91 protein-coding genes, 1 pseudogene and 1 CRISPR repeat array are annotated in these 102,788 nt (G+C 40.8%); of the genes and pseudogenes, 35 read left to right on the top strand and 57 right to left on the bottom strand.

The genetic code is table 11. The annotated features are described in order from the left end of the window. Nucleotides 1-168 precede the first annotated feature (168 nt). A complete protein-coding gene (locus tag V7K55_RS25150) occupies nt 169-867 on the top strand; it encodes an SDR family oxidoreductase (protein ID WP_334835691.1) in 699 nt (232 codons plus the stop codon). A gap of 1 nt (nt 868) precedes the next feature. Here the strand turns inward: V7K55_RS25150 and V7K55_RS25145 are convergent, their stop codons facing one another. From V7K55_RS25145 to V7K55_RS25110, 8 genes are all read right to left on the bottom strand, one after another. Then, the gene (locus V7K55_RS25145; RefSeq protein WP_334835689.1) at nt 869-1,921 is read right to left on the bottom strand and encodes an aromatic ring-hydroxylating dioxygenase subunit alpha; all 1,053 of its coding nucleotides are present in this window, start codon (nt 1,919-1,921) and stop codon (nt 869-871) included. 178 nt (nt 1,922-2,099) lie between these two features. Continuing rightward, nucleotides 2,100-2,537: a secondary thiamine-phosphate synthase enzyme YjbQ gene (locus V7K55_RS25140; RefSeq protein WP_334835687.1), complete on the bottom strand. Its 438-nt coding sequence runs from the start codon at nt 2,535-2,537 to the stop codon at nt 2,100-2,102. A gap of 52 nt (nt 2,538-2,589) precedes the next feature. After that, nucleotides 2,590-3,756 carry a pyridoxal phosphate-dependent aminotransferase gene (locus tag V7K55_RS25135; RefSeq protein WP_334835685.1) on the bottom strand — a complete coding sequence of 389 codons (1,167 nt, stop codon included), beginning with the start codon at nt 3,754-3,756 and terminating at the stop codon, nt 2,590-2,592. A gap of 145 nt (nt 3,757-3,901) precedes the next feature. Beyond that, nucleotides 3,902-4,120, bottom strand: a complete 219-nt coding sequence (locus V7K55_RS25130; protein WP_094344950.1) for a hypothetical protein — start codon at nt 4,118-4,120, stop codon at nt 3,902-3,904. A 170-nt stretch (nt 4,121-4,290) separates the two neighbouring features. Beyond that, complete coding sequence (locus V7K55_RS25125; protein ID WP_334835682.1) at nt 4,291-5,313, bottom strand: tetratricopeptide repeat protein; 1,023 nt, start codon at nt 5,311-5,313, stop codon at nt 4,291-4,293. Nucleotides 5,314-5,685: 372 nt separating this feature from the next. Beyond that, complete coding sequence (locus tag V7K55_RS25120; RefSeq protein ID WP_334835680.1) at nt 5,686-6,432, bottom strand: phycoerythrobilin:ferredoxin oxidoreductase; 747 nt, start codon at nt 6,430-6,432, stop codon at nt 5,686-5,688. Between the two features lie 41 nt (nt 6,433-6,473). Continuing rightward, nucleotides 6,474-7,208: a 15,16-dihydrobiliverdin:ferredoxin oxidoreductase gene (locus V7K55_RS25115; protein WP_334835678.1), complete on the bottom strand. Its 735-nt coding sequence runs from the start codon at nt 7,206-7,208 to the stop codon at nt 6,474-6,476. 217 nt (nt 7,209-7,425) lie between these two features. After that, complete coding sequence (locus V7K55_RS25110; protein ID WP_334835676.1) at nt 7,426-8,001, bottom strand: phycobiliprotein lyase; 576 nt, start codon at nt 7,999-8,001, stop codon at nt 7,426-7,428. Nucleotides 8,002-8,117: 116 nt separating this feature from the next. On the opposite strand from V7K55_RS25110, the gene V7K55_RS25105 reads away from it, so the two are divergent. Continuing rightward, nucleotides 8,118-8,981: a pentapeptide repeat-containing protein gene (locus V7K55_RS25105; RefSeq protein WP_334835674.1), complete on the top strand. Its 864-nt coding sequence runs from the start codon at nt 8,118-8,120 to the stop codon at nt 8,979-8,981. 22 nt (nt 8,982-9,003) lie between these two features. Here the strand turns inward: V7K55_RS25105 and V7K55_RS25100 are convergent, their stop codons facing one another. Continuing rightward, complete coding sequence (locus V7K55_RS25100; RefSeq protein ID WP_322677774.1) at nt 9,004-9,204, bottom strand: hypothetical protein; 201 nt, start codon at nt 9,202-9,204, stop codon at nt 9,004-9,006. Between the two features lie 150 nt (nt 9,205-9,354). Next, on the bottom strand, nt 9,355-10,014 hold the full coding sequence (locus tag V7K55_RS25095) for a HEAT repeat domain-containing protein (protein ID WP_334835673.1): 660 nt from the start codon (nt 10,012-10,014) through the stop codon (nt 9,355-9,357). A 100-nt stretch (nt 10,015-10,114) separates the two neighbouring features. Here V7K55_RS25095 and V7K55_RS25090 point away from each other — a divergent pair, with 100 nt between their 5' ends. The 12 genes from V7K55_RS25090 to V7K55_RS25035 all read left to right on the top strand — a co-directional run bounded on the left by V7K55_RS25090 (nt 10,115) and on the right by V7K55_RS25035 (nt 22,405). Beyond that, entirely contained in the window at nt 10,115-10,696 is a 582-nt protein-coding gene (locus V7K55_RS25090) for a phycobilisome protein (protein WP_334835671.1), read from the top strand. Nucleotides 10,697-11,254: 558 nt separating this feature from the next. Continuing rightward, complete coding sequence (locus V7K55_RS25085) at nt 11,255-12,013, top strand: phycobilisome rod-core linker polypeptide (RefSeq protein ID WP_334835668.1); 759 nt, start codon at nt 11,255-11,257, stop codon at nt 12,011-12,013. A gap of 281 nt (nt 12,014-12,294) precedes the next feature. Further along, nucleotides 12,295-12,831, top strand: coding sequence for a phycobiliprotein lyase (locus tag V7K55_RS25080; protein WP_334835665.1), 537 nt, complete (start codon nt 12,295-12,297; stop codon nt 12,829-12,831). 142 nt (nt 12,832-12,973) lie between these two features. Continuing rightward, a complete protein-coding gene (locus tag V7K55_RS25075) occupies nt 12,974-13,600 on the top strand; it encodes a chromophore lyase CpcT/CpeT (RefSeq protein WP_334835662.1) in 627 nt (208 codons plus the stop codon). Continuing rightward, nucleotides 13,594-13,932, top strand: coding sequence for a CpeR family transcriptional regulator (locus V7K55_RS25070; RefSeq protein ID WP_334835659.1), 339 nt, complete (start codon nt 13,594-13,596; stop codon nt 13,930-13,932). Before V7K55_RS25075 ends, V7K55_RS25070 begins: the two co-directional genes overlap by 7 nt. A gap of 332 nt (nt 13,933-14,264) precedes the next feature. Continuing rightward, the gene (locus V7K55_RS25065; RefSeq protein ID WP_334835657.1) at nt 14,265-15,272 is read left to right on the top strand and encodes a phycobilisome rod-core linker polypeptide; all 1,008 of its coding nucleotides are present in this window, start codon (nt 14,265-14,267) and stop codon (nt 15,270-15,272) included. Nucleotides 15,273-15,666: 394 nt separating this feature from the next. Beyond that, nucleotides 15,667-16,800 (top strand): substrate-binding domain-containing protein, encoded by a 1,134-nt coding sequence (locus tag V7K55_RS25060; RefSeq protein ID WP_334835654.1) that lies wholly within the window; start codon nt 15,667-15,669, stop codon nt 16,798-16,800. Nucleotides 16,801-17,290: 490 nt separating this feature from the next. After that, on the top strand, nt 17,291-18,247 hold the full coding sequence (nifH, locus tag V7K55_RS25055) for a nitrogenase iron protein (RefSeq protein ID WP_334835652.1): 957 nt from the start codon (nt 17,291-17,293) through the stop codon (nt 18,245-18,247). 380 nt (nt 18,248-18,627) lie between these two features. Beyond that, on the top strand, nt 18,628-20,022 hold the full coding sequence (gene nifE / locus V7K55_RS25050; RefSeq protein WP_334835650.1) for a nitrogenase iron-molybdenum cofactor biosynthesis protein NifE: 1,395 nt from the start codon (nt 18,628-18,630) through the stop codon (nt 20,020-20,022). After that, nucleotides 20,022-21,332 (top strand): nitrogenase iron-molybdenum cofactor biosynthesis protein NifN, encoded by a 1,311-nt coding sequence (nifN, locus tag V7K55_RS25045; RefSeq protein ID WP_334835648.1) that lies wholly within the window; start codon nt 20,022-20,024, stop codon nt 21,330-21,332. Before nifE ends, nifN begins: the two co-directional genes overlap by 1 nt. A 389-nt stretch (nt 21,333-21,721) precedes the next feature. After that, nucleotides 21,722-22,009 (top strand): hypothetical protein, encoded by a 288-nt coding sequence (locus V7K55_RS25040; RefSeq protein ID WP_334835646.1) that lies wholly within the window; start codon nt 21,722-21,724, stop codon nt 22,007-22,009. Between the two features lie 48 nt (nt 22,010-22,057). Then, nucleotides 22,058-22,405, top strand: a complete 348-nt coding sequence (locus tag V7K55_RS25035) for a hypothetical protein (protein WP_334835645.1) — start codon at nt 22,058-22,060, stop codon at nt 22,403-22,405. 158 nt (nt 22,406-22,563) lie between these two features. Here V7K55_RS25035 and V7K55_RS25030 read toward each other — a convergent pair whose 3' ends face one another. The 3 genes from V7K55_RS25030 to V7K55_RS25020 all read right to left on the bottom strand — a co-directional run bounded on the left by V7K55_RS25030 (nt 22,564) and on the right by V7K55_RS25020 (nt 24,332). Continuing rightward, a complete protein-coding gene (locus V7K55_RS25030) occupies nt 22,564-22,743 on the bottom strand; it encodes an extracellular solute-binding protein (protein ID WP_442949113.1) in 180 nt (59 codons plus the stop codon). Nucleotides 22,744-22,858: 115 nt separating this feature from the next. Then, nucleotides 22,859-23,674 carry a PEP-CTERM sorting domain-containing protein gene (locus tag V7K55_RS25025; RefSeq protein ID WP_334835644.1) on the bottom strand — a complete coding sequence of 272 codons (816 nt, stop codon included), beginning with the start codon at nt 23,672-23,674 and terminating at the stop codon, nt 22,859-22,861. 466 nt (nt 23,675-24,140) lie between these two features. Continuing rightward, nucleotides 24,141-24,332: a hypothetical protein gene (locus tag V7K55_RS25020; RefSeq protein ID WP_334835642.1), complete on the bottom strand. Its 192-nt coding sequence runs from the start codon at nt 24,330-24,332 to the stop codon at nt 24,141-24,143. Nucleotides 24,333-24,522: 190 nt separating this feature from the next. On the opposite strand from V7K55_RS25020, the gene V7K55_RS25015 reads away from it, so the two are divergent. After that, nucleotides 24,523-25,647, top strand: a complete 1,125-nt coding sequence (locus tag V7K55_RS25015; RefSeq protein ID WP_334835697.1) for a site-2 protease family protein — start codon at nt 24,523-24,525, stop codon at nt 25,645-25,647. Nucleotides 25,648-25,885: 238 nt separating this feature from the next. Here V7K55_RS25015 and nagA read toward each other — a convergent pair whose 3' ends face one another. Next, a complete protein-coding gene (gene nagA / locus V7K55_RS25010) occupies nt 25,886-27,106 on the bottom strand; it encodes an N-acetylglucosamine-6-phosphate deacetylase (RefSeq protein WP_334835640.1) in 1,221 nt (406 codons plus the stop codon). A 137-nt stretch (nt 27,107-27,243) separates the two neighbouring features. Between nagA and purE the strand changes: the two genes are divergently transcribed. Both purE and V7K55_RS25000 read left to right on the top strand, forming a co-directional pair. Then, entirely contained in the window at nt 27,244-27,762 is a 519-nt protein-coding gene (purE, locus tag V7K55_RS25005; protein WP_094341479.1) for a 5-(carboxyamino)imidazole ribonucleotide mutase, read from the top strand. Nucleotides 27,763-27,927: 165 nt separating this feature from the next. Then, complete coding sequence (locus V7K55_RS25000) at nt 27,928-28,707, top strand: class II glutamine amidotransferase (RefSeq protein WP_334835638.1); 780 nt, start codon at nt 27,928-27,930, stop codon at nt 28,705-28,707. Here the strand turns inward: V7K55_RS25000 and V7K55_RS24995 are convergent. Beyond that, on the bottom strand, nt 28,704-29,396 hold the full coding sequence (locus V7K55_RS24995; protein WP_334835636.1) for a gamma-glutamylcyclotransferase: 693 nt from the start codon (nt 29,394-29,396) through the stop codon (nt 28,704-28,706). The genes V7K55_RS25000 and V7K55_RS24995 overlap by 4 nt on opposite strands. A 248-nt stretch (nt 29,397-29,644) precedes the next feature. On the opposite strand from V7K55_RS24995, the gene V7K55_RS24990 reads away from it, so the two are divergent. From V7K55_RS24990 to V7K55_RS24975, 4 genes and pseudogenes are all read left to right on the top strand, one after another. Then, on the top strand, nt 29,645-30,817 hold the full coding sequence (locus V7K55_RS24990; RefSeq protein WP_334835635.1) for a sulfate ABC transporter substrate-binding protein: 1,173 nt from the start codon (nt 29,645-29,647) through the stop codon (nt 30,815-30,817). Between the two features lie 207 nt (nt 30,818-31,024). Further along, nucleotides 31,025-31,882 (top strand): sulfate ABC transporter permease subunit CysT, encoded by an 858-nt coding sequence (cysT, locus tag V7K55_RS24985; RefSeq protein ID WP_334835695.1) that lies wholly within the window; start codon nt 31,025-31,027, stop codon nt 31,880-31,882. Continuing rightward, nucleotides 31,869-32,744, top strand: a complete 876-nt coding sequence (gene cysW / locus V7K55_RS24980; RefSeq protein ID WP_334835633.1) for a sulfate ABC transporter permease subunit CysW — start codon at nt 31,869-31,871, stop codon at nt 32,742-32,744. Before cysT ends, cysW begins: the two co-directional genes overlap by 14 nt. Nucleotides 32,745-32,817: 73 nt before the next feature. After that, nucleotides 32,818-33,000 (top strand): annotated as a pseudogene (locus V7K55_RS24975) (NIL domain-containing protein); the annotation flags it as partial. Here the strand turns inward: V7K55_RS24975 and V7K55_RS24970 are convergent. The 4 genes from V7K55_RS24970 to V7K55_RS24955 form a co-directional block, all read right to left on the bottom strand. Continuing rightward, nucleotides 32,989-34,617: an NAD(P)H-quinone oxidoreductase subunit 4 gene (locus V7K55_RS24970; protein WP_334835631.1), complete on the bottom strand. Its 1,629-nt coding sequence runs from the start codon at nt 34,615-34,617 to the stop codon at nt 32,989-32,991. The pseudogene V7K55_RS24975 and the gene V7K55_RS24970 overlap by 12 nt on opposite strands. A 503-nt stretch (nt 34,618-35,120) precedes the next feature. Next, the gene (locus tag V7K55_RS24965) at nt 35,121-37,139 is read right to left on the bottom strand and encodes an ABC transporter ATP-binding protein/permease (protein WP_334835629.1); all 2,019 of its coding nucleotides are present in this window, start codon (nt 37,137-37,139) and stop codon (nt 35,121-35,123) included. 148 nt (nt 37,140-37,287) lie between these two features. Continuing rightward, nucleotides 37,288-38,679 (bottom strand): MFS transporter, encoded by a 1,392-nt coding sequence (locus V7K55_RS24960; protein ID WP_334835627.1) that lies wholly within the window; start codon nt 38,677-38,679, stop codon nt 37,288-37,290. Nucleotides 38,680-38,713: 34 nt separating this feature from the next. After that, nucleotides 38,714-39,955, bottom strand: a complete 1,242-nt coding sequence (locus tag V7K55_RS24955; RefSeq protein WP_334835625.1) for a glycosyltransferase family 4 protein — start codon at nt 39,953-39,955, stop codon at nt 38,714-38,716. A gap of 513 nt (nt 39,956-40,468) precedes the next feature. Here V7K55_RS24955 and V7K55_RS24950 point away from each other — a divergent pair. Next, nucleotides 40,469-41,302, top strand: coding sequence for an aldo/keto reductase (locus V7K55_RS24950; protein WP_334835624.1), 834 nt, complete (start codon nt 40,469-40,471; stop codon nt 41,300-41,302). A gap of 74 nt (nt 41,303-41,376) precedes the next feature. On the opposite strand, the gene V7K55_RS24945 is transcribed toward V7K55_RS24950, so the two are convergent. From V7K55_RS24945 to V7K55_RS24815, 27 genes are all read right to left on the bottom strand, one after another. Continuing rightward, nucleotides 41,377-42,330: an isopenicillin N synthase family dioxygenase gene (locus V7K55_RS24945; protein ID WP_334835623.1), complete on the bottom strand. Its 954-nt coding sequence runs from the start codon at nt 42,328-42,330 to the stop codon at nt 41,377-41,379. Between the two features lie 69 nt (nt 42,331-42,399). Next, nucleotides 42,400-43,407, bottom strand: a complete 1,008-nt coding sequence (locus tag V7K55_RS24940; RefSeq protein WP_334835621.1) for an isopenicillin N synthase family dioxygenase — start codon at nt 43,405-43,407, stop codon at nt 42,400-42,402. A 76-nt stretch (nt 43,408-43,483) separates the two neighbouring features. Further along, complete coding sequence (locus V7K55_RS24935) at nt 43,484-44,167, bottom strand: radical SAM protein (RefSeq protein ID WP_334835619.1); 684 nt, start codon at nt 44,165-44,167, stop codon at nt 43,484-43,486. A gap of 69 nt (nt 44,168-44,236) precedes the next feature. Next, nucleotides 44,237-45,136 (bottom strand): hypothetical protein, encoded by a 900-nt coding sequence (locus V7K55_RS24930; protein WP_334835617.1) that lies wholly within the window; start codon nt 45,134-45,136, stop codon nt 44,237-44,239. A gap of 106 nt (nt 45,137-45,242) precedes the next feature. After that, nucleotides 45,243-46,205 carry a hypothetical protein gene (locus V7K55_RS24925; RefSeq protein ID WP_334835616.1) on the bottom strand — a complete coding sequence of 321 codons (963 nt, stop codon included), beginning with the start codon at nt 46,203-46,205 and terminating at the stop codon, nt 45,243-45,245. Nucleotides 46,206-46,282: 77 nt separating this feature from the next. After that, nucleotides 46,283-47,371, bottom strand: coding sequence for an SGNH/GDSL hydrolase family protein (locus tag V7K55_RS24920; RefSeq protein WP_334835693.1), 1,089 nt, complete (start codon nt 47,369-47,371; stop codon nt 46,283-46,285). 25 nt (nt 47,372-47,396) lie between these two features. Beyond that, a complete protein-coding gene (locus V7K55_RS24915; RefSeq protein WP_334835615.1) occupies nt 47,397-48,680 on the bottom strand; it encodes an SGNH/GDSL hydrolase family protein in 1,284 nt (427 codons plus the stop codon). A 10-nt stretch (nt 48,681-48,690) separates the two neighbouring features. Beyond that, nucleotides 48,691-48,855 (bottom strand): DUF5989 family protein, encoded by a 165-nt coding sequence (locus tag V7K55_RS24910; protein WP_334835613.1) that lies wholly within the window; start codon nt 48,853-48,855, stop codon nt 48,691-48,693. Next, entirely contained in the window at nt 48,855-49,262 is a 408-nt protein-coding gene (locus V7K55_RS24905) for an SxtJ family membrane protein (RefSeq protein ID WP_334835611.1), read from the bottom strand. Before V7K55_RS24905 ends, V7K55_RS24910 begins: the two co-directional genes overlap by 1 nt. A 5-nt stretch (nt 49,263-49,267) precedes the next feature. After that, a complete protein-coding gene (locus tag V7K55_RS24900; RefSeq protein WP_334835608.1) occupies nt 49,268-51,106 on the bottom strand; it encodes a carbamoyltransferase family protein in 1,839 nt (612 codons plus the stop codon). Between the two features lie 40 nt (nt 51,107-51,146). Next, the gene (locus V7K55_RS24895) at nt 51,147-51,863 is read right to left on the bottom strand and encodes a class I SAM-dependent methyltransferase (RefSeq protein WP_334835606.1); all 717 of its coding nucleotides are present in this window, start codon (nt 51,861-51,863) and stop codon (nt 51,147-51,149) included. A gap of 38 nt (nt 51,864-51,901) precedes the next feature. Continuing rightward, nucleotides 51,902-53,437 (bottom strand): MBOAT family O-acyltransferase, encoded by a 1,536-nt coding sequence (locus tag V7K55_RS24890; protein WP_334835603.1) that lies wholly within the window; start codon nt 53,435-53,437, stop codon nt 51,902-51,904. Nucleotides 53,438-53,470: 33 nt separating this feature from the next. Next, nucleotides 53,471-54,628 carry a hypothetical protein gene (locus tag V7K55_RS24885; RefSeq protein WP_334835601.1) on the bottom strand — a complete coding sequence of 386 codons (1,158 nt, stop codon included), beginning with the start codon at nt 54,626-54,628 and terminating at the stop codon, nt 53,471-53,473. 57 nt (nt 54,629-54,685) lie between these two features. Next, nucleotides 54,686-55,684, bottom strand: coding sequence for an isopenicillin N synthase family dioxygenase (locus tag V7K55_RS24880; protein ID WP_334835600.1), 999 nt, complete (start codon nt 55,682-55,684; stop codon nt 54,686-54,688). Nucleotides 55,685-55,765: 81 nt separating this feature from the next. Further along, entirely contained in the window at nt 55,766-56,740 is a 975-nt protein-coding gene (locus tag V7K55_RS24875) for an isopenicillin N synthase family dioxygenase (protein ID WP_334835597.1), read from the bottom strand. A gap of 13 nt (nt 56,741-56,753) precedes the next feature. Continuing rightward, the gene (locus V7K55_RS24870; protein ID WP_334835596.1) at nt 56,754-58,538 is read right to left on the bottom strand and encodes an ABC transporter substrate-binding protein; all 1,785 of its coding nucleotides are present in this window, start codon (nt 58,536-58,538) and stop codon (nt 56,754-56,756) included. A 44-nt stretch (nt 58,539-58,582) separates the two neighbouring features. After that, nucleotides 58,583-59,359 carry an SDR family NAD(P)-dependent oxidoreductase gene (locus tag V7K55_RS24865; RefSeq protein ID WP_334835593.1) on the bottom strand — a complete coding sequence of 259 codons (777 nt, stop codon included), beginning with the start codon at nt 59,357-59,359 and terminating at the stop codon, nt 58,583-58,585. A 99-nt stretch (nt 59,360-59,458) separates the two neighbouring features. Continuing rightward, a complete protein-coding gene (locus V7K55_RS24860; RefSeq protein WP_334835591.1) occupies nt 59,459-64,486 on the bottom strand; it encodes an amino acid adenylation domain-containing protein in 5,028 nt (1,675 codons plus the stop codon). An 83-nt stretch (nt 64,487-64,569) separates the two neighbouring features. Further along, a complete protein-coding gene (locus V7K55_RS24855; RefSeq protein WP_334835589.1) occupies nt 64,570-65,364 on the bottom strand; it encodes an SDR family oxidoreductase in 795 nt (264 codons plus the stop codon). A gap of 13 nt (nt 65,365-65,377) precedes the next feature. Beyond that, the gene (locus V7K55_RS24850; protein WP_334835587.1) at nt 65,378-66,085 is read right to left on the bottom strand and encodes a cupin domain-containing protein; all 708 of its coding nucleotides are present in this window, start codon (nt 66,083-66,085) and stop codon (nt 65,378-65,380) included. Then, nucleotides 66,078-66,686, bottom strand: coding sequence for a LysR family transcriptional regulator (locus V7K55_RS24845; protein ID WP_334835585.1), 609 nt, complete (start codon nt 66,684-66,686; stop codon nt 66,078-66,080). Before V7K55_RS24845 ends, V7K55_RS24850 begins: the two co-directional genes overlap by 8 nt. A gap of 51 nt (nt 66,687-66,737) precedes the next feature. After that, nucleotides 66,738-67,643 (bottom strand): DMT family transporter, encoded by a 906-nt coding sequence (locus tag V7K55_RS24840; protein ID WP_334835583.1) that lies wholly within the window; start codon nt 67,641-67,643, stop codon nt 66,738-66,740. An 18-nt stretch (nt 67,644-67,661) separates the two neighbouring features. Continuing rightward, complete coding sequence (gene fni, locus V7K55_RS24835) at nt 67,662-68,717, bottom strand: type 2 isopentenyl-diphosphate Delta-isomerase (RefSeq protein WP_334835581.1); 1,056 nt, start codon at nt 68,715-68,717, stop codon at nt 67,662-67,664. A 70-nt stretch (nt 68,718-68,787) separates the two neighbouring features. Continuing rightward, entirely contained in the window at nt 68,788-70,950 is a 2,163-nt protein-coding gene (locus V7K55_RS24830; RefSeq protein ID WP_334835580.1) for a Rieske 2Fe-2S domain-containing protein, read from the bottom strand. Between the two features lie 21 nt (nt 70,951-70,971). Continuing rightward, a complete protein-coding gene (cysC, locus tag V7K55_RS24825; protein ID WP_334835577.1) occupies nt 70,972-71,550 on the bottom strand; it encodes an adenylyl-sulfate kinase in 579 nt (192 codons plus the stop codon). Nucleotides 71,551-71,788: 238 nt separating this feature from the next. Further along, complete coding sequence (locus V7K55_RS24820; RefSeq protein WP_334835574.1) at nt 71,789-72,451, bottom strand: hypothetical protein; 663 nt, start codon at nt 72,449-72,451, stop codon at nt 71,789-71,791. Nucleotides 72,452-72,703: 252 nt separating this feature from the next. After that, nucleotides 72,704-81,385, bottom strand: coding sequence for an amino acid adenylation domain-containing protein (locus V7K55_RS24815; protein ID WP_334835572.1), 8,682 nt, complete (start codon nt 81,383-81,385; stop codon nt 72,704-72,706). A gap of 761 nt (nt 81,386-82,146) precedes the next feature. Between V7K55_RS24815 and ltrA the strand changes: the two genes are divergently transcribed. The 3 genes from ltrA to cas2 are packed head-to-tail and all read left to right on the top strand — an operon-like array spanning nt 82,147 to nt 84,530. Beyond that, nucleotides 82,147-83,094 (top strand): group II intron reverse transcriptase/maturase, encoded by a 948-nt coding sequence (gene ltrA / locus V7K55_RS24810; RefSeq protein ID WP_334835570.1) that lies wholly within the window; start codon nt 82,147-82,149, stop codon nt 83,092-83,094. Nucleotides 83,095-83,126: 32 nt separating this feature from the next. Continuing rightward, nucleotides 83,127-84,254: a CRISPR-associated endonuclease Cas1 gene (gene cas1, locus V7K55_RS24805; RefSeq protein ID WP_334835568.1), complete on the top strand. Its 1,128-nt coding sequence runs from the start codon at nt 83,127-83,129 to the stop codon at nt 84,252-84,254. Continuing rightward, nucleotides 84,255-84,530 (top strand): CRISPR-associated endonuclease Cas2, encoded by a 276-nt coding sequence (gene cas2 / locus V7K55_RS24800; protein ID WP_334835565.1) that lies wholly within the window; start codon nt 84,255-84,257, stop codon nt 84,528-84,530. A gap of 470 nt (nt 84,531-85,000) precedes the next feature. Here the strand turns inward: cas2 and V7K55_RS24795 are convergent, their stop codons facing one another. After that, on the bottom strand, nt 85,001-85,969 hold the full coding sequence (locus V7K55_RS24795; protein WP_334835563.1) for a LabA-like NYN domain-containing protein: 969 nt from the start codon (nt 85,967-85,969) through the stop codon (nt 85,001-85,003). 404 nt (nt 85,970-86,373) lie between these two features. On the opposite strand from V7K55_RS24795, the gene V7K55_RS24790 reads away from it, so the two are divergent. The 10 genes from V7K55_RS24790 to V7K55_RS24745 all read left to right on the top strand — a co-directional run bounded on the left by V7K55_RS24790 (nt 86,374) and on the right by V7K55_RS24745 (nt 93,019). Beyond that, nucleotides 86,374-86,925 carry a LabA-like NYN domain-containing protein gene (locus V7K55_RS24790; protein WP_334835561.1) on the top strand — a complete coding sequence of 184 codons (552 nt, stop codon included), beginning with the start codon at nt 86,374-86,376 and terminating at the stop codon, nt 86,923-86,925. 43 nt (nt 86,926-86,968) lie between these two features. Beyond that, complete coding sequence (locus V7K55_RS24785) at nt 86,969-87,346, top strand: hypothetical protein (protein WP_334835558.1); 378 nt, start codon at nt 86,969-86,971, stop codon at nt 87,344-87,346. A gap of 58 nt (nt 87,347-87,404) precedes the next feature. Next, a complete protein-coding gene (locus tag V7K55_RS24780) occupies nt 87,405-87,626 on the top strand; it encodes a hypothetical protein (RefSeq protein WP_334835557.1) in 222 nt (73 codons plus the stop codon). 41 nt (nt 87,627-87,667) lie between these two features. Then, nucleotides 87,668-88,153 carry a hypothetical protein gene (locus V7K55_RS24775; RefSeq protein ID WP_334835555.1) on the top strand — a complete coding sequence of 162 codons (486 nt, stop codon included), beginning with the start codon at nt 87,668-87,670 and terminating at the stop codon, nt 88,151-88,153. 330 nt (nt 88,154-88,483) lie between these two features. After that, entirely contained in the window at nt 88,484-89,869 is a 1,386-nt protein-coding gene (locus V7K55_RS24770; RefSeq protein WP_334835553.1) for a HesA/MoeB/ThiF family protein, read from the top strand. A gap of 266 nt (nt 89,870-90,135) precedes the next feature. After that, entirely contained in the window at nt 90,136-90,864 is a 729-nt protein-coding gene (locus V7K55_RS24765; protein ID WP_334835551.1) for a hypothetical protein, read from the top strand. 51 nt (nt 90,865-90,915) lie between these two features. Beyond that, nucleotides 90,916-91,350 (top strand): hypothetical protein, encoded by a 435-nt coding sequence (locus tag V7K55_RS24760; RefSeq protein WP_334835548.1) that lies wholly within the window; start codon nt 90,916-90,918, stop codon nt 91,348-91,350. Nucleotides 91,351-91,531: 181 nt separating this feature from the next. Continuing rightward, nucleotides 91,532-91,693 carry a hypothetical protein gene (locus V7K55_RS24755; protein WP_334835546.1) on the top strand — a complete coding sequence of 54 codons (162 nt, stop codon included), beginning with the start codon at nt 91,532-91,534 and terminating at the stop codon, nt 91,691-91,693. After that, entirely contained in the window at nt 91,668-92,240 is a 573-nt protein-coding gene (locus tag V7K55_RS24750; RefSeq protein ID WP_334835544.1) for a hypothetical protein, read from the top strand. The genes V7K55_RS24755 and V7K55_RS24750 overlap by 26 nt, the downstream gene beginning before the upstream one ends. Nucleotides 92,241-92,311: 71 nt before the next feature. After that, on the top strand, nt 92,312-93,019 hold the full coding sequence (locus V7K55_RS24745; protein WP_334835542.1) for a CRISPR-associated protein: 708 nt from the start codon (nt 92,312-92,314) through the stop codon (nt 93,017-93,019). Between the two features lie 325 nt (nt 93,020-93,344). Beyond that, a CRISPR array of direct repeats spans nt 93,345-94,309; the repeat unit is 36 nt; unit sequence CCCTACCGATTGGGTTAAATCGGATTAGTTGGAAAC. Between the two features lie 135 nt (nt 94,310-94,444). Here V7K55_RS24745 and V7K55_RS24740 read toward each other — a convergent pair. The 10 genes from V7K55_RS24740 to V7K55_RS24695 all read right to left on the bottom strand — a co-directional run bounded on the left by V7K55_RS24740 (nt 94,445) and on the right by V7K55_RS24695 (nt 102,683). After that, on the bottom strand, nt 94,445-94,771 hold the full coding sequence (locus V7K55_RS24740) for a type II toxin-antitoxin system HicB family antitoxin (RefSeq protein WP_334835539.1): 327 nt from the start codon (nt 94,769-94,771) through the stop codon (nt 94,445-94,447). Further along, nucleotides 94,764-95,018 carry a toxin HicA gene (locus tag V7K55_RS24735; RefSeq protein ID WP_334835537.1) on the bottom strand — a complete coding sequence of 85 codons (255 nt, stop codon included), beginning with the start codon at nt 95,016-95,018 and terminating at the stop codon, nt 94,764-94,766. The genes V7K55_RS24740 and V7K55_RS24735 overlap by 8 nt, the downstream gene beginning before the upstream one ends. A 326-nt stretch (nt 95,019-95,344) precedes the next feature. Beyond that, a complete protein-coding gene (locus V7K55_RS24730; RefSeq protein ID WP_334835535.1) occupies nt 95,345-96,487 on the bottom strand; it encodes a CRISPR-associated protein in 1,143 nt (380 codons plus the stop codon). 111 nt (nt 96,488-96,598) lie between these two features. Continuing rightward, nucleotides 96,599-96,823 carry a hypothetical protein gene (locus tag V7K55_RS24725; RefSeq protein ID WP_334835533.1) on the bottom strand — a complete coding sequence of 75 codons (225 nt, stop codon included), beginning with the start codon at nt 96,821-96,823 and terminating at the stop codon, nt 96,599-96,601. Nucleotides 96,824-96,864: 41 nt separating this feature from the next. Then, nucleotides 96,865-97,362, bottom strand: a complete 498-nt coding sequence (locus V7K55_RS24720; RefSeq protein WP_334835532.1) for a PH domain-containing protein — start codon at nt 97,360-97,362, stop codon at nt 96,865-96,867. Between the two features lie 97 nt (nt 97,363-97,459). After that, nucleotides 97,460-99,220: an RAMP superfamily CRISPR-associated protein gene (locus V7K55_RS24715; RefSeq protein WP_334835531.1), complete on the bottom strand. Its 1,761-nt coding sequence runs from the start codon at nt 99,218-99,220 to the stop codon at nt 97,460-97,462. Nucleotides 99,221-99,237: 17 nt separating this feature from the next. Next, nucleotides 99,238-99,756, bottom strand: a complete 519-nt coding sequence (locus V7K55_RS24710; RefSeq protein WP_334835529.1) for a hypothetical protein — start codon at nt 99,754-99,756, stop codon at nt 99,238-99,240. 2 nt (nt 99,757-99,758) lie between these two features. Then, on the bottom strand, nt 99,759-100,673 hold the full coding sequence (locus V7K55_RS24705) for an RAMP superfamily CRISPR-associated protein (RefSeq protein WP_334835527.1): 915 nt from the start codon (nt 100,671-100,673) through the stop codon (nt 99,759-99,761). Nucleotides 100,674-100,743: 70 nt separating this feature from the next. Then, a complete protein-coding gene (locus V7K55_RS24700; protein WP_334835525.1) occupies nt 100,744-101,862 on the bottom strand; it encodes a type III-B CRISPR module-associated Cmr3 family protein in 1,119 nt (372 codons plus the stop codon). Then, nucleotides 101,850-102,683, bottom strand: coding sequence for a hypothetical protein (locus V7K55_RS24695; RefSeq protein WP_334835522.1), 834 nt, complete (start codon nt 102,681-102,683; stop codon nt 101,850-101,852). Before V7K55_RS24695 ends, V7K55_RS24700 begins: the two co-directional genes overlap by 13 nt. Nucleotides 102,684-102,788: the final 105 nt, after the last annotated feature.

The raw sequence follows: 102,788 nt of genomic DNA, 5'->3' as shown, positions 1-102,788 counted from the left end.
ACGAATTAAAGAGATACAAAAACCATATCTAAAACTGGAAATTTTGCATAGTTTTTAATGATAACGATAATTATCCTCATAATGAGAATTGCTGACGAAAGATGACAGTTCGTGCTTTTTTCCAAGCCTCTGATAAAATCCTTTGAGCGTAAATTAGTTAAGTTTATTATGACAAGTGCATCTTCTGTTTTTCTGGCTGGAGCAAGTCGCGGTGTAGGTCGAGAAATTGCCCAATACCTGACAGCGCAACAACTAAAGGTTAAAGCACTGCTGAGAACACCAGCAGTTGCTGCTGAATTAGAAAAAATCGGTATCGAGGTAGTTCTGGGAGATGCCTTGAATGTTGGCGATGTAGAACGCGCAATGCTGACAGATGAACCTATTCACACCGTTATTAGTACAATTGGCGGTTTACCATCAGAGGGAGAAAGAGCAGATTACCCCGGTAATAAAAATCTGATCGATGCAGCAGTTAAAGCTGGAGTACAAAAGTTTATTCTTGTGTCTTCCATTGGTGCTGGCAATAGTGTTGTTGCTTTATCACCCCAAGTTTTAGCGGCACTGGGAACAGTTTTAATTGAAAAAGAGAAAGCTGAACAACACTTAATTGCCAGTGGACTTACCTATACAATCATCCGTCCAGGTGGACTAAAGTCAGAACCAGCAACGGGTAATGGCGTTTTAACGGAAGATCCGCAGATTATTGGTAGCATAAATCGTGCAGATGTTGCCCAGTTAGTTGGTCGCTGTTTAAATAGCGATGCCTACGGCGGGCTGCGCCAACGCACCAATAACAAAATTTTGTCAGCAGTAGACCGAAATATGCTATTCGGGCAAAGAGAATTTACAGAATTTAGCTTAGAGTAATTTAAGCACGCCAGCGAAGTATTTGATCCTTGACAGGGTTCACAAATTCTCGTCCTTCAGCAACAGATCGGGCATACTCCCGCTTTAACTGGTAATACCACTGTGCCTGCATATCTGAATCCTTAATCAGTCGCAGCACAGGATTATATTTGAGGCCGATCTGCTGCTTTTCCACAACCGTTCGATCTTGACCAATAAAAGTCCGCGCCAGCACATGCAGCAGTGGCTTGAAAAATCCAGCCCAAGGAACAGTCCAGTAAAGAGCAAAAGTTACCTCCGTTTCTGTGTCTGAAATGGGTGTCACTGCCGTTAAATTAACGACTCTCTGATTGCCAATTGTGGTTTCTTCTATTCTGACTCCAGGTAAACGAAAAGAAATCTCCGTTTCCGGTACACCACCGCCAATCAGCAAGTATAATCTACCCCCATTCGCTGGCAATCGGTGTCGTCGCATCGTGAAGCCGTAGGGCGAAGCATCGAATTGCTTGACTTCCTCGTGCAGTTGTTCGTTTCGCCACCACCAAGCACGATGAACATAGGGTGAATGAGCAGGATCCATCAGACCGACTACTGCATGATCTATAAAACAGGGGAATTTTACAATCTCTACGAACTGGTGAGAGCGATCGCCAAACCCTGGAATTACCGGAATCTCCATCTCAGAAGCCGGTTTAGGTTTATCGGGATCGGCCATATATATCCAGATATTCCCTTGGGCTTCCCGGATTTCGTATGATTGTACGTCAAAACGACTCAAATCCATCTGCTGCTCCTCAACAAGAGATGGAATTGCAGTGCAGTGTCCAGCCGGGTTAAAGCGCCAACCATGATAGCAACATTCCACTTCCTGACCATCGAATCTACCACAACTCAAAGGTACGGCACGATGAGGGCAAATATCTCTCATCGCCGAGACTTTGCCATTTTGTCCTCGAACTAACAGCACCGGTTCACCCAAAAAGATGCGGCTAACCATCATACCTGGCTTGATTTGATTACTAGGCAGAGCATAGTACCAAGTATTACGTAATACAAAGTTATCGTTATTTTTCATCACTAATTGCCTCTGCCTTTGACACAACGAAAGTCCTGGTTTGTGGAAAGGAAGGTTATGTTTAGAAACATTCTTTCAGGTTTTTAATTGCTGTAAGTAAATTCAACTGATGCACTTGTCGATCGTTTTCGTAATTTTCTTTTGGGTTATCTGGGATAATTGCAGGTGTGAAGTTGCATTATTCGCCAGATATTTGCACAAATACCGTTCTTTTGCGCGGCCCATCCAACTCAAAAAACAACACAGATTGCCAAGTTCCCAAAGCTAATTTACCATCCACAATGGGAATTATCTCACTAGTGGTCAGCATCATTGCCATTAAGTGAGAGTGAGCATTAATCGGCTCATCTTCTGGGACATCTCTTAAATGCAAGTCATTATGCAAATAACTGTCTGATTCAGGTGCTAATTTTTCCAAGAATACTTTTATATCTTCTAACAATCTGACTTCATTTTCGTTGATAGCTAAAGCTGTTGTTGTGTGTCGAGAAAATACTAAAACTTGTCCATTTTTAATTGATGTTGAAGCAAGCAAATCTTGAATTGGTGGTGTGATATTATGAATATTAATTTTTGGCTGAGTTTCAATTTCAATTAGCTTATTAATAATCGGCATCTGTTCAATTTTATATTCTAGGATTGCAATAGGATGCAGGAGGAAATGACTTTTAACTCCTGACTATAGTTTCCAAACCTTGCACTAATCTTTCTATACCTTCTTGGGCTGTCTCTTTTTGCAGCGCCCCATAAGCAACACGCAGGTAGCATCCGTCATCCATACCAAAGGTTGTACCTGGAATAACTGCTACTCTATATTCTTGGATTAGTCTTTTAACTAACTCAAAAGCATCCATCTGGGTATTAACTTTGAGGAAAAAATAGAAAGCCCCGTTAGCGGGTGTAATGCTACATAAACCTTTTAGGCGGTTAAGGGAGTCGAGTACTAATTGCTGGACTTGAGCGATTGCACCTATATTACTCTGCAAATACTCCGCTTTTGCTTGCAATGCCCCTAAAGCTGCATATTGGGAAATTACTGGCGGACAAATCAAAATCGTATCCTGGACTTTTTTGATGGCGACAAATAAGTGTTTGGGAATCACCATGTAGCCAATGCGCCAGCTAGCAAAACCGTATGCTTTGGAAAGGCTAAATAGAGAAATAGTAGACTTGCTACTCCCAAATGCAGCAGGAGAAACGTGTTTTACGCCATTATAAGTAAAGTATTCATAAGCTTCATCGCTGATGTGGTAAATGCCGCGAGTTTCACAAATTTGATTTACTTGGCGCAATGCTGCTTCTGAATAGACAACTCCAGTGGGATTATTTGGTGAAATTGTCACTACAGCCCGTGTTTTAGGAGTAATTGCTTGAGCGATCGCTTCTTTTCGCAGTTGGTAATTTTTATCCGTCGCCACTAACACTACACGACAACCAGCCATTGCGATCGCCATTTCGTGATTGAAATAGTAAGGCGTGTTCAGAATAATTTCATCGCCTGGGTTAGTAATCGCAAGAATGGCATTCATAAATCCCATATTGCTCCCTGCTGTCACGACGATGCAGTTTTCCTCGTTGATTTCAATCCCGTTGAAGCCTTGCAATTTTCCTGCAAGTGCTGTCAGCAACGGCGGAATCCCCTCAACTGATTTGTATAAATTATTAGTGGGTTCAGCTAAAAATTTGGGTAAAAATTCGATAGCTTCCGGTGGTGGGTTGTAAGAAACAACACCCTGTCCTAGAGAGATTGTTCCAGGAGAATTTTTAATCAGTTCCCCAACCACAGGAATAATTGGCGACTGTACACCCTGCATACGAGAGGTTAGGGATTCCATTTTTCCTTGCCTATGTACTGCCTTAGTATCCCTTAATGTGGAAGAGATGGAAAGTTACTCTGCGATCGACTCCCACAATGGTGCTTGCATCAATGTGGGAGTCTATCACCAAAATAATTAACCGGATTTGCGATTACTCAAAAATTTAGTCAATCGAAATCTGTTGAGGCCCACTTGCTTTGCCATTATGTCTATCTGTTGTGCTGCTGGTATAACTATTTGAGCGGGTCTGTTGATCCAGCCAGCTTTTTACAGGATCGTCCGCAAGATTGAGCCGAAGGACACCAGAGAATAACCCACCGACAAAAGAGGCTGGATGCTGGATAAATTCTCTAAATAGAGGTGACAATTCATTAATGAACATAAAAAAACTCCTGGCGGTGCCATAAAAAATTATTACTTCTTAATCGATCGTAACCTGTTGATTAGTATATGGTCGGTGGTAACGAAGTTGCGAACTTTTTGAGCTTAAACTCCAACAAAAAAATTCCCCACTTCTTTAAAAAGTCGGGAATCTGAGGCTGTTGCATCTAACTAGAGTGAATCTATAAACTGCTGTACTTTTTCTAGGAGTGGCTGATGTTCGATTTGCTCTGCTAACTCTTGAGCATTTTGGTAGCACGATCGCGCCATTTTTTTGCGTCTCGTTGTGGCGTAAAGGGTTCCCATATTCAGTAAAGTTGAAATTTCTCCGAGACTATCGCCCAATGGTTGATAGATCGCAATGGCTTGCTTGTAGAACTTCATTGCTTGGCGATGCTCTGTCAGGCTGCTGTAGGTAAAACCAATGTTGTGAAGGGTTGTAGCTTCCCCAGAGCGATCGCCGATTGCTCGACGTGTTAAAAGAACTTGATGGTAGAGCAATAAGGCTTGTTTAGGTTTTCCTAGCTCGCTATAGATTGAGGCAATATTATTCAAGGTAGTTGCTTCACCAAGCAAATTCTTGACGGCTCGTTGAATTGGAAGTGCTGCTTGAAAAAATTCTAGTGCTTGCTCAAACTTGCCCAAGACATTGTAAGCAAACCCAATGCCATTGAGTGTTGTTGCTTCACCAGAAAAATCGCCTAACAATCGCCGCATCCTCAAAATTTGGTGTTGTAGCAACAGTGCCCGTTTTGGTTCTTCTAAGCGGGTATAAATTAGCGCGATATCATTAAGAGTAGAAACTTCACTTTGAGTATCTTGCGATCGCCTAAAAATTGGCAGTGCTTTGTCAAAATATTCCAACGCTTGCGAAAAGCGGCCAAGACGGCTGTAAGTAGAACCCAGATTGCTAAGTGCAGTTGCTTCTGCTGGCGCGTTGCCAATTTCAATAGCAACCGAAAGCGCCTGATGAAAGCGTTCTAATGCTCTTTGAGGTTGCCAGCAACTGAGGTGAGCTAAACCGAGATCGTTTAATGTATGACCTTCTCTAGCCCGATCTCGAATGGCTCTAGCCAAGTGTAAATTCTTGGTTGCAAGATCGAGAGATTCTTGAAATTTACCACGTTGGTAGTAACGGTTTGCTTCATCACGACGTTGTTCCCACTCTTTTACTTGATTTAAAGGTTGCGTCATCTGACCTCAGTTGCATTCTGCGATAAGTAGGCAGGACATCTCTTGGGTATGAACCCCTCTTAGGTTTCCCAAGTTTTCACCTTTCTCTTCTATCTTTAGATATAAGACTTATATAGAGAAGTATGCTATCCTGTCACATCTACAGAAATATTTATGAAGCAATTAATACAAATAGAGGGCTGAGGCATGAGTTAGCAGCCTACCGCAGAAGACTTAAATATATGACTCATGAAACAGGTTATGTAAGTAAATAAATTGGGGGAAAGAGGGTTTTCCGATTTTTGCATAGATGCGGGAATCATAACTAAATTAACCCTTTTTTCCCCATGCCCCCCTGCGGCCTTAATAATAAGTCTTTAACCAAACACGAGCTTAGTTGATGGCTGTTAATTTTCTCTCTAGGTCAAATAAGAAGCCGTGGATATACTCTTCAGTCCATTCGGCACCATAGAAGCGTTTAAACATTCCTCGTGCTGGGTCTTTTTCAGCCCGATATCGCAGGTATCGCAGTTGGGCTTGCTCAATGGCTGCTAAATTTTGGGAATCTGTTACAGCTTCTGCTTGTTCTACGAAATCCAGATAAGCTTTTAAATAGTCTTGGAAAGCGGCAAATACTTGAGTTTCTACTACAGCCGTTTCTTGGGGACGAGTCCACAGAAAAGCGGGAGAGAAAAAAGGCTGTGCTTCTTCAGGGAAATCTCCTCCCCAAGATAGATGCTGTTGATGAGTGTGGAAAATGGGCAGAATTGGTTCTGTATATTTTGCCTGATATGCTAAATCGTCCCGAAATAAAGGCTGCATATCCAAAGCAATTAGGTGTCCTCCTGGCAATGTCACCAAATCCGCCCCAAAAAAGGGTAAATCGTAGTTGAGGCGAGGGAAAATCACAAAATTCAGCACTTGCAGCGAATTGCCACCCTGGACATGAGCGGCACGAATTTGCCGCAATTTTGAGGTTTGAAAGGCGTAACTTGTGGTGACAACCTCTTCCTGATTTTTGCCCTTACCCACAACAGCACTTTTGGACTCAAACCCAGTGGGAATCGGGTAGGGTTGTAAGTCTAAGCGCGATCGCATGTAGGCGATCGCATAATCGAGAAATGGCTGGTAAAGTGTCACGTCGCTTCGCTCCAAATTCAAAATTAATAATCCCCAATCAGCTATCTTTTGCTTGCGCTAACTGCTAAGGGAACAGCATCTTCAAATAAGAATTCATGGAGAAAGCGCTCAGACCATTCATGACCAAAGTAACTGCTAAACAAACCAGATGCTGGATCTCGGTCTGCACTATATTGGTCATAGTCTTTTTGAGCTTTAACAATCCGTTGGATATCTTCTGGATCTTGGAGTGATTTTGCATCTGCTAGCATTTGCCAATACAAGTTTAAATAATCCTGAAAAGCTTCAAACACTCGCGTTGACACTGTTTCAGGGTCGGTTTTGGCAAACAATAGGTATTTAGAGAAATACTGATTGGCATCGTAAAACTTCATTTCTAAGTTTTGTGCCAAATCTGGGTATTTATTATGGAGAGATTGTAGCGGAACTATATATTTGTTTTGATAATCCTCATCCTGGAATAAAGGCTGAAAGTCAAGCACAATAAGATTTTTGACTTTACCAAAAGATAAAAAATCAATCCCTAATAGAGGTAGATCGTAGTTATGGCTAGGATAAATCACGCTGTTAAAAATTTGGGCGCTTTCTCCGGCATCAATATAGGTATAGCGAATTTTCCGCAACTCTTGACATTGGTAACACCAACTGCTTATAGTCGCTGGGTTTCTGCCGCGATCGCTAACTTTGAATTCCAAACCAGGGGGAATGACCCTACTTTGTAAATCAAAGCGCTGAAATAGCTCTTTTTCTAAAAATTCCAGGAAAGGCTTATACATAGAGCATTACTTATTAACCCTTGCATGAAAATAAATGATGTCAATCATGCACGTCTCATTTCTGAGAAACAAAGCAACATTCCTTAATGGGGAATTGGGAAGAGACAGAGAAGAAAGAGGTAATTGTCTATTCTCCCCCCTGCTCCCCTGCTCCCCTGCTCCCCTGCTCCCCTGCCCCCCTGCTCCCCTGCCCCCCTGCCTCCCTGCTCCCCACTCCCTACCTCGCATGATTCCGACCGATCATTTGCTCTAGCAGTTCTTGGGAAACACAACGACGCTCAGAACAATAAGTCATTAAGTTGACACCGTTCATCATTCGGACGGTACTGACTCTGACACGAAAATCATCCGTAACAAACCAACAACGTTCTTGACCTTGGTTATTGTCATAGTCAGTATCAATTGTCAGTACTCCATCATCGGCAAACTGATATCGGCTTACAACGGGAATGCTCTCAACATAGCCTTGATTGCGGATCAGTTTTCCAGAACGCCTCGTTTCGTCGGGAACATCAACTAAAATGGCAGCATTATCTGTATTCGGTAGCCTGGTATCTAGGTTAGCTTGCCATGCAAAACTAGCACCGCTTGTTGCTTTCGTAGGGTCTATCCCTTGGGCTTTACAGACTTCTTGGACTTTCGGATCGTTCTTTTCAATAACTTGAATAATCAAATTCGACTCCCCCGACTCATCGGCTGCTGAGTCAAAATGATGAACGGAGCGTTCCGTAAACCATGTACCCTCGCTTTTACGGAAAAAGTCGAGCATTGACAAGGGCGGTATTAGATGCATCTATTTTAAAACCTCGTTTTATCAAATTTTGGCGTTCTTGAATACTGAATAATAAGATGAAGTCCCGATTTCGCTAAAGTGTAGAATAACTCCAAAAGTTATATTTTTATCAACTGATGACAAATAGTGAAATTCAACTTATTACTAGCGATGCCTACGGCAACGGCTTTGCCGAACGCCCAAGTCCACCTCCAGAAATCTTAAAAGCCCTCAAAGGTGGAATCCCTGTGGATTGGGTCGATTTGTACCAATTCAATCTCAGGGAAGTCGATTTCCAACAAGCTAACTTGAGCAAAGCCAAGCTACTAAGAGCCGATCTCCGGGAGGTAGTTTTGAGTAATGTCGATTTGAGTGGGGCAGATTTGCGAGGTGCTAATCTGCAAGGAGCGGATTTGAGTGGGGCTAATTTGCAAGGTGCTTATTTAAATCGTGCTAACCTCCAACAAGCAAATCTCAGTGGCGCAAATTTGGAGGGAGCCAAACTGCAAGTAGCGCGTTATGATACACAAACGAAATGGCCCCAAGAATATAACTACAAAACTTCGGGGGCGGTGGGGCCGGGTGCTAATCTTAATGGTGCTTTTCTCAATACAGCTTCTTTACGAAACGCAGATTTACAGGGTGCTAATCTGCGTGGAGCTTACTTGAGTGGTGCTGACTTGACGGGAGCAAATTTGCAAGGTGCAGCTTTAAGTGGCGCTGACCTGACAAAAGCTTATTTAACTGGGGCGTGCTTGCGGAATGCTCGATTGACAGGAGCCGATTTGCGGGATGCAGACCTCCGAGCAACTGACCTCTGTGACGCAGAAATGGAGCATCTTCAAAGTATTGCTGGGGCAGATTTTACTTTAGCCCAAGGACTCACAGAAGCAACTCAAGCCATGCTTAAAAGCCGTCCATATTCCGAACTCGACACTTGGAACGCCTACACTCGCACAACAACTCGTGAGAGTTTGAATGCTTTACCAATACAGGGCTGAGTTGTGAGTTCGGAGTGATGAGTCATAAAGGCTGCCAGTTCTTTTTTAGGAGTGCTAAAAATGTAGCGTATCCTTCAGAAAAACCTGGCGGGTCGGGTAGAACATATTGTGGAAATTCTTTATACGATCGCCAGGGTTCCGAAGCATTATGCCGCAAATGTAAAGCACATTCTGAGGAACCTGGTAGTCGCCAAGTCATTTGACCAGTTTGTATATCAGTCACAAATGCCTCCTCATCTCGAAAAAGTTGATCTTTTATTCCAGATTTTGGCAGATTACCCGGATATTTTGGTCAAATTTAAAGTAAAATAATATAATGGCTGTTTGTTCAAATGAGTTCGATGGCAATATTCCGCACAAACCCACATCGCTATTAGGGCAACAAATCTTCTAAAGCAGCGCCGACAACTCGGTGATCTTCATCCTTTCTGAGTTGGTTTAGGGCTGCTTTGGCTTCTGGCTCGTCAAATCGTTTGAGGGCATAACTAACTCGCACGCGCATCCGCCAAGATTCATCATTCACTAACGTTAGTATTTGGGATAGTGCCGCAGTATGTTGGCTAGAATTAGCTAGTAAACCGAGTCCATCAACAGAGGATTCCTGAACTGTGAAATCTTCATCTTTTAAACCCTGGACGCAGATATCAAATAGTTCTTCGGGACAATCCATTTCCGCGATCGCAGCTAAAATGCTTCGCTTAACTAGCCAGTGGTCATCCTGATAAAATGCCATAACTAGATGAGAAACTGCGACTCTACCAAATAGCGATAAAGAATTTGCCGCTTCAGCCCGCACATTGGGAGTATCATCAAATTTCATAATTTGCATCAAAGCAGCAAAGGATTCTGCTGATTGTTGATTACCCAAACCTCTAGCGACAAAAGAACGCACTAAAAATTCTGAGTCATGAAGTTTAGTCGTTAGCAGAGGAACTGCAACTTCTGATTCATAATCATTAAGGGCTGCGATTGCCTTCAAACGATAGTGAAAATCTGGGTTCTTGAGTTCAGTTTGGATTTGATGGATTTCCATAAGTGCATTTGGTAGAGCTATCTTTACTTTATTTTACAGATGTCAAAAAATGGCGATCGCATTTGGGAAGATTTAACTCAATGCCTAATGCCCTAAACCAATGACTCAATTAAGCGAAACCGTCAAAGAATTAATAGTCAAAGCAAGAATTATCAGCTTTGCTAAGTGGGAACAGTCCCATTCAAAAGCAGCGATCGCCATATTCCAAGCTGCGGATGATGCTTTCCGTTATCTGAGCGATGAAGACTTGTCACAGATTACAACCTTATCACCCGATAATTCTGAGTTGATTCCTGTTGCTCAATTGTTACGCGATCGCGCCACCGAAATTGTTGATGAAGCTAGAGAGCAGGTTTTAGCAACCTATCCTGAAATTATCCAGCCTGGAGGTGGCCTTTATCCGCCTGAACGCGCCCAAGCTTGCTGGCGAGATTTTTGGCATTTTCTCCGTTGTATTACATACAGCATCGCAGGTGGACACACTGAGTATACGAATCCCACAGGACTGCACTATATGAACTTGCTCTATCAGGAATTACAAGTTCCATTAGATGCCATGCTCTTAGGCTTAAAAAGCATCAAGGCTGCTAGTTTGAAAAGCCTTCCAGCCCATCAGCAGGAAACTCTTGCTCCCTATTTTGACCATTTGATCGGCCAACTAGCTACTTTCCAAATTCGATAAGGTTTGTAATAAGTGGCTAATTTAATTAAATTTACATTACGTAATATAGTTTGATTTATTCTTACCCACTTACCAAGATGAGCCTTCATTACTCAACCCAATTAATCCTCTTGCTCAAGGGAGGATAACAACATCATTACCTGTATCCCAATCGCAAATCAAATACTAAAAACAGGTTGAAATTTCTCTAAAGTATTATCTAAGTTAACAAATTTTAATAGATATGGTTTCAGCATCGTATCAGAATGGATAAAGGCATTAACGATGTAAAACTGAAATCATCAAGGCTAATAAGGATTGGGGAAGAATTTCCGCAGTACTCAGTCTCCAATCGCTAATACCCGGTGTTGATGGTTTATCGCGATCGCTCATCTAGGGTTTACTCAATTCTGCCGTCAGTTGTCATATACGAAGATATTTAACGCACTTTAAAAAACTAAAGTTTTACAAATGCTAGTCAGTAGCAAAAATACCTGACAGCTGAGGCGAAAATCTACCTCCATCAGGGGTGGAATGCTCGAAAATTTCATTTAATTCACGTTTTAAGGAGATCCTTTCATGTCACTTTGGGCCATTGATTCACCGAATGTTGAACTGCGTCCTAACACCAGCGAAAGCGAACTACAAACACTGATTAGAGCGGTTTACAAACAGGTTTTGGGAAATGCTCACTTGCTAGAAAGCGAGTGCCTAGCCTCTGCTGAATCGCAATTGCGCGATCGCAAAATCAGCGTCCGCGAATTCGTCAACATCATTGCAAAATCAGAACTCTATCAATCCTTGTTTTTCAGTTCTTCTTCTCAGTATCGATTTATCGAACTGAACTTTAAACACCTGCTAGGTCGTCCTCCTGCCGATCAAGCAGAAATTTCCGAACACGTTCGCATCTATAACGAACAGGGCTACGATGCTGAAATCGAATCCTATATCGATAGCGAAGAGTATCAGCAGAGTTTTGGCGAGAACATTGTCCCTTATCCTCGCAGCACTAGCTCCCAAGTAGGGATTAAGAATGTTACCTTTAACCGCACCTTTACCTTACTCAGAGGAGTAGCTACCAGCGATAGCGATCGCAAAGCCAAACTGATCGGCGATCTAGGTTCAAACTTACCGACATCGATCAAGGCTCCTGCTGCTGGTTCTAGTGTAAACAGCACTAGCAAGCGCTTCTTGATTAAGGCAGTCAAAGGTTCAGCTAATCTCCGCACTCGTTTGGGCAACCTCGAATATATAGTTAACTACAACCAACTGTCTGGACAAATGCAAAACATTCACAGAACGGGTGGCAAAATCATCAGCATCACTGAAGTTGCTTAGATTTTCCTAACTACGGGGCTGAATAAATACACTTGGTTTAGTGATCTTTTGCCCCGGAAGATACCCCAACCCCTCTTTTTAAGGGGGGCTTAATTCTCTGCTTTTTAAGGAAAGTTAGGCAGGAGCAAGCCTTTAACCAAGCGGATTGGAAGGAGGAGAATAATAACTCAAAACTCCCAAATGCAGTTGTGGTCAATAAGGCTAGTATATAAATTGGGAGAATAAATATTAAGCCAAGATATCCCTTAAATTCTAGGCTACTTTTTAAAATCACTTTTCTAATGGAAATTACTGAATTCTTTGAACTTTCAATTGGACGATGGCGATCGCAGCGTAGCGGTCATCATTTAGCATTCGCCCACTTTGAACAAGTACTGTCTGACATTAATATTGAGTCTCTATCCAGCAGCGATCCGGCAGTCCTAGCAATCTGTCAATTGTATGACACTGACCCCGCCAGTATCACTCACCCTTTTCGGATGACTTGGGAGGGCGAGTCAGACTGGGACGATAAACCAATCTCTGGTAGTACCGTGCTGGTGCCAATTCCAGATAGCGAAAATCCTTCTAGAGGGAAACTCCTACGTGACAAAGGATACGCCGAAACAATTCCAGCAGTGGGTGAATATCACTTGAGTGACGATGGTATTTTTACCCTGCTGACAGCTTATGAACTCGCTGCTGCTGAAGAACGAATTTGGTTTGCTACCCCAAATCTGAGGTTTCGGGTAGCGACAATTAAAACCAGTGATGGGAAAGGCGTAACAACAGCTTCCTTTTCTTCAGAGATTCGCTCTTTGTCAAGTTCAACCGGTTAACAAATATTAGGTTAAAACATAACAAGGATACAAGCTCCTAAATTTATTTATGGGGATTATTAATTTTGTTAGCGAGTCTACGTTCGCTTTTAGCGTCTCGTAGAGAGCGTCATTTTGAATTTTGAATTCGGAGCGAAGTAACGTGACGATAGCGCCCAGTGAATCTAGCGCCAACGCTAGCGATTTGCTTACCTTAGCCTGTTGGATGGCAGGAGATTTTAGCAACTACAAGCAATCTTTTGCAAATCCGCAACTTTACGCCCACATCCACATTTTTTTTCGTCCTTTACCGGTTGATTTTTTTTCTGCCATCGGTTTTTATTCAGAACAAGTCTATGACCACGATTTATGGACACCTTATCGCCAGGGAGTGCATAAATTCGTTGATTGTGGCGATCGCATTTATATCGAAAATTACAGCTTGAAAGACCAGATGCTTTATGCAGGTGCTGCTCGTGAATTAGATATCCTCAAAACCATCACCCCAGAGAGCATCGAACGGCGTTATAACTGTTCAATGGTTTTCCAACGAGAGGGTGAAATGTTTCGGGGTAGCGTCGAGGGCAATCAATGTCTGATTAACCGCAATGGATGCCAAACATATCTTGTCAGCGAAGTAGAACTAACCGAGCATACTTGGATAAGTCTAGATAAAGGTATGGATATTGAAACCCACCAACAAATATGGGGATCGACTGCTGGCCCTTTGCAGTTTGAAAAAAGGGAAAGTTTTGCTGATGAATTAGTTGCAGTGAGAGCATTATGTTGATTCAGCTTGAATCTGTTAAATATAAAATGTTACCTCCACTAGCTGAAAAAAAGATGCGCTGCTGGATTCGCAGCCGCCACTTAATTTGTTCGGGTAACTTTTTTATATTCGAGACATTAGAATACACAACGATTGAAAGATTTTCTGAATGTGTTGCTTCTTTAGGAGGAACAGTAATATCCGTTGATCCCGTTAATAAAATTTGGATGGGCGATCATCGCCAAGTAATTTTATATCAGGCAAAAGCAAGTTTACATACCCCTCATCATACTTTGAAACAATACTGGATAAAATACGGTGGTTTCTACACTAGATTTGATGAGCGAGCTTGAGAATTATTTCCCTACGGAAATTCTTCTGACATTTTGAATTTTAAATACTCCCCAAGGGGGTTGACGGCTAATTGTTAATGTTTAATTGCTAATTGTTTACTATGATTAGCTGTTACTTATTAACAGTTAGCCGTCTAAGTTTGTTAGAAAATGTAACTAAAAAAGCCCCCGAAACTTGATAGATTAATCGTTACTGTAAAGGGAATTAAAATTGGTATTAGCTTTACCATGTAAGCATTAACAGAGACTTAGCTCCCATTACCTTTAACAATTTAGATTTCTTGCGAACATCCTCAACTCAGCCATTAGTTCCTCCTACCTACATTAACCCCATGCAGACTTTCGTAAACGATCAAACCAGACGAAGCCAATATCAAGCCTTTCGCCAAGCAGAACCCATCGAGCTGTGGAGTACTGCTTCACCTGATGACATTGAAATTGTAATTAGGGCAGCTTATCGGCAAGTGTTGGGTAATGCTTACATTATGGAAAGTGAACGGCCGATCGTTCCCGAATCCCAACTCAAGCAAGGTATAATCGATGTCCGTGAATTTGTGCGTCAGGTTGCCAAATCAGAGTTGTATCGCTCCAGATTTTTTGATAACATTTACCGCTACCGTGCTATTGAACTAAACTTCAAACACTTACTAGGACGCGCTCCCGATGATTATTCTGAGACGATATATCACAGCAATATTCTTGATGATCAGGGTTTTGAGGCGGATATTGATTCTTATTTAGATAGCGACGAGTATTTAGATGCCTTTGGGGAGAACATAGTGCCATATTACCGGGGCTACAAAACCCAGACGGGCAAAAAGATATTGGAATTTAGTAATATGCTGCAACTGCTGCGGAGCAATTCTAGTAGCGATAAGAACCTAGTAACCAATAATAAACCTCAACTGGTGCGATCGCTAATTAACAACACTCCTTACGGTAAACAGAAACCCACGGATGTGAGTGCAATACTTGCTGAAGTATTCAAGCCAAAACCAGAAACTGCTGCTCCAGTTAATCCGTTTATTGCAACTCGTACAGAAGCTGAACAAGGCTTGCGGCAAAAGATTCAAGAGCAAGAAAGCCAGATTGCAACTTTGCAACAACAACTAGCAGACTTAAGACCCTTTGCCAACATCGGTACAACAAAATTCAGTAGTAGTTGGCAGTCTTCCAGTTACGTAACCAGCACAGGTGAATATACATCTTTACAACAACAAGCTGACGCGCAAGCAAAACAGATTGCAGGTTTGCAAGAGCAAGTTGCTGATGCCCGACGTTCTGCCACAATTGGGGAAGCCCGATTGAATAAGTGGCGCAGTCGCGTTTTTAATGGTTAATTTCTTTACGAATCGCACCCCCGAATAGAGTTCGGGGGAGTATATCAATCTTCTATCAAGCATCAAATCTAAAACTAATTTCTAAAACTGGATTAAATACTACTTTCTACCAATAAAATTGGTATACTTTTTTTGCTAGACAAATGCTCTATCTATTGTAAATTGGGGCTTTTGAGCGATAATCGCAACGAAAAATTAACAATCCGTAAAATATTTTTGCGTTTGGCAAGTAAATTGGCAATTTCTGTGATAGTCTTTTTATATAGGGAATCAAGACAGCGAAAGCACAAAAAGTAGTCAAAGAGAAATGATATAAACTCAAAGACACACTTTCGCCTTGGCAGATGCAATGTTTAAATCCGCTACGGCTTTTTGAAACTAAGAGACAAAGCCAATGAAGCAGGATAGTGATCTCCGTAATAACTTGAAGTCAATCAGAACCCGTTTAGGTATGAGCCAACAAGATTTGGCTAACATCGCTAGTGTGACTCGTCAGACTATTAGTGGTGTAGAGTCGGGACTATATGCCCCCTCAGTTGCCATAACACTTCGCTTGTCCAAAGCGCTTGGCTGTCAAGTTGAGGATCTATTCTGGTTAGAGCGAGATTTACCTGAAATTGAAGCAGTTCTTGCCAAACCTGTCCCTAAGGGTCAACAACTACGAGTTAGCATGGCTCGTGTGGGCGGACAATGGATAGCTTATCCCTTGATTGGTAAGGATGCTTTTCGCCAAGATATGATTCCGGCTGATGGTGAAAGCACTAGCCAAACAGGTACAAATAAAGTTCGAGTCAGGCTACTAGATGATAATCTCGACACACTTCACAACACAGTTGTGATTGCTGGTTGTGCCCCTGTGATTTCACTATGGGCAAGAGCCACCGAACGCTGGCATCCTCAATTGCGAGTCCAATATAACTTTGCCAATAGCATGGCTGCATTGCACAGTCTATGCAGAGGTGAGGCGCACATTGCTGGGATGCATCTGTACGATCCTGAAACTGGTGAGTATAATACTCCCTTTGTTCGAGATGTTCTGGCTGGGAGGGAAGCAGTTTTAATTACCCTTGGTGTTTGGGAGGAGGGACTTGTGTTGAAACCTAGCAACCCGAGGGGAATTAGAACAGTTACTGACTTAGTAGCTGGGGGAGCGACTATTGTCAACCGCGAAATAGGTTCTGGTAGTCGGATGCTTTTGGAACAAACACTCCAAAAAGAGCAGATACCGTTCGATGCTGTTCAGGGCTTTGACAATATACTCAAAAGTCACCAAGATGTTGCCCAAGCTGTAGGATTAGGAATTGCTGATGCTGGTATGAGTACGGCATCTGTAGCTACCGCTTTTGGGCTGGGATTTATCCCTCTACATCAGTCACGATATGATTTGGTGATTCTCAAAGAATATCTGGAAGAAGCACCTGTACAGCAGTTACTCAGTACTTTGGGACATCGAATGGTTCACTCACAATTTGAAATTCTCGGCGGTTACGATATCAGCAAAATTGGGGAAGTTGTAGCGACTGTTTAGAGTGGATTGCAATGGTTGGTTGTGTGCTTGAAGGAATACTTGGCGTAAATTAAAATTCCTGCTGCAACCACTCTTTAGGTATGAGCAACCTTCAGGGGATTACAACAACTGGTAATGCTGAATTCGTAATTCGGATTGAATTTGAGATTCCAATTGGTATTACCATCGTCAGAGAAATCATTTGAGTGAGGGTCTGGTAATACTTGCAATATTCCTTGAATGATGTCTAAATCCCACTAGCTATTAGTCAGAAAAAACAATGACTAATAGCCAACGAAAACTGACCAAAACTTAAATATGTTCTGGATTCGGACTCTTTTTGCTGTAGAACGATCGCCACCAATGACGTTCTACATCAGGTCAGTGCTGTAATTTTACAGTGCGAGTACCTCCGGTAGGTACAAAGTACCAACGCCTCCGGTAGGCATAAAGTGCTAACGCCTCACAAACCGACAGACTCAGCAAACAAACAATCACAGGATAAATCATCATGTCAGACGGCAAAATTAGACAAATTGCTTTCTACGGTAAAGGCGGTATTGGTAAATCTACTACCTCCCAAAATACCCTCGCATCTATGGCAGAAAAGGGTCAACGCATCTTGATTGTAGGTTGCGATCCCAAAGCTGACTCTACCCGATTGATTCTGCACTGTAAAGCCCAAACCACCGTGTTGCACTTAGCTGCTGAACGAGGGGCTGTGGAAGATATCGAACTCGAAGAAGTAGTAATCACTGGCTTCCGGGATATCAGATGCGTAGAATCAGGCGGGCCAGAACCTGGTGTAGGTTGCGCTGGTCGCGGTATCATCACTGCTATTAACTTCCTCGAAGAAAACGGTGCTTACTCAGATGTAGATTTCGTATCCTACGACGTATTGGGCGACGTTGTGTGCGGTGGTTTTGCGATGCCAATTCGTGAAGGTAAAGCCCAAGAAATCTACATCGTTACCTCCGGTGAAATGATGGCGATGTTTGCAGCTAACAACATTGCTCGTGGCGTTCTCAAATATGCTCATACTGGTGGTGTACGTTTGGGTGGGCTGATTTGTAACAGCCGTCAAACTGACCGGGAAGATGAACTAATTAGCACCCTGGCAGCTAGATTGAATACCCACATGATTCACTTCGTCCCCCGTGACAATATCGTGCAACACGCCGAATTACGCCGGATGACAGTGAATGAGTATGCGCCTGACAGTAAACAAGCTAATGAATACCGCACATTAGCGGACAAGATTATCGGCAATACAAACCTTACAGTTCCCACACCCATCGAAATGGATGAGCTAGAAGATTTGTTGATTGAATTCGGCATCCTTGAAAGTGAAGAAAATGCTGCAAAAATGATTAGCCAAGCAGACGCGGCTAAAAAGCTAGAAGACTCTCAAGGTGAAGCACTAGAAGCACTGAAAAAAGGAAACGTAGAAATAGTTTCTGGTAGCTAGAACAAGTAAGGTTTTTGTTCAGACTCCGGTGCTAAATACAGAGTAAATATTAGGTGGGCTATTTTCGCCCACCTTCTCACCAATCATTTAAAATGGAGGTAGTCGAATAGCTAATCTTAATTTTGTGCGTTTTATCTTCACCGTGTTAACACTAATCCACTAACATCTACATGGCAACATTAATACTTTAATAGTCTAGTTCATGTTTTTGTTTTCTCCTTCTCTAACCTAGATGATGTTTATGTTGTAGGGGATGGGAAATTCTCTTTCTCATTCCCTTTTATTCCATCTTTAGATACACGGTGAATAAATTAAAATCCTCCTCAGCCTTTGGGAATTCAGTGAATACCTAACAAGTTCTACCTATTGTCACCAAACAAATGAATCCCACCCCAGGAAAAACCAACGATTCACTCAGTGACTCAAATCCCGAAGATGCTCGTCAGCAGAAGATACTGCATAAAAAAAAGTCTTCTACACAATTACCCCAACCTGGAACTACTCAAGGAAGTTGCGCTTTTGATAGTGCAATGATGACTCTAGTACCAATTACCGATGCTGCTCATGTAGTTCACGGGCCAAGTGGCTGTGCTGCCAGTATTTGGGGAAGTTACAGCAGTCTCTCCTCTGGTTCGATGCTTTACAAGATACGTTTTAGCAGCGATATCGATGAGAACGATATCATCTTCGGTGGAGCCAAAAAGCTGTACAAAGGCATTTTAGAATTACAAAGACGCTACAAACCTACGGCGGTATTTGTTTACTCCACTTGCATCACCGCTTTGATTGGAGATGACATTGAGGGAGTTTGCAAAGATGCTACCGAGAAAACAGGAATACCCACTATCCCTGTACATTGCCCTGGATTCATTGGAAACCAAAATTTGGGCAACCGCGTTGCTGGTGAAGCAATGCTTTCACACGTTATTGGAACTGCTGAACCAGATACTATTACACCTTATGATATCAACCTAATTGGTGAACATAACATCGCAGGTGCAATATGGAATGTTCTACCGTTGTTGGAGAAATTAGGTATCAGAGTTTTGGCAAAAATTACAGGCGATGCTGTGTACAAAGAAATTTGCTATGCTCATCGGGCAAAACTTAATGTAATCCTCTCCTCTAAGGCACTAATTAATATGGCTAAAAGCATGGAGAAACAATATGGCATTCCTTACATTGAAGAGTCTATTTATGGCATAGAGGAAATCAATCAGTTTCTCAGGAATATTGCCTCAAAGTTGGGTAATTCTGATTTGCAAGAACGTACAAAAAAGCTAATTGTAGAAGAAACTGCTGCAATAGATGAAAAGCTTGCGCCTTATATTACCAAAATTCAAGGTAAGCGCGTTATCCTTGTTATTGGAAGTTTTAAGAGTTGGCTGATTATCTTTGCTGCTAAGAAATTGAGGATGGAAGTTATTGCTATTAAGACTAATAGTAATACTGAAGAGGATAGAACTAGAGTAAAAAGTTTGCTTGGTCAAGATGGCATAATTATAGACCAAAATAGTCCTCAAGAAATTTTGCAGATAATTAACGAAAATCAAGCTGATATGTTAATTGCTGATAAACGCTATCAAGACACATCTCTTATAGCCAGAATTCCATTTCTAGATATTAATCAAGAACGCAACCATGCTTATGCAGGCTATATAGGAATTTTAGAGGTGGCACAAGAACTGTATGCCGCTTTTTACAACCCTGTGTGGGAGCAAGTATGCCAGCCAGCCCCGTGGTCAGCAGGAAATTCTTCTGAGGAGGACATCTAATGGCGATTATTAGCATTACGAGTACATCAGTTGCAGTTAATCCCCTCAAGCAAAGCCAGACTGTGGGTGCAGTTTTAGCCTTTTTGGGGTTGAAGGGAATCATGCCTTTATTACACGGTTCTCAAGGCTGTACTGCTTTGACTAAGGCAGTCTTAGTACAACATTTTCGTCAGGCGATTCCCCTTTCTAGTACAGCGATGACAGAAGTTGCAACTATTTTGGGTGGCGAGGAAAGAGTTGAACAAGCAATCTTGACTTTGGTGCAGAGATCCAAACCAGAAATTATCGGTCTTTGTAGCACTGGACTTGTGGAAACTAGAGGCGATGATATGGGGCGTTTTGTTAAAGAAATTCGCCACCGTCACCCAGAATTAGATTATTTACCAATTGTGCTTGTCTCTACACCGGATTTCAAAGGTACATTACAGGATGGCTTTGCTGGTGCAGTTGAGAGTATGGTTAGGGAAATTCCTCAAAAAAGCTCCAAGCAAGACGCTTGCCCCAGACAAATCACTATTTTGGCGAGTTCTGCCTTCACACCAGGGGATGTACAGGAAATTAAAGAGATTGTCACCTCTTTTGGACTTGTACCTATTGTTGTACCTGACCTTTCTGGCGTACTAGATAGTCATATAGAAGATTCCTCTAGTGCGATCGCAGCTAATGGCACCACTTTGGCACAACTACGCTCAATTGGTAGTTCTGCATTCACTTTGGCATTAGGTGAAAGTATGCGGGGCGCAGCGCAAATTTTAGAAAAGAGATTCAATATACCCTATGAGGTATTTGGTGAACTAACGGGACTACTAGCAGTAGATAAATTCCTGCAAGCATTGGCGGATATCAGTGGTGTCAGCGTACCGGATAAATACCGCCGTCAACGCCGTCAGTTGCAACATGTAATGTTGGAAAATCACTTTTACTTTGGTTGTAAGCGAGTGTCTTTAGCGCTGGAACCAGATTTACTTTGGTCAACAGTTTCTTTTCTGCGATCGCTAGGAGTTGAGATTCACTCAGCAGTGACAACAACGCGCTTTCCTGTGCTAGAGAAACTTCCGATTAAAAGCATCACTATCGGCGATTTAGAAGACTTTGAGCAACTAGCGGTTGGATCTGATTTGCTAATTACCAACTCTCATGGAGTTGCGATCGCTCAACGCTTACAAATTCCTCTCTATCGTCAAGGGATTCCCATTTTTGACCGCTTAGATCAAAGTCAGTTTACCAAGGTTGGCTACCGAGGTACTATGCAGCTTTTATTTGATATTGGCAACCTGTTTTTAGAGCAGGAAATAAAGGTTAGGCATTAAACAGAGCTAATTCATAACTATTCATCACAATATTACCAATAATATTGGTAATATGTAGCACAAGATACAATCTTGCCGATCAACTTTAGCTTTGATAGTTACTATCAAGCTCTGTACTCCATCAAGAGTATACCAACCAATGCCAGTAACTAGGCACTAGCTTCTGCATTGACTCAAATTAAGTCTTTTACTGTCCATGAATCCAGCACAGCTAAAAAAAACAACTGCCAAAGCGAGTTGTGTGACAAGAAAACTTCGCCGCCGTTTTGACGTTACACAATCTGTCATTACACCATCTTTGCTCACCTGGTTCGAGGTTATTGGCTACACAGTTTTGCTAGAATCTGACATTGCTTTAGGTAAGCATCAGATAGGGCGGAGTAGTTATAGTGATGTGGGCACGAGTTGGTACCTTAACCTCAGACTGGCAGGAGTTTTTACCCTGGTACACAATCGATGGTGAGGATTTTCCTCCCAAAGGTGCAACAGAGATAGAGGTGCTGATTCAAGGAATTTTTGACAAACGGCGTTTCCTAGAACAAGTATTGCACTTGATAGTGTTTGAGGAAAACGGAACCAGCATTAGTAAAAAATTACTTCGCCGACCTTTTTGCACTACAAGGCAACACAAAAATCTTCGCGTCAAGGCTTGTAAATGGCGAATTATCAGTGATTAGTAGAAAAGCTAACTCACAATTAAAATTCCCCCTTCCTAATTACTTATTATGAATAAATCCCCTCTCCCCGCAGATGATTTACCTCCAACTGGAGCAACTATACTTAACGAGTTATTCTATAGGCAGTTAGAAGAAGCTACTTGTAGGCGATTTTATCAATCCTGCGGCCCACTCATGCGAGTTTTACTATCAAATTGTCACTGGTATTTCAAGATAAATACTAGTCCTTTGATGTTAATCATTATTTGCTATAACATAGAAAGTTATCTGCATATCGTCGATGCTGTTCCCAATTTTATCAAACAGTTGAAGCAGTTTTCTAACAAATCCAAAATTCACCTTTTTCCACCGGATAATAAAAGAGAACCTTGGGAAATAGAGATTGAAGAAACATGAGATTATGCAGGTTAGTCAAGCACGTAAATAAGACTCTTACTCGGAAATTGCTGAGTCTCAAATTAGACTTATTTGCTAGGATGGCAACGGTGTTTGATAGGGACTGTTTGAGTAGTATGTTTAACGCTCAAAATAGCCCTGTAAAAATTTCTCTTGTATTAACTATCAGCTACCGTAAATCCTTGTTTTTTAAACACAGTTTTGGCTTGATTTTCCGATAAAAATTGCACAAAATCCTTAGCAGCATCAACATTTTTACTGCTTTTGATAACTGCGATCGGATAGACGATGGGAGAATGGGGTTTTTCAGATGCAGTTGCTACAATTTTGACTAGCACCGAAAGATAGTTTGGTTTATTTCCACCGACTTACTTAGTGGGAAAACTCTTTATTAAGGTTCAGACTAGACTGCAACAATTAGAGAAGTTCAACCGTTGCAGAATCTGATGCTATCTACTGCAATCCTTGACGATATCTACGCAATTTCCATGCTGTGAGAGAAGATAAGCCAATTAACAAGAAACCAGAGATTGATGGTTCTGGGACTTTAGTAATTACCAGCGAAAGATTATCTGCGTAAGCGTCGTTTACTCGTCCTCTGGCATAATTGGCGTTCAGTAGTACATTAATTTGACGTGTACCCACAGGTACAGAGCCATCAGCTGACTGTAAAAATAAGCCTGTGGTGTTGTTTCTTTGCGCGGCAGTTGGTGAAGTAATACTTGCTATGCCTAGAGACTGGTTAGCTTGATCGAGGAAAGTAATGTTTAGTGCTGCACTATCTTCATCAGTGCTATATCCACCCAACCAGCCGTTTAAGTTAAACGTACCTTCACCTGCATCAATAGTTGAAGCCAGATTAGATATATCGATTAATTGCGAAGCACTGGAAGAGGCTCGATCTGCGCCGCCAAAAAACAGATTTTGACCGCGATCGCTTGGCCCTGGAACATCAGTACCAGGAACGGTAACATTCACTACATTACCTAATGGGTTGGTAAAACTAAAACCTGTTGCTCCGTACTTTAATACACTGAAACTACCTGTTGGAGTCCAGCCAGGGATAGTAGGTATATCAGCCCCAACAGCGTTACCAATTGGATCTCCTTGCCCAAGTTCTGCATCACCATTTACTATCAAATTAGTACCAAAGGTGGCAGCATAGATAGGGTTAGAAAGCAATAAACTAAATGTAAGTCCTGCTATCAAGGTTGTACCAATTTTGGCCATTACTTGAGGAAAGAAAGGAAATATAGTTTGTTTATTCATAGTTTGTTTTCTCCTTAGATTTACTAACAGCTTGTTTCAAACTCGTTTTTGGCAAGCTAAAACAGATATTTATTGCATAGTTACTTATGATGTTTGTTGAGTGTTAACACTCAACAGCCAACAGAACTATATAGCGGTTCTCAGTTGAGTGAGGTACAAGAACCCCACCCCCAACCCCCTCCCCGCAAGCGATGAGGGGACTATGATGTACCTCATGTGATTAGGAAACGCTATATATATTTGTCAATTAATGTGGAGCAGCTTAACTAATGCTTAAACAGTCCTCGATCTGAGCGTTTAAACTTTATAAATTACTCATCAGTATTTATGACATATCTTTTTATACGTACTTATATTTTTGAATAAAGACATAATACCAACTTGGTTGGAAAAAATCAATTCAACTACGTAATTAAACACTGACTTTATCAAAACTTTAAGTAAAAAGTTTTTTATCTTGATGAAATTACGCACATGACAAGACTTCAGGAGTAACTACGACTGTAGTGCTTTTACGATACCTACAACGAGGGAAGCGATCGCCTTCCCATTCTCGATGACGAACTGGAAGCATAGATGTGTGATAGTTTTTTTGGAGTAATGCCGCCAGGAATCGGTCAAATAGTTCTATTTTATTTGGTGTCAGGCTAGCTCCCACACCAAAACAAAGGAAAAACTAATAAGAAGTAGTGGCAAGGTATTATTCGCAAATATTACAAATAACCACACCTTTATAGACGGACACTACTACCATCACCAAGATGAAAATCTCTTAACCTTTCGTTACAATAAAAACATCGAGCAGGACAAAAACAAACCTCTCGAAGCTGAAATCAAAGGTGAACGACATGAATGGCACAATTCGCGTTGGTAATCTCTTCGGAATTCCCTTCTATATCCATCCGTCATGGTTTTTAGTTCTGGGTTTAGTAACTTGGAGCTATAGCAGTGGACTGGGGGCGCAATTTCCTCAATTGTCTGCGGGGTTAGCTTTGGTACTAGGATTGATGACAGCGCTGATGTTATTTGCCTCTGTCGTCGCCCATGAATTAGGCCACAGTTTCGTTGCGATTCGTCAGGGTATTGATGTCAAATCCATCACACTGTTTATATTTGGTGGTTTGGCTAGCTTAGAAAAAGAGTCAAAAACCCCTGGTGAGGCTTTCTGGGTAGCGATCGCTGGCCCAATAGTTAGCTTACTACTATGTGGTATCGTTACAGCTATTGGCGTTACTACTACTGCATCAGGCCCGTTAGCAGCAATTCTTGGTGTTCTCGCTTCTGTTAACTTAGCATTAGCCCTATTTAACCTGATTCCTGGCTTACCCTTAGATGGCGGAAATATACTGAAAGCTATTGTTTGGAAAATTACAGGAAATCCTTATAAAGGTGTAACCTTTGCGAGTCGAGTTGGGCAAATCTTTGGTTGGGTAGCAATTCTTTCCGGTATAGTTCCCCTACTATTCTTTGGCAGCTTCGGTAACTTCTGGAACTTGTTAATTGGCTTCTTTTTATTACAAAATGCTGGGAATGCGGCTCAATTTGCCAGAGTGCAAGAAAAACTTACAGGTTTGACTGCTGAAGATGCTGTAACTATTGATAGCCCGATTGTATCTGCAAATATTAGCCTAAGAGAGTTTGCCGATGAGCGAGTCATAAGTGGGCAAAACTGGCATCGGTTCTTAGTGACTGATGATGACGGACAATTAGTAGGTGCGATCGCAGTTGATAATTTACGAACTGTTCCAACAGCAATGTGGTCAGAAACTCAAATAAAAGAAGTCATGCGACCAATTACCGAATCTACCACAGTCCAATCAGATCAACCCCTGCTGGAAGTTATGCAGTTACTCGAACAAGAAAAGCTATCTGTGCTTCCCGTGATTCGTAAGAATGGCGTTCTAGTTGGAATCTTAGAAAAAACTGCAATTATCCAACTACTTCAAAGCCGAACTCAACCGAACCCTGCATAGATCAATAATTTGTAATTCTAGTTTCGACTCCACTCAGGTTAAGAGGAAAGGGATAATAAAACCCTTTCCTTTTTCCGTACTTTGGAAGTATATAGGAATCCGGTTTGATTTCTGAAAATATCCGTAGGATGTGTTATCACGGAGAGTACGGCATCAAACCCTTGATAACAGTGCGTTATGAACTCCGTTCTAACACACTCTACAATACCTAATTTCGTTCAAAAATCAAATAGTAATCCTATATGGAGTTTAGAGGAACAGATAAATTTTCTGGTTCTGGCTTCACGATCGCAACTGCTGCGATCGCACGTTGCCAAGTTAATTCTTTTGTAGTCTCATGCCAATGCCAGCGTAACAAGTTAGCGGATTGACTCTTAATAATTCCTGGTAAACCAATCGCTTTTCTCGGTGCATTAGTAGCTAAAGCGATCGCACTTTCTACATCACAAATTCCCCACTTCACCAAATTTTGCACTCCCACCAACAAGGGTAAAGTCGTCCCCGACAAAGTGCCATCGGCTAGTCGTGCCGTACCGTTTTTAACTTCAATTTCCCGACTATCCCAAGGATACACGCCATCGGGTAGCCCCAGAGGAGAAAGGGCATCGCTGACGAGGAACAGCCCTTTTTCCTGATAGCTAGCGCGAAGTAAAATTTGCAGCATCGTGGGCGAAACGTGTTCGCCATCAGCAATAAAACCACACATCACATCAGGATCGATAATTGCTGCCCCTAATAATCCTGGTTCGCGGTGATGTAATGCTGGCATGGCATTGAAAGCATGAGTTACCATCGTTGCACCCTCCTCGAAGGCACGTTGGGCTTGGTCAGATGTTGCCTGAGAATGCCCTAAACTGACAATAATCCCCAGAGAACGCAAATATGGAATTACTTCGCCAGTGAAATCTAACTCTGGTGCTAAGGTGATGACTTTCACGACATGGGCATAATCACCCAAAACCCGCTTTACCCGATCCATCGTCAAGGGTAAGAGATACTCTGCTGGGTGTGCGCCGCGCTTTTGGAAATTCAAAAATGGCCCTTCTAGGTGTACTCCCAGAATCTTGGCACCTGCTGGTTGATTGGGGATAACTTCAGCAATAATCGCAAGCGATCGCTGAATATTTTCGACTGAAGTTGTCACAAGTGTTGGTAAAAATCCATCTACCCCGACATCCCACAAAAATTGTGAGATTTTCTGAAGCTTGTGAGAATTTTCAGCCGTCAAATCAGGAAATGCCAAACCCAAAGCACCGTTAATTTGCAAATCAACGCCACCCAATGAAATCCAGTCGCCAGCAACATTTATTATAGATGCGCGGCTGCGGGCTTCTACTGTACCCATCGGCAAGATTTGCTCAATTATGCCCTCTTGGTTAACCAAGAGCATCTGCAAATCTTTGTAACCAGGCACTCTAGCATTGATAATATCTACAGGATTTTGTATTGCTTGGGTCATCACACTGACGAGAAGAAAGATAAATCTGATTTTAGATGCAATCAACATCAATCAATGAGATGATAAATCGGCATAACCTAGCTTCCATAAGCTAGCTCAAGTAATTTTGAATTTTAAATTTTAAATTTTTAATTATTATGACTCCCCTAGTTGGTATTATCATGGGCAGCGATTCTGATTTGCCCACCATGAAAGACGCGATCGCAGTTTGTGACGAATTTGGCGTTGAAAACGAAGTAGCGATCGTTTCTGCTCATCGTACCCCAGAACGAATGGTGCAATATGCCCAACTTGCCCACCAACGAGGCATTAAGGTAATTATTGCCGGTGCCGGTGGTGCTGCCCATCTGCCGGGAATGGTAGCGTCTTTAACTCCACTTCCTGTCATCGGTGTTCCTATACCCACCCGGAATTTACAAGGTGTGGATTCTTTGTATTCTATTTTACAAATGCCTGGGGGTATTCCTGTGGCAACAGTGGCGATCGGTAATGCCAAAAATGCTGGACTTTTAGCAGTACAAATCCTCGCAACTCAGCAACCAGAATTGCTAGAAAGAGTGCAACAATATCGCCAAACCCTATGTGAATCAGTAATTGCAAAACAAGCCAAACTAGAACAACTAGGCTATGAGCAATATTTACAGCAAATGTTTTAATAAATCTTAACAGCAGAACGGTGGAGCAGAGAAGCAGCAAGTTTTTCCCCCACGCCCAATTCCCAATTAAATTTTAAGATTGAAGCGATCGCTCCAGAATCAATACAGCATTGTGAAGTATCTTGATTCTGAGAACTTAGTCAAAAATTGAGAGCTACAACATCCATGTGTCAATTGCTCGGAATGAATTGCAATGTTCCAACAGATATTTGCTTTTCTTTTGAAGGGTTTTCTGCACGGGGAGGAAGAACAGATCATCATAGCGATGGTTGGGGCATTGCTTTCTTTGAAGGAAAGGGATGTCGGATGTTTTTAGATGCCCAACCTTCTGTTGCTTCTCCGGTCGCGGAGCTAGTGCGGAGTTATCCTATCCACTCAACCCATGTCATCGCCCATATCCGTAAAGCTACTCAGGGTGAAGTTACCCTAGAAAACTGCCATCCTTTCCGCAGAGAATTGTGGGGTAAGTATTGGGTATTTGCCCACAACGGTAATTTGCCCAATTTTCATCCCGAAAATTTAGGCTTTTATCAAGCCGTAGGTGACACCGATAGCGAAAAAGCATTCTGCACGATCCTAGAAACATTGCGATCGCGCTTTCCTAAAGGTGAGCCTGATATCAAGGAACTCTACTCAGTGCTGCAAGAAATTACTGCTGTAATTGCAAAATTTGGTATATTTAATTACTTACTATCAGATGGAGAACACTTTTTTGCTTATTGCTCAACCAAACTAAGCTACATTGTCCGCCAAGCGCCCTTTGCAGCTGCTCACTTGATCGATCAAGACATGACTGTAGATTTTCGGGAGGTGACTACTGAGCACGATCGCGTCGCTGTCATTGCCACCACACCCCTGACTGACAATGAATTTTGGACACAAATCCAACCGGGAGAATTACTAGTTTTTCAGGACGGATTACCTCTGAAATATCCCCTTAGTTAAGAACCGCTACTAACTAAAAGCGCTTGTTGCTTTGCTAGCACTTGTTTGCGTAATAAGAGCAATTTTTTATCTTTAATGCCTTCTGCCATCAATCCATCGACAGTTCTCATTAGATAATCAGCACAGGAACCCAATTTTCCCGATGCAGTGGCAATACTATTTACAGTGGTTGTTAATGGTATGCGATCGGCGTACCTGGGATGTTGACGATTGGCAACAAAGGCGATCGCTTTGAATTCCTCTGTCCCATCAAAAACCCTTACCCAACGAGCAAGGTAAACACCAGCTATCATCTCCCGTTGCCAAATTAGCAGTAATTCTTTTGGCACATCGGCAGCAGCAATTCGATAAATAACGCCACGACAACTACCGCCGCGATCGAGTCCTAAGAGTAATCCGGGATTCTCTGGAGTCCCCCGACCAAGGATCATCCATGTACAGAAGCGCCGATGCCAACCATAAATAATCCCAGGACGGCGCTCAATGTATGCGATTAAGGGATTCCAAATTAGCGAACCGTAGGCAAATATCCAGATATCAGAATTTGCTGGTTGCTGTTGTAGGGTTTCCTGAAGCGATCGCTGTAACTCATCTTCACTGAGTGTAGTTAGCTTGATTCCAGAGTGTGATGCTTCTAATAGTCTTGTCTGTTCGTTTCCGGCTTCGAGGTCGCTACGACTAAGTGACATAATGCAGATTATTTTAGTTATTTAATAGCAAGTTGCTTGATATTTAGCTAGCTCATTCTAATCACAATTTAATATTTTAAACTCAGGTATTGTAATTATCCATAGAACTGATAAAATCACCATATTCTCGATAGAGAATATGAGGTTTGTGTGTATTTGTAACCAGATACTTGCAAAAATCTAGTACCATAATACAGTAATATACTGTATTGCGATCTAGTAAGTGTAGATTTAGGGGAGGAAATAGAATGAGTTTGTGGCAACGCCCACTGAAAAGATTACAAGCGATGTCTTACGACAAGCTGCTACGCATCTACGCTGAACACATAACATATCGGTTCAGACTAAATTCGCTCAAAGGCTTTGGATCAATCTTTTTGGTAGGGACTGTATTGAGTGTGGCGCTTACCGCCTGTTCTGGTGGAGGAACTGGGAGTAATTCTTCCTCTGAAACCCCTAATGCTACTCCTGTGGCTGCAAGCAAAGATAATGTTGAACTAACTCTGGTTTCCTTTGCGGTTACGAAAGCGGCTCACGAAGCAATTATTCCTAAATTTGTAGAACAGTGGAAGAAAGACCATAACCAAACTGTCGTCTTCAAGCAAAGCTATGGCGGCTCTGGTTCCCAAACTCGCGCCGTTATCGATGGTTTGGAAGCAGATGTCGTCCACTTGGCGCTAGCTGGAGACACCTCAAATATTGAGAAGGCTGGATTGATTCAGCCAGGATGGGAAAAGGAAGTTCCCAACAATGGTATTGTTTCAAAATCAGTGGCAGCATTAGTTACACGTCCAGGCAATCCTAAAAACATCAAGACCTGGGAAGATTTATCCAAAGATGGTATAAAACTAATTACTGCCGATCCGAAAACATCAGGAGTTGCTCGCTGGAATTTCTTAGCCCTTTGGAATTCAGTGATTAAAACTGGTGGAGATGATGCTAAAGCGACTGAGTTTGTTACCAAAGTCTACGGAAATGTGCCTTTGTTAACCAGAGATGCTCGTGAAGCTACTGAGGCATTTTTCAAGCAGGGTCAAGGTGATGCCCTGATTAACTATGAAAATGAGATTATCTTGGCAGAACAAAAAGGTGAAAAGTTGACTGCGATCATCCCTGATGTGAATATCTCCATTGATAATCCGATCGCAGTGGTAGACAAAAATGTAGATAAGCACGGTACGCGGGAAGTTGCCGAAGGTTTTGTCAAATATTTGTATACTCCAGAGGCTCAACAGGAGTTTGCAAAATTGGGATTCCGACCAGTAGATGATACTTTGACCCTAAGTAAGGAAGTTGGAGACAAATTTCCCAAGGTGAAAACTCTGGGTACAGTTGCAGACTTCGGGGGTTGGGATGGAATCAATAAGAAGTTCTTCGCAGACGGAGCTATTTTTGATCGGATTCAAGCCAAGAAAAAGTAATTTGTCATTTGTTAATGGTCGGGGAACAAAAGACCGACTACTGACAAAAAACTTCGGTATTGCTGAATCGAGGTATGAATCTAGATATAGAGACGCAACATTTTGCGTTTCTACAAGGATTTTTAAATTACGCAAAACTATTTTTCATTCCGCAATCGGCAATACCAAAACTTTTTGTGAAATTTCAATTTTAAGTGTTTAATTATGATGAGTGTATCTCCTTCTCTAGAAGTTGAACGCAAAACGCCATTCTGGAAGAAATTGGGGCGGGTTCCTTGGACTTGGCGAATCACCATTGGATACCTGACGGTGATGTTGTTTATCCCCATAGCTGCCATGTTCTTGAAAGCAAGTACGGAACCTCCAGCGAGATTTTGGGCGATCGCAACCAGTGATATCGCTTTAGCAACATACAATGTAACTTTTTTTACAGCAATCTTTGCTGCCTTGCTCAATGGCGTATTTGGAACTCTAATTGCTTGGGTTCTAGTTCGTTACGACTTTCCCTTAAAACGCTTGATTGATGCCACAGTAGATTTACCCTTTGCACTACCAACTTCGGTAGCAGGTTTAACATTGGCAACAGTTTACAGCGATAATGGCTGGATAGGTTCGTTACTAGCACCACTGGGAATTAAGGTATCTTTTACCCGCACGGGAGTAGCGGTAGCAATGATATTTATCTCACTACCTTTTATTGTGAGAACTGTGCAACCCGTACTTCAGGAAATGGAACATGAAATTGAAGAAGCTGCTTGGTGTCTGGGTGCTTCTCAATGGCAGACCTTCTGGAAAGTAATTTTGCCACCTTTATTTCCGACGATTTTAACTGGTGTTGCCTTGGGTTTCTCCCGTGCTGTTGGGGAATATGGGTCAACTGTAATTATCTCTTCTAATACACCCTATAAAGATTTAATCGCACCTGTGCTGATTTTCCAGCGATTAGAGCAATATGACTATTCTGGTGCAACAGTAATTGGCATAGTTTTATTATCAATTTCGTTGGTATTGCTATTGGCAATTAATTTCTTACAAGCATGGGCAAGGCGATATGACACTAGATAAGCCAAGTTTTCATTCATCTGCATCTGATACACATACAGCCAAGCCGAAAGAGCAGAAGAGTTGGGTGCCAATAGTTTTAATTGGGATAGCGATCGCTTATTTAGCCCTGGTTCAATACATCCCGGCAATCAACGTTTTTGTCCAAGCTTTCAGCAAGGGAACTGGGCCGTTTCTATCCAACCTGACGCGGCCAGCTTTTCTCCATGCAGCTTGGTTAACGCTATTATTAGCTGTGATTTCTCTACCTTTAAATACAGTATTTGGGCTATGTGCAGCTTGGGCGATAGCTCGTCATAAATTTCCCGGACGCGCCCTAGTTTTAAGCATTATTGACCTGCCTTTTTCCATCTCACCCGTAGTTGCAGGATTGATGATTGTGCTACTTTACGGACGCAATGGATGGTTTGGCCCTTGGCTGCAAGCCCATGATATCAAGATCGTCTTTGCCTTTCCAGGTATGGTGCTGGCTACAGCCTTCGTGAGTATGCCCTTTGTAGCGCGGGAAGTGATTCCCGTTTTAGAGGAATTTGGTAAAGATCAAGAAGAAGCTGCAAGAACTCTAGGTGCAAAAGATTGGCAGATATTTTGGCGCGTCACCTTACCTAGCATCCGTTGGGGCTTACTCTACGGTTTAATTTTGACCAACGCCAGAGCAATGGGTGAATTCGGGGCGGTTTCGGTGGTATCCGGCAACATTGGTGACCAAACCCAGAGCTTACCACTGTTTGTAGAAGATGCTTACAAACAGTATGAAACCGAAGCTGCTTTCTCTGCGGCTGTACTGTTAGCGTTGCTAGCAGTAGTAACCTTAGTGCTGAAAGAGATTTTAGAACGCAAAACCAGCATTAAAGATGTTGAATAATTAGATATGGGACATTGGTTATTTCCCCTTGCTCCTTTGTCCCCAATGTCCAATCCTCTTGATAGTGAAAATCATGTCTAGCGACAATACACTTACCAATAAACGGATTCGACTCAGAATTCCTAAAGACTATCACCAGGAACCTGTGATTTCTCGCCTGGTGTCTGACTACAATCTGACTGTGAATATCACAGCAGCCATTCTGGGAGCCAATGCTGTCGGTGATGGTTGGTTTTATCTTGAACTACAAGGAAGTTAATTTACTCAGAATGTTAATTGAACTTTCAACTTCAGAAGTAGCTAATGTTGGTGCTGTAAAAATCCGCGAGTACAAACTTGATGGTTGCTGATGAGCAACAACTGGTAAAACTTGACGAGCATGGGCGGCTAATTCCACTGCCTTCACATCATAAGTCTGCGTTGCTAATTTGGGATAGAAACCAATTCCGATGATTGGCAGCAACAAACAAGCGGTAATAAATATTTCGCGGGGTTTAACATCAGATATTACAGCATCCAAGTGTAACTCTTGATTTTGCTCACCGTAGAATACTTGACGCAGCATCGATAGTAAATAAATCGGTGTCAAAATCACGCCCACTGCTGACAGCAGCACAACTACAATTTTGAAGCTGGAACTGTAAACATCACTGGTGGCGATACCGAGAAATACCATCAACTCACCCACAAAACCACTCATTCCGGGTAAGGCGAGAGAAGCCATTGAACCAATGGTAAACAGAGCAAAGGTTTTAGGCATTACCTTGGCCATGCCACCCATTTTATCCATCATCAAGGTGTGGGTGCGATCGTATGTTACGCCAGACAGGAAGAATAAGCTAGCAGCAATCAAGCCGTGGGAAACCATCTGTAGCACTGCACCACTGATACCTAGTTCTGTGTAAGAGGCAATCCCAATCAGCACAAACCCCATGTGGGCAATTGAAGAGTAAGCCAAGCGCCGTTTCAGATTGGTTTGAGCGAAGGCACAGCAAGCACCGTAGACAATGTTAACCACACCTAGAATTGCCAGCACTGGGGCAAAAGTTACATGGGCATTGGGCAACATTTCCACATTGAAGCGGATGAGTGCATAACCACCCATTTTTAATAACACACCAGCCAAAATCATCGAACCGGGTGCTGATGCTTCACCGTGGGCATCAGGTAGCCAAGTATGTAAGGGGAAAATCGGTAACTTCACACCAAAGGCAATCAAGAAACCTGCATAAACCAACAATTCCAAGGTTTTGGGGTATTCTTTCATTCCGAGAGTCGCCATGTCGAAGGTGACGGTATCTCCAGAGAATGCCATTGCAAAACCGGCAATCAAGATAAATATTGATGCGGCGGCGGTGTAAAGAATGAATTTAGTAGCTGCATAACGGCGATTTTGTCCTCCCCAGATGCAAATCAGCAGGTAAACCGGCACTAACTCGATTTCCCACATTAAGAAGAACAATAACAAATCCTGGGCGACGAATACGCCAAGTTGGGCGCTGTACATCGCTAGCATCAAACCATAAAATAATCGCGGCTTGGTAGTAACTTTCCAAGCCGCGAAGATTGCGAGGGTATTTATTAAGCCTGTTAGAAGCAGTAAGGGCATCGATAAACCATCAACCCCCACAGCCCAATGCAAACCTAACTGCGGTATCCAAGGATAGTTTTCTACAAGTTGGAGTGTTGAACTCTGAAAGTCGTACTTATACCAAAAAGCACAAATCATCAGTGCAAAGTCGGCGATCGCAACTCCCAGACCATACCACCGCACAGTTCTACCTTCTTTGTCTGGGATCAGGGGGATGGCTAAGGCAGCCACCAAGGGTAAGAGGATTATGGCTGTTAGCCAGGGAAATTCAATAGCATTCATCACTTCTGACAATCAATCTGCCTTTTCGCTTTTAGTTACATTATATTAAGTAATTTTTACTTTTGTAAATATTGCTTATCTTTAAAAGATTAAATTTTTAATATCGATAAGAACATATACTCATGAAATGTCATATTTTCAGAATAAATAAGAATAAATACTTATCGATTTTTTCCGTTTCCATTTTAAATGTAAACTTTTGCAACGTCAATAAAAAATGCTAGCTAAAGCCACCATTACAATCTCGTTACATTATATAGAACATTTTTGAGGTAGAAACAATCCTCAAACCTATGCAGAGTAAGGGAAATACACCAATTGCTCAAAAATGCCTGAAATTCAGCTATGGCAATATAGCAAGCAAAACGATATTAAGGTTTCCGATGCGGTTTTTCAATCGTAGGTAGATGGCTCATCGACAACAAAATCACTACACTCGATTTAGCCTATAACTTTAGTCAAGGCAGATTTAGTTCTTTTTAGATTTTCTTTACAAATCAGTTCTAAACTCTTACCCATTTCAATACCTTAGTATTTTTATCATAGCGATAGGTAATGCCGTCTCTATTAGTGATAGTTTCCCCTTTGCTTGCCTTACTTCTAATAGTAGTAACGGAATAGTCGGTTAATTCGTTCATTTCTTTATGAGACAACCCTTCGACTATGCTTGTTTCTGATTGAATTAGAGATTTATCTTGAGACGAATCATCTATTTTTATTTGAGGATTTGTGTAAGGAATAGTAACAATTGCTTTTTGAGTCCGATAATCCTGCACGGTCACAAGTCGCCAACTAGAATCTTGTGACAGTTCCAAAACCCATTGATGATAATTAAACAGGCTTTCTCGATGCCCAACACTGATAAATGTTGTTTTTGTCTCTTGTAACTGTTGATATAACCTTCCTTCATTTTCCAAATCTAAAGCACTCGTTGCTTCATCTAATATAGTAAAGCTAGGATGAGTAACTAACAGGCGTGCAAAAGCTAGGCGTTGTTGTTCTCCTATCGATAATATATTCTCCCAGGGAACTTCTGTATCAAAGCCATCGACTCGACTAAGTAAGTTTTGCAGGTTGACTTGTTGCAAAACTTCTTTGAGTTCTGCGTCGGTCATTTGACGATTTGTATTAGGGTAGAGTAACTGTTCGCGCAAAGTTCCCAAAATTATATATGGGCGTTGAGGCAAAAATAAGACTTCTTCTAAAGGAGGTCGCACTAAACGACCAGTTCCCGCATTCCACAAACCAGCGATCGCTCTCAATAGAGAACTTTTACCTCGACCACTAGGGCCGACAATCAATAAACCTTCTCCTGGTTGAACAGACAACGATAAATCTTCAACAATCACCTGTTCATAGTTGGGCGTTTGTAAGGTGACATTTTCAAAAGCAAGATGGTTTTCTTCTATTGTTTTAATAGTACTGATATTTTCGGGTTGCTTAGTTACTTCTTCTAAAGCATCTGAAAAGTCAGATAAACGCTCAACGTAACTCGAAAATCGCCCAGAAGTTCCAAATTCATTGATTAATTCTGCCATAGCGTTAGCAAACAAACCAGTAGCTAAACTGGCTTGGCCAACTTGTCCGAAATCAATTTCACCATTAATATATAATGGCCCAAGTACTAGAAACGGAAATATTTGGATAATAGCCTGATATCCCCTGTTAAAAATTTCCTTACCTCTCTCCCAATTAATCTTGCGTTCAATATTTTTTAGGAGATTACTGAATCGGCGCTGAATTATATTTGATTCTTGGTTTTCTCCTTGAAAAAAAGCTATCGATTCAGCGTGATTACGAACATGAGTTAGGGAATAATTATATTCAGCTTTAAGTTCAAGTTCCTCTTGATTAATCTTATTCAATTCCTGAGTTAAGTAAATAGCAATCAAATTTCCTATGACTGTATAAACAAGCATAACAATAGCGATCTGTTGGGAAATTGACCAAACAATTACTAAAAAAGCCGTCATTTCCAGAACTTTTTCTAAGAAAGTAGCTGAAAAAGTTAGAGCATTACTGGTAATGGGTTCAATTTCTTGAGATATCCGTTGATCTGGGTTATCAATATCAGATTTAAAGTTGATTCTATAATAAGCACGATTACTCAAATATTTTGATAGTGTGCGATTATTTAGCCATTTGTACCAATCAAGAGCAACTTTTTTTCTGACAAACTTAGAAAATCCTACCAAGAAGGTTACGCAGATCAGGCTAACGCCGTAAATTGACAATATTTTAGTAAACTTAGTAATATCTTTCTCTTCAATGATGACATTGACTAAATAGTTACTAATGAAGGTATTGAAGGCAGCTACGCCCACGAGTGCGATTATTAATAAGATCAAGAGAATGAGCATTCCCCATGCGCGAATCACGTCTGAAAATGCTCTGTCTCCTGGCTCTGTTGGATACCAATAAGGCCCGGCGATCGCTCTAACATTCTCCCAAAATTTATTAAAAGCCAACAATGGAGAAGTAGTATCTTTTAAGGTTTGATTGCGAAGAACTTGGGCTTGCATATTTTATAATAATTACGTCGAAAATTTTCTATTACTGTATCACTGAAGTCAAGGTAAATATAGCCGGAAAATATTGTTGGATAAGCTTTTTAGCTATTGCTTTTTTAGAAATCATCCAAGCCTAGTTTGCTTTGAGTAAGACATCCTCTCAGACCTTCGGCAAAGCTGAGGTCGATATAGCTGCGATACCTGCGGTGGGACTAGCCAACGCAACTTCATCAATCACATCAGGTAGTTCATCTTCCACAAGTCGTAGGCGAGGGTAGAAGTAGCTAATACAAGTTGCTGAAATAGTCAAAATTCCTATGATGATGCACAGAAGCCCCATACCACGACCTGTACCGACACGAATAATTTGTCCGATACTACCCGCTAATAAACCATCAGTAGCCATTAAGGGTTCAAACACCTTTTCTGCCAAAGGCCCTATCGTAATATAGCCTAGAGGTAAACCTACAGCTTCGATCGCTCCTTTAATAGAAAAAACTCTACCCTGCACTAATGGTTCTACTTTCGACTGAAAAATAGCTTGTGTTGAACTAGCAATTATTGGTCGGATCAAAAAGAATAAGAAGATGCCGACAATGAAGACAAAAATAGAAGCTTGCAAGCCGGCAACAATAAGAAACACACCTGTGAGCAACATACAGCTATATATCGTATTCATATTACGCTCTAGACCTCCCCAGATACCAATCAGTAAACCCCCTGCTAAAATAGCAACGCCAAAGAGCGAAAGAATAGTCCCTAAAACTGTTACGGGAGCAAAAGATAACACCAGAGGTATAGTGATAACCTGAACACATCCTACAAGAAAAAGGCTATAAGCTGAAATGATTAACACTCCTAGTAGTCCTGGTCGAGCCAATAAATAGGTTAATCCATAAGTTGTTTCTTTGAGAAAAGAACTTTCCTCAATTGCAACAGCAGGAGTGCTGGATTTAGGAAACTGAAGCAGCAACAAAAGAATAATACTCAAAAATACGGTAGTTAAATGCAGCACAATAATCCCTTGCAGAGAAATCATCCCTAACAAGATACCTCCTAAAGGTGGTGCGACAAGCCGCGCTGTACCGTTCATGAAACTCAGCATTCCATTAGCACGACCAAGGTGCTGTTTTGGTACTAATAGGGTTATGGAAGCGATGAAAGCGGGTATCTGAAAAGCCATGAAGATAGCACCGAAGGTATTAGCTAAGTAAATATGCCACACTTCCAATCTACCGATGATAAATAAAGCACCGATCGCCACTATTGCTAAAGTTGCAAATAAATCGCTGAGAATCATTGTCCATCTCCGATCCCACCGATCCACTAATAACCCAGCTACAGGTGCAAGTAAGATCAGAGGTAAAGTATTGGAAAGGGTAATAAGAGCAAATTGGGTGACAGAACCGGTCTGTTCATAAACCCAAACATCCAAAGCAAATGCGGTGATGCTGCTACCAATACATGCAATCAGCTGTCCCACCCAAACAATGATAAACAGTTTCATCTCACGGAAAATAGTCAGTGGGTTTTTTTCTATACTTGCTAACACGATAAACTCCTAAGTGTATGCATATTCAAACTTTTCATATTGCTTGATATTGGTGCAATAGCTTTTGCGCCTGATGATCCCAATCAAACTTTTCAACTACTTGGCGGTTTCCAAGTTCTCCCATTGCAATTCTGAGATTGTCATCTAAAAGCAGCCGCAGCATTGCGTCAGCTAAAGCATCCACATTCCCGCGTTCGACCAATAACCCTGTTTTCCCATCCTCTATCAGTTCGGGGAAAGCACCCCCACGGGTAGCAATAACAGGCAATCCCATTGACATTGCTTCGATAATCGGCATTCCAAATGCCTCATTCCAAACAGATGGAAAAATAAATATATCTGCTTGCTGATAATACTCAAATAGCTCGAAATGGGGAACTTTGCCCAGAAAACAAACCGAACTGACTGCGTTAGAAGCAATTCGCTTTTGCAATTGCTCCCGATAGCTACCTTGGTAATAAGGAAGAATATTCTGAATTTGCGGATCTTCTCTATCAAGTGTGTACCACGGTACTAATGCGGTTTCTGAACCGACAAGTTTTAGCTGTACTTGGGGATAATGAGACACTACTTTATTAAAGGCATCAATTAAAACGTGTATACCCTTCTCTGGTGAAATTCTGCCCACAAAAAGAATTTGTTTAATATCTTTTTTCTTGGCTTCTTTATTGTGATGATTAGGGACGGCGAAGTGACGAGTATCTGCACCGTTGTATAAAGTTTGGCTGTTAACGTGAGGCAAGTATTTATGAACCTGATTTTTTAGATAATCGCTGCATCCAATTACTAAATCGACTGACTTAAGGTGCTTTTTAACCATTATTGGATCGAACAATGGGAGAAAATCACTATGTATATGTAAGACAATTTTTGCTTGTGGGTTATAGGCACGCATGAGGGGAACGAATTGAAAAACAATGTTCATGTGAATTACATCACATTGCTGTGCTTTAATATCCTTAGCAACTTGTCGGTAAAATTCACAATAAAATAATTTTGAGGCATAAAAAGGTCGTTGAGGATGAGATATGTTCCAGATATCAAGAAAGTTTAATGGTTCTAATATTTTATCAAACCATGATTCGGGAATGCGGCGATAGGTAATGCCATCTTCGTGATATTCCAATTCTTGATAGTGACCTTTTGAGCCATAGAATAAAACTTCATGACCAGCACGAGCTAAACGTCGCGCCAACGCATAAGATACTAAGCGGATTCCTCCAGTTTTAGGGGGTTCGGCTAGGGTGACAGGATAATCGAAGAAGGCAATTTTCATAATTAATTAGATGTTTGTTTTAGGTAAAAGCTAGATATAATACAATTTAGTTAAGTTAAGCATTTCTTCCTTCTTTTCTTTCTTTCTTTCTTTTTCTTTGTGTCCTTTGCGTCCTTTGCGGTTCGTTTAAAAAATTCACTTTGACAAATAGTTAAACCTTAAGGGACTCACAAGAAATAAATTATCCAAATAAACGAACCACAGAGACAAGGCAGCGCGGTCTTGGGGGTTTCCCCCATGAGCGACTGCCGCGCAGAGAACACAGAGAGAAGAAATAGAGAGAATTTTTGGGATATTTTTGTATTTGGAAGTCACTGACTGAACTGGATTTAAATAGAATGAGTTGTTAATCGGGTGTTTGAAATTAGGATTTTTCTCACCCAAAGGCGCAAAGAAGAGAGCAATAGTTTTTTTGTCTAGTTAATATACAAGTTAAATAATTGTGTTTTATTGTGCAAAAATATTTGAAAATAAGTGGATCTAGTTTGGAAGTTTTAAGTTAAGAAATTGCTGATGAAAACTATTTGTTTACCATCCGGTCGATTGATGCCAGTATTGGGAATGGGGACTGCGGGATTGGGTGAAGCGATCGCCCAGCGTGACAATGAGATTGCTGCTTTGCGTCGTGGAATCGATTTAGGGATGACGTTGATCGATACGGCAGAAATTTACGGTGAGGGGAGGGCAGAAACGTTAATTGGCGAAGCGATCGCTAATTGTCGTTCATCAGTCTTTCTCTTGAGTAAGGTTGCGCCTCGTAATGCGATTGGGCAAGGGGCGATCGCAGCTTGCGAGAATAGTTTACGGCGCTTGCAGACAGATTTTATCGACCTTTATTTGCTGCATTGGCGGGGGCCTGTAACGTTATCAGAAACGTTGGCAGCATTTGAGACGTTGAAACAATCTGGCAAGATTCGAGATTATGGCGTTGGTAATTTTGATGTTGAGGACATGGAAGAAGCCAGCGCTTTACCTGGAGGTGAAGCCATTGCGACAAATCAAATCCCCTACAATTTGCAGCATCGCAATGGTGAATGGAAGCTATTATCCTGGTGTCGGCACAGAGGAATCCCGGTAATGGCGCATTCGCCTTTGTTACAAGGTGAACTACTCAAACATCCCAAATTGCAATCAATTGCCCAACAGCGCGGGGTAACAGTTGCACAAGTGGCGATCGCTTGGTTGTTGCATCAAGAGGTGATAGTTTTTCCCAAAGCCAGCAGTATCTCCCACGTTGAACAGAATCGCGCTGCCCTCGATTTGCAGTTAACAAAAGAAGAATTGAGTGCTTTAGACGTTGCTTTTCCCCCACCATCTGCACCTATTGCACTGCTTGATAATTGGTAACGGAATAATTCGTAATTCGTAATTCGTAATTCGTAATTTAAGAAGTTTCTGGGGAGAACAGGTGATTTACTTTTTCATTGAGGATTATTAAATCTTTTTGCTAAATCTTCAGTTTTGTGTTTGTAATATTCCTTTGTAAGGATTGGCGGGTATTTAGGAGATTTGCCTGGTTCTAAGCAATTTTCAATGCAGGCGATTTCTGTATCATCGCCAGGAGAGAGAAAGAAAGCTAAGGAGTATCTTTCTGGAAGACTACGGGCATCGGGTGGCATTAGTACCCGATGTTTGGTAGCAGGGAATTTATCGTTTGTCCATCGCTGCATGACATCTGCGATAAAAACTATCGGTGTATTAGGGAGTGGGGGCGCAGCAATCCATTCTCCGGCATTAGTACATACCTCTAGTCCGCCATTTTCATCCTGAAATAGTAAGGAAAGACTTCCCCAATCTGTATGTTCCTCGAAGCGGGCTTCTCCGGGTGATGGTGGTTCTGATACTTCATAGTAGCGATGTAAAAGCCCATAGTCGGCTTGTTGAGGATGGCGATCGCTAAAGTAAGATTCTGGTAAGTTTAGGGCAATGGCGATCGCTTTGAGGATGCTATTACCGGCATCATGACAAGCTGTAAATAATTGCTGCACAGCATGGCTAAAGGCGGGATGCTGTCCCAGGTGTTGATGAACCTGTTGCGCCACTGGGGAATCTGTATCGATCTGTTCTGTTAAAACAGCTTCGCCGAAGACGAATGCTTCCCGAAAGTCACCATTATACTTAGTGTAAAAATATCCGAGAGCCGCGCCATCCTTCCAAGCTAGTTGTCTTTTTTCTGCCTCTGGTAGCGCAAAGAAGCCATTAGCATTACTAAAGGCTTGGTCAATTGCATTTTGAGGTACACAGTTTTTCAGGTAAAAACAGCCAACTTGTTGAATGGACTGTAAGACTTGCTCGGCAGTAAACTGATGGAAATCAAGGATGGGAATCTGCGTAGCAGTGGTAGTTTTTTGTTCGAGTTCTTGAATTAAGTTCATAAGTCAAAAGTCGGTGGATTATAAACGCAAAGGGGCGCAGAGGGAAGCCAGAGGTATGCAGAGTTAGACTCAACTACGTCCGTATTTTGTGGCTCGATCTTTGGTTCTATTCAAGAGATGATCGCCTACAAAAGTTGAGGGATATTTGGGAGATTCATCTGCCTTTAAGCAACTTTCTAAACAAGTGACTTCTACTTCGTAATTAGGAATCACAAAAAAGCTAAATGAGTATCTTTCTTTTACTTTCTGGAAATTAGTCGGTACGGAAACTCGGTGAGGTGTGGCGCAAAATTTATCGTTTGTCCATCGTGACATCATATCTGCCGCCATTACCAAAACTGTATTAGGAACTGAAGAGGTGGTGATCCACTCTCCTTGAGGTGTGTATACTTCTAGCCCTCCGCCTTGATCCTGAAATAGTAAGGTGATGCTGCCTAAATCAGTGTGTTCAAAAAAGCGAGTTTGTCCTGTTTTTGGCGCTTGGGAGATATTGGGATAGTAATTGAAAACTCCGGCGTGGTTTTGCTGAGAATGTAAATCGGTAAAGTAGGAATTTGGTAGTTGTAGGCTAATCGCAAATGCTTCTAGGATATTCAAAGCACATTCTTGGCTAGCTTGAAAGAATTGCTGCAAAACTTGACGAAATTCCGGCGGATTTTCTGGCCATTGATTAGGGACATCCAAGGACTCTGTATAATCGTCAGCCCCGGATTTGTTTGGGTCAAATTCATTAGCAAAACTAAAGGACTCATGTAATTGTCCTGGTTGATCGCCAATGAACATTTTCTCAAAGGGTATGTAACCCCGACTTCGCCCAGTTACTGCTGAGGCTACTTTCTCTTTTTCTGCTAATGGGAGTGTAAAAAATCCCTCGGCTTGGGTAAAGGCTTGGTCAATTAAAGTTTGGGAAACTCCATTTTTTAAATAGAAGCAGCCCATTTCTTCAATAGCGCGAGCAATTTGGTTTGCAACTGCTGCTTTAGCCTTGGTGTCAACTGTAACAAATGGATAGAAATCAATAATGGGAATCTGTGATGTAGCAGTTGTTTGCTTTGCCAGTTCATTGATTGAGGTCATAATTATACAATTCCTAGAAAATTGATGATTTTTTATTGGGTTTATTGATAACGTTTCTGTTTTCTAAAAAAATCAATTATTCTTCACGCATTAAATCACAAGTGCTGCATAGTGGAATTGCATTAAATTCATATTCATCTGTTCTGCCAAGATAATCTTTAACAGAACCAACAATACCTGTTCCGTTTACATCTATACAACAGGTATTGATGCTTCCATCCCACAAAACTACAACTCGCTTTTTAGTTTCAAAAATGCAAGTTTTATACTTTTCTATCGTACTAGTTAAACTTCGACTTGATGTGGTTTTAGAATTAACTTGTCCAGCCCAATCATGCTTTTCCTGCTGATGAGGATTATAGGTATAGACGATAGACAAAGGAATAGAATTTTCCTTAAACATTTCTTGAATACGCTCTTTCTGCCCAGCAAGATGTTCTGACAGATAAATTTCACGCACACCTAATTCAGACAAGCGCCATGCCTTTTCCTCATCAAGGAGTATACCGTTGGTTATAAAATTACATTCAATTCCCTTCGTTTTCGCATAAGAGATAAAATCGAATAATTCTGGATGAAGTAAGGGTTCCCCAAAATTATTAAGAAATAAATCTTTTTGTCCACATTGTATTGCTAATTCAACAACATCTACAAATGTAGAAGAAGACATATTTCCTTTTGCTCTACTTTGAGATGGATGAGGACAGTAAGAGCAAGTTAGATTACAAAAATTGGAAATTTCAACTTGATAGATATACATACTTTTGAACCCGTAAAATATTAACAACTACTCAATACAATCATTCATTTGTGGGTGGAGTGCATGAGTTTAGTAACACTTGTGGTATACAGCGCGATCGCCACCTGCAACAAAGGTGTCAATGCAGTCTATCCCACGAGAAACCGCAGCCGGTGCGGAAGTAGAGTAACCACCGAGATGCTGCCAATCGCTCCAGACTGAACCATCCCAACTCTTGCGGTACATTGCACCATCACAGCCAACAGTAAAAATATCTAGCCGATTTTCAGCAACAGAAGTGGCGGCGACACCATACTGGCAATACCCTCCCAGGTTTTCCCAACCACTCCAAGTTGAGCCATCCCACCCCTTATGATAAATCGCGCCATCCCCCCCTAAAACAAAGGTATCAATGTAGTCTGTGCCGCGAGAAACCGCAGCCGGTGCAGCAAGACAGTAACCTCCGAGATTGTTCCACTCATCCCAGGCTGAACCATTCCAACGCTTGTGGTACATCGCGCCATCAATCCCGACGGCAAAAATATCCAGCCGATTCTCACTACCAGAAGCGGCGGCGACACCATAGTGGGAATACCCGCCAAGCTTTTCCCAAGTACTCCACTTTGAACCATCCCACCATGTGCGATATGTAGCGCGATCGCTACCCAAAACAAAGGTATCAATGCGATTCAGTCCCCAAGAAACCGCAGCTGGCGAGGAAATACAATAACCACCGAGTCTTTGCCAATCGCTCCAAGTTGAGCCATCCCACCACTTATGCCATAGAGGGCCAATACTCGCCGTCAGTAAAACATCCAGCCGATTTTCTGACCAAGAAGTGGCTGTAACACCATACTGGCAGTATCCGTCTAAATATTCCCCATCAGTGGAAAATATTGGCATATCTTCTTTAGAGGCGGGACTCATCGCCGGAAATGGCATACCCCGATCCTGAGAAATTGCTGCTGTAGTTAAATAGCTTCTTGTCATTTGCCTCTTCTCTTCCTTCTCTTCCTTCGCGTCCTTTGCGTCCTTTGCGGTTCGTTAAAAAAATAGACTTTGGCAAAGGTTAAACCTTAACTGAATCGTATCTAGATTAGACTTTTCCACCTACGCTATACCACTTGTGGTAGACAGCCCGATCGCTACCCAACACAAAAGTATCAACACGGTTCAAAGCCGAAGCAACCGCAGCCGGCGCAGCAATAGAATAGCCGCCGAGATTATTCCACCCAACCCAGTTTGAGCCATCCCAGTACTTCTGGTACACTGCACCGTTACGAGCAATGATGTAAATATCTAGGCGATTTTCAATTCCAGAAGCAGCCGCAACACCATACTGGGAATAGCCACCGAGTTTTTCCCAACCACTCCAGCTTGAACCATCCCAATACTTTTGATAGATGGCGCGATCGCTACCCAAGGCAAAGGTGTCAATCCGGTTTAATCCCCAAGAAACCGCAGCTGGTGTTGAAATACAGTAGCCCCCCAGCCTTTCCCAATCACCCCAGATTGAGCCATCCCAAGACTTTTGGTATATGGCTCCATCCCAGTTGACGATAAACAGATCCAGCCGATCTCCCCAAGAAGCAGCCGCGACACCGTACTGAGAATATCCCCCAAGATTTAGCCAATCGCTCCAGGTTGAACCATCCCACCCTTTATGATATACAGAGCGATCGCCTCCAATCACAAAGGTATCAATCCGATTCTCTCCTCTGGCGATCGCAGCTGGTGCAGAAACACAGTAGCCTCCCAGCCTTTCCCAATCACTCCAGACTGAGCCATTCCACTTTTTTTGATAAACAGCGCTATCTTTGCCAATGCTAAAGACATCTAGCCGATTTTCTGCCCCCGAAGTGGCAGCAACACCGTACTGAGAATACCCGCCAAGATTTTCGCCATCCATCGCAAAAGATGGCATATCTCCTAACGAAGCAGCCCCCATCATCGGGTATGGGGTTGGTGGAGGATAGGGCATACGTACCGAAGCGTCTTGAAGTTCCATTTCCAACGGTGGCATCTGGTTAGATATTTCCTCGGCGGTTGTTTGGCTCATTGTCATTTGCTTTTAATTTTTTCAAAACTAAGTTAATAACTTGGAAGCTAAATTAATTACGAATTACGAATTACGAATTACGAATTATCTAGAGTATCTAAAATTACCTTGGCAGCTAATTGATGTCCCGCAGGATTCCAATGACCATCGATATCAAAGTAAAGCTTTTCTGGCGTGCTATTTTTTCTAAAATCATCAGTTAGATTGACACAAGTTACATCTTGTGATTTTGCAACGTCACATAAACGCTGATAGCCAATCTCTTCATTTTTGAGCAAATCTACATTCTCAGGAAATAATTGGACGTAATCTTTGATATAAGTTGATTCTTTTGAAGGTACAAGAAAAACAAACAGCTTAACTTGATTTTCTTTGGTCAAACGAATGATTCGTGATAATGCCGCTTCTACTTTGACAACACCATTAGATGTCAAATAATCGCTATCTACACCTACTCCTGATTCAGGTGTTGCCAGCGATAAATTAAATAAAGTTAAACCATTTTTGGCTTCTTTAGAGATAGAAGTTCCAGTTATGACTGGCAAGTTTTTTTTGTTATTTTTCCAAACAAGCTGGTACAAAAATGTTTTTTCATACCAAGGCGAAAAACTTCTTTCTTTCAGTGTATTATATATCTTTTGACCAATATCTGAAGAATAATTAGTTAAATCATTAGCAACTATAGATAAGATTACATTGTGAGGTTTATATTTGGCGATCCATTCATTAAATAATGTTTCGTATTGGGCAAAAGAATAGCCCGGAACACCTAAATTAATTACTGGCTGCTGCAATTCTGATTCCACAAGTCTGGGAAATGTTTTTTCCTCACTGACCCATTGACCCCATGTAAAGGAATCTCCAACAAAATACAAGTTAGATTTTGTGTAATCTCTTCCTAGATTACGAAATCCATAACTATCAGTATTAGCAACTTCTGTAACTTTCGCTTCTTGCCAAACAGTTTTAAAATCCTTCAGGTTTGATTTTGGCTTGTAGCCTAATTGAGCATCAGGTTGAATAAACTGATAAAAAATTTGCGCCTTGGACTTTTGCGGGGCAGCAACTCCGGTAGTAATGGCAAAACTTTCGACGATTAACAGCCCAACCATAACTCCAGCCAGCATGAGCAATAAATTTTGTAGCCAAGGCTTTATTTCTCCCATCAATTCCTACTCTTATAATTACGAATTACGAATTACGAATTACGAATTGTTTACACAGTGTTTTAGCAACAATTTCCCCTGCTAGCTGATGTCCCAAAGTATTCCAATGTCCATCGCAGCGAAAAGCATTATCAAATCCATGTAAGCAAACATTATTCTGCTCGGCATAAGCCTGAAAAGATTGTCCTAAATTGATAGTAGTAAAACCTTCCCGTTCTCCTAATCCTGTTATCCGTTTTTCTGGATAAAACCAATCTGTAACTCCTGATATTTCCTGATGATCGCGCACGGTAGAATCAGGATTAACTTGCAGCGCAGTTGTTAGCATCACTACAGCAAAATTCGCTTTTTTGGCAATCGCTTCATTATGCATTAAGCGAATTAGTTCTTCTGTTTGTTGCCATGCTTGTTGCCATTCAGGATCAGTTGCAGTATTATATGCAAGCCATTCTGTTTGCTTCCAGACATTTTGCCATTCTGGGTCAGTTAACGGAGACAGTTTTGCAGGTTTGGTTCCCGACTGGAGGTCTTGTTTTTTATTATCTTGATGAGGAAGTGGTAAAGCATATTTGGCTTGTTTTAAAAGCTGTAAAATCCGTAAACGATCTTGAACTTGCAGATAAGCCTGATGCCACGATGACTTTTGTGAGCGATAAATATCCATATTCACAAACGAGTCATCAAGCACCCAATCACCATCTCGATCGACAAAATAGGGTTTCATAAGGGCGCTATTATCCATAGCAGTCTGACTCACCATTTTTTCGGTGAGACTGCGGGAGTTGTTGATGACATCGTTACCTGGATAAAAATTCAGAAGTACGAGGTCTGGTGAATATTTCCAGACCTTTTCTCGCAAGGCGATCAGTTCTTGATCGGTTCCATAACCATTCACTCCGAAGTTCATCACTTCTACGTCACGACCTGCTAGGGTGGGACAATTTTTCAGTTCACGTTCGATAACGGCGGCGATTCCTTGTGCTTGTGGTACTTGGCGTGCTTCTGTAAAAGAATCTCCGAGCAAGGCTATACGGATGGTATTCTCTGGCTTAACTGGGGAATGTTCTCGGTCGTGAAAGCCCTCACTGTTGTATTGGATATAGGCTTCCCCTTCGTCATGCACCCACCCAGCCGCATAAGGTCGTCCTGCCCAACCTCTATGTTGATCAAAGGTATAGAATGTCTTGTATTCAATGCCAGCAATGCGTAAGCCAATTTCCACGACAGCCAGCCCTAAAACAATTCCGCCTAGCAATAAGGCTAAGGTCAGTGTCACCGCTACCCACCGCTTTAATGACGATGTTACCACCTCGCATTCCTCAAAATAGTGTGTAAATAAAGGGTGCAAGTACGGATGACTGTGCGAAGACAATCAGAAGTCCTAAAAGCAATAGTGTGCCGATAAGTGGAAGCAAAAAGAATTTTTGGCGCTCTTTGAGAAAGCCCCATAAATCTTTGAGGAAATCTTGTGTTGTTTCAAACATTAGAAAGGTTTCTCCATTCTTTCTCTAGGTTTTACTTGACTGATAATCCGATAGGTTTCTAAATCAGCATCTAACTTTTTTTTCATAGTGTCTTGGTGAAATACACCCCGCATCACTAAACCCATTGGCATTAATAAAGCATAGAAAACAATGCTCAAAATGATCCGCGTATTAATCCAGCCTAAAACTAGGCCAATTCTCATCCAAATTTGGTAAACACCATTGAGGGTAGAGGGGGCAACGATCGCCCACACCCAAAGAATGCTAGCAATTACCCAAGGTAAAATGGGTAAAGACTCATGGTGTATGAGGGGCAGTAGACTACCGAATAAGCCAGCCGCGATCGCACCGCCAAGCAGTCCAAAATCCCGTAGTCCTTTCCGATCGAGTTGTTGTATTTCGTTCATCGGCGTTAATCTAATTCAAATTCTGTTTTCCAAGATTCATCTTTCTGTACCTGGGGTTGGTTCGATTTGGTAAGGAGAAAGTTCTCCAATACCAAGTAATCCATCTCTGTTCTCATAAAACAGCGATAGGCATCTTCTGGGGTACACACAATCGGTTCACCTCGGACATTAAATGATGTGTTGACCAAAACTGCACAGCCGGTTTTAGCCTGAAAATGTCGCAGCAGTTCATAGTACCGAGGATTGGTTTGTTGATGAACAGTTTGAATCCGCGCCGAATAATCTACATGAGTGATGGCGGGAATTTGCGATCGCTTCACGTTTAACTTATCTATGCCAAACAACTCCTCCTGTTCTGTTGTCATGGGAATCCGCAACTCGGCTTTGATTGGTGCAACCAAAAGCATATAAGGGCTGGGACGGTCAATCTCAAAGTAATTGGAAACCTGTTCTGCTAAGACAGAAGGGGCAAAGGGACGGAAGGATTCGCGGTATTTTATTTTCAGGTTCATCACCGACTGCATCTTAGAACTGCGAGGATCACCGATAATCGAGCGACCACCTAACGCCCGTGGGCCAAACTCCATCCTGCCAGAGAACCAACCCACAACATTCCCTTGCTCTAGAATTTCAGCAAGATGAGGCATGAGTTTATCATCTTCGAGATGTTGGTAGGGCGCATTCACAGACTGGAGATAGTCTTGAATCTCTGTTTTCCCAAAGCAAGGGCCTAGATAGCCGCCCCGCATGGCATCCCCATCGTGAGGAATGCGCGGCTTTTCATGATACTGATGCCAAATAGCTAATGCTGCCCCAACTGCTCCCCCTGCGTCTCCGGCGGCGGGTTGAATCCAAATATCCCGAAAATCTGTTTCTCGCAAAATGCGTCCATTGGCAACGCAATTCAGGGCAACTCCACCGGCTAAACAAAGATAGTCTGTGTCCAGTTCCTTTTTAACTGTTCTTGCCAAACGCAAAACGACTTCCTCGGTAACGTATTGGATAGAACAAGCTATATCCATTTCTCGCTGGGTGAGTTTTCCCTCGCTTTGGCGTGGTGAACCACCAAACAATTGATGAAATTTTGGGGTAGTCATGGTCAACCCCGTGGTGTAGTTGAAGTAGTCCATATTCAACCGAAATGTCCCATCTTCTTTGAGATCCAAAAGATGGTTGAGGATATGGTCTACATATTTGGGTTCACCGTAGGGCGCTAAACCCATGAGTTTGTATTCGCCAGAGTTGACCTTAAAACCCGTGTAGTAGGTGAAGGCAGAATAAAGTAGCCCTAAAGAATGGGGAAAATCAATTTCCCATTGAGGAGTGAGTTGGTGGTCTTCTCCTAACCAAACCGAGGTGGTTGCCCATTCTCCGACTCCATCTAGACACAGCACCGCCGCCCGATCAAAGGGACTGGGGAAAAAAGCAGAAGCGGCGTGCGCTTGGTGATGTTCAGTAAATAAAAGTTGGGGCAATTGCGTTTTTTTGCAATCTCCGAGGGTCGCCAGTTCCTTTTTTAACAGCGTTTTAAGGTAAAGTTTTTCTTTTAACCAAACTGGCATTGCTGCAATAAAGGAACCTAATCCCTTGGGCGCGTAGGCGAGATAGGTTTCCAGTAGTCGCTCAAATTTGACCAATGGCTTATCGTAGAAAACGATTTGGTCTACTTCTGATAATCCAATACCTGCTTGTTTAAGACAATAGGCGATCGCACCTTTAGGAAATCTCGCATCATGTTTTTTGCGAGAAAAACGCTCTTCTTGAGCGGCGGCAACAATGTCACCATCCACAACTAAGGCGGCGGCACTATCGTGGTAATAAGCTGAAATTCCTAAAATACGCATTTTTTATATAAAACCCCCATTTTTATTTGTTCCCTATTCCCTATTCCCCATTCCCTATATCATTCAATTTCCATAGACCCAAACTTTTTTGTGGATAGTCTTTTCTTTCAGTCGTTTTTTCATCAATAATTTCGAGCATATCGGGAAAGTTGTACGGAGGTAATTTTAAATCGATTGCTCGCCAATCACCTGTAACAATGTCTTTATTTTCAAGTATTCCCGGATAGGTTGTAGTTAAAAGATATTTAGAATTGCTTTTTTTAAAGTTTTTAATTACAGCAAGAGCATCTTTAAATGAAAGATGTACTAGACAATCTCTACAAAAAATCATATCGACTTGAGGGAGTGCATCTGCTGCTAAGTCAAGATTGATAAATTCTCTGGACTCATTGCCATAAAGACGTTGATTTTTGGTAACTAATTCGGCAACAATATCACATCCGATGTATCTATCTAGATTTAATTCTGCTTCTTTTAGCCAATAAAAATCTCCACAAGGAGCATCGAGCATTCTCTTGACATTAAGCTTTTCCAACAAGACTGGTATTTCTTTAATGATGACCGAAGTTTGTCGAAGATTAGATCCTCTGCCAGAAATAGAGTCGCGATCGCCCCACCTATTTCGATAATATATATCATTAAAAACTTCTTTTCTGTTTTTACCCCGAAACGATAAAAGCATCAATTCATATTGAAAATTAAATGACAAATAGTTAAAGAAAGATTTGATGGGATATAAAATGGTATTCTTGCTCATAGTTTTTAATTTCAAAAAAGGTTTTTTGCTAAGAGATACTAAAATTGAAAGTAGACAAAGGCTTGAGGATTGATTGCTGCAAACCGAAGTATTGTTGAAACTAACATCCCATAGAAAACAGCAAAACTCCATTTAGGAATTTTTTGCCACCAGTCTGCAAACCAACCCTTATAGGCTGCCCAGTGCATAATAATTAAAGGTATGAAAATCCATCCAATTTCGACGTTTATGTTTTGAGAACCAAGAGAATTAAAGAATAAAAAGCTTTTCTCTACTTGCATAGCACTGGCGATATCATTGCTCCGAAAGAAGATTGCAGAGGCACAAAACCAATAAAATGTCATAGGAAGACCAACGATATTTCTTAGTGGCAAGAATCGCTTATAGGGAGCAAGCCACGATGACCATTGCTTGTGAACAATTAAAGCGATTCCATTCAATCCCCCCCAAACTACAAAATGCCAAGCAGCACCATGCCAGAATCCAGACGTAAGCATCAAAATGATAAGATTTCTAGACCTAAAGATTTCTGTGCGTTGTTCTCTTGGTCGCATTTTCATCAAAGGGCTATAAATATAGTCTCGTAGCCACGTGAAGAGGGTAATGTGCCAACGTTGCCACAACTCAGTAATATTACTGGAAAGGTAGGGGAAATTAAAGTTGAGAGGTAGCTTATATCCAAGTAAACCTGCACAGGCGATCGCCATATCTGAATAGCCAGAAAAGTCGCAGTATATTTGGATAACGAAAGAAATCACAGCAATCCAACAACTTAAGGCGGTATAAATCTCTGGATTAGTAAAATACTGGTCTACTAAAGGAGAAAGATTATCCGAAATACAAGCTTTCTTAAAATATCCCACCAAAAAAAGCGTTAAACATCCCCGAAAATCAACTTCGTTTAAATTTTTCGGGGTTAGCAGTTGAGGCAAAAAAGTAGATGCGCGGACAATGGGGCCTGCAACCAGTTGAGGGAAAAAAGCTACAAATAGAGAAAAATCCCAAAAATTTCTAATAGGTTTGAGTTTACCCAGATACGCATCAATTGAATAGCTCATAGTTTGAAACGTATAAAAACTAATGCCTGCTGGCAGAATAATTTCTAAAGTTGTAATACTAACAGGTAGACCTATAAAAGTTAATAAGTTTGAGGCAGAATCAGCGAAGAAGTTATAGTACTTAAAAAATCCTAATAATCCTAGATTTACAACTAAACTGAGTACCAACCATGCTTGGCGCTGCTGCTGATTGAGTGGTTTACTTAACAGCGCATCCCAAGAAAATAAGTTTATCCATCCGTTCTTAGTTTCTTCTTTCTCTACTGCTTCGCTTGTTTGAATCTCTTGTCCTACTGTTGAATAATCAACCTGTGGTCTAGATAGCATCAAACCGACAAAGTAATCAACGACTGTTGAAAGCAAAAGCAAAGAAAGAAAACGCCAATCCCAAGCACCATAGAAGATATAGCTACAGACTAGCAACCAGGTTTTACGATTATTGTGTTTCTGTAAAGCCCAGTAGACGCAGAAAATAATAATAAAGAAAAAGAGGAAACGAAATTCTGTAAAAACCATGTTTATTCTAATGGATAAATTAACTTATACAAATCACTTTTGACTTATGGATATAGGCGATTGATGATATATTTCCTTTTGAGATAACTTAAGATGTTCAGAAAATTCTACCGCTAAAGCGCGGGTAAATTCTTGAGCGCCTTGGTGATTTAAATGCCTACTATCAGATCGGCGATTGACTTCATATAAATTAGTGAAAGCATTAGGATTGTTAAAAGCAAATAAATTAGAAATATACCCTTTTTTGTAAGCTTTTGTGATAGCAGAATTATCAAAATCAGTATTTAATACTGGAGGAATAAAGAAAATTGGTTCAATTTTAGTTTTAATTATTTCTTGTTGATTCTTAATTCTATAGTCTATATTTGTAAGCATTCTAATTGCATGGGAATTAAGAGGATATGTATATTTACCTCGAAGAAGATATCCTGATTTTGATTCCTTTAGTTGCTGTTGATAATTATCTAAATTTGACATAAAAAGTTCTCTCCATTTTTCATTATTCTCCAACCAATCCATTGAATAATATCCAGCTTCCTGTATTAATTTTTCAGGAGAGATTCCTTTTGGTAATACTTCAGATTTTTCAGATTTTTGCTGCCAAAAATTAGAAAAATAACCAATTCCTAGCCATCGATACAAAAAACTTACTGAGTTTGCATAAAAACCACTGAATTTATCTTTCAAAGTAGATGTTGATTCAATGATTAATTGAAAATTCTCTATTGTTTTTAGAGGAGTATGCCAGTAAACATTTTTAGTCGAAGTCGGTGCTTCCTCCATGAAAAAGTCTACTAAGCAGTCTAAAAATATCCATTTTAAGTTGGCTGGTTTTAAAGCTAAAATCTTTTGTAAATAGAAATCAATTTCAGCGACATTGGCCGCCATGATTCCAAAGTTGAAAGACTTGATACTGTTACCGTTTTCTGCCATTTTTTCATCAAATATCTTAGGGATAACTCCTTGGTATGTGGTACTTGGCCCTAAAAAAATAGCATCATAGTCATCTTTGTGTTTAGCAAAATATTCAAATTTAGTAGTGATGTCACCAAGATTTTCAGGAATATTAGAAGCAGGTGAAACCCTATTTAGTAAACCAGCACTGGAAATCAAGGCAAGGATAAAAATTATGCTATAAAAAAACATAATTATTGGTTTTAGTATGGTTTTTTCCCAAGTATTTACATTCATTATCAGTTATTTTGAGGTAAAGTCTTTATTTTTTACTCAGGCAGAGCGCAGAGAAAATTAAGTTTGATTTTTTGAGGAAATTAGAATTGATGTATTATTGTTATTTCTTTGAGTGTAAAACTCACTCGTCAAAATGGGTGGATATTTTGCAGTTTCATTTGCCTGTAAAGAACTTTCAGGACAGGCAATTTCGGCATCATTATTAGGAGAGGCAAAAAAAGCGAAGGAGTATCTTGGTTGGATATCTTGGGATGAAGATGGTATTGCAACTTGGTGTTTTGTGGCATAAACTTTATCGTTAGTCCATCGTTGCAAAATTTCTCCTGCCATCACGACAACTGTATCAGGAATTAGAGGAACTGGAACTCGCTCTCCAGTTTTGGTAAAAATTTCTAACCCTTCTATCTCATGCTGAAAGACATAAGTGATAGTATTTCCATCTGTATGTTCTCCCAGGCGAATATTTTGGTTTTTTTGAGGTTCAGATGCACCAGGATAGTGATGTAATCCCATAGCATGATTTTGTTCAGAATGTAACTCGACAAAATAGGATTCTGGCAGTTTCAAAGCAATAGCTAAGGCTTCAAGAACTTTCAGGGTACTTGTGTGGCAAGCTGCGAAAAATTGCAACATCGTTTCCCGAAACTCTGGCTGATTTTGTAGCCATTGATTCGCTTGGTGAAAAGGATGATCTAGTTTATTCAATTCCTCTGGGTTCATTTCTCTCCCAAAGTAAAATTGTTCGCTGAGTATGCTTGACATCCCCATCTGGATATATCCTCGGTGACACTTTTCTGTTAAATCTATCTGTTTTTTGTCTTCTAACGGCAGTGCAAAAAAATGCTTGGCTTGAGCAAATGCTTGAGCAATCAGAGTTGCGCTTATCTGATGATTTTTCAAGTAGAAACATCCCACCTCCTCTAAAGCACTGGCGATTTGAGCAGCAACGGCTTCCTTGACATGGGTATCACTAGTAATAAATGAATGAAAGTCAATGAGCGGAATTTGTGTTGAAACGATAGATTCTTTTGGAAGTTCGTTGATTGAGATCATCATTAAAAAGTTCTAAAAATGAGGTATGAATCAGGATTTATAAACCTAGCACTGCTAAGTCTCTACATTTTTTTTTGGAGATGATTATTTTTCGGATGTATAGCTTCCTGTTGGGACTTGATTCATATATTCATGGGTGCAAATTGGTGGATAGTTGGGTATTGCGTTTGCCTTGACGCAATTTTCTAAGCAAGTAATTTTGGCATCGTAATCAGGAGACTCAAAATAGATAATTGAGTACCTGGGATTACTAGGAAATTTGGAAGGTAGGGGAACTCGATGTTTGGTAGCGGGAAACTTATCGTTTGTCCATCGCTGCATTAAATCTGCAAGAATGACTAACACTTTGCCAGGGACGAAGGGGGCTGCAATCCACTCTCCAGCATCGTTGCAAACTTCTAGCCCTGCTGTCTCATCTTGAAATATTAAGGTGATACTGCCGTAATCTGTATGTTCAGCAAACCGCATCTCTCCGGGAGAGGGGGGTTGTTGTAGAGATGGATAGTGATTTATGGAGGTGTTGAAGTTGCGTTCTAGATGGAAATCGGTGAAGTAAGACTCTGGTAGTTTTAAGGCGATCGCCATTGCTTGTAAAATACTAAAAGACGCATCACGACAATTTGTAAAAAATTCTAGCAGCAGTTGGCGAAACTCTTTTTGGTTTTCAGGCCATCGATTCGGTTCACCAAACCCTTGGGGAGTTACACCCGCTTCATGGATTGCAACGTCTAAACCAAAATTGAATGCTTCCAGTAATACTCGCTCTTTACCACGAGCGACATAGCCTCGACTAGTTCCTGGAGCAAGTTTTACTTGATTTTTCTCCTCTTGTGGTGATGCGAAAAAACTCTCTGCTTGAGCAAATACTTGATCGACTAAGGTCTGAGGTACACAATTTTCCAGGTAAAAACAGCCAATTTCTTGAATAGCGCCCGAAATGCGATCGGCAACTGCTTGTTTGGCAACAATATCACCGACTATAAATGGATGGAAATCAATGACCGGAATCGGTGTGGAAACTTGGCGCTCTTGGCGGCTTGGCGGTTCGCTAATTTTCATAATAAAACTGGTATTAATTATTAATAGGATTGGTTTTCAAGTCATAAACATTCCAAAATGTTCCTTGTAAAGCAGAGTGTTTTACCCCCTGAATACGATTTCGCATAGACACCATTGATAATGAATTTACTAGATAAATAAACGGTAAATATTCCTGACTCAGCCTTTGAGTTTCTGCATAAATTTGTTTACGTTGTGCTTCATTTGCTGCTGTACCTTGAATGTAGAGATCATCAATCTTTTGTTCCCAATCTGCTACCTGCTGTCCACTAATCGGTATTTGTCCGGCTTGGGGTTGGCGGTTGAAAAAATGCCAGTTCCCTTTAGTAGACCAAATATTTACTGCTTCGTTGGGTTCTACCGTCATTGGGAAACCATCAATAATCTGACAATCCCAATCCAGACGATTTGCTAATTTGTCTACAACCAATCCCACTCCAATCAAATTCAAATCTACCTGAATTCCTATCTGGCTCAAATCGTCTTGAATTAAAGGAGCCATGTTTTGCAACACCTTATTACCAACATTAGCGGTGAGCGTAAACCGGACTCGATTCCCATTACTATCAAATAACTCACCTTGATTGTTGTATCGAAAACCTGCTTTGAGAAGTAATGTTTTTGCCTTCTCTTGGTTATAGTTGTAGACTGGTAAACCTGCTTGCTGAGAAAGATAGTAAGGACTCTGCACGGCTATGGGTGAATTTTGTAGCGCTCCTACCCCTGCAAATAGGTTGTTGACCATCCGCGGCCGATTGATGCTATAAGCAACGGCTTGGCGGAATGCTACTGTATTGAACCAGCGAGATTTAATCGGATTAACTAAAGGCTGACCATTTCTTAGTCCTGTATTCAAATTAAACATCATCGCTGTGGTTCCTGTTTGAGAACCACCGTTATAAATTGTGAATTTCCCCCTTTTTTCTTCTCGCTTCAATAATGAAAAATAGTTAGGATTTACGTCAATAAAATCAAGTCCTCCAGAACGAAATTGAATTAATGCCGTATCATTATTGCTAACCGTATTTATAACAATACGATCGATATAGGGTTGAGTATGACTTTGAGGATCTTTACGCCAGTAATAGGGATTTTTGCGAAAGGTTATCCGCTCACCTGTAATATATGATTCCAATTTATAAGCACCGTTGCTAACAATTTGGTTGGGTGGAGTATTTGTTCCCCAGGTTGAGAGAAATAGCAGTCTACCTGCTGAGTCTTTTGTGGTGATGCTGGAGCGCAGAATGTGAGCAGGTAAAATTTCTAGTTTTGTTGTGCGAACAAAGGGCGCAAAAGGTTCTGGAAGAGTAAATTCAACACTCAAATTATCCAATTTTTCCACTTTAGGAAAACTGCGTGTTTTACCTATTTGTAAAAAATCTTTGGCATAGGAAGGAATGGCAGGATTCGTATAAATATCTTTATAAGTAAACACCACATCATCAGCAGTTAGCGGTTTACCATCTGACCATTTCAGTCCTTTCCTTAATTTAAAAATAATTCGCTTTTGGTCTTCAGAAATCTCCCACGATCGCGCTAATGCTGGTTTAATTTCTCCTCGACCATTTTCACGAATTAGTCCTTCATAGAGGAAAGTCAAAATTCCGACTCCCTGCTCCATCAACTGAGGGTTAAAGGTGTTGGGTTCGACAGAACTACTAAGAATAATTTGAGAGTTGTTTACTGGTTTGGCAAGCAGATGAGTTTGGAAACAACTAACTACAACAATTGCGAGCATTCCCAGGATAAATCCTAGTAAAATTGGCAATTGCCGTCGGCGGATAGCAGTAAATTTCATCAATCTTTCCATAGTTGTGTCCCCAGAAACTTCATTTACTTACCCTACATGGCGCTGTATCCCCCATCTACCATCAAAATTGCCCCCGTGACATAAGAAGCTGCTTCAGACGCGAGAAATATCACTGGGCCGATGAGTTCCTCTGGTTTTCCGCGTCGCTGCATGGGAATCACAGCACTTAGATGTTGCCGATCATCTTGTGGCGATCGCCGAAATGTTTCAGTACCTTCCATAATGTTGTCTATATAGCCAGGAGCAAAAGCATTAACTCGAATCTGATGATTTGCCCATTCCAGTGCTAGCGATCGCACTAGTAAATTTACCCCTCCTTTTGATGCTGTATAAGCCGCCGAACCACTGATTCCCACTACACCGCCGATTGAAGAGTTCATAATAATTGAGCCGCCTGTCCCTTGTTCGATCATGTGTCGAGCCGCCAGTTGAGCGCAGTGGAAGTATCCTTTGAGATTGATGTTAATGATGTTATCCCACTCTAATTCTTCTAAGTCAGCCGCCGATTTGATGATGTCAATGCCGGCATTACACACCATAATGTCAAGCCTGTGATAGTGCGCCACGGTTTGCTCAATCAGGCGTAAACAATCTTGGCGATTTCTGACATCGGTAGGAATTGCGATCGCTTCGCCTCCAGCCTCCTGAATTATTTGTGCGGTTTTTTCTGCTTCGGTTGCTTTGATATCAGCAATTACAACCTTTGTGCCTACAGATGCTAATCCTTGAGCTATGGATTTGCCGATACCTCTTGCAGATCCGGTGATAATGGCGACTTTTCCTGTTAGGTCAAAAAGGGAGGGTTTCACGGTTTTTTGTTGAGTGTTAAAATGGAATGATACGAACCACAGAGGCGCGACACTGAGGAAAGAGATTGAGAGAGGATTAATTATCGATATTCTGTTGGGTTATGTAGTTACTCCTTTTCTCTGCGTTCTCTGTGTCTCTGCGGTTCGTTTTATTAAATTTTGGATAGTTTGTGCCTGCTGGACAATGGTAGATTTTTCAAATAGGGAAACTAAGGGTAGCTCTATTTGCCAAGCTTTCTCTAATTTGTATGTAAGTTGTAGAACTAGTGCAGAATGTCCTCCAAGGTCAAAGAAGTTATCTTGTGTACTGATATGTTCTAACCCTAAAACTTCTTGCCAAATAGCTAATATGGTTTCTTCAATAGAGTTACTGGGTTCAGTAAATTTATTCTGAAAGTTATTCGCTATTGGTAATTTGTTATTTTGAATTGGTAAATTTTCCCCTTCATTTAAAAAGGGAAGTTCACTAAGGCGTTGCTCAGGATTAGTAACTAGATATTCAAGTAAATTTTGAAAGACTGTTACCATTCTGGCGATGCTAGCAGGTGTAAACAAATCGGTTCTGTAGACTAAAGCGCCTTCAATTCCCTCTGTTGTTTCTTGGAGCGTCAAATTCAAATCAAACTCGGCTGTGTCTTTGGTATCTGTGGCAATAAATTCCTCCTTTAAAGTCAAATTTGCTAGTTTTAAATCATCTTCTGGAGTGTTTTGGAAAACAAACATCACCTGCGCTAGTAGTGTATAACTAGAGTCTCTGACTGGTTGCACTTGTTCTACTAGTTTGATGAAAGGCATTTCCTGATGTGCATACACTCCTAAAGCCACTTCTCGCACCCGCCGCAATAGTTCGCGGAAGGTGGGATTGTCTTCTAAGTTGGTGCAGAATGGCAGTAAATGGACAAAGAAACCAATCAGTCCTTCTGTCTCGGGACAGGTACGATTGGCAACTGTTGTACTCACAATGATGTCTGGTTGTCCTGTGTAGCAGAAAAGTAATGTTTTGAGTGCTGCTAACAAGGTCATAAATAAGGTTACGCCTTCCTGTTGACTCAAGGTTTTGAGTGCTTTGGTTAAGTCTGAAGAAATCACCAATGGATGACGCGCACCTGTGAAGGTTCGCACGGCTGGGCGTGGATAATCGGTTGGTAGTTTTAAAATTGGAGGATTAACACCTAGATGTTGTTTCCAGAATTGCATCTGTGATTCTAAGGTTTGTCCCTGCAATAATTGTCTTTGCCAATGTGCAAAGTCTGCATATTGAATGGGTAACTCTTTCAGGGGGAATTGCTTACTCTGAGAAAAAGCTTCGTAAAGGGTTGCCATTTCTTGGGTTAACACACTAAAAGACCAACCATCAGCAACAATATGGTGGGTAGTGACAACAAGTAAATGCTCGGTTTCACTCAAACGCCAAAGTTTACTCCGTAATAACGGCCCCTGCGCCAAATCGAAAGGCTGCTTAATCTCTTTCTCGGCTTGTCGTTTCGCTTCCGATATATCTTGTACGTCTATGACAACAAAATCAAATACAGGTTCAGAGGAAATTGCATAAACTACTTGTCCGTTTTCCACCTTAAAGGTACTTCGGAAGGTTTCATGTCGGCGGACAATTTCTCTTAAACTCTGCTCTAACGCCTTTACATCTAGCGAACCCGTCACGCGATAAACTAGCGGCAGGTTGTAAACAGGATTGCCGGGATAGAATTGCTCGAAAAACCAAAACTCTAGCTGAGTTAAGGAGATTGCTAGTACTCCGTCACAGGTTCGCACGGCTTTAAATGGTATGATATCCGGCGAAAGTTCTTGCTTAGTTGCTGTCTCGACTGTTCTAGCTAAAGTTGCGATCGCTGGAGATTCAAATAAACTTCGCAGAGGTAATTCTACCTTAAATGCTTTGCGTGTCAGAGAGATAACCTGAGTAGCAAGTAATGAATGTCCTCCTAAATTAAAGAAGTTGTCATAAATTCCAACTTGTTCTAACCCCAAAACATCCCTCCAAATACCCGCCAAAATTTCTTCGGTTGGTGTGCGCGGTGCAACAAAAGTTTGAGCTAATTCTGGTCGCCTGGTTGTTGGTTCTGGTAAAGTGCGACGGTTAACTTTACCGTTGGAAGTCAGGGGAAACGATTCCATCTGTACAAAAGCCGATGGAATCATGTAGTCTGGCAACTGGTCTTGAAGAAAAGTACGCAACTGTTCGATGGTGAGAGTCTGTCCTTGAATTGGTACAAAGTAAGCGACTAAATATTTTTCCCTAGCACTTTGCCCAAACACCTTAGCCACTGCTTGGTTAATTTGGGTATGTTTGCTCAAAACCGCTTCAACTTCGCCAAGTTCAACCCGAAAACCCCGAACTTTTACTAAATCGTCTATGCGTCCCAAAAATTTAATGTTGCCATCGCTGAGGTAACGTGCCAAATCTCCAGTCTTATACAGTCGATTCTCTCCTGCTTCAAAAACCTCACCCCCTGCCCCTCTCCTTAGCAAGGAGAGGGGTGTCCGATAGGACGGGGTGAGGTTTTTAAACGGATTTGGGACAAATTTTTGCTCTGTCAAATCTGGGCGGTTGAGGTAGCCACGAGCCAAACCATCACCACTAACGTAGAGTTCCCCAGGAACGCCAATCGGCACGGGTTGGAGATTGCGATCTAATAGATAAACTTGCACGTTGACGGCAGGTTTACCAATTGGGGGATAAATTGGCCATTCTTCTGGTTGGTCGCCAAATGTATATGATGTAACTAAATCTGCTTCTGTTGGCCCGTATAAATTGTAGAGTCTGCAATTCTCCAAACGCCCAAACAGCTTAATCATTGGTTGAGTAATTTGGAGTTGTTCGCCACAAGCGATCGCTTCTCTAATGTTCTGAAATAGATGTTCTTCGTCTCCGTATATTTCTGCTAATTGTTGCCAGAGGGTAACAGGAAGGAAAACCTTGGCAATTGGTTCTTGAGCAAGTAACTGAATTAATTTATCTAAATCTTTGCGATCGCCTTCGCCAATCATATATAGTGTGCCACCCAAACCCCATGCCGCAAACATTTCGTGATAGCTGACATCAAAGCTGAGGGAAGCAAACTGAAGCACACCCACACCTGTAGCCATCTTCGCTTGATGGTGTTCTATTAAATTGGTTAGCGATCTATGGGGGACAAGAGTACCTTTAGGAATTCCTGTAGACCCAGAAGTATAAATTACATACGCTAAATTATGTGCTTCTGCATCTGTCTGAAGATTTATATCAGATTCTTTGGCGATCGCATCCCATCCTTCATCCACCAAAATCACTTGGGGACTGAGGACTGGGGACTGGGTACTGGGTAACGGATCAGAATCCCTCACCAAATTTTCCTGATTCCTAGTCCCTAATCCCCATTCCCCAATCCCTTTTAAACTAGCTTGAGTTAAAACAACGCTTGCACCAGTATCCGCTAGCATAAATGCTAACCGTTCTTGAGGATAGGTAGGGTCAAGGGGAACGCAAGCACCGCCAGCTTTCAGGGTTGCTAATATAGCAACTGCTGCTTCTAAAGAACGTTCCAGACAAATCCCCACAGGTGCATCTGGCTTGACACCCAACCGTTGCAGATGATGAGCTAGTTGATTAGCGCGTTGATTTAACTGTTGGTAGGTCAAATGTTGATTGTCATACACCACCGCCACAGATTCGGGTGTTTTTTCAACGTGCTGCTCAAATAATTGATGGATGCAATCATGGATGGGATTAGCGGCTTGAGTAGCATTCCATTCGACTAACAGTAAATCTTGTTCTGTTTGTGTAAGTAGCGGAAGTTCGCCAGCACTACGATGAGAATTAGTAGTAATTCCCTGCAACAGCACGAGTAAATGACCAATCATGCGGTCAATGGTATCTGCGTCAAAGCGATCGCGATCGTAGTTGATTTTGATTACCAGTTCATCACCGGGAATAGCCACCACCGTTAAAGGATAATTCGTTTCTCCGAGGGCTTGGCGATCGCCTATTCTCAAATTTCCTGGAAGCGCTTGCAGTGTTGCGTTGACAGGGTAGTTTTCAAACACCACAATGCTTTCAAACAAAGGTTGATTCCTCGGAATCTCACTCACACCTTGAATATCTACCAGTGAGGTGTACGAATACTGCTCTCGTTCTATATGCTCTTGTTGCAATTGCACTAGCCAAGGCAATAAATCAGCTGTTTCAGGGATTTTTATCCGTACAGGTAGGGTATTAATAAACAATCCCACTATCGACTCTACACCAGATAAGTTATGAGGACGACCGGACACTGTAGCCCCAAATACTACATCAGACTCACCACTGTAGCGACTCAGCAACAATGCCCAAGCTGCCTGTACCAAGGTAGAAAGGGTGAGATGATGTTGTTGGGCAAAAGATTTTAAAGTAGCAGTTGCCTCGGCTGATAGATGTTGGTGTCGAATATAACTGGTTTGCTGGTGAGCAATCTGCCCTACTGCTTGTTCTACAACCAAAGGGGTAACAGCAGTAAAACCCTCAAGAGTTCGCCGCCAAAATTCCTCAGCACTAGATAAGTCTAGCTGCTGCAACCAATTAATGTAGTCTCGGTAAGAGCGAGTTGGAGCTAAATATAATGGTTGATTGTTATTTATAGAATCGTAAAAAGCAAAGATTTCTTTGAAGATAATCGGCCAACTCCAACCATCAAGCAATATATGATGAAAGCTCCAAATAAAATGATAAGTTTCGTCTGCTAACTGAAATAAAACAAACCGCATCAACGGAGCTTTGTCAAGTTCAAAACTTTGCTCTTTATCTGTGTTTAAGAAAGAAATAATTTGTGTTTGCTGTTCCTCAGTTGAGAGCAAACGCAAGTCTCTGTTAATCCAAGGTAAATTAACCTGTTTACGCACTACTTGGACTGGCTGTTTGCGGTTCTTCCAAACAAAAAGTGTCCGTAAAGCCCCGTGTCTCTGTACTACTTGTTGCCAAGCTTGCTCAAACGCACTCTTGTTTAAATCTCCATGAATAGTAAAGCGGAACTGCTCAAAATATATTCTTGATTCTGGCTGATAGAGCGTATGAAATAGCATCCCCTGCTGCATTGGCGAAAGGGGATAGATGGCTTCGATATCTTTAGTTTTATTTTGATTTTGTATGGCTACCATTGTTATACTTTTTATAAAATATATAATTTTTAATTAACCGCAGAGGCGCAGAGAACGCAGAGAGAGAAATGCAATTAAATTACTTAAAAAGCTGCCGTAGATAATCCGCCATCAACTGAAATAGTTACACCTGTGATATAACTAGCGCATTCTGAACTTAAAAAAGCAACTAAATTGGCAACTTCACCAGAAAGACCACGACGACCTATAGGAATCGTATTATCTATTCTTTCTATAATCGCCTGAATATTTCGGTTTTCCTTTTGGGCGAATACTTCTAAATATTCTCTATGCCTTGGAGTATCAATCAGACCAGGATTGACGCAGTTAACTAAAACATTCCACTTAGCAACTTCTGTGGCAACAGTTTTAGTAAAGTTGATTAATGCAGCATTGCTCACTCCCGATTTAACAAGACGACTAGAAGGTTCTTTTCCTGATGTGCCAACAATATTGATAATGCGCCCCCATTGCTGATTTTTCATTGTCGGTAGCACCAGATTCGTCATGCGAATATAGCCCATTAACTTGCCTTCAAAAACAGTTAACCAATCTTCATCAGATAGATTTTCTACTGCTTCATTAGAAAATGTAGCCCCCTGAGAATTATTGACCAAGATATCAATTTTGCCAAATTCGGTGATAGCTTCTTGTACTAATTTTTGAGAATCACTTGGGTTTTGAACATCAGCAAGAATGGGGATAACTTTTGCTTGGGAACTAACCAAACCTTGATAAGCTTGTTCTAAACGCTCAGAATTTCTCCCACAAATTATTAACTGACAACCTTCTGCTGCCAGCTTTTGGGCAACGCTATAACCAATACCAGCACTTGCTCCTGTCACTAAAGCTACTTTCTGTGTTAATCCTAAATCCATGATGAATATTCCTTTAGGAAGCAGTGAGCGATCGCGCAGTTATTTTATTAAAAGAAGCTTTTTGGTAAGATAAATGAGAGCGAGGTCGAATCAAAATTTCAACCAAAGAAACTGCTTCATCAGAGGAATTATATCCTCCATAAAAGACATCAGATGGAGCATAATAAATACTACCATACTCTAGTTCCTGGTGTTCATCTTCCACAGACATCATCAACTGACCATTCAGGATTATTCCCATTTGTTCGCTAGTAGATTGTTCCATTGGGATAATTCCTCTTGGCGGAATTTCGGTAATCACAATCTCAAACCAAGAAGCAACAATAGATTGGCATGAGAAACCAGTAATTTCATCTTTTTTAGGCGATACCCTGAGAAACACTTCGTCAGTTTTTTCTGATGGTAAGGAAGTTACAATCCGTTTTACATCGAATACTATTGCTGTTTCTGGAAAAATATTTACAGAACCGTGAGGAACATAAGCATTGGCAATGTAAGCTTGTTGCATTGGCTCAACAATTTCTTTGGTTCCGTTGACGTTCATTTCTAAACGCCCGGAAATTATCATCCCCATCTGACTTTCTAGATGTTCGTGTAGTGCAAAAGTAGCTCCAGGAGCAAGATACACTAGTTGAACAAGTGTGTCTTGACATTCATAAGCTATTAATTCTACATCTGAACCAATTTTTGTAGTTTTAGGAGTTGGGAAAAATTTAGACATGACTTTCTGCTAATTTTTTATAAAAAATTGACCAACTCATAGGGATTTTCCCATAAGTAGAAATAAACTCCAAATCATAAGCGTCAACAGCATTTTTATTAGTAATAGCTAGAGTAGCTAAACCTTTTTGTACTTGAATTGCCGCATCGCTAGTAGAAGGAGACAAATCAACCTGAATTTCTGATAGGTCTTGGGAGTCTGGTAAGAGTCTCGACAATAAAGGTAAAGGCGCAGGATGGGTAACAAGTCTAGCTCCTTTAAAAACTACCTCTGTGTTTTTCTTCTTAGCCAATCCATAAACTGGAGTAGGATAGATAAAAATGAAGCCTAAATCGAAACTTGGCTCCATATAAAACTCATTAATCATTTGGTAAGCATGAGGAACTAGAGCTAGATCAATCTTGTCTTGCAGCAAAGCTTCTTTGACATCTGGAAAGCCATCAAATAACTGAATTTCTCCAGTTAATTCTTCTGACTCTAATTGTTTGACTATATAGCTAGAAGCATAGTCACTACTAGTACCACTAGGCCCCAATGTACCGATAATCAAACTTTTTGCAGCAGGAATAGGAGGTCTAAATTCAATCGAAAACTTTAGCATAGTTTTAACAAAGTCGGATAGGATAAAAAAGAAAGTTAAAATTACTAATTTTTAAACATCTTCTGTGCCAAATATTAATTTTTTATCTATATACTCAGACTTAATTTGACTCAAAATCAATGCAATTAGTACCAGAGCCGTACCAATAAAACCGCGGACTCCAAACTTTTCACCGAGTAGCCAAAAAGAAAAAACGGATGTGAGTACCGGATCGAGGGTACACAATAGCGCAGCTTCAGTTGCTGAAATCCATTGCTGGCCTATTGTTTCTAACCAGATGGTACCAGCAGTACCTACCAGACCGAGGTACAGAATAATACCATAGTTATTCCTTAAAGTCTCAAATTGCCCAACCATCTCTGGCGCTGCCCAAACTGCACTTAACACTGCTACAATCCACAGTTGGATAGCAGTCAGGGATAGGGTTGAGTGGCGTTGTGCAGTTTCCTGAAGTACCAACATATAAACTCCGTAAATGAAGGTTTCAGCAAACAACAACAAATCACCTATGCCTAAAGAGCCATTTTCCCAGCACATAATACCGATGCCTGTAAGAGCAACTCCAGCAGCGAGTATAGTTTTAAGAAAGAAGGGCTGACCGAATAACGCTGCCAAGAGGGGTACAATGATTACATTAAGGCTGAAAATAAAGCCTCCCCGGTTAGCATTGGCAGTTTCTAGCCCGATCGCTTGGAAGGCAAAACAAGCAAAGAGGAGAAGTCCTAAAACTGTGCCATCGCGTAATATCTGAGCGTTTAATGAGCGCAAATATGGGGTAAATATCGCGGCTGCAATGGTGAAACGGCTGGCGGTAAGTACAGCTGGCGAAAAGCTAGTGACTGCATCTTTGGTCAGTGGGAAGGTTGTCGCCCATATTAGACTGACGATCGCGATCGCAATTATGCCCCGAATGTGGAGGGCGTTTGGCGTGGGTTGATTGCAGTCATCTAGTTTCATGTTATGTTTGCTACTCATTTAGATCCGTTGCAATGCCCCAGAACTTCTTAGTTCTGCTAAGGTGGCATTTCCAGTACAAAATAAAGCTGTTTCGAGTTCAGCAATCAGAACTTCGACTAACTCATCAACGGCAGCTTCTGATTTGACGGCTGCTTCTAAAAAAGGTCGGGCTAAACCTCCTATATCGGCTCCTAAAGCGATCGCTTTGGCGACATCCAATCCGTTAAGTAACCCGCCAGAAGCAATCAAGGGAATTGTCGGCGCGATCGCTCGAATGGAGTTAAGACACTCTGCGGTTGGTAAACCCCAATCAGCAAAAGTTTGTCCCAAACGGCGCTGCTTATTGTCTTTAGCACGTTGGCTTTCTACTTTTGCCCAGGAAGTTCCACCTGCTCCAGCGACATCAATGGCTGCAACTCCCGCATCAATTAACTTTTTTGCGATCGCTCCAGAAATTCCATTTCCCACTTCTTTGACAACAACCGGAACGGGTAGTTGCTGACAAAGTTGGGCAATTTTACTCAACAGCCCCCGAAAATTTGTATCTCCTTTTGATTGCACGCATTCTTGCAGGGGGTTAAGATGCAAAATTAATGCATCCGCTTCCAGGGAATCTACAAGGCGCAAGCAATCATCAAGCCCACATCCATAATTTAGTTGCACAGCCCCCAAGTTCGCTAACAACAGAATGTCAGGAGCAAAAGAGCGCACAGCAAAGGTAGGAGCTAAATGAGGTTGTTCAATGATAATGCGTTGCGAACCTACTCCCATTGCTAATCGGTAGCGTTGAGCAACAGTTGCTAAACGAGTATTGACTAGCTGCGCTAATTCGGTTCCCCCTGTCATAGAAGAAATCAGCAGAGGAGCGCCGAGATTTTTTCCCAGGAAGGTTGTTTGCAAATTGATGTCACTGCGGTTGATTTCAGGAAGACAATCATGAGTAAAGCGATAGCGCTCAAATCCAGTAGTTACATCCTGAAACTGGACATCTTCTTCTAAACAAACACGTAGATGGTCAGCTTTACGAGTCTCAATTTCAGTTACAGTATTGACTGATGGGAGAGTGGTAGTCACGTCGCTTTGCTCCGAATTCAAAATTAATGATTCCCATAAATAATGGGGCTTGTATCCTTTTAGTTTTTGGTCATAATGGTTTTCGTTGATGACGGGTTATTGGTAGTTTTGTGTAAATAGCCTCCTGAAACTTAGCAACATCAAACTCGGCAATACTAAATACTCCGATTTTGTCGAACAGCCGCGATGAAACGCTATCTTGACAGATGTAGTTAACACGAATATCTTCGTGTAACGATTCCAAAAGCAGTTGGATATTCGTTCTTCGCGCTTCTTCAATGGTTTTACTGTTGGTGTCATCTGAGTTGAGGGTATGTCCGTAACTGCGAACGTGAAAACGGCACTCTCTTGGCCCAGCAGGAACTAGTGAAAAAGTTTGGACGTGTTCGGGAAATACGCTCAAAGAAAAAGGCATCGGTATTTCTTCTTGCGCTGACATCGAGCAGAAGGCTGAGTAACACAGCGTTTCGGGCAAAGAATCGTTTTCAGCAGCAAAATCTTGTAATTCTTGTTCGCGCTCCCAAGAATGTCGAGCGATCGCTTTGGCGCAATCATAATATTGTCGCTCGATTGCGGTTAAGTTGGGTGAAGCCGGATCGCGCATGGGAATAATCATGCCGTTAATGCCTTCACAATCACTCGAAACTCCAAACCGACGGGTTAAACCTTTGTGCATCATGGGAAAGTGGTAATCTTCTAAGAAGTTTTCCCACAGCAGTTTGTAATCTACCTCTACACTAATGTCATACCGACCAACTCCACCAATGGGTTGCATATCTTCAAGGTGGTATGGTTCTAATAAGCCAGGTAGATACCAACTATCAGCTAATCTTGAGCCTTCCCAAGTAAAGCGAATGAAAATAAACCCATAAAAAATGTCAATATCAATAGGTTCTAAATCGAAGTTTGGTAAACCAAATTTCGGATAATGCCCTCGTTGTGTAACATCCTGAAGTTTGCCAGCGAACAATTCACCGCTAGCAGTACGAATAACGTAGGCTCGTTCACCGACAATATCCAGCCAAGTGAAGTTACCCGGTTGTGGAACTTCATTGATATGGCAAACAAATTGCCAGGTTGGTTTAATTAAATGCTCAACTTCGAGAGCAAACAATGCTGGATCGCCATAAATCCAGATTGGCAATGCTTGTCTTCTTTCAGATGATTCGGAATATTCTATGCCATCAGTATCAATTTTAGGATACTCAATAGACTTTTCAATCAACTGCCCTTGTTCATCACTGCTGTAAACTCGTTGCAGCACCTCATCCAGCTCTGGGGTTGACCCATCACTATCGATGGTAAGGATAGCGTGTTTGAGTTCCCCAGTCAATGAATCCAATATTAATTGGCGGCTATCGCCTGTCCCTTCTGGGGTAATTTCTGCAATTAGCTGTTTTATATTCTCTTCTAAATAACCAATTCTCAACCAAAGGCGGATTTGTTCTGGAAGTGTGGCGGTTTCTCCCTCTGCATAGCCTGGACTCACAGAATTAAGCAGATTTGTAATTTTTGCCCCGATATTTTGATGGTTTTCAGATTGTGATTTTGGCGTGAGGTGGTTATTTTCTGAAAGCTTGGCAAAAACCGCCTGATTTTCATCAATTTTGACCTCAAACTCCTGCAAACTATAATTTTTGAGATCAAAGTCAGCACCAAACTCGCCTCTATTTGCCCCTGGTGCATTCTTGCAATGTCCATCTATACCATAACCCCATCCATGATAAGGACAAAGAGCCGATTTATCTATACCCACACAACCGTGACCTTCAAAAACTGGTGCTTGGCGATGAGCGCAGACATTGAGAAAAACGCGAACTGTTGCGTCTGCTTGGTGTACAGCCACTAACGGTTCTTGGAAAATCTGAACAGCAATAAAATCTCCAGCCTTGGGAATTTCTGCCAAGGAACAAATAAAATACCAGTTTTTCTCTAGTTCTGATGGTTCAATAGAGATTGAACGAATAATTTTAGCGGCAAAGTAATCATAAACAGTTTTAATATTAATTTCTGAATTATTTTGTTTATTATATTCAACAACTGCATTAACTAAATATTTATAATTTTTTTCAACAGCAGGATCGCCCTTTGCTGATAATAAAGTTGTGACAAAACTATTCCATGCTACTTCATTATCCTTAGCAAAATTATTACCTGTAGCAGCAAGAGAATATTGCTGTCTTCCAACTTCCACAAAAAGTTTGCAAAGTTCCTTTTCTTTTACTAAAGTCATTTCACCTTTCCCTACTTTTCATCATATCCGTGAGCAATTGTTTTGAACTTGTGGCAACAATAGGGAACTGGTATACCCTAATTCTTCTAATTTAGTTAAAACTTTATTTGTACTTTGAGCAATAGTTTCTTCATTAGTTTTGCATTCCACATCAGGTTTTAGAGGTACTTCATATAAATCATCAATTCCAGTGAAATTTTTGATTTCACCATCTCTAGCTTTTTTATATAAACCTTTGACATCTCGCTGTTCGCAAACTTCTAATGGAGCATTGACATATACTTCAATAAAATCCCCAATTTGTTTTTTCACTTCTTCTCGAACTGCTCGATATGGTGAGATAACAGAAACCAGTACTATCACATTATTTCTAGTTAGTAGGTTAGCTACAAAACCAATTCGTCGAATATTTTCGTCTCGATCCTCCTTGCTGAAAGTTAACCCTTTACTTAAGTTTTGGCGTACTACATCGCCGTCTAATACCTCAATTTTATAACCTTGCGATCGCAATTCTGCTTCCAAAAATTGGCAGATGGTGGTTTTGCCAGCACCGCTCAAACCAGTTAGCCATATTGTTACACCACGCTGTTCTTCCAGCATCCTAACCTTACCCTTTTACTAAACTGCTTGTCTAAAAAAGTGAGTTTTGCGAGTTTTAATCTTCCCTTTTTCAAAAGAGTATAGAGTATACATCAGCAAAAAGCTAATCTATTTGGCAACCATCTTTACTAACGCCAATAAAATCTATCCCAACAGTCCCTTGGTTAATAAGCTGCTAATAACCAATAGCAGATGTCAATTAATAAATAACAATTGGTTATTAGCAATACTTAAAATATTAATCTTCTAAAATCGGTTCGGGAATGACTGGTACTGGATGGTCTAGACGATAAGCATTCCAAGGTTTGCTGAAAGATTCTCGTTTAATTTCTGAAAATCTTCTTAACTGTTTATAAAACAGACTTTCATAAAAGTCTAACTCTTTTTTTATATAATAAGGAGCTTTCTCTCCGTAAATTTTTACAAACATTCTGTATGTATTATAATGTTTAGCGGCTACATCATCTGAGTAAAACATCAAATCGTCTTCAATGTCATTGACAACTTCTAGAGGCCACATCAATTTCAATTCTTCATTTAACTCTTCTTCTTCATAATTTAGACCTAACATTTTGAGCAAAGTACAATGCAATACTCGATAGTCAGAAGATCGTAACTCAGCCGCTTTTTTAATCATCTCGTGAGTAACATGAGAACTGGCTAAAATCTGGGTTTCTAATTCAAAATACTCTCCCAGTTTCTCCATATAAAATTCAACTTTAGAATGCTTGAGATCGTACTCTTCTAAAACAGCCAAGATAATTTCTTGTTTGGATTGCCAAGGAGAATGTTGAAGTGTCGCATAGCCTTCACCTTGAATTTTCTCAACTTCATCATCGGTTTGATAAACCAGAGCTTCAATAAAACCTAAGATGGGATAAAACCGAAAAAAGTCATTCATTGAGAGATTATAAATTGGAAAATAATAAAGCATAAACTCTCTCAATACTCTGCTAGACCTACGCATACTCTGATAAGAAATGCAAGAGATTTTGGAAGCAAATTTATTAACCAAAATCCCTGGATTACGCGTGGTTGTGAGTGTCGCTTTCGAGATTGTCATAAACAATAAATAAGTTTGGTGTGGAAAACTTAAAACAATGGACAAAATGAGGGCAAGTTTTATCTTGATAGAGATGACTTGTGAACGACTTTATTCAATTTCTGCTAGTAGTTCGTCCAACGATTCTTGGCTTAAATCAACTTCAGGAAAATCTGAAGGAGTATAGCCTCCTGCTTCTTTTGATATACAGTGGTCGATAATAGCTTCTAAGACTTTCAGATAGTTTTTAGCCAAGTTTTCTACAGTAGCTTGGTGATGGAAAGCGGCGCTATATTTCCACTCCAGTTGCAATCTGCCTTCAATGACTAATCCATTCACATTCAACAAATGGCGGCGCTGTCCTTTGGGGCTGTGAATAGAACCGCTAGACTCTTGAGCATATTTCCAACCAAGGGGTGCTAGGTGCGTTTGGTCGAATTGACCCAAGTAATTAAAACTCACCTGAGCTTGAGGGAGTAGCTCAAGTTGCTTGTGTATGGTTGCATCCATGTTCAGATACCGCAGAATGCTATAGCCAATACCTCGGTTGGGGATGCGTCGCAGTTGCTCCTTGACCGACTTGAGAGCCTCGCCAGGATGGTGAAGACCTCCAAGTTTTAAGCAAATGGGGAATATACTGGTAAACCAGCCTACTGTGCGGGACAAGTCTACATCCTCAAACAAGTCCTCCCGCCCGTGACCTTCTAATTCAATTAGTAGAGAGTCATAGCCTGTCCATCCAGCAAAACTTTGCACTAATGCGGTCAAAAGTACATCGTTAATTTGGGTGTTGTAGGCGACTGGGACATCCTGCAACAGGGTGCGAGTCTGTTCTGCACTCAGGGATATAGAGACAATGCGACTTGAACCGACAGTGTTTTCTGACGCAATAGCATGAGAATCCAACGGTAAAGGAGCAACTGCGAACGACCTTGAGTGCAGCCAGTAATCTAGCTCTGAGTGCAGTTCTTGAGTGCCTGCATAATCCTGCAATTTGATTGCCCAATCCTTGAAGGAAGTTGTTTTTGCAGGAAGTTGAATGTTGTTCCCACTATCTAATTGTTTGTATGCCCCAGATAAATCTTCTAGCAAAATCCGCCAGGAAATGCCATCGACAGCTAAGTGATGGATGACGATGAGCAAGCGTCCAGGGGAAGATTTGCCTAAGTTAAATAGTACAACCCGTAGCAACAGCCCATCTGCTATATTTAGCGATCGCTGTATTTCATCTGCCTTTAACTCAATTGCTTTTGATTGTTCTGCTTGAGTCAGGTTGGATAAATCAGCTATCACCAACGATACTGCATCGCACACATCACTGTTGTACTGTTGCCATTGCGCTGCTTGCTGCACAAACCGCAGCCGTAAAGCGTCATGATGGTACACCAGCTTTTGTAATGCCTGCTCTAGTAATTCCGGTTGGATATTTGGCGGAACTTCTAGCAGGAAAGATTGGTTAAAGTGATCGGGTTCGAGTAAATTACGCTCAAAGAACCAATGCTGAATCGGTGTTAGGGGAACAATGCCCTTAACTAAGCCCTGTTCTGCCTCATTGGAGGTAGTTGTCACGGCTACAGCAGCTAACTCAGCAATGGTTTGATGCTGAAATAGCTGTTTTGGAGTTAGTTTTAATCCAGCTTGATTAGCTCTGGCGACAATTTGGATTCCAATAATGGAATCCCCGCCCAATTCAAAAAAGTTGTCATGAATACAAACTTGTTTTAATAATAAAACATCCTGCCAAATTTTTAGCAAGATTTTTTCAGTATGAGTGCGGGGGGAGACAAAGCCGATTGAGTCATTAAACTCGAACTCTGGCACTGGTAAGGCACGGCGGTCTACTTTGCTATTGGGCGTAATGGGAAAAGCCTCTAGAACTGTAAAGGATGAAGGCACCATATAATCGGGAAGCTTTTGCTTGAGGAACAGGCGCAATTCGTTACTGGTGGGCTGTTTTCCTTCGGGGATTACATAAGCTGCCAAATTCTTCGTACCGGGCTTGTCTTCTCTGGCAATGACAACGGCATCCCGTACTTGGGGGTGTTGAGTTAAAATCACCTCAATTTCGGAAAGTTCAATTCGGAATCCACGGATTTTAACTTGGTTGTCAATGCGACTAAAAAATTCGATATTACCGTCAGGTAAGTAACGAACCAAATCTCCTGTTTTATACAGGCGATCGCTATCTTGATGCCCAAAAGGGTTAGGAATAAATCTTTGCTGATTCAATTCAGGACGATTCCAGTAACCCCTGGCTAAACCATTACCACCAACGTGCATTTCGCCCCAAACCCCGATGGGTACGAGTTGGAGATTGGAGTCTAATATATAAACCTGTGTATTACCAATGACACGACCGATAGGAATTGATTTCTCGATTTGACTTTCAGGCGTTACAGGGAAGCAGGTAGTAAATACAGTGTTTTCTGTAGGGCCGTAGCCGTTAATAAATTGACAATTGGGGAGTTCCCGCACAACTTTTTGGACGTGAGCTACAGATAATACATCACCTCCACTCATCAGTTGACGCACAGATTGTAAATCCTGCAATTTTTCATCCACCATCAGGTGGAACAAGCTGGCTGTAAGCCAGAGGATATTGACCTGATGGCGCTGGATAATTTCACCCAACTCTTCTAAGGATGGCTTCTGGCTGGGCATTAACACGAGCTTCGCACCATTCAAAAGACAAGGCCAAATTTCTAGTGTTGAGGCATCGAAGGAAAGAGGGCCGAGTTGTAAAAATACTTCTTGTGGTGTTAATGATGCAAAGTTTGTTCCCTTAGCCAACCGGACAACATTTCTGTGGATAATGCACACACCCTTGGGTATGCCTGTCGAACCAGAGGTGTACATGATGTGAGTTAGGTTGTCTGGTGTCACATCTGCCTTGAGGTTCTCTTGGCTATATTGACTGAAAATTTCTTCGTCTGTATCTAGACAAATCACCTTAGCTGTGTTTTGGGGTAGTAATCCCATCAACTGCTGTTGAATGAGCAACAGCGATACCCCTGTGTCTTGGAACATATAAGCCAAGCGCTCTTGGGGATAAGCTGGATCAAAGGGAATGTATGCACCCCCGGCTTTGAGGATGGCGAGTATACCGATAATCATCTCAAGCGATCGCTCGACGCAAATCCCCACCAGTACTTCTTTTTTGACTCCCAAGCTTTGTAGATAGTGCGCTAATTGATTGGCGCGATCGTTTAACTCTCGATATGTTAGAGACTCATTTTCATACACTACAGCGATCGCATTACTGTTTTGCTCTACCTGTTCCTCAAACACTTGATGGATACATTTCGTATCGGGATATGGTATATGAGTATCATTCCATTCCACTAGCAATTGATGACGTTCACGCTCAGTTAGCAATGGTAATGTACCTACCGATTCTTGCGGATTCGCCACAATTCCCGCCAATAATGTCTGGAAATGACCGGTCATCCGAGCGATTCTATCTTCATCGAATAAATCGGTGTTATATTGCCAAAACCCTTGCAGGGAGTTTCCTTGGTCTGTGTTTGTTTCCCACATTTGTAATGTGAGGTCAAACTTAGCGTTAACGTTATCTAGATGTAGAGGATAAATAGCTAAATCAGGCGTTTCTAATTCCTCCATTGAGGCATTCTGTAATGCAAACATCACCTGAAATAGGGGACTGTGGCTGAGACTGCGCTCTATTTGCAAAGCTTCGACAATCTGCTCAAAGGGTACGTCTTGGTTCGCGTAGGCATCCATGCAAGTAGAACGGACTTGCGTTAGTAGTTTTGAGAAACTGGGATTACCTTCTAGTCGAGTTCGCATCACCAATGTGTTGACAAAAAAGCCAATTAACCCTTCTATATCTTGCTGGTTACGGCTAGCGATCGGTGTTCCTAACAGAATATCTTCTTGACCACTGTAACGGAATAGTAGAGTCGCATAAGCCGCCATCAAGGTCATAAATAAGGTAGTTCCTGACTTGTGGCTAAGTTCTTTCAGCGATGCCGTCAGTTTTGCATCTAACTGGAAGGAAAAACACCAACCTCGGAAAGTTTGTACAGAGGAACGAGGTCTATCTGTAGGTAGTTCCAACAGAGGTGGTGCGTCTGCTAATTGTTGCGTCCAGTAATTAATTGAGGTTTGTAGTACTTTTCCTTGCAACCATTGGCGTTGCCAAATCGTAAAATCTGCATATTGAATTGGTAGTTGTGGGAGGGGAGAAGGTTCGCCAACTAAGAAGCCTCGATACAAACTCGACAATTCTTTGATGAATACTCCCATTGACCAGCCATCACCGATTATGTGGTGCATGGTCAATAACAAAGCATAAGACTCCGAATTGAGTTGCACACTTTGCTGAGTCAAGCAAATTTGAGAATCTTTCTCTCTTTCTCTGTGTTCTCCGTGCCTCTGCGGTTCGTTATTTAACCTTACCAAAGTCACTCGCAGCAACAGTCCTTTGGTAAGGTCAAAGGGTTGTAATTGATCTTGAGTTGCTAAGAGTTGCAATTGTTCTGACTGTTCTTTTCCTGACAATCGTTGCAAGTCTACAACCGAGAGTTTCATAGTTGCGTGGGGAGCAATTATTTGTACAGGCGTTCCCTCAACTGCACTAAAAGTAGTTCGTAGAATTTCGTGACGGCGGATAATCTCGTTGAGACTGCGTTCTAAAATTTCTATATCCAAACACCCCTTCAGACGGACAGCTTTAAACATATTGTAGAAAGGGCTGTCCGGCTCCAATTGCGCCAAAACCCATAGGCGTTGTTGGGCGAAAGAAAGCGGGAATGTCTGAGATTCTGTTTGATTTCCCCGACGAACTTGAGTAATAGCACGGTTATTTCTTTGATATCCCAAAGACTCTGCTAACCGCCAAGTCACATCACCTAAAAAGTCGCTGGTATAGTATTGCTTCCAACTATCTGCGGTGCTGGGATTAATGCTCTGATGTTCGTGAAATTTCACATCCCCCACCATTCTAGATTGGGCATAGATCCCATCGGTCATCCGCTGCTTTTTCTCTTTGTAAGGTTGCAGCATATCAGGATGGAATTCTAGCCCTAAAAATTGGCACAAGCCCTCAACACTAGTCTGTGGTTGGCTAACTATGTCTTCAAAGTTGACTTGATATTGGCGTTCTTGAGGAACTTGTTGCAAAAATTCGAGAATATTCTGATGGCTAATTAGCCAAACGAGTTCAGCGAGTTCTCGCCTATTGAAGGGATGTTGATAGGGAAAAGTTTGTTCTACTCTGGCTTCTTCATAAGAGCGCATCGTTGCATAAGGATGACGCACAAGATGGATGTAGAGTGGGTTTTGGAAGTTGATTTCCGCCCGTTTAAGAGTTTCTAAATCTATGGAGTAGGAGGGGGTCTTATCTACCAAGATTTTATCGCCCAGCCATTGCTGTATAAGTTGGTAAAACTGCTTGGTGGTGAGATTTTTCGCTTCTAATTCTTCCATCAGTGCGATCGCTTCTTCTGGACTACACCCCCGAATTTGCATGATTGTGCGAATCGTCCCTTCCGCCCAAAAGCTGTAACGTCCAGAAAATGCTGCTTTTCGTTCCCCAAGTGTATTAAATGTCAGTAGTTCCAATTCTGGAGGCGCGAACAACTGCGGATTTCCTCCCAGAATGACGCGCAGTAAGGTAGAGCCACTACGATGAGGCGAGAGGATAAATATAGCTGGCGGGTTTTTGATTGCGTCGTCATCTATTGGGGGAGTAAGAGGAGAAATCAATGAACGCATTTGCAAAACTTTAGCTTCACCGATTCGCTCTTGTGGTAGGTCAATAATTGCAGTTATTTCTTTACCACCCAGTTGTGCTACTGCTTGTGGGTAGTTGTCTTCTATGTAAGCTGCTAGTTGAGCAACTGTTTTAGTATCAAATAAAACAACAAAATGAATAATTTCGTTTAATTGCGCTTGCAATTTATTAATCAGAATCGCTCCCCGAATCGAATCGCCACCGAGTTCAAAGAAGTTATCATCAATACCCACTCTGTCTAGTTTGAGGGCTTCTGTGAATAAATGTGCGATCGCTTTCTCTATAGGAGTCCGAGGAGCAACAAATTCTATATCTAACTGAGGACGTTGGCGCTGTTGTCGGGATGTAATCTCTTTGAGGATGAGTTCGGGACTATATAGAGTTTGAGCGATGCGTTCAAAGAAGTCTGCGGCGGAGGCTATTTTTAATGAGTTATTAGATATAGATTTTGCTTCTTGATCGGGCTTATTATGTACGATAGCCCTATCGGATATAAGTATTAAATTACTTTCAGATGCGGTTTGAGATGGAAACTCGAATAAGCAACTACCATCTTTCTCCTGCTTAAATTGTCTACCAATACTAACCAGAAAATCCCAAGCTGGTTGATTCTTCTTCGTAGGTGTATAGAAAAGCTTGACTCGTCCCAATCCTCTTTTTTGAGCAAGAGTTCCCAAATAGGCAAGCATCTTATGCTCCACACCCCGACCAAGTACCCGACAACTGAGTAAAAAGGTGTCTACAACTAGCGCATTTTCTTGAACTTCAAACAACAGCAGACCGACTAAACCATAATCTCCAAAGCGGTCTTTAACTTTGACCACTCGACACTCTAATCTTTCTGAATTACACAGTTGTTGAATCTCAGCCTCAGATCGGCGGATTGTTGTGAGGTTAAACTGATTGGTGCGTTGGGTGAGTTGAGCAACCCGCGAAAGTTGCTTGCTTTGCATTGGGGAAATCTCAATTTCTAAGTCCAGTTGGGCGAGGAAATCAGTAAAGGATAGAGAATCCTGTTGCAAACGCTGGCGCTGGACATTCTGTTGATAGAGATTGGTTCTTTGTTGGTCTTCTTGGGTGGCTTGGAGTTGGTCGAAAGCCCAAATATGCTGTAAAAACTGCGGGATGCGATCGCACTCTTGGGGAAGTTGTAAAGTCAAAACTTCTGGACAGTTGGCTCTAACTTCAGCACACTCAACCGGATTGTCGTCAATGAAAATGAAGCTATCTAAACTCAGTTGTAGTTCGGTTGCTAAAGACTTCAGATTCTGCGATTTCGATTGCCAGTTAATCCGCCAATTGACGAGATGATGGCGCTGAAGTACCATATCTGGATGTTGGTCAAAGACTGCCAATACATCCTCTTCTTGATTCTTACTACACAGACAAATCAATTTTCCTGCGACTTGCTGTCTGACGATAAATTCTTGTAGCGCTCGAAATGGTGGATCGATTTTCACTCCCCCAACTCCATCCTCGCCACAAATACCACTCCACAAGGTATAGTCACAGTCAAGGGCAATTACCTTGTAGGGATAGCTCTGCAAGGCAAAGATTTTCCGCGCCAGCGTCGTCCCTAATGCACAGAAAAAGGCTGGCGTGTAGGGAATGTACCCTAACTCATCACCGTAGCGATCGTAGTATTCCTCTACTGGGTAAGTATTGATTAATTCTTGACTTTTTATCAGATACACACCACTCACATCTTTGAGATCAGCTGCTAACAATTCTTGCATTCTCTCATGTAAAGTGTCATTTGCTGCATCAGTAGTTGGAGAAGGAGGACAGATACAAACTAAGTAAGGATTTAGCGATCGCGAAGCGCTGCTGCTTTCAGCAGATCGCGTTGTTGCTGTTTTCAAAGCACTGCCAAAATCCTTAACGGTTTGCTCTAGTTGCGCTAAGTCTTTTCCAAATTGCTGTGATACTGGGTTGTGGTTCTGCTTGAGGCGAGTAGCGTAAATATTAAAGAGTCCTGAACCGTGTAGCAGAGACTCTTCATCGACAACAAATTTAAAGCCTTTGTCTTCAAGCAAGCGCGTGACCTGTTTAAGCGTACTGCCTTCTTGGTCATGCACCTCCATAGCTATTTGTTTAATCAGTGACCAGTGATGGTCTTTAATTCCTTGGAGAATTGCTAACTCGCTTTTTTCAGCATCTAGTTTCAGTAAATCAATTTTTTCAATCTTATATTCTTCGATAATTTCTGAAAGAGTTCGCAACTGAGCTTGATAAGTTTCTTGTTCAAGCCTATCCTTGAGAAATTCATCAGCTAAACGTTCTAACGACTCTTCATCCAGAGAATTATCGCGTTGCAGCATATTAATAATCACTGAGCGAATAGCTTTTTCATCTTGCTCTGTATCAGCTGCAAAACTTGAGAAAACTGAGGAACGAGGATAAAAAGTGAAGGTTTCTTCTTTGCGTTCACCACCTAAACCGCAGTTAAAAAGATGGGTGTTTTGACAGTAAAGCTTGGCGTTAGTTTGTAATTTGTCAAAGGCGTGAGGTGCAGGTTCAAAAGCATAAATAGTCCCTTTTGGGGATTTTTGTTGAGCAAATAAGGTAAATAGGCCAATATTCGCTCCCACATCAATTATACAGTCGTCTTCATTGAAGACAATTCCATGTTTTAAATAGACGCGATCGCCAAAAATCTCTTGATATAGATACTCGGTTTCGTACTGGTTAAGGTGAGCTATTTCTAAGTGATTTGGTAAGGTGTGGCGTAAGCGATCGCCAAAAATTTCTTCTTTTAGATAATCGTCAACTGTTAATTGCAGACGATTCTTACTTTCTTCCCAATCCTCAAACCTAACTAAAGCTACATTGACTCCATTTTGATTGTTACTCAAAAGGCTGACTGGATTGAGAAGTTCTTGAAATACCTGATTGTAAGGAGCAAACTCTATTGAATAAAGAATTCCTATTTCTTCGAGCCAATACGATAGGGAATCCTCAATTGGTTCACTTGTAAACGTAGCTGTAATAACAATTTTCTGCTTAGAGATGTGTTTTAATAAATCTTGTGTATTCATAAAACTGATTTTCAGTAATTATTTCTAGATCAAAGTAAATTATGCGATAGTAAAAGCATCTCAATCAGTCTTAAAATAGGTAATCAAAAGAATCTGACCAAGTTTTATTGCTACTTTAAAAAGTATAAATAGCAATAAAAGTTATTTAGCCTAACGAAAAGTAGAAGTATTTTTATTTTATTGTTTTTCACAATTTTATTTTAATAAACAGATAATCTCAGGTTTATCAATAAAATGCAATAGCAGTTTAAGTCACTTTAATGGACAGTTAAGACAGTTAAGACAGTTAAGACAGTTAATAAATAATTACTTCCGATTCGCTCATTTTTTTAGGAGTTAGGAAAATAAGTATACCGAAAGATATATTTCCAAAAATGAGTAAATCGGTATACGTTCGGAATTATGGCAACTTAACCCATAATTACAAACGCTGGAGAGTTACCAACTCACCTTCCTACATCCTTTGCATCAATATCAGCTTCCAGGCAAAGAGTAATAAAAGTGTGTCTGCATTGGTAGGGTTTGCGATATTCGCGCTTCCATTGTAGAGCGATCGCTCGCCCGGAGGACTCATACCCCGCATTTCTCACAAGCTTTAAGCGAAGAAGTGGCAGAGGGGCACAGGAGCGGAGGAGCAGAGGGGAAAGAAATTGAAATTGTACAATATCTCTCTCACCTCTGCTCCCCTGCTCCCCTATCCTTGGAAACCTCTATTTCCATGTAGGCACTATATTTCAAAAGAAATTAAATTACGAATTTCTATGGATATAATTGCCCATGAATTTCTGGAATTGAGTAATTTTCAACGCGCTTGGGAAAAGGTAGCAGAAAATCGAGGTTGTGCGGGTGTAGATGGAGAAACTATTGATAAATTTGCTAGCAATCAAACCATTAATATTTATCAATTACGAAATGCTGTTAGCAATAGTACATACCAACCTCAGCCTTGCAAGCAGGTGATTATTCCCAAAAAAAATGGCAGTCGGCGAGAGTTAAAAATACCTACAGTGCGGGACAGAATTGTTCAGCAAGCTCTATTAAATGTGCTTTATCCAATCATGGAGACTAAATTTTCGGCTGCAAGTTTTGGTTATCGTCCTAATTTATCTTACCTGAATGCAGTAGAAAAAGTAGCTGACTGGCGAGATGATGGTTATTCTTGGGTTTTAGATGCAGATATTGTGAAATTTTTTGATAATATCGACCATCAAAGGTTATTAACACAAGTCAGAATACATATAGATAATTCGGGGATTTTATGTTTGATTAAATCTTGGGTATCAGTTGGGGTATTAACTGAAGAGGGAGTGATATTACCCCAAAAAGGCATCCCGCAAGGTGCAGTAATTTCGCCGATGCTGACCAATATTTATCTGCATGAATTTGATGAATTTATTACCGCAACAGATTTAAAACTCGTGCGTTATGCGGATGATTTTCTCATTTTATCACCCACTCAAGAGCGAATTTTACAAGCAAAATTAGAAATCATCAATCTTTTGGATTCTATGGGATTGATGATGAATGCCGAGAAAACCCAAATCACTAATTTTAACCGGGGTTTTCGGTTTTTAGGTCATGGTTTTTTAGAAAATGCTATTTTTCCAATAGATGTTAATTCAGATAAGCTGAAATCTGGGATAGAGAAAAGTAAAAGTAAAAAAAAAGTCCCAACATTAGGCAAGAAGCACAAGCAAAGAATTCTGTAACCTTAGAAGTAGAGACGGTATATATGCCAGAGATGCAATCTAATATCGCGTCTCTACATCAACCCTTTATTGCAGAAACAGAACTTGAAGAATTATCTCCAGACAACGACAACAACGAGATTACACCTTTTCAAAAAAACATCTGGAATCGAGAAATGGCAGCGATATATTTAATTGAGCAAGGAACATCAATATATAAAGACTATCAGCGCTTTATTATTCATGTCTCCGAAAAACCTAAAATAGAAGTTCCCGTTCGAGAGGTTGAGCAAATTATCGTTTTTGGCAATATTCAATTATCAACCCATGTGATTAATGCTTGTCTTCAAGAAAAAATTGCTGTGCTATTTCTCAGTCAATCTGGTCAATATCACGGTCATTTATGGAGTGAAGAATCTAGCAATTTAGATCATCAATTAATCCAAATGCAAAGGCGGAGTGATGATTATTTTCAATTTAGCATATCTAAAGCGATCGTTTTAGGGAAGCTGATGAACTCTAAGCAATTATTAATGCGATTTAACCGCAAGCGCAAACTTGTAGAAGTTGAAAAAGCTATCTTCGGAATCAATCAAGATATTGATTCGCTAGATTTTGTCGATAACTTAGATTCATTGCGTGGTTATGAAGGAATCGCCGCAGCTAGATATTTTCCGGCTTTTGGCAAGTTGATTACCAATTCTGCTTTTAGTTTTTCTCAAAGATTCCGTCAACCACCAACCGATGCTGTCAACTCTTTATTAAGTTTTGGTTACACTCTTTTATTTAACAATGTTTTAAGTTTTATCATTGCCGAAGGGCTTTCTCCTTATTTGGCTAATTTTCACTATGGCGAGAGGCAAAAACCATATTTAGCGTTTGATTTGATGGAGGAATTTCGCTCCCCTGTTGTTGATGGTTTGGTTTTAAAGGTGATGAATAAATATTTATTTAAACCACAAGATTTTGATCTAGTTCCTAGTACGGGAGGAATGTATTTAAGTCAATCTGCACGAAAAGTTTTTCTCAAGCAGTTTGAAACTCGAATGAGTGAAGAAGTATCTCATCCAGATTTGCAATCTCAAGTAACTTATCGTCATGCGATTCAGTTGCAGGTAAGACGATATAAGCGTAGCTTATTATCTTCGGTGACTTATGAACCTTTTTTAAGAGCTGCTTAAATGTTAGTTGTTGTTGTGTATGATATTCCTGACGACAAAAGACGTTCAAAACTATCCAATTTTTTGGAAGGCTACGGGCGCAGAATCCAGCTTTCAGTTTTTGAATGTTTTTTGAGTTTGTCAGAAATGCAGCAACTTTATGATGATGTTAAGAAGCGGGTTAAAGCATCTGAGGATAATGTGCGGTTCTACTGGATTTCTCAGGAGGCTGTTAATAGAGTGTTAACGATTGGTGGCGAATCTCCCCAAGCACCGCCAAAGTATTATGTAATCTAGGTTTGGGGCAAATTGTAGGAGTTTTGTATCAGTTCATCGACGCATCTCGGCGAATCGCCCAAACCCTATATTTTTCGTTGAGATGCGTCGATTGCTTACAGGGAGAGGGTTTGAGGTATGTGGTTTGCTCAATTTTTATTTAGGATGTACAATCTTTTTAGAGATGCGTCGATTTGGTGGCTGAAACCCTTACTGGGTAAAGGCTCCTAGACGAACTCCCTACCGATTGGGTTAAATCGGATTAGTTGGAAACTACTAAGATTGCATATAAAGGCGTGTAACCAAACTTACCCTACCGATTGGGTTAAATCGGATTAGTTGGAAACCCGCAACGAAATTTCTTCCACTGCACTTAAGTCTTCATCGACCCTACCGATTGGGTTAAATCGGATTAGTTGGAGTTAAACCCCTGAAAAAAAGCCCTCTAAATGGAGGGCTTTTATCTGCTTAATAACATCGCTACAGCTTATCTAAGCTGCATCAAATTTCCTATACCTAGCGAGCTTGTATTGAATATCATCCAAATAAATAACTTCATCAGCTACTTGAGAAAGTTGCTCACTCAACATACTCTTCTTAGCAACAACAGTAACCTTCACACCGCGACGCTTAACCTCTTCAACAACTGGAATAAAATCTCCATCTCCACTGACAAGAATCACATCATCTCCTTTTTTAACTTCGCTAATAATATCAACAGCTATTTTCACATCGTCACCGACAGTTTTAAAACTTTTACTATCAGGTCGCGCTAAGATAGGAAGCCCAATAACTTCATAACGCTGATATTTTAAATAATCAATAAACCGCCTTTGTCCATCATTCATAGGTGAATGAATACCAGTATAATATTTAAAATTAGTCCGGCTAGCATCTTGAGAAAGTTCTATCCGTAAAGCATCATAATCTAGTTCAATTTGCAATCCATCAACAGCAAAACTTAAATTATTACCATCTATATATACACGAGTCATAGACTCTTGAGATTGTGTCAGAGGTAGAACCGAACTTTTGTTCAAGTTGACCTTGAGATTTTCTGGTTTTCGAGAAGCAGCCTTTTCATAAAAATCTAACTTTTGCTCCAAAGTAGTAACAGTTGCTAAAACAACCTTTTGTTGATGCTGTAACTTTTGAATGTTAGCAAGATGAAGACGTTGACGAGTATCCTGAGTCTGAAATCTCTTCCCCAGTTTATTTAGCTCATTTTGTGTCTTTTCAAATTTAGTTTTTAGAGAAATACTCTCTTGCTTAAAAGCAGTCAACTGTTTTTCTTTATCAGCATTGACTGAATTTAGTTTGACTATGACTCCTAGAGAAATAGCACTAAATCCAGTCAGTTCACCCAGGCTTCTAAGGATAGGTTGCTTGATAATCGAACCAGTAAGAATGCACCCAATAGAGAAACCTGCTGTCAGAGAAATTGCTTGAGTTAGCTTCATATATTTATTTTGTGGTATTAAATTTGCACAAAATCAAGATATCAAATACATGGAAATCGACTATTCCAATCACGTCATAACTTTGTAGAGACGGCGATTTATCGCGTCTCTTGCCTTATACCAATTTTTATAAAGCTGCATAGAATTCGATCCCCCCTAGCCCCCCTTAATAAGGGGGGAATGGAAAAACATCTATCAAAGTCCCCCTTTTTAAGGGGGATTTAGGGGGATCAAGATATGTGCAACTTCACATTAAATTGGTATTAGCCGAACAGTATTGATTGAATTCAGAATCTCAAAACAGATGAGGAAAGTACCCTTTCCAAGCATAGGTTTTAATAATTGACATACAAGCACAAACCCAAAAGCAATCAGGGAAATATATGGTAACAACTCGCCGCGTCATGATTCTTGCAGATGGTGACAATACCTTCTTAGCAGCACAAAGCTTTAACAGAAAAATAGACTGGCCGAAAATCCGTGACTATCTAGCCGACCCAAAAGAGGGAAGAGAATTAATTGAGATGGTGATTTATGTCGGTTTACCTCCAGCTAGAGAACGATTTGAAGAACAGCGAAAAACTAAAGAAAAGTTTGTTTATTGGGCAAGAAGTAACGGGTTTTTAGTTGTTTCAAAAGAAGGTAAAGCGAAAGGAGACGATTACGAAACCAATATAGATGTTGTCATGGCTATGGATGCAATCCAATTAGCTTTAGAAGTTAAACCAGACATTGTTGTTTTAGTAACAGGAGATTCAGATTTTGCTTATTTAGCAGAAAAACTCAGAAGACGGGGGATACGAGTTGAAGTTGCTTCTGTAGAACAATCTTTAGGTAGTGAGTTAAAAAATTCTGCAAATAGTGTTGTTGATTTGATTGAAGTATTTGATAAATTTAACGCTCAAAATGGAAATCAAAATCTTCACAGAATTGGGAACTCGAATGTTTTTTATTAAGTAGTTATTAATCATTTATCCAAATTCAATCAATCAGAAAATCATGCAGACAGTTAATGGAAAGTTAATCACGAAAGAACAAGGTCAAATAGACGCAATCCAGCAGGAAATGGAAGGGATCATTAAACGTTGCCAAAATTTAGAATCGCAGTTCACAGCTATTAATCAACAAAAAGATACGAAATATTTGCAGGAAGTAAATACTGTAAAAGTCTACCTGCAAAAGTTAGATAAAAAATTGAATCTGTTGGAGCAGAATGTAGCGAATCAAGCTAAAAACTTCTTGTATCTCAAGATTAGCGTTGCTATTGGATTAGTCGGCTTATGGTTCTGGTTTGGGATGAATAATCAACCTGCACATCACGAAACTAAACCTAAGAAATATACAGAGTCTATCCAACTACACCATCACTCAAATTGACTGATAAATTCACCCACTAATTGCCACTAATTGATTGTAAATAAACCGAGGAGATGTCATGAGAGCGATTATCAATGGAAAACTGACTGATTTACCAGAAGGTGTCACAGTCGAAGATTTGAGAAAGAGATTACCAGAAATTGGTAATGATGACGTGATGGAAGAAGGTTTTGGTGGAACTCGACCTCTAAAAAATACAGAAGCACTCAAAGAAGGTTCAAAAGTATGGACTGTTCCCAAAATTGTTAAAGGCTCTAGAATTTGGGATTTGGAATTTTAGATTTTTGATGTGTTTCCAATTAGGATTAATGGTGGTGAAATATGACAGTGACAATTAATCAAGAAAAATCCGGGTTTAAAGCAACTGCAAGATTGCTAGAAGAACTCAACATTTTAGAAAAAGTTGCCAAGAATATTATTGTTGGTAGCAAGACTATTGGCAATATGAAATATACAGCTATTTTAGTTAAAGGAATGCCGTTATCGTCCAAAAAATTCACTGTTTCTAATAGTGATCTTTTGTTTTTGTTACCGCTAGATTATCCCAGACTTCCGCCCATTGGTTGCTATCTTAACTACCCTTGGAATACGACAGGAGAAGGAGACCATCACTTTACCAGACAAAGTTACTATGGAGCGCCATTTTTAAGCGATGAAGGATGGTATTGGTATTGCGTTGGTCTAGGTGGAGGATTTAATCGAGAGGTTTGGCTCAATTCTTGGAAACCCACTAATCCGGTTGATAAAGGACATAATCTAGCTACATTATTTATCACTGCACGTCACGCAATTAACAGCGATGAATAATTTGTTATTGGTCATTTGTCATTTGTTATTGGTTATTCTTTATTAACTAATAACTAAGTAGTTAAGTGGAATTAAATATCAGATAAAAACCTCAAACTCAATCCCTCTCCCCTGCGTCCTTAGTCAGGAGAGAGAAGCTAGACGCAGAGTGAGGTTTGATATTTAATTTTACTCACTTATAGCGTTTACTAATCACATGAGGTACATCATAGTTCCCTCCTCGCTTGCGGGGAGGGGGTTGGGGGTGGGGTTCAGTACCTACTCAACTGAGAACCGCTATATTTAGCAATCATCAATCACTATCAATCACTAATTGAGGGTACAAATAGCATGAAAACTCAGAAACAAGCAGCAGAAATTTCTCTACATATACCCCCACAAATGTGGCAGCAGTTTCGCCAATCAATCATCAAGTCTCGGACTATGAATGAAGAAGTTATTGGTTTCTTTTTCTGCAAACGTCAGCAAATATCAAAAAATAAAATTCGCTATATTCCCAAAGCCTGGGTTGTTCCTTTACCTGATTGTTACGAAGGTCAATCTGCAAGTGGATTAGTGTTAACACAAAAATTTCACTGGTATCTGCTCAAAAATTACCTAAATAAGGGATTACATGTGGTACATATACATACTCATGCTGGTGATATGAGTCCTGATTTTTCCTGTGTTGATGACCGTTATGAATCGGAATACTCTCGATTTATTGCGTCAAGTTTCCCCAAAAAACCACGTTTGATTTCTGGAGTATTTGACGAGTCGTTACAACAATCTCAATTTCGGATTTGGGATAGGAAAGGACAAAGCTATCAGAGCATTAAATGCTATCAATCATGGTTAGAGCTTTCGGGAAATAGAGAATTATTGAATAATCCAAACTTGCAAAACAATGTAGAGTCAATGTTTGTGCGACAAAAAATATTTGGTAATAGTTGTCAAAAACAGCTTAATGAACTCAAAGTTACTCTCATAGGCTGCGGTGGTATTGGTTCAATTTTTGCTGAATTATTAGGTCGTTTGGGTGTGAAAAATTGGGTATTAATCGACCCAGACCGTTTAGAAACAGTTAACCTCAATCGAATGCCTGGAGCTACACAAGAAATGGCTGACCAACGATGGTATAAAGTGGATTATGTGAAATACTTAATTAAGAAAATATATCAAGCAGGTTCTTGTGTAAAAGCCATCTCAACATCAATTGAACATGAATTAGCTAAACAAGAAATTGCTGCTTCTGATTTAATTATTGTGGCTACAGATAATCACCTTTCTCGCCAAGTCGCCCAAGAATTAGCATTAGAATATATGCGTCCTTTAGTCTGTCTTGGTACTCATATCGATATCAATAAATCCGATAATACACCACGGATGTACTGTCGTGTTACTGTTCCACCTTTGGGTGGCGGCTGGTGTTTGATGTGTGGGAACATTATTAATTTGCAAAGAGCAGCTTTAGAATCTGCACCGATTGAAATTAACCAAATTACTGCTAGTGCAGGTTATTTAGAAGGGATTGATGACCCCGCAGTTTTTTGGTTAAATAGCATTTGTGGTAGTACAGGTGTTGGAATAATTCACGGGATGGTGAGTGGGTTTCTAAATTTAGATGCAGGGATTGACTGGATTTATGAGTTTCCTGGTTCTGTTTGGCACAAAACAAATATAGAGCCTTTAGAAACTCCTGATTGTTATTTTTGCTCAATGGAGAGTAGGGAGTAATACAATACGGTTCAGTTAAGGCTAAAATCTTTGTCAAAGTCAACTTTTTTAACGAACCGCAGAGGAAACAGAAAGAAGAGAAAAAATGCTTAACTGAACCGTATTGGGGAGTAATAAGCAATTCAAAATTTAATTGGAAATCTTACTTTCCAAGAGGATGGCATACTCAAGTTTGTTAGTTAATCTAAGCCTTGGCGTATAGGATTTACGGTTATACAAATAAAGCCTACTGGGGTAACAGATTCCAAATTTAGGAGACGATGGTTATGAAATATTCTTTGCGTAAAGAATCAAAAGAAGGATCTACTATATCCTTTGAGCAGGTGCAGCAAGAACCACCTTTGTGGAAATCTCCCTTAACTTGGCTTTGCGCTGTTGGTGGTGCGTTGCTGATTGGACTTCCTGTGGTTATGGACAGGTTTACCCATCGGGTGAATAGTGCATTTTTGGTAGATGTATCTCTGTCAAACCAACCTTACCAAACTTCCCTAGAGGCGCTTTGTCGCCAGTATGTTGAGCATTTGGTGGAGGGTGATGTCCGAATTTTAGGGAAGTTTGCAGATCGGGCGATAATATTGAACAATCAGGAGTTTCAAGAGCGCGATCGCCTTTCCATACAAAACCAATGCAAACATATTACCACGCAACCATCGGGAATTGGTCGAGTTCCAGGAACATCGTTAGTTGAGGCGCTTTCTCGTTTAGAAACAGAGATTGGGCATCAACAAAGCCAAGGGAATACTCAGCCTGTGGCGGCGGTAGTCGTTATCCAAGCTGCGGAACTTGTCAATCACCAACAACAAGATTTTAGTGTGATTAAATCAAAGATTGAGGCTATTATCCACAAAGGTGGTGCAGTAGCGATTATTGGCCCGGATATCGATTTGCAGAACCAATTAAGCCGTCAGCTTAGTTCGGTTAAAAATACTCAAATTTGTACCTACTCTGACGGTCAGGCTTGTCTCGATTGGCTCTTCCAAATCGCCCGGAAATAGACCTTTCCTAGTAGGTATTAAGATAATTGTAGTAGTTGCAGGAACAGAGAAATGATACCAGAAATTCCACCAAACCGCAAAGATAGACTTGAACGATGGCTGAAAATTTCGCCAAGAATTTTGTTCAGAATGCCAGACTTTGATAGAGCAAATATTATAGCAGCAATTAAAGAATATGCCGAATATAATTTAGCGAATTCGCAAATTGCTAAATATGATGCTGTGCGCTCTCGCCGTTTATCACGTAATCACCGACAGATTACCCAATTTATTGTTATTTTAGCAGGGTCTTTGACTTTTTCTGTAGCCCCTCAATTACTTGCTAAACAGTCAGGACGAGGAGCTTGGGCAATATCGGCGGGTTTGTTAGGCGGCGGATTAGCCAGCTTTTATGCCCATAGCAATGCAACTAAGGTGCTAACAGGAATTAAGCTGAAAAACAGTACACAAAATACTCGAAAAGCCATTTTAGATAACAAAAAGTAAAGAGATTTTATGCTGGAAGAGAATTTTAATCAGTTTGAGGAAACCCCTGAAGACGTATATACTCTAAAGTCAAAGCGAAAGGCTTAATGAAATCGAGGGAATCCATGATAGTAAACCGGAGAAAGAGGCACTGGTTATTAGTATATCCCTTAGTATTATTGAAGCAGGTGTTGCCTTTTATATGATTGCCTCGGCTGGTGTTTTTATTGCTTCAATGGTGAGCTTGTTTCCTGTGGCTTTGCTTTGGGCGATCGCTAACCACCATGCCGAAAAGGTAGAACTACCAGAAGCTTACGATGAACTAGTAGAAAAATATTATGAAACAATTCAAGAATCATCCTGAAAAAATTAGCCTAGAATCTGTACTCACTCTGGAAATAATTCCTAATGAACGAGACTACAAAGAACAGATTATTGATGCTCGTCTCAAGTGGATTTCCGAAAATGACCCTTATAATCCTCTGAAGAACTTTAGCATGGTTGATTCTCAAATTGAGATAGATTTTTTTGTGTCCCGCCAACAAGAATTAGAACAAGAAAAAGAAAGGCATATTCATCAGCGAATGCTTCAGTTGCAAGAAGAGGTACAAGAAATTAAAACGGACAAACCGCCTGAATTGGCTATCAGCTTAATCGGGCCAGATTATGTGGTACAGGATAAAATTCAAAAATATCGAGATCAAGAAACCAGAAAACGAGAAGCAATCTGCCATAATGAAGTTCAATTAATTACAGGCAGATATAATAGCCTCAAACAGCAATGCGAAGAACGGATTAGTCAAGCTCGTGCTAACTATCAAGCTGCCTTTCGCATCTGGCAAGAAGAGCGCGGCTGGGGAGCGGAGGGGCAGAGGGGGAGGGGAGCCGAGGAGGAGAGGGGAAAGAGGTAAGAGTAACTTTTCAATTCTTCCCAATGCCTCCTGCCCAATCGCCAATCGCCAACATCCAATACCCAATACCTATGAAAAACTACTTTTTTCAAGCTGCTAAGATATTTTTTAACCCGGAAACCCTTGTTCCTTTTCTTATCGGCACGATTTTTTTATCTGTCTTGGGGAATGCTCTCACCCAAATATTGTTTAATGTTTTTGGCACTACCACAACTGCTGCTGTGGGAATTGCTTTCGGTTCTGTATTGATTTTTATGTTTTCAGTCTGGTTTTTGGCTAAGTCGTTAAGCAAAATGCGATCGCCTGAAATCGATTTAGGTAAATTGCCGCCCAAGCAACACAAAGGACTAATATTGTTAGTCAGTCGGGATGAACCTTGTAAGAAAGCAATAGAATATCATCTGCCAGAACTAGAATATTGTTGGTTAATTTGTTCTTCTCAGTCTCTTAATTTAGCTAAAAAGTTAAAGCAGGATTTTCCTAAGTTAAAAATCGCCGAACCAATTATTGTCAACGATATCTACGATCCTCTAGAATTCTATCAAGAAGTGAAAAAAATCTATAACTACCTCCCTCCAGGATGGATAATAGAAGATGCGATCGCTGATTTTACTGGCATGACTGCCCAAGGTAGTGTAGGAATGGTACTTGCTTCGTTGTCTGTACAAAGTCCCTTACAATATACGCCAGCAGAATCTTTTGATGGACAACCTAGTGGTTATTCTCTCAACCCCATTGAAATTACTCTCAAGCAGCAGTTTCGTAGAGGGACAAACTAAGTAAACTTTTTATCCATGTCAATGTTTATACTTTTGGTTTAAGTTCTCAGGCGAGCGTTATTGCTAAATATTTTACTTAATTTCAGTAAAAGTATTGTTATATCTAGGTTTGAGACAATTTGTAAGAGTTTTGTATCAGCTTCATCGACGCATCTCGGCAAATCGCCCAAACCCTATATTTTTCGTTGAGATGCGTCGATTGCTTACAGGGAGAGGGTTTGAGGTATGTGGTTTGCTCAATTTTTACTAAGGATGTACAATCTTTTTAGAGATGCGTCGATTTGGCGGCTGAAACCTTTACTGGGTAAAGGCTCCTAGACGAACTCCCTACCGATTGGGTTAAATCGGATTAGTTGGAAACAATCGAGAGGTAGCATTGAGGCTACTTGAGACAGAGCTTGCCCTACCGATTGGGTTAAATCGGATTAGTTGGAAACTTTTTGAAGCCGCTGTGATCCTATGGTTTTTAGCCCTACCGATTGGGTTAAATCGGATTAGTTGGAAACAAAAGCAGCACCAAGAAGAGCTTTTGCAATAGAATTCCCTACCGATTGGGTTAAATCGGATTAGTTGGAAACTTTTAACAGTTTCAAAACCAGATTCAGACAACCCTACCGATTGGGTTAAATCGGATTAGTTGGAAACAAGAAGTCGGCATTGGCATATCCCCTCCGTCAGCCCTACCGATTGGGTTAAATCGGATTAGTTGGAAACTTGAGAACGATTCATATTAACTCCTGATTGGACCCTACCGATTGGGTTAAATCGGATTAGTTGGAAACTTAACAATTCCCCCATAGCCAAGCTCAGTTTCGCACCCTACCGATTGGGTTAAATCGGATTAGTTGGAAACGACAGAGTCTCATGGGAAAGAATTTCTCTCCTCTGTCCCTACCGATTGGGTTAAATCGGATTAGTTGGAAACCATTCATGATTGCTGACTTCTTCATAGCCTCCTACCCCCTACCGATTGGGTTAAATCGGATTAGTTGGAAACGCTTGTTGAGTCGAACTACCCTTCGTGGTGGCTTGGGTGGACCCTACCGATTGGGTTAAATCGGATTAGTTGGAAACGTTATAATCTAGGTTGAACGAAAAGGAAAACTAAAACCCTACCGATTGGGTTAAATCGGATTAGTTGGAAACATTCGCTTTGTCCGGTTAAAGATAAGCGAACAAAACCCTACCGATTGGGTTAAATCGGATTAGTTGGAAACGCCTTCGTAACGTCGGAATCTTTCTCTGAAATTATTTCCCTACCGATTGGGTTAAATCGGATTAGTTGGAGTCTATACTTAGAAATACTTGTCTATAAAAGCTAGAAAACTTATCAATACTTTAAATCCCTGCCTAAGTGCCTTTAAATGGCTTCTAGGACAAGGATTTTGTGAAGCATTGGGTTGAAACAGACAGAGTGTATTGTGTTTAACAAGCAAGTTTAAGGCTTACATAGCGATTTAAGCTAACATTTTGCTCTGCTGCTTCTATAGCTAATCTACGGTGATGCTCTGGAGGAATGCGAACTTGAAATTTACCACTGTAGTTTTTTTCGGCAATTGGTTCTGGAATCCTTTCATTATTCGCTTCCATATCAATCACCACATCTTGTACTAGGTTTGTAATCCCTTCAAGTGCAGCAGGACGATTTTCATGAAGAAAAGACAGGCTAGAGAACTCAGCACATAGCCCTACAAATTCTTGATCTTCTTCTGACCAAGTAACTTTATAAGTATAGTGTTCGTGGTTAACCATCTTGTATATCCTCCATTTTTTCAATAGCGTCTAAAACCTGCCTGACTTGATAAACCTTTGCTTTTCCATTCTTTTCTTGAATGTTGACGCGTGGATTTTCAGCCCAAGGCGTTTTATAGATACAATGGCTTGTTCCTTGCTGTCTAGGTTCTCCAAAGTAATGATTGCAGACCTTCATTAAATCGGTAAAGTTAACATTCTTAGGATTGTTCTTTATCTGAGCAAGGATTTTTTCGATTTGTGCCATAAGTTTTTATACTAAGTTTTAATCAACAAGTAGAATGTTTCTACAAAATGACTACGACTTAGTATTAACTTTAAACTAATAATAGTATCAATATTCATACTATGTCAAGCAACCATTGTCAAAATCTTAAAAGTTTTAGGTCAAACAATTCCGGCAAATCATGTATAAAGAGTGCTGACTTACTCCGCTTATAGTACTGAATTAAAAGTAGTACTGAGTTAAAAGACCACTCACAAAGAGTGGGGTATCAACGTTTTCTCAGTAAGAAGATTACACCCACAAGGGGCGGGGCTTGTTCCAAGTACATAAGTGCTGAGTATTTTTTTTTACTTACTCACAGGATTTTTATTAACTTCTTCCTCTTTACCATAGCGATAGAGAATTAATTTTCCTTGAGAAGAACGACAGCTAACCCGCACTCCTTGAGTCACGCGAAAGTGGTCAACATTTCCCATATTAGTATACTTGTCATACTGCAATCCTCCATGTTTTTTGAGAATAGCAGTATCACCACCAGAATCTTTTAAGAGACAAGAGACTTTAGCTAAAGTCTCTTGTAACTTTACCCTTGGTTGCTTCTCCTTTACCTTTTTGTAGTCAGCTTCAAAGGAATCTTGATATTCTAAATTGAAGAAAGAAAGTAAATCTTCTGAAAGCAAATCATCTTTACACTGATTCCAGATTAACTGTCCCCAAGTCGAAAGTATCATTTGCTCGTCAACTTCTGCAAGCATAGCTTCGGGAATTCCGACTGTTTCACTTGCAGAAAGTCCAGCATCAGCATCCAATAACGCTAGTTGATGTGTATAAGGTTTAATTAAAGAAACATCTACAGCTATAGGTAAGCGTGGAATCGTAATTAAATCAGACTTTTCACCTTCAAAGATATAAATTATTTCATCAGCATAAAACATCCCAATAGTATTGAGATAACCTTGTAAACTCTTGAAACTACCCACCAAATTAAAATAAATTTTGTATTGTTCCCGTTTCAATTGTGGTATCGTATCTTCTAACCAAACAATTAACGCATCAATTCCCAGAGAAAAAGCTTCAGTGCTAGCAGTAGAAAGCCCACTAGGAGCAAAAGTACTAGTATTATTTAATCCTTGTTTTCTGAGAAAATCTTCAACAATTTTAGCAGTAGTTTTACCTTGAGATGTATCGGTAGCAACGAGAAAATGAATATCTTCTTTTCCCTGACTTAAATTATCTTGATAAATGCCATAAATTCCATTCAACTCTGCACTAGCACGACGAATCTGGGAAGTTTTAGCACCTAAAAGTTGTTCGTCGGATCTTTGTTTGAGGATTGTAATAATCTGCTTAACATCCTCTGGTGTTTTATCTTCATTCAGATTTGCAGTATCCCGCAAGCGCGAATACCAATCTTTTTCGTCAAGATTAGCTCGGTTGATTTGATTGGTGAGTAAGCTAGTACCAATGGTAGAAATAATAACTTTACGCATGATAATTTAGAAAGCGGGGTGAAGATAATAAATATATTATCTTTAGTTGCGCCACGCTCATCAAAGATATCACCTGGGTTGAGGCGATACCTTTGCCAGAATTATCAGCAATCAATCGTCATCGAAATCATCCTCATCATCAAAATCATCATCCGTATCTAATTCTTCATCACTTATATCTGGTTCTGGACAGTCCACTTCTTCAACTTTATATGCACCCCAAAGGTAATTTTCGGTTTGGCGATCGCATTGCTCCTCAATCCTCTGTAAGCTTTCTTCAGTGGTAGATTCATTACTTGAATTAAAATTAAACCCGAAAGATGTATCACTTGCCATAATTTTCTTCCTTCCAAACAACAACCAAATACTTTGATAGATTAATCTCGACGCATCACTCGTTTCATATCTTTATCATCATTAAAGGCTTTTCTAATCTTTTCAGCAACTCCGAGAGCGTTAGGAATAGTCAATAGAAAAAGCTTTGGATGAGAATAATCGCTCGAAAATATCCGAATATCTCCTAACAAAAGCGGTTTCTTACCTAAGCAGGTTCTACCAAAATCTAAAAGTTGGTATAAAAAACCTCTTTCTACCTTAATATCTACTATTCTATACAGTTCAATGAAATTTACTTCCTTCCAAAAAATACCAGTTTTAGTAATCAGCCTTTGAGTAGTTAAAGTATAGTTGGTGGAGCGAATTTGGAGGAATTTCCAATATAAATATGGCAAAGGTAAAATTGTCCAACCAAAAATAATTAACAGCAGATTCCAGAGAAACCTTTCAACAACAATTTTGAATAGAGAAGGATGAAAGTTTAAAATTCCTGACTCTGCTGCTGGCGAAATCATCCTTCCTTTGTAAACGTTCTTCATTGTCTATACTCCGAATTGCTATGTAGTTGCCTTTTCTGATTGCAATTGGAGTATGACATAGCAGTGGAAAGCGAGGATTCCAAAGTAGAAAGTATTCTTAACGATTAAATGTAGGTCTTGTCCCCCAAGTTAAAGCTAATTGTGCTTTCTCTAATCTTTCAATGAAAGGTTTAAGTTGGTCTCCTTCAGTTTTATGTCGCCAAGGTGAGTTGGGTGTGCGATCGCCATGAAACACCGTGACAATTTCTAAATATTTATTTCCCTCAATAGGTAACATGCGATGCCATACAGAACTCACAGATGTAGGACGATTATCTCTTTTTTCTTTACCGTCTTCAATCTTGATCCCGCGCCCACCAATAGCAGGGGTATATTTAAAAATTTCTTTTCCATGAAAAAGATTTATCGCCTGTGATGTATCTGTTTCTAAAGCATAAACAGTAACATTGTTAGGATGCCATGTTTCCCGCCAAGTATTCATATAATCTGGCGACTCTTGACGGTTATTTGGTTGCTTAGAATTTAATTGAAATGGAAATTGCTGAGTGTCTCGATACAACTTTGATAAAAAAGCTTCTAAATCTTGCTTACTTTTAATTCCCACAAAATTTAGATCGCTACATTCCCAATGACAACCGATCGCTCTAGTTTGATAACTAGGCATAAACCCAGGATGCCAATCACGAAGATCGCACTTGTGCCAAACTCGCCGCCAAGATTTGCCAAACCCGCCCATAATATAAGCAAATCGGAATACCGAGCGCAACCAATTAGCCTCACGTTGAGGTAGAGAAACTAATAACTTGCCTTGCATCTTAAAAATAGGTGTTTTTTCATGTCCTTGTGTTTGATTCTTACCGAGAAATGCCTGGGTTTGCCAGTACATATCTGACTTCCCCGTAGCACGATCGTGACCAAACAAATAGTTTAGTTGCTTGTCAATAAAACTGCGATCGCTGCACACTCCACTTAGCAATCGGGTGACATGACCCCGTATAGATGCTTTAAACTGATTGGGTCTAAATTCTGGAACATCAGTTCTCAATAAAGAACTAACTCCCGTACCCAATAGTGGAATAATCAGGTTGTATTCTTGCTGTGGGCGTGGCGGCTGCCCAATTAAACCGTATCCCGTACTTGTTTTCCCCCCAATTCCTGCTACCAATGCTGACTTCATCCATTCCTCTACCCGTTGCCATTGTTCGAGTATTAGCTGTTGACGGCAACTTAACTCAAATACTAGTTTGGGTTGATAAAGAGTAATTGCTGCATAAGCATGGGGAGAAGTTATTTTAATTCCTACTTGGCGGTCTTGTTGGGGATGAATAACATCTACTATCCGTCCTCCTGCTGTCCAATCATCAAGTGGATATGCCCGATGAAATCTTAGTTTTTTTGCTATTTCGAGTTCTGTTGGTGTTAATTTATTTCGTCGTAGCCAGTGTTGAAATAAACCCTTAATTCCACTACCAGGAATCATAGGAATACCTTCACTATCGATGACTGGACGAATAATACTATCTTGACCACTATTACTACTCAATCGTCCCGGTAGTTTTAATAAAAAGCGGTACATATTACCATCTAAGCCAAGAGATGGTTGTAACTTTTGATAAGTAGGACTGAGATCGGAGCTAGGCTGTACCCACTCATCTACCCATCTGATGAGATGTGGATTTTTTCCTGCGTTTTGTAGACTACAACGTTCTTTAATTTGCGCCCGATACATCATCCGAATTTCTTCTGGAGTAACGTCACTTCGTGGCTGAAACTCTCTTGATCGATCCTCAGCTTCAGATATTTTCACAGTTATTCCTTTTTGTTGATATGCCTTAGCAAAAGCATCTTTTAAACTCATAATTTATTACCCACTGATTATTTTTCATTTCTGGAGCGATCGCGTTGCTTGAGTCGTTGAGTCCACCACACTAAAGAATCGCACAATTGAGTTAATACTGCTAAAGTGGCGCGAGTATCAGCTAAGGACATTTGACATAATTTAGTTGTCACTTCTCTAACTCCCGCAACGTTATTACCTGAAATAGTACAATCGCGATCGGGTAACTCAATTCCCGCATTCAACATAATCTTTGCTAATTCTTTCCAGACATCACACCAATAAATTCTTTTGTTTCGATCTATGGCACTGTTTCTATCATCCCGTAAATGTTCTCCCCAAAATCTTTCTAGTCCATAAGCTACGGCAATTCGCATTTTATGAGATTCATTTATTACTTGCGAATCTTGACAATATCTCAATACTAAATCGTAGGCATGACGATCGAGTGAGTAAGCATGAAATCCGATTCCTAGCGGTTCTGGAGCAAAGATTTCTGTTTGTTGAGTTGGAACATTGCTGGGAACATTAGGTCGTTTTGGTGTATTTTCAGTCATAATTATGCCTCTGTTGAATTGTGTAAATTCACTTCTGTTCGTCCAAATCCTATCGATTCTAATCCACCAAAATAAAACTCTTTTGCGTTAATATCGTGATTGTGTGAAGTGGGATTAGTTTTAGCAATTGGCCAGCCAGAGTCTTGAGTATAATCATCCCATTTGACATCTTTTTTGATTTTTTTCTTCTCATCATTTGGATCTTGCTCTTCGTAATGACGGCGTAGAGCAAGAGGAAACACTAAAATAGTCTTTTCTGGTAATGCCTCGACGTTGAAAAAAGCTTTATCATCCACTATTTTCTCATCTTCCTTTAGTTTCACTCGACTCTGACGGTATAATGACATATCATGAATCAGAGACATATCGGCATCATTGACCACAACAAATCCATATTTTTGAGCGAATGTTCCGGCACATTTTTTATAGTAGGTTAATTGGCTATCGGCTTTTTCTCCTAAGTTAATAAAACCCAAATTAAAAAATAATTTTTGGGCGTTAACTCCACTGTGCATATATGGCTGAATATTGAAGCCATCTTTTCCCCCGGTAATACGATGATATCTTTTGAGGAGCAGTGGACAAGAAACCATAACCACAGGTTGATTTGGGCAATAGACAGGCAGCCAGACAACTGAAGCATATTCAAATTTAACGAGTGCTTCTGTCGTCGAAATTGGCTGTTTTTTTTCATCGCGATCGCCTGCTTCACGTCCATACCAAAAATCAACTTTTTGAGGGTTATACTCTCGCATATCTGCCCGAAACCTACCCCGAATTGAACTACCGGGGATAATCCCAGTTTGAGTAAATTGGTCACGGAAGATTAAATTCAAATTCCCGGTTTCTTCTCCTGCACTCGCACCGACGTGCAGGGGGGCTAAGGTTTCGATAATGCCGTAGGCTTTTTTATACATTATTGCTCCATGTATTGATAAATTTCACGCAGATTTCAACCAGTAAACTGATAACTGTTAAGCGATCGCCTCATTTGGGGCGTACCATTGCACTTGGTAAAGGTAAGGCTAAACCACATCCCCAGCGTTTCAAAAATGGGCCTTCTTTGGGAAACCATTCATCAGGCCATTCTTGCCAAGCGTTGAGAGGGGTTTTCATCACATAAACAGTTCCCGCCGGAGTCGCATATCGTCCCCGTGACAGTCTTTTGGTTTTTCCCTCACCGCCCAGTCGATAGCGGAAAGGATGAGGGCGTTCAGTAAGGAGAGTTTCTAAATAGCGATCGCAATCCCACACCGCAGGATAACGAGTTGATAGGCGATTTGACCCCCAAATTGCTGGGGTAATTAAGGCAAAACTCTTGCCTACAGCCTGTGTCAGAAGTTGTTGGAGATATTCATCTAATGGCAGACATCGCACATCTACCATGTGTCCTTCACCTCCAAAGCGATACCAACCATCGTTAACTTTGTCATTGCAGAGATAAACTAAGCAGTAGTCGGGGTCTAGTTGTACGCCGTTTTCTAAAAATAAACTGCCTCTTTCGCTTCCGTCTTCTAGTTTTTCTATCTTGACGCGCCGTTCGTCTTCTCTCAGTTGGGGGTGCAAATGGGGAATTGATTTCCAAGGTACGAGGCGATCGTTTTTTTTCTCAAGCCATACTTTTTTACCTATCCATGTTTTTTCATCCCAGTCTTTAATAGCTATCCAACTACCACTTTCAAATTTACCTGATGGTGATTGCCCTGTTTTATTCTGCCATTTCTCGCCATTCCAACTTAACTGATATGTAATGTTTTCGGCTCCTTTATCAACTAAACAATTAAAAGGTGTGGGAACATAAAAGTTTTGCGGAGAATCACTTTTTGCCCAAAAAGGGCCAGCAAAGTGTAAAAGTTTTATTCTAGCTTTGAGTTTTTCTGTGTCTGGTTCTTCTTGGGTATATGTGGCAGCAAATAAACCAGATAAGCTGGCTGTACTAGGAGGAAAACTTGTCCCGGAGCGTCCTACTAAGTTGTCTGGTGATAAAAATCTACCAGCACTGCCATATAAAAAACCTAATGGTTCAATTATAACTAAATATTTAAGAAGTGATTCTGTTGTTGAATTACTGCTAGAACTTCCATCCGCTATTTCTACTGCTGACATAATTGAAATCCTATTTTTGCAAGATTAATAATCCAGTTATTCAAGGCTTTATTGACATCTTTACAGTCTTTTTTATTACCTAATATGCCATACGAGATGATTTTTTTATTTGGATCATCTTGCTCATGTTGATTCCAAAGTATTTTTTCATTTTTAAGATTGAGGCATTCCTTTTTAGCAGTGAAATAAATCCCAAATAAGGCTAAAGCTATATCAGTTTGTTCACCTTTAAAAGCGTGACGAGATTCTAGTAACGCTACATCTGCATGGATATGTCCCCAGTTGGCTTTTTCGCCTGTTTGTTCGTTGCGATCGCAATATCCTTCCAACACTTCCTGCAAACACCACCAAGGACACACCCAGTCTAAATAATTACCACCATTAAACAATATGCGAATAGCCAAGCGATCGCGTCCTTGATTTTTGGCATTTTTCTCGGTTTCTCGGCAATTTTGTAGTATATCTCGCTGGGGAACACCCGGTGCAGCCCAGACAAATCCAACACTAACGCCAATTGGTATTTTATGTTTTTTCCATAAGGCGTTATCATTTACAGAATTGAAGTTATAAAACCAATCAAGACATTCTTGAGCCTTAAGTACAGGTTCCCTAAATAAGTTTTCGGCTTCTATTTGATTTAGACCTGCTTCTTCTACTGCATCTTGTAAGCTTGGATCATCTGCATAATTTACTTTGATAATTTGAACGAATTCATGTCTAAGTTTCCAAGAGATTTTTACGTCTTTCTGTAAACCTTTTTCATCGAATTCTTTTCGGAAATCAGTTATTTCTTTTACCAACTTGGGTGACTGTTTTACCACAGCATTGCTTCAGGGCTATTTCATTCTAAATGTAGACGCGATATGGTAAGATGCAGCGCCAGTTATACTTCAAGCATCTATTATCGTGTCTGAAATCGAAATTAT

The organism is Nostoc sp., from assembly GCF_036919895.1.
Taxonomy (GTDB): Bacteria; Cyanobacteriota; Cyanobacteriia; order Cyanobacteriales; family Nostocaceae; genus Nostoc.
Note: the sequence above shows the minus strand (reverse complement) of the source record. Positions and strands in the feature narration are given on the sequence as shown.

What these genes read in the sequence shown, in the direction of transcription:
- V7K55_RS24735 (WP_334835537.1), bottom strand. Translation starts at nt 95,018, where the DNA reads ATGGCACAAATCGAAAAAATCCTTGCTCAGATAAAGAACAATCCTAAG.
- V7K55_RS24765 (WP_334835551.1), top strand. Translation starts at nt 90,136, where the DNA reads ATGAAATATTCTTTGCGTAAAGAATCAAAAGAAGGATCTACTATATCC.
- V7K55_RS24840 (WP_334835583.1), bottom strand. Translation starts at nt 67,643, where the DNA reads ATGAAACTAGATGACTGCAATCAACCCACGCCAAACGCCCTCCACATT.
- V7K55_RS24730 (WP_334835535.1), bottom strand. Translation starts at nt 96,487, where the DNA reads ATGCGTAAAGTTATTATTTCTACCATTGGTACTAGCTTACTCACCAAT.
- V7K55_RS25015 (WP_334835697.1), top strand. Translation starts at nt 24,523, where the DNA reads ATGAATGGCACAATTCGCGTTGGTAATCTCTTCGGAATTCCCTTCTAT.
- V7K55_RS24850 (WP_334835587.1), bottom strand. Translation starts at nt 66,085, where the DNA reads ATGTCTAAATTTTTCCCAACTCCTAAAACTACAAAAATTGGTTCAGAT.
- V7K55_RS24700 (WP_334835525.1), bottom strand. Translation starts at nt 101,862, where the DNA reads ATGTCAGCAGTAGAAATAGCGGATGGAAGTTCTAGCAGTAATTCAACA.
- cysW (WP_334835633.1), top strand. Translation starts at nt 31,869, where the DNA reads ATGACACTAGATAAGCCAAGTTTTCATTCATCTGCATCTGATACACAT.
- V7K55_RS24990 (WP_334835635.1), top strand. Translation starts at nt 29,645, where the DNA reads ATGAGTTTGTGGCAACGCCCACTGAAAAGATTACAAGCGATGTCTTAC.
- V7K55_RS24860 (WP_334835591.1), bottom strand. Translation starts at nt 64,486, where the DNA reads ATGGTAGCCATACAAAATCAAAATAAAACTAAAGATATCGAAGCCATC.
- V7K55_RS25135 (WP_334835685.1), bottom strand. Translation starts at nt 3,756, where the DNA reads ATGGAATCCCTAACCTCTCGTATGCAGGGTGTACAGTCGCCAATTATT.
- V7K55_RS24710 (WP_334835529.1), bottom strand. Translation starts at nt 99,756, where the DNA reads ATGACTGAAAATACACCAAAACGACCTAATGTTCCCAGCAATGTTCCA.
- V7K55_RS25145 (WP_334835689.1), bottom strand. Translation starts at nt 1,921, where the DNA reads ATGAAAAATAACGATAACTTTGTATTACGTAATACTTGGTACTATGCT.
- V7K55_RS25080 (WP_334835665.1), top strand. Translation starts at nt 12,295, where the DNA reads ATGGAAATTACTGAATTCTTTGAACTTTCAATTGGACGATGGCGATCG.
- nifH (WP_334835652.1), top strand. Translation starts at nt 17,291, where the DNA reads ATGTCAGACGGCAAAATTAGACAAATTGCTTTCTACGGTAAAGGCGGT.
- V7K55_RS25115 (WP_334835678.1), bottom strand. Translation starts at nt 7,208, where the DNA reads ATGTATAAGCCTTTCCTGGAATTTTTAGAAAAAGAGCTATTTCAGCGC.
- V7K55_RS24885 (WP_334835601.1), bottom strand. Translation starts at nt 54,628, where the DNA reads ATGAATGTAAATACTTGGGAAAAAACCATACTAAAACCAATAATTATG.
- cas2 (WP_334835565.1), top strand. Translation starts at nt 84,255, where the DNA reads ATGTTAGTTGTTGTTGTGTATGATATTCCTGACGACAAAAGACGTTCA.
- V7K55_RS25130 (WP_094344950.1), bottom strand. Translation starts at nt 4,120, where the DNA reads ATGTTCATTAATGAATTGTCACCTCTATTTAGAGAATTTATCCAGCAT.
- cysT (WP_334835695.1), top strand. Translation starts at nt 31,025, where the DNA reads ATGAGTGTATCTCCTTCTCTAGAAGTTGAACGCAAAACGCCATTCTGG.
- V7K55_RS25110 (WP_334835676.1), bottom strand. Translation starts at nt 8,001, where the DNA reads ATGCATCTAATACCGCCCTTGTCAATGCTCGACTTTTTCCGTAAAAGC.
- V7K55_RS24820 (WP_334835574.1), bottom strand. Translation starts at nt 72,451, where the DNA reads ATGAATGACTTTTTTCGGTTTTATCCCATCTTAGGTTTTATTGAAGCT.
- V7K55_RS24745 (WP_334835542.1), top strand. Translation starts at nt 92,312, where the DNA reads ATGAAAAACTACTTTTTTCAAGCTGCTAAGATATTTTTTAACCCGGAA.
- purE (WP_094341479.1), top strand. Translation starts at nt 27,244, where the DNA reads ATGACTCCCCTAGTTGGTATTATCATGGGCAGCGATTCTGATTTGCCC.
- V7K55_RS25105 (WP_334835674.1), top strand. Translation starts at nt 8,118, where the DNA reads ATGACAAATAGTGAAATTCAACTTATTACTAGCGATGCCTACGGCAAC.
- V7K55_RS25090 (WP_334835671.1), top strand. Translation starts at nt 10,115, where the DNA reads ATGACTCAATTAAGCGAAACCGTCAAAGAATTAATAGTCAAAGCAAGA.
- V7K55_RS24830 (WP_334835580.1), bottom strand. Translation starts at nt 70,950, where the DNA reads ATGACTTTAGTAAAAGAAAAGGAACTTTGCAAACTTTTTGTGGAAGTT.
- V7K55_RS24935 (WP_334835619.1), bottom strand. Translation starts at nt 44,167, where the DNA reads ATGTATATCTATCAAGTTGAAATTTCCAATTTTTGTAATCTAACTTGC.
- V7K55_RS24940 (WP_334835621.1), bottom strand. Translation starts at nt 43,407, where the DNA reads ATGACCTCAATCAATGAACTGGCAAAGCAAACAACTGCTACATCACAG.
- ltrA (WP_334835570.1), top strand. Translation starts at nt 82,147, where the DNA reads ATGGATATAATTGCCCATGAATTTCTGGAATTGAGTAATTTTCAACGC.
- V7K55_RS24900 (WP_334835608.1), bottom strand. Translation starts at nt 51,106, where the DNA reads ATGCGTATTTTAGGAATTTCAGCTTATTACCACGATAGTGCCGCCGCC.
- V7K55_RS24845 (WP_334835585.1), bottom strand. Translation starts at nt 66,686, where the DNA reads ATGCTAAAGTTTTCGATTGAATTTAGACCTCCTATTCCTGCTGCAAAA.
- V7K55_RS24950 (WP_334835624.1), top strand. Translation starts at nt 40,469, where the DNA reads ATGAAAACTATTTGTTTACCATCCGGTCGATTGATGCCAGTATTGGGA.
- cas1 (WP_334835568.1), top strand. Translation starts at nt 83,127, where the DNA reads ATGCAATCTAATATCGCGTCTCTACATCAACCCTTTATTGCAGAAACA.
- V7K55_RS24780 (WP_334835557.1), top strand. Translation starts at nt 87,405, where the DNA reads ATGAGAGCGATTATCAATGGAAAACTGACTGATTTACCAGAAGGTGTC.
- V7K55_RS25035 (WP_334835645.1), top strand. Translation starts at nt 22,058, where the DNA reads ATGAATAAATCCCCTCTCCCCGCAGATGATTTACCTCCAACTGGAGCA.
- V7K55_RS24790 (WP_334835561.1), top strand. Translation starts at nt 86,374, where the DNA reads ATGATTCTTGCAGATGGTGACAATACCTTCTTAGCAGCACAAAGCTTT.
- V7K55_RS24795 (WP_334835563.1), bottom strand. Translation starts at nt 85,969, where the DNA reads ATGAAGCTAACTCAAGCAATTTCTCTGACAGCAGGTTTCTCTATTGGG.
- V7K55_RS24920 (WP_334835693.1), bottom strand. Translation starts at nt 47,371, where the DNA reads ATGGGAGAAATAAAGCCTTGGCTACAAAATTTATTGCTCATGCTGGCT.
- V7K55_RS25125 (WP_334835682.1), bottom strand. Translation starts at nt 5,313, where the DNA reads ATGACGCAACCTTTAAATCAAGTAAAAGAGTGGGAACAACGTCGTGAT.
- V7K55_RS24770 (WP_334835553.1), top strand. Translation starts at nt 88,484, where the DNA reads ATGAAAACTCAGAAACAAGCAGCAGAAATTTCTCTACATATACCCCCA.
- V7K55_RS24750 (WP_334835544.1), top strand. Translation starts at nt 91,668, where the DNA reads ATGAAACAATTCAAGAATCATCCTGAAAAAATTAGCCTAGAATCTGTA.
- V7K55_RS24945 (WP_334835623.1), bottom strand. Translation starts at nt 42,330, where the DNA reads ATGAACTTAATTCAAGAACTCGAACAAAAAACTACCACTGCTACGCAG.
- V7K55_RS25025 (WP_334835644.1), bottom strand. Translation starts at nt 23,674, where the DNA reads ATGAATAAACAAACTATATTTCCTTTCTTTCCTCAAGTAATGGCCAAA.
- V7K55_RS24715 (WP_334835531.1), bottom strand. Translation starts at nt 99,220, where the DNA reads ATGAGTTTAAAAGATGCTTTTGCTAAGGCATATCAACAAAAAGGAATA.
- V7K55_RS24870 (WP_334835596.1), bottom strand. Translation starts at nt 58,538, where the DNA reads ATGAAATTTACTGCTATCCGCCGACGGCAATTGCCAATTTTACTAGGA.
- V7K55_RS24995 (WP_334835636.1), bottom strand. Translation starts at nt 29,396, where the DNA reads ATGTCACTTAGTCGTAGCGACCTCGAAGCCGGAAACGAACAGACAAGA.
- V7K55_RS25085 (WP_334835668.1), top strand. Translation starts at nt 11,255, where the DNA reads ATGTCACTTTGGGCCATTGATTCACCGAATGTTGAACTGCGTCCTAAC.
- V7K55_RS24875 (WP_334835597.1), bottom strand. Translation starts at nt 56,740, where the DNA reads ATGAAAATTAGCGAACCGCCAAGCCGCCAAGAGCGCCAAGTTTCCACA.
- V7K55_RS24705 (WP_334835527.1), bottom strand. Translation starts at nt 100,673, where the DNA reads ATGTATAAAAAAGCCTACGGCATTATCGAAACCTTAGCCCCCCTGCAC.
- V7K55_RS24725 (WP_334835533.1), bottom strand. Translation starts at nt 96,823, where the DNA reads ATGGCAAGTGATACATCTTTCGGGTTTAATTTTAATTCAAGTAATGAA.
- V7K55_RS24890 (WP_334835603.1), bottom strand. Translation starts at nt 53,437, where the DNA reads ATGGTTTTTACAGAATTTCGTTTCCTCTTTTTCTTTATTATTATTTTC.
- V7K55_RS24880 (WP_334835600.1), bottom strand. Translation starts at nt 55,684, where the DNA reads ATGATGATCTCAATCAACGAACTTCCAAAAGAATCTATCGTTTCAACA.
- V7K55_RS25070 (WP_334835659.1), top strand. Translation starts at nt 13,594, where the DNA reads ATGTTGATTCAGCTTGAATCTGTTAAATATAAAATGTTACCTCCACTA.
- nifN (WP_334835648.1), top strand. Translation starts at nt 20,022, where the DNA reads ATGGCGATTATTAGCATTACGAGTACATCAGTTGCAGTTAATCCCCTC.
- nifE (WP_334835650.1), top strand. Translation starts at nt 18,628, where the DNA reads ATGAATCCCACCCCAGGAAAAACCAACGATTCACTCAGTGACTCAAAT.
- nagA (WP_334835640.1), bottom strand. Translation starts at nt 27,106, where the DNA reads ATGACCCAAGCAATACAAAATCCTGTAGATATTATCAATGCTAGAGTG.
- V7K55_RS24760 (WP_334835548.1), top strand. Translation starts at nt 90,916, where the DNA reads ATGATACCAGAAATTCCACCAAACCGCAAAGATAGACTTGAACGATGG.
- V7K55_RS24970 (WP_334835631.1), bottom strand. Translation starts at nt 34,617, where the DNA reads ATGAATGCTATTGAATTTCCCTGGCTAACAGCCATAATCCTCTTACCC.
- V7K55_RS24955 (WP_334835625.1), bottom strand. Translation starts at nt 39,955, where the DNA reads ATGAAAATTGCCTTCTTCGATTATCCTGTCACCCTAGCCGAACCCCCT.
- V7K55_RS24925 (WP_334835616.1), bottom strand. Translation starts at nt 46,205, where the DNA reads ATGAGCCAAACAACCGCCGAGGAAATATCTAACCAGATGCCACCGTTG.
- V7K55_RS24785 (WP_334835558.1), top strand. Translation starts at nt 86,969, where the DNA reads ATGCAGACAGTTAATGGAAAGTTAATCACGAAAGAACAAGGTCAAATA.
- V7K55_RS24930 (WP_334835617.1), bottom strand. Translation starts at nt 45,136, where the DNA reads ATGACAAGAAGCTATTTAACTACAGCAGCAATTTCTCAGGATCGGGGT.
- V7K55_RS24965 (WP_334835629.1), bottom strand. Translation starts at nt 37,139, where the DNA reads ATGCAAGCCCAAGTTCTTCGCAATCAAACCTTAAAAGATACTACTTCT.
- V7K55_RS24775 (WP_334835555.1), top strand. Translation starts at nt 87,668, where the DNA reads ATGACAGTGACAATTAATCAAGAAAAATCCGGGTTTAAAGCAACTGCA.
- V7K55_RS24720 (WP_334835532.1), bottom strand. Translation starts at nt 97,362, where the DNA reads ATGAAGAACGTTTACAAAGGAAGGATGATTTCGCCAGCAGCAGAGTCA.
- V7K55_RS24815 (WP_334835572.1), bottom strand. Translation starts at nt 81,385, where the DNA reads ATGAATACACAAGATTTATTAAAACACATCTCTAAGCAGAAAATTGTT.
- V7K55_RS24740 (WP_334835539.1), bottom strand. Translation starts at nt 94,771, where the DNA reads ATGGTTAACCACGAACACTATACTTATAAAGTTACTTGGTCAGAAGAA.
- V7K55_RS25000 (WP_334835638.1), top strand. Translation starts at nt 27,928, where the DNA reads ATGTGTCAATTGCTCGGAATGAATTGCAATGTTCCAACAGATATTTGC.
- cysC (WP_334835577.1), bottom strand. Translation starts at nt 71,550, where the DNA reads ATGCTGGAAGAACAGCGTGGTGTAACAATATGGCTAACTGGTTTGAGC.
- V7K55_RS24905 (WP_334835611.1), bottom strand. Translation starts at nt 49,262, where the DNA reads ATGAACGAAATACAACAACTCGATCGGAAAGGACTACGGGATTTTGGA.
- V7K55_RS24755 (WP_334835546.1), top strand. Translation starts at nt 91,532, where the DNA reads ATGATTGCCTCGGCTGGTGTTTTTATTGCTTCAATGGTGAGCTTGTTT.
- V7K55_RS25095 (WP_334835673.1), bottom strand. Translation starts at nt 10,014, where the DNA reads ATGGAAATCCATCAAATCCAAACTGAACTCAAGAACCCAGATTTTCAC.
- V7K55_RS24895 (WP_334835606.1), bottom strand. Translation starts at nt 51,863, where the DNA reads ATGAGCAAGAATACCATTTTATATCCCATCAAATCTTTCTTTAACTAT.
- V7K55_RS24855 (WP_334835589.1), bottom strand. Translation starts at nt 65,364, where the DNA reads ATGGATTTAGGATTAACACAGAAAGTAGCTTTAGTGACAGGAGCAAGT.
- V7K55_RS25140 (WP_334835687.1), bottom strand. Translation starts at nt 2,537, where the DNA reads ATGCCGATTATTAATAAGCTAATTGAAATTGAAACTCAGCCAAAAATT.
- V7K55_RS25065 (WP_334835657.1), top strand. Translation starts at nt 14,265, where the DNA reads ATGCAGACTTTCGTAAACGATCAAACCAGACGAAGCCAATATCAAGCC.
- V7K55_RS25060 (WP_334835654.1), top strand. Translation starts at nt 15,667, where the DNA reads ATGAAGCAGGATAGTGATCTCCGTAATAACTTGAAGTCAATCAGAACC.
- V7K55_RS24910 (WP_334835613.1), bottom strand. Translation starts at nt 48,855, where the DNA reads ATGTTTGAAACAACACAAGATTTCCTCAAAGATTTATGGGGCTTTCTC.
- V7K55_RS25150 (WP_334835691.1), top strand. Translation starts at nt 169, where the DNA reads ATGACAAGTGCATCTTCTGTTTTTCTGGCTGGAGCAAGTCGCGGTGTA.